The sequence below is a fragment of the Pseudomonas sp. MS19 genome, from assembly GCF_013277615.1.
Lineage (GTDB): Bacteria > Pseudomonadota > Gammaproteobacteria > Pseudomonadales > Pseudomonadaceae > Aquipseudomonas > Aquipseudomonas marincola.
In genome coordinates, this window is the sequence record NZ_VBTO01000005.1 from 57672 (window position 1) to 173014 (window position 115343).

Annotated in this window: 104 protein-coding genes, 2 tRNA genes and 2 pseudogenes (2 of these 108 cut by a window edge); 76 read left to right on the forward strand and 32 right to left on the reverse strand. The window is 55.6% G+C overall.

Annotated elements, in window-relative coordinates:
* From FEZ62_RS02630 to FEZ62_RS02650, 5 genes are all read left to right on the forward strand, one after another.
* On the forward strand, positions 1-1417 hold the 3' end of the coding sequence (locus tag FEZ62_RS02630) for a multicopper oxidase domain-containing protein (RefSeq protein ID WP_172926725.1). The gene continues 1493 nt to the left of window position 1, outside the view; 1417 of the gene's 2910 nt are visible here — the last part of the coding sequence; its start codon lies beyond the left edge, outside the window; its stop codon occupies positions 1415-1417.
* 133 nt (positions 1418-1550) lie between these two features.
* On the forward strand, positions 1551-2525 hold the full coding sequence (locus FEZ62_RS02635) for an SCO family protein (protein ID WP_242454885.1): 975 nt from the start codon (positions 1551-1553) through the stop codon (positions 2523-2525).
* Between the two features lie 513 nt (positions 2526-3038).
* Positions 3039-4523, forward strand: a complete 1485-nt coding sequence (gene putP / locus FEZ62_RS02640) for a sodium/proline symporter PutP (protein ID WP_172926727.1) — start codon at positions 3039-3041, stop codon at positions 4521-4523.
* A gap of 199 nt (positions 4524-4722) precedes the next feature.
* Positions 4723-4941 (forward strand): VF530 family protein, encoded by a 219-nt coding sequence (locus FEZ62_RS02645; protein ID WP_172926728.1) that lies wholly within the window; start codon positions 4723-4725, stop codon positions 4939-4941.
* Between the two features lie 97 nt (positions 4942-5038).
* Complete coding sequence (locus FEZ62_RS02650; RefSeq protein ID WP_172926729.1) at positions 5039-5971, forward strand: autotransporter domain-containing protein; 933 nt, start codon at positions 5039-5041, stop codon at positions 5969-5971.
* Between the two features lie 67 nt (positions 5972-6038).
* Here the strand turns inward: FEZ62_RS02650 and FEZ62_RS02655 are convergent, their stop codons facing one another.
* Together FEZ62_RS02655 and FEZ62_RS02660 are read right to left on the reverse strand one after the other, a co-directional pair.
* Positions 6039-6980 carry a class I SAM-dependent methyltransferase gene (locus FEZ62_RS02655; protein ID WP_172926730.1) on the reverse strand — a complete coding sequence of 314 codons (942 nt, stop codon included), beginning with the start codon at positions 6978-6980 and terminating at the stop codon, positions 6039-6041.
* A gap of 180 nt (positions 6981-7160) precedes the next feature.
* Positions 7161-7463 (reverse strand): DUF1883 domain-containing protein, encoded by a 303-nt coding sequence (locus FEZ62_RS02660; protein WP_172926731.1) that lies wholly within the window; start codon positions 7461-7463, stop codon positions 7161-7163.
* Between the two features lie 173 nt (positions 7464-7636).
* Between FEZ62_RS02660 and FEZ62_RS02665 the strand changes: the two genes are divergently transcribed.
* Together FEZ62_RS02665 and FEZ62_RS02670 are read left to right on the forward strand one after the other, a co-directional pair.
* Entirely contained in the window at positions 7637-8338 is a 702-nt protein-coding gene (locus FEZ62_RS02665; RefSeq protein WP_172926732.1) for a methyltransferase domain-containing protein, read from the forward strand.
* A 59-nt stretch (positions 8339-8397) separates the two neighbouring features.
* A complete protein-coding gene (locus FEZ62_RS02670; RefSeq protein ID WP_345940420.1) occupies positions 8398-8805 on the forward strand; it encodes a VOC family protein in 408 nt (135 codons plus the stop codon).
* A gap of 176 nt (positions 8806-8981) precedes the next feature.
* Here FEZ62_RS02670 and metR read toward each other — a convergent pair whose 3' ends face one another.
* Positions 8982-9899, reverse strand: a complete 918-nt coding sequence (metR, locus tag FEZ62_RS02675) for a transcriptional regulator MetR (protein ID WP_090513256.1) — start codon at positions 9897-9899, stop codon at positions 8982-8984.
* Positions 9900-10056: 157 nt separating this feature from the next.
* Between metR and metE the strand changes: the two genes are divergently transcribed.
* A complete protein-coding gene (metE, locus tag FEZ62_RS02680) occupies positions 10057-12360 on the forward strand; it encodes a 5-methyltetrahydropteroyltriglutamate--homocysteine S-methyltransferase (protein WP_172926734.1) in 2304 nt (767 codons plus the stop codon).
* Between the two features lie 159 nt (positions 12361-12519).
* Complete coding sequence (locus FEZ62_RS02685; RefSeq protein ID WP_172926735.1) at positions 12520-13515, forward strand: alpha/beta hydrolase; 996 nt, start codon at positions 12520-12522, stop codon at positions 13513-13515.
* 17 nt (positions 13516-13532) lie between these two features.
* Here FEZ62_RS02685 and glpD read toward each other — a convergent pair whose 3' ends face one another.
* A complete protein-coding gene (gene glpD / locus FEZ62_RS02690) occupies positions 13533-15074 on the reverse strand; it encodes a glycerol-3-phosphate dehydrogenase (protein ID WP_172926736.1) in 1542 nt (513 codons plus the stop codon).
* A gap of 115 nt (positions 15075-15189) precedes the next feature.
* The gene (locus FEZ62_RS02695; protein ID WP_172926737.1) at positions 15190-15945 is read right to left on the reverse strand and encodes a DeoR family transcriptional regulator; all 756 of its coding nucleotides are present in this window, start codon (positions 15943-15945) and stop codon (positions 15190-15192) included.
* A gap of 139 nt (positions 15946-16084) precedes the next feature.
* Between FEZ62_RS02695 and ybaK the strand changes: the two genes are divergently transcribed.
* The 7 genes from ybaK (at position 16085) to FEZ62_RS20905 (ending at position 21983) form a co-directional block, all read left to right on the forward strand.
* On the forward strand, positions 16085-16555 hold the full coding sequence (gene ybaK, locus FEZ62_RS02700) for a Cys-tRNA(Pro) deacylase (RefSeq protein WP_172926738.1): 471 nt from the start codon (positions 16085-16087) through the stop codon (positions 16553-16555).
* A gap of 42 nt (positions 16556-16597) precedes the next feature.
* Positions 16598-18088, forward strand: coding sequence for a glycerol kinase GlpK (gene glpK / locus FEZ62_RS02705; RefSeq protein ID WP_172926739.1), 1491 nt, complete (start codon positions 16598-16600; stop codon positions 18086-18088).
* Positions 18089-18124: 36 nt separating this feature from the next.
* Complete coding sequence (locus FEZ62_RS02710) at positions 18125-18922, forward strand: transporter substrate-binding domain-containing protein (protein ID WP_172926740.1); 798 nt, start codon at positions 18125-18127, stop codon at positions 18920-18922.
* A 29-nt stretch (positions 18923-18951) separates the two neighbouring features.
* Positions 18952-19788: a nucleoside triphosphate pyrophosphohydrolase gene (mazG, locus tag FEZ62_RS02715; protein WP_172926741.1), complete on the forward strand. Its 837-nt coding sequence runs from the start codon at positions 18952-18954 to the stop codon at positions 19786-19788.
* Positions 19789-19853: 65 nt separating this feature from the next.
* Positions 19854-20393 carry a DUF2058 domain-containing protein gene (locus FEZ62_RS02720; RefSeq protein WP_172926742.1) on the forward strand — a complete coding sequence of 180 codons (540 nt, stop codon included), beginning with the start codon at positions 19854-19856 and terminating at the stop codon, positions 20391-20393.
* A 302-nt stretch (positions 20394-20695) separates the two neighbouring features.
* Positions 20696-20929, forward strand: a complete 234-nt coding sequence (locus tag FEZ62_RS20680) for a Wzz/FepE/Etk N-terminal domain-containing protein (protein WP_242454867.1) — start codon at positions 20696-20698, stop codon at positions 20927-20929.
* 16 nt (positions 20930-20945) lie between these two features.
* The gene (locus FEZ62_RS20905) at positions 20946-21983 is read left to right on the forward strand and encodes a GNVR domain-containing protein (RefSeq protein ID WP_345940421.1); all 1038 of its coding nucleotides are present in this window, start codon (positions 20946-20948) and stop codon (positions 21981-21983) included.
* An 87-nt stretch (positions 21984-22070) separates the two neighbouring features.
* On the opposite strand, the gene FEZ62_RS02730 is transcribed toward FEZ62_RS20905, so the two are convergent.
* The 3 genes from FEZ62_RS02730 to purM are packed head-to-tail and all read right to left on the reverse strand — an operon-like array spanning position 22071 to position 24498.
* The gene (locus tag FEZ62_RS02730; protein WP_172926743.1) at positions 22071-22781 is read right to left on the reverse strand and encodes a DUF3108 domain-containing protein; all 711 of its coding nucleotides are present in this window, start codon (positions 22779-22781) and stop codon (positions 22071-22073) included.
* Between the two features lie 8 nt (positions 22782-22789).
* Positions 22790-23440 (reverse strand): phosphoribosylglycinamide formyltransferase, encoded by a 651-nt coding sequence (gene purN / locus FEZ62_RS02735; RefSeq protein WP_172926744.1) that lies wholly within the window; start codon positions 23438-23440, stop codon positions 22790-22792.
* On the reverse strand, positions 23440-24498 hold the full coding sequence (gene purM / locus FEZ62_RS02740) for a phosphoribosylformylglycinamidine cyclo-ligase (RefSeq protein ID WP_069901604.1): 1059 nt from the start codon (positions 24496-24498) through the stop codon (positions 23440-23442). Before purM ends, purN begins: the two co-directional genes overlap by 1 nt.
* A gap of 480 nt (positions 24499-24978) precedes the next feature.
* Here purM and FEZ62_RS02745 point away from each other — a divergent pair, with 480 nt between their 5' ends.
* The 5 genes from FEZ62_RS02745 to hda all read left to right on the forward strand — a co-directional run bounded on the left by FEZ62_RS02745 (position 24979) and on the right by hda (position 30791).
* Positions 24979-26037, forward strand: a complete 1059-nt coding sequence (locus FEZ62_RS02745) for a DUF2066 domain-containing protein (protein WP_172926745.1) — start codon at positions 24979-24981, stop codon at positions 26035-26037.
* A 123-nt stretch (positions 26038-26160) separates the two neighbouring features.
* The gene (locus FEZ62_RS02750) at positions 26161-27231 is read left to right on the forward strand and encodes an AI-2E family transporter (protein WP_172926746.1); all 1071 of its coding nucleotides are present in this window, start codon (positions 26161-26163) and stop codon (positions 27229-27231) included.
* Between the two features lie 298 nt (positions 27232-27529).
* Positions 27530-28102, forward strand: a complete 573-nt coding sequence (locus tag FEZ62_RS02755; protein WP_172926747.1) for a DUF6436 domain-containing protein — start codon at positions 27530-27532, stop codon at positions 28100-28102.
* 165 nt (positions 28103-28267) lie between these two features.
* On the forward strand, positions 28268-29767 hold the full coding sequence (locus FEZ62_RS02760) for a methyl-accepting chemotaxis protein (protein WP_172926748.1): 1500 nt from the start codon (positions 28268-28270) through the stop codon (positions 29765-29767).
* 319 nt (positions 29768-30086) lie between these two features.
* Complete coding sequence (gene hda / locus FEZ62_RS02765; RefSeq protein ID WP_172926749.1) at positions 30087-30791, forward strand: DnaA regulatory inactivator Hda; 705 nt, start codon at positions 30087-30089, stop codon at positions 30789-30791.
* A 738-nt stretch (positions 30792-31529) separates the two neighbouring features.
* Here hda and FEZ62_RS02770 read toward each other — a convergent pair.
* The 3 genes from FEZ62_RS02770 to arsC are packed head-to-tail and all read right to left on the reverse strand — an operon-like array spanning position 31530 to position 32885.
* On the reverse strand, positions 31530-31937 hold the full coding sequence (locus FEZ62_RS02770; protein ID WP_172926750.1) for a DUF2069 domain-containing protein: 408 nt from the start codon (positions 31935-31937) through the stop codon (positions 31530-31532).
* Positions 31930-32535 (reverse strand): NAD(P)H:quinone oxidoreductase, encoded by a 606-nt coding sequence (gene wrbA / locus FEZ62_RS02775; RefSeq protein WP_069901609.1) that lies wholly within the window; start codon positions 32533-32535, stop codon positions 31930-31932. Before wrbA ends, FEZ62_RS02770 begins: the two co-directional genes overlap by 8 nt.
* Positions 32532-32885, reverse strand: coding sequence for an arsenate reductase (glutaredoxin) (arsC, locus tag FEZ62_RS02780; protein WP_069901610.1), 354 nt, complete (start codon positions 32883-32885; stop codon positions 32532-32534). The genes wrbA and arsC overlap by 4 nt, the downstream gene beginning before the upstream one ends.
* A gap of 118 nt (positions 32886-33003) precedes the next feature.
* Here arsC and FEZ62_RS02785 point away from each other — a divergent pair, with 118 nt between their 5' ends.
* A complete protein-coding gene (locus FEZ62_RS02785) occupies positions 33004-34236 on the forward strand; it encodes a virulence factor BrkB family protein (RefSeq protein WP_069901611.1) in 1233 nt (410 codons plus the stop codon).
* On the opposite strand, the gene FEZ62_RS02790 is transcribed toward FEZ62_RS02785, so the two are convergent.
* Positions 34218-35624, reverse strand: coding sequence for a PilZ domain-containing protein (locus FEZ62_RS02790; RefSeq protein WP_172926751.1), 1407 nt, complete (start codon positions 35622-35624; stop codon positions 34218-34220). The two genes, FEZ62_RS02785 and FEZ62_RS02790, sit on opposite strands and share 19 nt — an antisense overlap.
* 30 nt (positions 35625-35654) lie before the next feature.
* Between FEZ62_RS02790 and FEZ62_RS02795 the strand changes: the two genes are divergently transcribed.
* Both FEZ62_RS02795 and FEZ62_RS02800 read left to right on the forward strand, forming a co-directional pair.
* Entirely contained in the window at positions 35655-36134 is a 480-nt protein-coding gene (locus FEZ62_RS02795; protein ID WP_172926752.1) for a TlpA disulfide reductase family protein, read from the forward strand.
* A gap of 3 nt (positions 36135-36137) precedes the next feature.
* On the forward strand, positions 36138-36413 hold the full coding sequence (locus FEZ62_RS02800) for an acylphosphatase (protein WP_172926753.1): 276 nt from the start codon (positions 36138-36140) through the stop codon (positions 36411-36413).
* A 41-nt stretch (positions 36414-36454) separates the two neighbouring features.
* Here FEZ62_RS02800 and FEZ62_RS02805 read toward each other — a convergent pair whose 3' ends face one another.
* Positions 36455-37408, reverse strand: coding sequence for a hypothetical protein (locus FEZ62_RS02805; protein WP_172926754.1), 954 nt, complete (start codon positions 37406-37408; stop codon positions 36455-36457).
* Between the two features lie 26 nt (positions 37409-37434).
* Entirely contained in the window at positions 37435-39150 is a 1716-nt protein-coding gene (locus tag FEZ62_RS02810; protein ID WP_172926755.1) for a proline--tRNA ligase, read from the reverse strand.
* Between the two features lie 153 nt (positions 39151-39303).
* Between FEZ62_RS02810 and FEZ62_RS02815 the strand changes: the two genes are divergently transcribed.
* Positions 39304-39666 carry a PaaI family thioesterase gene (locus FEZ62_RS02815; protein ID WP_172927061.1) on the forward strand — a complete coding sequence of 121 codons (363 nt, stop codon included), beginning with the start codon at positions 39304-39306 and terminating at the stop codon, positions 39664-39666.
* 92 nt (positions 39667-39758) lie between these two features.
* On the opposite strand, the gene FEZ62_RS02820 is transcribed toward FEZ62_RS02815, so the two are convergent.
* Complete coding sequence (locus FEZ62_RS02820; protein ID WP_150548738.1) at positions 39759-41057, reverse strand: OprD family porin; 1299 nt, start codon at positions 41055-41057, stop codon at positions 39759-39761.
* Positions 41058-41839: 782 nt separating this feature from the next.
* Between FEZ62_RS02820 and FEZ62_RS02825 the strand changes: the two genes are divergently transcribed.
* Positions 41840-42271 carry an HIT domain-containing protein gene (locus FEZ62_RS02825; RefSeq protein ID WP_069901618.1) on the forward strand — a complete coding sequence of 144 codons (432 nt, stop codon included), beginning with the start codon at positions 41840-41842 and terminating at the stop codon, positions 42269-42271.
* Positions 42268-42474 (forward strand): SlyX family protein, encoded by a 207-nt coding sequence (locus tag FEZ62_RS02830; RefSeq protein WP_069901619.1) that lies wholly within the window; start codon positions 42268-42270, stop codon positions 42472-42474. Before FEZ62_RS02825 ends, FEZ62_RS02830 begins: the two co-directional genes overlap by 4 nt.
* A gap of 71 nt (positions 42475-42545) precedes the next feature.
* Here FEZ62_RS02830 and FEZ62_RS20690 read toward each other — a convergent pair whose 3' ends face one another.
* The 3 genes and pseudogenes from FEZ62_RS20690 to FEZ62_RS02840 form a co-directional block, all read right to left on the reverse strand.
* On the reverse strand, positions 42546-42773 hold the full coding sequence (locus FEZ62_RS20690; RefSeq protein WP_239655588.1) for a cold-shock protein: 228 nt from the start codon (positions 42771-42773) through the stop codon (positions 42546-42548).
* 57 nt (positions 42774-42830) lie between these two features.
* A pseudogene (locus tag FEZ62_RS20910) lies at positions 42831-43151 on the reverse strand (cold shock domain-containing protein membrane protein); the annotation flags it as partial.
* 282 nt (positions 43152-43433) lie between these two features.
* Positions 43434-43904 (reverse strand): Dps family protein, encoded by a 471-nt coding sequence (locus FEZ62_RS02840; RefSeq protein ID WP_069901621.1) that lies wholly within the window; start codon positions 43902-43904, stop codon positions 43434-43436.
* Between the two features lie 465 nt (positions 43905-44369).
* Between FEZ62_RS02840 and aspS the strand changes: the two genes are divergently transcribed.
* The 16 genes and pseudogenes from aspS (at position 44370) to nadA (ending at position 58070) form a co-directional block, all read left to right on the forward strand.
* On the forward strand, positions 44370-46145 hold the full coding sequence (gene aspS / locus FEZ62_RS02845; RefSeq protein WP_172926756.1) for an aspartate--tRNA ligase: 1776 nt from the start codon (positions 44370-44372) through the stop codon (positions 46143-46145).
* A gap of 62 nt (positions 46146-46207) precedes the next feature.
* On the forward strand, positions 46208-46957 hold the full coding sequence (locus FEZ62_RS02850) for a YebC/PmpR family DNA-binding transcriptional regulator (protein ID WP_069901623.1): 750 nt from the start codon (positions 46208-46210) through the stop codon (positions 46955-46957).
* A gap of 217 nt (positions 46958-47174) precedes the next feature.
* Positions 47175-47699 carry a crossover junction endodeoxyribonuclease RuvC gene (gene ruvC / locus FEZ62_RS02855; protein ID WP_069901625.1) on the forward strand — a complete coding sequence of 175 codons (525 nt, stop codon included), beginning with the start codon at positions 47175-47177 and terminating at the stop codon, positions 47697-47699.
* Between the two features lie 102 nt (positions 47700-47801).
* The gene (ruvA, locus tag FEZ62_RS02860; RefSeq protein WP_069901626.1) at positions 47802-48413 is read left to right on the forward strand and encodes a Holliday junction branch migration protein RuvA; all 612 of its coding nucleotides are present in this window, start codon (positions 47802-47804) and stop codon (positions 48411-48413) included.
* On the forward strand, positions 48410-49462 hold the full coding sequence (gene ruvB / locus FEZ62_RS02865) for a Holliday junction branch migration DNA helicase RuvB (protein ID WP_069901627.1): 1053 nt from the start codon (positions 48410-48412) through the stop codon (positions 49460-49462). The genes ruvA and ruvB overlap by 4 nt, the downstream gene beginning before the upstream one ends.
* A 174-nt stretch (positions 49463-49636) precedes the next feature.
* Positions 49637-50111, forward strand: a pseudogene (gene ybgC / locus FEZ62_RS02870) (tol-pal system-associated acyl-CoA thioesterase).
* The gene (gene tolQ / locus FEZ62_RS02875; RefSeq protein WP_069901629.1) at positions 50092-50787 is read left to right on the forward strand and encodes a protein TolQ; all 696 of its coding nucleotides are present in this window, start codon (positions 50092-50094) and stop codon (positions 50785-50787) included. The pseudogene ybgC and the gene tolQ overlap by 20 nt, the downstream one beginning before the upstream one ends.
* Before the next feature lie 32 nt (positions 50788-50819).
* A complete protein-coding gene (gene tolR, locus FEZ62_RS02880) occupies positions 50820-51272 on the forward strand; it encodes a protein TolR (protein ID WP_090515807.1) in 453 nt (150 codons plus the stop codon).
* The gene (gene tolA / locus FEZ62_RS02885; RefSeq protein ID WP_172926757.1) at positions 51272-52300 is read left to right on the forward strand and encodes a cell envelope integrity protein TolA; all 1029 of its coding nucleotides are present in this window, start codon (positions 51272-51274) and stop codon (positions 52298-52300) included. Before tolR ends, tolA begins: the two co-directional genes overlap by 1 nt.
* On the forward strand, positions 52297-53595 hold the full coding sequence (gene tolB / locus FEZ62_RS02890; RefSeq protein WP_172926758.1) for a Tol-Pal system beta propeller repeat protein TolB: 1299 nt from the start codon (positions 52297-52299) through the stop codon (positions 53593-53595). The genes tolA and tolB overlap by 4 nt, the downstream gene beginning before the upstream one ends.
* Before the next feature lie 55 nt (positions 53596-53650).
* Positions 53651-54148: a peptidoglycan-associated lipoprotein Pal gene (gene pal / locus FEZ62_RS02895; protein WP_069901633.1), complete on the forward strand. Its 498-nt coding sequence runs from the start codon at positions 53651-53653 to the stop codon at positions 54146-54148.
* Positions 54149-54154: 6 nt separating this feature from the next.
* Positions 54155-54964 carry a tol-pal system protein YbgF gene (ybgF, locus tag FEZ62_RS02900; protein ID WP_172926759.1) on the forward strand — a complete coding sequence of 270 codons (810 nt, stop codon included), beginning with the start codon at positions 54155-54157 and terminating at the stop codon, positions 54962-54964.
* 139 nt (positions 54965-55103) lie between these two features.
* Positions 55104-55751 carry a 7-carboxy-7-deazaguanine synthase QueE gene (gene queE / locus FEZ62_RS02905; RefSeq protein ID WP_069901909.1) on the forward strand — a complete coding sequence of 216 codons (648 nt, stop codon included), beginning with the start codon at positions 55104-55106 and terminating at the stop codon, positions 55749-55751.
* Positions 55752-55849: 98 nt separating this feature from the next.
* Positions 55850-56539, forward strand: a complete 690-nt coding sequence (gene queC, locus FEZ62_RS02910) for a 7-cyano-7-deazaguanine synthase QueC (protein ID WP_069901635.1) — start codon at positions 55850-55852, stop codon at positions 56537-56539.
* A gap of 57 nt (positions 56540-56596) precedes the next feature.
* Positions 56597-56672: transfer RNA gene (locus tag FEZ62_RS02915), tRNA-Lys, on the forward strand.
* 339 nt (positions 56673-57011) lie between these two features.
* The gene (nadA, locus tag FEZ62_RS02920) at positions 57012-58070 is read left to right on the forward strand and encodes a quinolinate synthase NadA (protein WP_150548741.1); all 1059 of its coding nucleotides are present in this window, start codon (positions 57012-57014) and stop codon (positions 58068-58070) included.
* Between the two features lie 127 nt (positions 58071-58197).
* On the opposite strand, the gene FEZ62_RS02925 is transcribed toward nadA, so the two are convergent.
* Positions 58198-59640: a M48 family metalloprotease gene (locus tag FEZ62_RS02925; protein ID WP_172926760.1), complete on the reverse strand. Its 1443-nt coding sequence runs from the start codon at positions 59638-59640 to the stop codon at positions 58198-58200.
* 251 nt (positions 59641-59891) lie between these two features.
* Between FEZ62_RS02925 and FEZ62_RS02930 the strand changes: the two genes are divergently transcribed.
* Both FEZ62_RS02930 and FEZ62_RS02935 read left to right on the forward strand, forming a co-directional pair.
* On the forward strand, positions 59892-60143 hold the full coding sequence (locus tag FEZ62_RS02930) for a sulfurtransferase TusA family protein (protein WP_172926761.1): 252 nt from the start codon (positions 59892-59894) through the stop codon (positions 60141-60143).
* A gap of 31 nt (positions 60144-60174) precedes the next feature.
* Positions 60175-61266: an AI-2E family transporter gene (locus FEZ62_RS02935; protein WP_069901639.1), complete on the forward strand. Its 1092-nt coding sequence runs from the start codon at positions 60175-60177 to the stop codon at positions 61264-61266.
* A 108-nt stretch (positions 61267-61374) separates the two neighbouring features.
* Here the strand turns inward: FEZ62_RS02935 and FEZ62_RS02940 are convergent, their stop codons facing one another.
* Positions 61375-61848, reverse strand: a complete 474-nt coding sequence (locus FEZ62_RS02940) for a peroxiredoxin (protein ID WP_172926762.1) — start codon at positions 61846-61848, stop codon at positions 61375-61377.
* A gap of 8 nt (positions 61849-61856) precedes the next feature.
* Positions 61857-62414 (reverse strand): glycine cleavage system protein R, encoded by a 558-nt coding sequence (locus FEZ62_RS02945; RefSeq protein ID WP_069901641.1) that lies wholly within the window; start codon positions 62412-62414, stop codon positions 61857-61859.
* 358 nt (positions 62415-62772) lie between these two features.
* On the opposite strand from FEZ62_RS02945, the gene dapA reads away from it, so the two are divergent.
* The 8 genes from dapA (at position 62773) to FEZ62_RS02985 (ending at position 71488) form a co-directional block, all read left to right on the forward strand.
* A complete protein-coding gene (gene dapA, locus FEZ62_RS02950; RefSeq protein WP_172926763.1) occupies positions 62773-63651 on the forward strand; it encodes a 4-hydroxy-tetrahydrodipicolinate synthase in 879 nt (292 codons plus the stop codon).
* Between the two features lie 17 nt (positions 63652-63668).
* Positions 63669-64787, forward strand: a complete 1119-nt coding sequence (gene bamC / locus FEZ62_RS02955) for an outer membrane protein assembly factor BamC (protein ID WP_172926764.1) — start codon at positions 63669-63671, stop codon at positions 64785-64787.
* Between the two features lie 224 nt (positions 64788-65011).
* Positions 65012-65881, forward strand: a complete 870-nt coding sequence (locus tag FEZ62_RS02960) for a phosphoribosylaminoimidazolesuccinocarboxamide synthase (RefSeq protein ID WP_172926765.1) — start codon at positions 65012-65014, stop codon at positions 65879-65881.
* Between the two features lie 190 nt (positions 65882-66071).
* Positions 66072-66161 (forward strand) — tRNA-Ser (locus tag FEZ62_RS02965).
* Positions 66162-66806: 645 nt separating this feature from the next.
* Positions 66807-68054, forward strand: a complete 1248-nt coding sequence (locus FEZ62_RS02970; RefSeq protein ID WP_172926766.1) for a primase-helicase family protein — start codon at positions 66807-66809, stop codon at positions 68052-68054.
* A gap of 603 nt (positions 68055-68657) precedes the next feature.
* A complete protein-coding gene (locus FEZ62_RS02975; protein WP_172926767.1) occupies positions 68658-69206 on the forward strand; it encodes a recombinase family protein in 549 nt (182 codons plus the stop codon).
* 360 nt (positions 69207-69566) lie between these two features.
* Entirely contained in the window at positions 69567-70535 is a 969-nt protein-coding gene (locus FEZ62_RS02980) for a DGQHR domain-containing protein (RefSeq protein WP_172926768.1), read from the forward strand.
* Positions 70535-71488 (forward strand): hypothetical protein, encoded by a 954-nt coding sequence (locus FEZ62_RS02985; protein ID WP_172926769.1) that lies wholly within the window; start codon positions 70535-70537, stop codon positions 71486-71488. The genes FEZ62_RS02980 and FEZ62_RS02985 overlap by 1 nt, the downstream gene beginning before the upstream one ends.
* A gap of 157 nt (positions 71489-71645) precedes the next feature.
* On the opposite strand, the gene FEZ62_RS02990 is transcribed toward FEZ62_RS02985, so the two are convergent.
* Together FEZ62_RS02990 and FEZ62_RS02995 are read right to left on the reverse strand one after the other, a co-directional pair.
* Positions 71646-73151 (reverse strand): tyrosine-type recombinase/integrase, encoded by a 1506-nt coding sequence (locus FEZ62_RS02990; RefSeq protein WP_345940422.1) that lies wholly within the window; start codon positions 73149-73151, stop codon positions 71646-71648.
* A gap of 489 nt (positions 73152-73640) precedes the next feature.
* Positions 73641-73826, reverse strand: a complete 186-nt coding sequence (locus tag FEZ62_RS02995) for a tautomerase family protein (protein ID WP_172926771.1) — start codon at positions 73824-73826, stop codon at positions 73641-73643.
* A gap of 112 nt (positions 73827-73938) precedes the next feature.
* Between FEZ62_RS02995 and FEZ62_RS03000 the strand changes: the two genes are divergently transcribed.
* From FEZ62_RS03000 to FEZ62_RS03040, 9 genes are all read left to right on the forward strand, one after another.
* Positions 73939-74415: a cytosine permease gene (locus tag FEZ62_RS03000; protein ID WP_242454868.1), complete on the forward strand. Its 477-nt coding sequence runs from the start codon at positions 73939-73941 to the stop codon at positions 74413-74415.
* A gap of 3 nt (positions 74416-74418) precedes the next feature.
* Complete coding sequence (betA, locus tag FEZ62_RS03005) at positions 74419-76107, forward strand: choline dehydrogenase (protein ID WP_172926772.1); 1689 nt, start codon at positions 74419-74421, stop codon at positions 76105-76107.
* 359 nt (positions 76108-76466) lie between these two features.
* The gene (locus FEZ62_RS03010; RefSeq protein ID WP_172926773.1) at positions 76467-77447 is read left to right on the forward strand and encodes a quinone oxidoreductase; all 981 of its coding nucleotides are present in this window, start codon (positions 76467-76469) and stop codon (positions 77445-77447) included.
* 14 nt (positions 77448-77461) lie between these two features.
* Positions 77462-78310, forward strand: coding sequence for a TauD/TfdA family dioxygenase (locus FEZ62_RS03015; protein ID WP_090510804.1), 849 nt, complete (start codon positions 77462-77464; stop codon positions 78308-78310).
* Between the two features lie 77 nt (positions 78311-78387).
* Positions 78388-79440, forward strand: coding sequence for a 3-keto-5-aminohexanoate cleavage protein (locus FEZ62_RS03020; RefSeq protein WP_090510801.1), 1053 nt, complete (start codon positions 78388-78390; stop codon positions 79438-79440).
* 87 nt (positions 79441-79527) lie between these two features.
* Positions 79528-80859: an MFS transporter gene (locus FEZ62_RS03025; protein ID WP_172926774.1), complete on the forward strand. Its 1332-nt coding sequence runs from the start codon at positions 79528-79530 to the stop codon at positions 80857-80859.
* Positions 80856-81518: a DsbA family protein gene (locus FEZ62_RS03030; RefSeq protein ID WP_172926775.1), complete on the forward strand. Its 663-nt coding sequence runs from the start codon at positions 80856-80858 to the stop codon at positions 81516-81518. Before FEZ62_RS03025 ends, FEZ62_RS03030 begins: the two co-directional genes overlap by 4 nt.
* Positions 81515-81841, forward strand: coding sequence for a Rieske 2Fe-2S domain-containing protein (locus tag FEZ62_RS03035; protein ID WP_172926776.1), 327 nt, complete (start codon positions 81515-81517; stop codon positions 81839-81841). The genes FEZ62_RS03030 and FEZ62_RS03035 overlap by 4 nt, the downstream gene beginning before the upstream one ends.
* Complete coding sequence (locus FEZ62_RS03040; protein WP_172926777.1) at positions 81838-82848, forward strand: putative sulfate exporter family transporter; 1011 nt, start codon at positions 81838-81840, stop codon at positions 82846-82848. Before FEZ62_RS03035 ends, FEZ62_RS03040 begins: the two co-directional genes overlap by 4 nt.
* Positions 82849-82954: 106 nt before the next feature.
* Here the strand turns inward: FEZ62_RS03040 and FEZ62_RS03045 are convergent, their stop codons facing one another.
* Positions 82955-83974: an AraC family transcriptional regulator gene (locus FEZ62_RS03045; RefSeq protein ID WP_172926778.1), complete on the reverse strand. Its 1020-nt coding sequence runs from the start codon at positions 83972-83974 to the stop codon at positions 82955-82957.
* 247 nt (positions 83975-84221) lie between these two features.
* Between FEZ62_RS03045 and FEZ62_RS03050 the strand changes: the two genes are divergently transcribed.
* From FEZ62_RS03050 to FEZ62_RS03080, 7 genes are all read left to right on the forward strand, one after another.
* Complete coding sequence (locus tag FEZ62_RS03050; RefSeq protein WP_172926779.1) at positions 84222-84776, forward strand: alpha/beta fold hydrolase; 555 nt, start codon at positions 84222-84224, stop codon at positions 84774-84776.
* Positions 84777-84923: 147 nt separating this feature from the next.
* Positions 84924-86756: a DUF1302 domain-containing protein gene (locus FEZ62_RS03055; RefSeq protein WP_345940423.1), complete on the forward strand. Its 1833-nt coding sequence runs from the start codon at positions 84924-84926 to the stop codon at positions 86754-86756.
* A 39-nt stretch (positions 86757-86795) separates the two neighbouring features.
* The gene (locus FEZ62_RS03060; protein WP_150548825.1) at positions 86796-88154 is read left to right on the forward strand and encodes a DUF1329 domain-containing protein; all 1359 of its coding nucleotides are present in this window, start codon (positions 86796-86798) and stop codon (positions 88152-88154) included.
* Positions 88155-88299: 145 nt separating this feature from the next.
* Positions 88300-89373 carry a YCF48-related protein gene (locus tag FEZ62_RS03065; protein ID WP_172926780.1) on the forward strand — a complete coding sequence of 358 codons (1074 nt, stop codon included), beginning with the start codon at positions 88300-88302 and terminating at the stop codon, positions 89371-89373.
* A 32-nt stretch (positions 89374-89405) separates the two neighbouring features.
* Positions 89406-91937, forward strand: a complete 2532-nt coding sequence (locus FEZ62_RS03070) for an MMPL family transporter (protein WP_172927063.1) — start codon at positions 89406-89408, stop codon at positions 91935-91937.
* Between the two features lie 393 nt (positions 91938-92330).
* Positions 92331-93863, forward strand: a complete 1533-nt coding sequence (locus FEZ62_RS03075) for a phospholipase D family protein (protein ID WP_172926781.1) — start codon at positions 92331-92333, stop codon at positions 93861-93863.
* A gap of 141 nt (positions 93864-94004) precedes the next feature.
* The gene (locus FEZ62_RS03080; RefSeq protein ID WP_172926782.1) at positions 94005-95123 is read left to right on the forward strand and encodes an aromatic ring-hydroxylating dioxygenase subunit alpha; all 1119 of its coding nucleotides are present in this window, start codon (positions 94005-94007) and stop codon (positions 95121-95123) included.
* A gap of 84 nt (positions 95124-95207) precedes the next feature.
* On the opposite strand, the gene FEZ62_RS03085 is transcribed toward FEZ62_RS03080, so the two are convergent.
* From FEZ62_RS03085 to FEZ62_RS20915, 4 genes are all read right to left on the reverse strand, one after another.
* Positions 95208-97652: an EAL domain-containing protein gene (locus FEZ62_RS03085; protein ID WP_172926783.1), complete on the reverse strand. Its 2445-nt coding sequence runs from the start codon at positions 97650-97652 to the stop codon at positions 95208-95210.
* A gap of 180 nt (positions 97653-97832) precedes the next feature.
* Positions 97833-98177, reverse strand: coding sequence for a YdbL family protein (locus FEZ62_RS03090; protein WP_172926784.1), 345 nt, complete (start codon positions 98175-98177; stop codon positions 97833-97835).
* Positions 98178-98188: 11 nt separating this feature from the next.
* Complete coding sequence (locus FEZ62_RS03095; protein ID WP_090510762.1) at positions 98189-98380, reverse strand: YnbE family lipoprotein; 192 nt, start codon at positions 98378-98380, stop codon at positions 98189-98191.
* Between the two features lie 13 nt (positions 98381-98393).
* Complete coding sequence (locus FEZ62_RS20915) at positions 98394-101009, reverse strand: YdbH domain-containing protein (RefSeq protein ID WP_172926785.1); 2616 nt, start codon at positions 101007-101009, stop codon at positions 98394-98396.
* Positions 101010-101882: 873 nt separating this feature from the next.
* Between FEZ62_RS20915 and FEZ62_RS03105 the strand changes: the two genes are divergently transcribed.
* Complete coding sequence (locus tag FEZ62_RS03105) at positions 101883-102290, forward strand: SEL1-like repeat protein (protein ID WP_090510755.1); 408 nt, start codon at positions 101883-101885, stop codon at positions 102288-102290.
* A gap of 178 nt (positions 102291-102468) precedes the next feature.
* Positions 102469-103818: a DNA recombination protein RmuC gene (rmuC, locus tag FEZ62_RS03110; RefSeq protein ID WP_172927064.1), complete on the forward strand. Its 1350-nt coding sequence runs from the start codon at positions 102469-102471 to the stop codon at positions 103816-103818.
* 23 nt (positions 103819-103841) lie between these two features.
* On the opposite strand, the gene FEZ62_RS03115 is transcribed toward rmuC, so the two are convergent.
* The gene (locus tag FEZ62_RS03115) at positions 103842-105089 is read right to left on the reverse strand and encodes an MgtC/SapB family protein (protein WP_172926786.1); all 1248 of its coding nucleotides are present in this window, start codon (positions 105087-105089) and stop codon (positions 103842-103844) included.
* 67 nt (positions 105090-105156) lie between these two features.
* Complete coding sequence (locus FEZ62_RS03120; RefSeq protein ID WP_172926787.1) at positions 105157-108639, reverse strand: PAS domain-containing hybrid sensor histidine kinase/response regulator; 3483 nt, start codon at positions 108637-108639, stop codon at positions 105157-105159.
* 264 nt (positions 108640-108903) lie between these two features.
* On the opposite strand from FEZ62_RS03120, the gene FEZ62_RS03125 reads away from it, so the two are divergent.
* The 5 genes from FEZ62_RS03125 to FEZ62_RS03145 all read left to right on the forward strand — a co-directional run bounded on the left by FEZ62_RS03125 (position 108904) and on the right by FEZ62_RS03145 (position 113470).
* A complete protein-coding gene (locus FEZ62_RS03125; RefSeq protein ID WP_172926788.1) occupies positions 108904-109473 on the forward strand; it encodes a GNAT family protein in 570 nt (189 codons plus the stop codon).
* A 6-nt stretch (positions 109474-109479) separates the two neighbouring features.
* Positions 109480-110319: an AraC family transcriptional regulator gene (locus tag FEZ62_RS03130; RefSeq protein WP_172926789.1), complete on the forward strand. Its 840-nt coding sequence runs from the start codon at positions 109480-109482 to the stop codon at positions 110317-110319.
* Between the two features lie 87 nt (positions 110320-110406).
* Positions 110407-111117, forward strand: coding sequence for an AzlC family ABC transporter permease (locus FEZ62_RS03135; protein ID WP_150548842.1), 711 nt, complete (start codon positions 110407-110409; stop codon positions 111115-111117).
* Positions 111117-111446, forward strand: a complete 330-nt coding sequence (locus tag FEZ62_RS03140; RefSeq protein ID WP_069901716.1) for an AzlD domain-containing protein — start codon at positions 111117-111119, stop codon at positions 111444-111446. Before FEZ62_RS03135 ends, FEZ62_RS03140 begins: the two co-directional genes overlap by 1 nt.
* Before the next feature lie 149 nt (positions 111447-111595).
* Positions 111596-113470 carry an MFS transporter gene (locus tag FEZ62_RS03145; protein WP_172926790.1) on the forward strand — a complete coding sequence of 625 codons (1875 nt, stop codon included), beginning with the start codon at positions 111596-111598 and terminating at the stop codon, positions 113468-113470.
* 485 nt (positions 113471-113955) lie between these two features.
* On the opposite strand, the gene sugE is transcribed toward FEZ62_RS03145, so the two are convergent.
* Complete coding sequence (sugE, locus tag FEZ62_RS03150; RefSeq protein WP_069901718.1) at positions 113956-114270, reverse strand: quaternary ammonium compound efflux SMR transporter SugE; 315 nt, start codon at positions 114268-114270, stop codon at positions 113956-113958.
* A 152-nt stretch (positions 114271-114422) separates the two neighbouring features.
* Positions 114423-115343: the 3' portion of a bile acid:sodium symporter family protein gene (locus FEZ62_RS03155; RefSeq protein ID WP_172926791.1), read on the reverse strand. Its footprint extends 21 nt past the window's final position; the window shows 921 of its 942 coding nt (coding positions 22-942); its start codon lies off the right edge, out of view; the stop codon is at positions 114423-114425.

A 115343-nucleotide genomic window follows, 5' to 3' on the forward strand; every position in this document is an offset into this window, starting at 1 on the left:
CGATAAGGCCTGGGATCAGAACGGCCAGTTGTGGTTCAACCCGTTCAATACCGATGGTTTTCTGGGAGATCAGATACTCGTCAACTGGCAGTACAAACCCACGATGAATGTGCGGGCACGCAGTTATCGTTTTCGCATCCTCAACGGCTCGGTTTCTCGCTACTTCAAATTTGCCGTGGTACGTGAGATCAAGGGTAAGGGCGGGGAGTTTCAGGGGCCGAAAAACTCCAATATTTCCTACGCACGTGTTCCGTTTCACATGATCGCCAACGACGGCAACATCATGGAGCACGCCGTTCCGTTCGACGGCACCCTGGATCTTGATGCCGATGGTGACACCAAGGACAACTTCGCGATTCTGCCGATGCAGGGGATTGCCGAGCGCTACGACATCATCATCAACTTTGCCAAGAACGGCATCAAATCGGGCGACAAGATTTACTTCGTCAACGTCATGGCGCACGACACTGGTAAAGGCCCGAAAGGCGACATTGCCCTGGCAGATGTGCTCAGCGAGACCTACAAGCCGGTAATCAAGCAAACCAGCAAAGGCCCGGCATGGGACAAGGGCGATCCTGTTGTCGGGGCTTTCATGCAGCTTAACGTGCAGCCATACACTGGTCAGGATCTGAGCATGGACCCGGTGGCCTATGAACCTGCAAAGCCGGGCAAAGCTGCGGGCAAAACCATGATCCCGCTGACTATTCACCTGGACAACGCGGCCGACAAACTGGCGCTCAGCCAGGCCCGTCACCGCTCGTTCATCTTCGGGCGTTCGGATGGCACAGACTCAGCCCCATGGACGGTGAAGACGGATGACGGGTTTGGCTACAACATGGATCCCCGCAGGATATCCAGCTCGACCCAACTGGCTAATGGCCCGACCGATGCTGGGTGGCAGGGCCTGGGTACGCTGGAAGTCTGGAAAATCCAGAACGGCGGCAATGGCTGGAGCCACCCGGTGCATGTGCATTTCGAGGAAGGGGTGATTTTGAGTCGTGGCGGCAAGGCGCCGCCCGAGTGGGAAAAGTGGGCGCGCAAGGATGTTTATCGCATCGGCTCAGATGACGAGAGCCTCGATAACGTTGAGGTGGCCGTGCGCTTCCGCGAGTTTGCCGGCACCTATATGGAGCACTGTCACAACACTCAGCATGAGGACAACGCCATGCTGCTGCGCTGGGATATCGAGCATCCGGGGCAGTTCCAGCTAATGCCAACCCCGCTACCGACCTGGGACGGTGTCGAGTATGTGGCGTCTGCGGCGCTGCCTACTTTCCGCGACGGAGATGGCACAGGTCCGCTCAGCGTTGTGGTCACCAACACTGGCGGCAGCGGTACCTCGGGTGGCAGTGGAGGCAGCGGCGCCAGTGGAGGAGGCAGCAGTGGTGGAGGAAAGGGCAGCGGTAAAAACCGTTGAACCCAATGCAGGGAGCCTGCCGCTGTGCGGCCCCCTCACTCTAATAGCCCGAAAGATATGATCAGGAGTCCCGACCATGATCACCTTTAATCGATTAGCCAATCATCTACTGCGCTGCGCGGGTGCGCTGAGCATGGCGTGCTGGTTTCACGCTGCAAGCGCAGACGACAGTGGTTCGCCCTGGGCACAGGATTACTTCCCCAATACCGAGTTGATTACCCAGGACGGCAAGACCGTGCATTTTTATGATGACCTGATAAAGGACAAGGTCGTCGCGATCAATTTTATTTTCACCTCCTGCACCGCCTCCTGCCCGCTGGAGACTGCGCGGTTGCGTCGGGTGCAACAGTTGCTGGGCGACCGGGTCGGCAAAGATGTGTTCTTTTACTCGATCAGTATCGACCCTCAAACCGACACTCCAGAGGTACTCAAACACTACGCGGAGAAATTCCACGTAGCGCCCGGCTGGCTGTTTCTCACGGGCAACAAAGAAGAGATTGATGTGTTGCGCGAAAAGCTCGGGCTGTTTCTCAAAGGGGTCGATGATCAGGGTAATAAAGATCATAACCTCAGCTTGATTGTGGGCAATCAACAGACTGGACGCTGGATGAAAACATCGCCCTTCGAAAATCCCTACATTCTGGCCTATCAACTGGGTAATACCCTGCACAACTGGAAGCACAACACCAAAACCACCGACTATGCAGATGCGCCGCAGGTGCGCCCGCCATCAACCGGCGAGGAAATTTTTCGTACCCGCTGTGCCGCATGCCACACGCTTGGCGGTGCCGATAGCGTGGCAGCAGGTTTACGTGAAATTGGCCCGGATCTTATCGGCGTAACCCGCAAACGTGACCCGCAGTGGTTGCAGCGCTGGTTGAGAGAACCGGACAAAATGCTTGCCGAGTCAGATCCAATCGCCACTGAGCTTTATCAGCAGTACAACCAAGTCGCCATGCCCAACCTGCGCCTTGGCGACGAGGCGATTGCAGCGTTGCTGGGGTATCTGGAGGACGAGACACAACGGGTGCAGCCCCTGCCAACTAAAGCGGCCGAAATATCGACTATGGAGCATGACCCTGCGCACCATCATCACGCCACTAATTAGCTTGAAACCCCACCAATATCAGGGTTTTGCGACCGCCCATGTGCTGGCCCGTTGATTCAATTGGGCGATCAGTGGGTGGTCGTCTAGGGTTAAAGCATGGGATTTGCTGAATATCAGCAATTGTCGGTTCAGTCAGGTTTCCGTTTGCGCGTGTTTCAGCAAGCCTTCTAGTTCGGGCCTCTAACTGATATTCAGAAGAATTCAGCGGCTTTTTACCCGGCAGGTAGTTCCATTGATCGTAGTATTTTGTAAAAACTCCAGAGGTTCAGACAAGAAGTGTGGGGGGCTCTGCCACTAAATTCCGCCATCCATTTGACTGTGCAGGGCTTTGCGCTCCATCAATGTGTGAGCCGTACACTGCACTTCAACCTCGCGCCGCCTCTCTAAACGAGTGCGCGCAGGTTGTTTGGTACCATGGATTATCTGGCGACTGACACCTGAGTTGCCAACTGCCACGCAGGGCACGGGCACAACCCGTTGCCGAAAAAACAACAACCGAAGGGGAACACCCCAATGACCGCTAACACTCCAATGCTTGTCACCTTCGTGGTGTACATCGCGCTCATGATAGGCATCGGCCTATTCGCCTACCTGCGAACCAAGAACCTTTCTGACTACATCCTCGGTGGCCGTAGCCTCGGCAGTTACGTAACCGCGTTGTCGGCTGGTGCTTCCGATATGAGCGGCTGGCTGCTCATGGGTTTGCCTGGCGCTGTTTATATGTCAGGTCTTTCCGAAAGCTGGATCGCAATTGGTCTGGTTATCGGTGCGTACCTCAACTGGCTGTTTGTTGCCGGTCGCCTGCGCGTGCAAACCGAGTACAACGGCAATGCACTGACCCTGCCGGACTATTTCACCAACCGTTTTGAAGACAACAGCCGCGTGCTGCGGATCTTCTCGGCACTGGTCATTCTGGTGTTCTTCACCATCTATTGCGCCTCTGGCGTGGTAGCCGGTGCACGCTTGTTCGAAAGCACCTTCGGCATGGATTACAGCACCGCACTCTGGGCTGGCGCTGCAGCAACCATCGCCTACACCTTTATCGGTGGCTTCCTGGCGGTCAGTTGGACTGACACCGTACAGGCCACTCTGATGATCTTCGCCCTGATTCTCACCCCAGTCATGGTGATGATCGCGACTGGCGGCGCAGATGCGACCTTTGCGGCCATCGAGCTGCAAGACCCGACCAACTTCGACATGCTCAAGGGCATGACCTTCATCAGCGTCATCTCGCTGATGGCCTGGGGCCTGGGCTACTTCGGCCAGCCGCACATTCTGGCGCGCTTCATGGCGGCTGATTCGGTGAAGACTATTCCGGCAGCCCGTCGCATTTCGATGGCCTGGATGATCCTTTGCCTGATCGGTACCGTTTCTGTTGGTTTCTTCGGTATTGCCTACTTCGCCGCTCACCCGGAAGTTGCCGGTCCTGTAACTGAAAACCCAGAGCGCGTGTTCATTGAACTGGCCAAGCTGCTGTTCAACCCGTGGGTTGCCGGTGTTCTGCTGTCGGCCATTCTGGCTGCTGTAATGAGTACCTTGAGCTGCCAGCTGTTGGTTTGCTCGAGCGCACTGACCGAAGACTTCTACAAAGCCTTCCTGCGTAAAGACGCCTCGCAGACCGAACTGGTCTGGGTAGGTCGTGGCATGGTTCTGCTGGTGGCATTGATTGCAATCGCACTGGCGGCCAATCCGGAAAACCGCGTACTGGGTCTGGTGTCTTACGCCTGGGCTGGTTTCGGCGCTGCATTCGGCCCGGTTGTCCTGCTCTCGGTTACCTGGAGCCGCATGACTCGCAACGGCGCGCTGGCCGGTATGCTGGTCGGTGCTCTGACCGTAATTCTGTGGAAGAACTACGTTGGTCTGGGTATCTACGAGATCATTCCTGGCTTCATTCTCGCAACGCTGGCAATCGTGGTCTTCAGCCTGATGGGCAAAGCCCCGTCGCAGAGCATGCAGACGCGTTTCGCCCAAGCTGAGAAAGAGTATCAGGACGCCTGATCAACTCATCAACGCCATTCGGTGCGGGTGCTGAACACGCTTGCATTCACACCGAAACGGCATAAGCACGATTTTTTAGCCGGTCCATGTCGCTGATGTGGGCCGGTTTTTTTTCGTGACCGGGTAATACCCGGTCTTCCGCTTACCGGCGCACTTGGCTAATGTGGCGCTGTTTATTTCTTTGATTATCAGGTTCGCCATGACGCAAACACCGAAAAACCCACTGCATGGCGTAACACTTGAAGCCATCTTGAATCAGCTGGTCGAGCAATTTGGCTGGGACGGCCTTGCCCAGCGCATTGATATTCGCTGCTTCAAGAGCGACCCGAGTATCAAGTCCAGTCTGACCTTTTTGCGCCGCACGCCTTGGGCCAGGGAAAAAGTCGAGGCGTTGTATGTGCAGCAACAGCGCCGTTAAACAGTTTTCGGGGTGCGCAATTGGCACAGAAAAAGCCACTGCCGCAAATGTGCGCGGCACGCTAGACTGCTCTCGTCCAACTACTGAACGACGCAAAATGCTCAAAACATCCTCGTTTTTGCTGCTGTCTTTGTGTGGCGTTAATTCGGCTTACGCCTTGCCGTTGGTGCTTCAGGATATTGATCTTGAAGAGCGAACCAACGGCGTACTGGCCCTGATGGCGTACTCAATCACTCCGGATCTGGCCTCCAGCTCGTTGCAGATTAACGACAAGCAGGGCGGTAATCCCGATCTGAGCATGACCCAGCTAGGCGGCGGCGCTACCCTGAGCAAAGAGATACCGCTGTATCTTGAAGGGGCGTTGGGCTACAGCCGTTATGACCCGAAGTTCGTTGCCAGTGGCGGTAACGAATCACGGGTGTTGCCGGTGAAATGGAACACGATCTCGGCCACAGGTGGCATCGGCTGGGATTTTCCTTTGAGCGAAGAGGTGGTGATCCGGCCCATTGCCAACTTTGCATTAGGCTACATGACCAGCGATATCAACGCCGGGAGGTTGCTGATTGAGCGCAAACTCGATCGGCAGATTGATTTTCTCGACGGCGGTCATTTGGCGGCCGGTGGTTTGGGCGGCTCGCTGATGCTGGACTGGGAGCGGGTGCGGCCGGATTACGAGGCCGATGTCGAGCTGCGCTACAGCTACGTGCACCTGAAAACGCTGTCTGGCGATGACGTGGTTGATGGCGAGGCCAACGCTGAAACCGCTAACCTGTGGTCACGCTATCGCGCCCCGACCGGCTTTGTGGTGATGCAGCGGCCGTTACGCTATGTGTTGGAGTTTTCGCACTCAGAGTATCTGGGTGATCAGCGCGGCGCATTGGGCTTCGACCGGCTTTCAACAGTGGGCCTGGGCATTGAGTTCGACTCAAGCGCCTACGACTTGTTCATCACCCGTACCCGTCTGGTTTTGCGTCACGTTCTGGGTGACAACGTGTCCGGTTACTCGCTGGGGCTGGCGGTGAGCTTCTGACTTCGCCTGCAGATATCCGGTTGACTCAGCGGCGCTGCTTGCAGATTGCAAACAGCGCCGTTGTTATTTAAGCCCCGAGTTTGAATACCAGCGCCTTGAGCCCACCTTGCGGGTCGCTCTCATTGAATTCAGGCTGGTTTTCCAGACGCTCGACATAGCGCAGCGCTGGCGCATCATTCGCCATGCCCTCAATCAGGAAGTCCGGGCCGATACCCGGATCGTTGACACAGGCCAGCACAGTGCCGCCAGCGCTGAGCAGCTCTGGCAACTTGCGCAGGATCTTCTGATAGTCACGGGTCAGCGCGAAGCTGCCTTTCTGGAAAGAGGGCGGGTCGATGATGATCAGATCATACGGGCCGTACTTTTTAACCTTGCCCCACGACTTGAACAGCTCATGGCCAAGAAAGCTGACCTTGCTCAGATCGTGGCCGTTAAGCCGGTGATTGTCACGCCCACGGCTCAGAGCTGAGCGCGCCATGTCCAGATTCACCACATGCTCTGCACCGCCTTCGATGGCAGCGACCGAGAAACCGCAGGTGTAGGCAAACAAGTTAAGAATGCGCTTGCCGCTGGCCTGCTGCTGAACCCACTGACGGCCATAGCGCATGTCGAGAAACAGCCCGCTGTTTTGCTTCTTGCCGATATCGAGCTGGTAGCGCAAGCCGCTTTCAGTGATCTGCCAGGTGTCTGTCAGCTCGCCACAGATCCACTCGGTGGCGCTGTCGGGCAGGTAACGATGCTGCAATAACAGCGTATGAGCGCCACTGTGCTGCCATTCGGGCGCCTCGATCAATGCGCTGAGCATGCGCTTGAGCGCCGCCATTTCACTGGGAGCAGGCTCGCGAAACAACGCTACCAATACGATACCTTGCAGCCAGTCTGCGGTGACATGTTCAAGGCCTGGCCAACATAAACCGCGGCCATGGAATATCCGGCGGGTTTCGCTGGGCGGGTTGCTCAAGGCGCTGCTGAGTTGCTGCTGCAAAGTGCTGATGGCGTCGCTGTTCATTGGGTCGATTGCATACCTGAGTTGCAGCCAACTACCGAAAACCTCGCACAGGGGCGATTCGGTGCTGGCCAAGGGCGATGGGCTCGCCGCCAGGGCGCGGCAAGCAGTGATGAATTTGCGTATAGAACTGCAAGCTTGAACCGGCTGCGGATTAAGAAGATCCGCGAGCTGGGTTCGGCTTTAGCTCATTCTCGAGGGTGAGCGACGCACAAACTTGATCGAGTGAGTGAGTGTCGGTTTGCGCGTTACGCTAATGGCTTTGCGCGTGACCGTATCGATCGTGATGTTCCAGAAGCCAGTGCTGGGCACATTGATCTTCACCGGAAACTTGTCGAATGCACCGCCGTGATAGCTGTGGCGACCGCCATTTTTGAAGCTGCGGAAGTTGGCATCGCTCATCAGGCGGATGTTGCAGGTTTGCGAACATTCAATGACGACGATGTCATCCTCATTCAAATGCTCACGCTGGTGTATAAATTTCATGGACCGCTCCACAGGGCTGCTTCAGCCAATAGCGAACGATAACATGACTGCCCCTTGTGCTTCATCCGCCAGGCGCTAATTGGTCCAGCGTAGGCAGCGCATTAAGCAGTGGCAGCCGCCAACCCATGAACCAATAATAGCTGCAAAATAACCTGGCACTGGGTGGTGGATAAATGCCCAAACAACCCCCCGAACACTATCCTTTGCAGTTGCAGACGAGCTGGCAAGCCAACGCGCAGGCGTGGACTGATGCGGTGCGCGGGCAACGCATTGCCAGCCGGCGTTTGGCCACCGATGCAGCAATTGTTCAGGCCATTGGCGAAGTACAGCCCCAGCGCGCACTCGACATCGGGTGCGGCGAGGGTTGGCTGTGCCGCGCCATGAGCCAGCAAGGCATTGAGGCGGTCGGCATCGATGGTTCGCCCGCCCTGATCGAGGCGGCGCGCCGTGCAGAACCCAATACTGACCGTTATCAGCTGTGCAGTTATGCCGAGCTTGCAGCGGGCATGCCCGAGTTAGGCCGGTTTGACCTGCTGGTGGCTAACTTTGCATTGCTCGAAGAACAATTGGGCCCCTTGTTACACGCCTTGCACGGGCTGACGGCGAAGCAGGGCAAGTTGCTGATTCAGACCTTGCATCCAAAAGCGGCAATGCCAGCTTGGGGCTATAGCGACGGTTGGCAGATTGAGACATTCGCAAGCCTGGCCGGTGGCTTTGTGCAGCCCATGCCGTGGCATTACCGAACAACCGAATCCTGGCTGCAATTATTGGCCGGCAGCGGCTGGCAACTACACTGGTTAAGACAACCTCAGGTTGCAGGCAGTGAACACCCGGCGTCGCTGCTGCTCCTGCTTGAGTCTGCCGGCGGCAAGTGAGCGCAGAGTATTAGCGGTTTTGCGTTGAGCCATTTGCGGCGGGCGAGGAGGCAATGATGGTGCAACAGAGCTGTTTGATTCCCTGCATACGTTATCGGGATGCCCCCGCTGCGCTCGACTGGCTGTGTGAGAACTTCGGTTTTACCCGGCATCTGGTCGTCAGCGATCGCCACGGCGGCATTGCTCATGCACAACTCACGCTGGGCAACAGCATGCTGATGCTCGGCTCAACGGTGGACTCGGAATACGGCCGGCTGATGCGCTCGCCCGAGCAAGCAGGCGGTTGCACGCAAAGCCTGTATCTGCTGGTGGATGATGCGGATGTGCTGTACCGCCGCGCGGTGGCCGCGGGTGCTGAAATCGTTATCGACATCAAGGATGAAGGTTATGGCGGCAGGGGGTTCACTTGCCGCGATCCGGAAGGGCATGTCTGGAGCTTTGGCACTTATGACCCGTGGGCAAGGTGAGCAAGGCCCGCAGCCAAATCCACGGATTCAGACCCGCTTTTCAATTCTCGGCTCGGGCATTCACCGCCCAGACAAGCTGCCCGCTCGCTTCATCCATCAGTGCACGCGCGCGTTGGGCTTACGGCATTGGCCGCGCCATTAAGATATCGGCTCAGCCTCGAGCCAGACGCCATGTATCAACGTGCGACGCTGACGCCTTCAAGGTTGGAGAACGAGGTGTCTTTGGCGGTCAGCAGAAAGTCGCGCATAAACGGCGCATCGAGCATGTCGGTCCGGATTCCGGCGTACAGAGTGGCAAACAGGCCTTTTTCGCCCAGACGTTTGGCCGTCACGTAGCCACGTGAACTGTATTCATGCAGGGCCCAATTGGGCAGGCCGCAAACGCCCCGGCCGCTGGCGACCAGTTGCATCATCATCACCGTTAGTTCCGAGGTGCGCACTTGCGCCGGCTCGACGTCTGCTGGCTCCAGAAAGCGGGTGAAAATATCCAGCCGGTCGCGCTCGACGGGGTAGGTGATCAGGGTTTCGTTCTCAAGGTCTTGCGGGTTGATGCACGGCTTGCCCGCCAGCGCATGCTGGTTGGCGACCGCGAGCATGGCCTCGTAAGTGAACAGCGGCACGTAGGTAATTCCAGCCAACTCCAGCGGGTCGGACGTTACAACCAGATCGAGATCGCCACGGGCCAGTGCCGGTAAAGGCGCGAACGAGAAGCCTGAGGCCAGGTCCAGTTCAACTTCCGGCCAGGCATCGCGGAACTGGTCGATGGTTGGCATCAGCCACTGAAAGCAACTGTGGCATTCAATCGCCATGTGCAGGCGGCCTGCCGTGCCGCCGGCCAGTCGCGACAAGTCGCGCTCGGCGCTGCGCAGCATGGGCAACACCGCGTCGGACAATTGCAGTAAACGCAGACCGGCGCTGGTAAAGCGCACCGGCTTGGTCTTGCGCACGAACAGCTGCATGCCGAGGCGTTCTTCCAGCTCCTTGAACTGATGCGAAAGCGCCGACTGAGTGAGGTGTAAGCGCTCCGCAGCCTCAACCAGGCTGTCGCATTCGCGCAGCGCGTGCAGGGTTTTCAAGTGGCGTAATTCAAGCATGGTGGCCTCGGCAGTAAAGCGGGTGAGCGAACGGGTGGTGCAATAGAGATTAATTCAATCATGAATAATATTACAGATGAAAACGAATATCTTGAGTTTGTTTCATGATGGAGCCTTGTCGACAATAGCGCCATCACTTACACAGGAGCGTTTAAACATGGCCGTGTCACATTCCCTCGGATTTCCGCGCATCGGTGCTGACCGAGAGTTAAAAAAAGCCCTGGAGGCCCATTGGAAGGGTGAACTGGACGAAGCTGGCCTGCGCCTGGTCGGCAAACAATTGCGCGCCGCGCATTGGCAGTTGCAAAAAGACGCCGGGTTGGACCTGCTGCCCGTAGGCGACTTCGCCTGGTACGACCAGGTGCTGACTCATTCGCTGAGCTTCGGGGTTATTCCTGAGCGGTTCAAGCCGCAATCGGGCGCGCCGGGCCTCGACACCTTGTTCGCCATGGCGCGTGGTGTGAGCCAGCGCTGCTGCGGCCAGCATGACAGTGCCGGACATGCGCTTGAAATGACTAAATGGTTCGACACCAACTATCACTATCTGGTGCCGGAGTTCACTGCCGATCAGCAATTCCAACTGAGTTGGGAGCAGCTGTTTGAGGAAGTGGACGAAGCCCATGCGCTGGGCCACAAGGTCAAGCCGGTGGTCATTGGTCCGTTAACGTATCTGTGGCTGGGCAAGGCCAAGGGAGAGGCATTCGACAAGCTTGAGTTGCTCGACAGATTGTTACCGCTGTACGGTGAAATTCTCACGCGTCTGGCCGCTCAGGGCGTGGAGTGGGTGCAGATCGACGAGCCGATTCTGGGCCTCGATTTGCCGCAGGACTGGAAGAACGCGTTCGAACGCGCCTATAACCTGATCCAGCACGCGCCGCTTAAAAAGCTGGTGGCCTGCTACTTCAGCGGCCTTGAAGACAACCTCGGCCTGGCAGTCAACTTGCCGGTTGATGGCTTGCACGTCGATCTGGTGCGCGCATCGGAGCAATTGCCGATGCTGCTCGATCGTTTGCCAGCCTACAAAGTGCTGTCGCTGGGCGTGGTTAACGGTCGCAACGTCTGGGGCTGTGACCTTGAGGCTGCCCTGACGCAATTGCAGCAGGCTGAACAGCGCTTCGCAGGCAATCTTTGGGTGGCTGGCTCTTGCTCGTTGCTGCACAGCCCGGTCGATCTGCGCCGTGAAGAGCAGCTCGATGATGAGCTGAAAAGCTGGCTGGCGTTTGCCGTGCAAAAATGCGCAGAGATTGCGGTTCTGACCAAGGCCCTGAACAACCCGCAATCGCCTGAAGTTCTCCGTGTGCTTGAGCACAGCGCCGAGATTCAGCGCAGTCGCGCCAGTTCCTCGCGTATCCATAAGGATGCTGTGCATCAGCGCCTCGCTGCCATCACCGCCGCCGACAGCCAACGTACTTCGGCGTTTGCCGAGCGTATCGAGTTGCAGCGCAGCCGTTTGCAATTGCCTGCGTTCCCGACCACAACCATTGGCTCGTTCCCGCAGACCCCGGCGATTCGCCTGGCGCGTCAGGCATTCAAGCAGGGCAAGCTTTCGCGCAGTGACTACACAGAGGCCATGTACAGCGAAATCCGCCACGCCGTGACGATTCAGGAAAACCTCGGGCTGGATGTGCTGGTGCACGGTGAAGCCGAGCGCAACGACATGGTCGAGTACTTTGCCGAGCAAATCGATGGCTATGCATTTACCCGCTTCGGTTGGGTGCAAAGCTACGGCTCGCGCTGCGTGAAGCCTGCGATCATTGTCGCAGATCTGAGCCGTCCGCAGCCGATGACCGTGGACTGGATTCGCTACGCCCAAGGGCTCACCAACAGGGTTATGAAAGGCATGCTCACTGGCCCGGTCACCATGCTGATGTGGTCGTTCCCGCGCGAGGATGTCAGCCGTGAAGTGCAGGCCAGGCAGTTGGCACTGGCCATTCGCGATGAGGTTGTCGATCTGGAAGCGGCAGGCATTCGTATCGTGCAGATCGATGAAGCGGCCTTCCGCGAAGGCTTGCCGCTGCGCAAGGCTGAGTGGCAAGGCTACCTCGATTGGGCCACCGAGGCATTTCGCCTGTGCGCTTCGGGTGTGCGTGACGAAACGCAGATTCACACCCACATGTGCTACAGCGAGTTCAATGACGTAATCGAGTCGATTGCGGCCATGGACGCGGATGTCATCACCATCGAAACCTCGCGTTCCGACATGGAGTTGCTGGATGCGTTCGAGGCGTTCGCCTATCCCAACGACATTGGCCCCGGCGTGTATGACATTCACTCGCCACGCGTGCCTGACAGCCGCGAGATGATCAAACTCATGAGCAAGGCGGTGAAACGCATTCCCGCCGAGCGGCTGTGGGTAAACCCGGACTGCGGCCTTAAAACCCGCGCCTGGCCCGAAACCGAAGCTGCGCTGATCAACATGGTCTCCGCTGCCCGGCAACTGCGGGCGGCGCTGAGCGCTTAAGCCCAAACCCGCCTGCCGTTTAACGGTTGGGCGGGTTTTTTCGGTTTAAGCGATGACCGCTGGGCAGGGTTCATTAAAGTGTCATCGAAGTGTGGCAGCGCGCTCGCCTGAATAACATCAAACTCGCGTCCTAATGGGGTTCTGCGTTTCGGGTGTTTTATGCGTGTTGTATTTTTTCTGGTCGCACTCTTTTGCGGCTTTTCAGTTCAGGCAGCAGACCGTTGCAATACCAGCGTGCCGACCGAGATGGTCGATGTCGGTGATGTGCGCCTTGCCTATCAGAGCATTGGTCGCGAACGTGATCCGGTTCTGCTGTTGGTCATGGGTCTGGGTGGGCAGTTGATCCACTGGCCCGATGAAGTGGTAAAACCGCTTTGTGAACAAGGCTTTCGGGTGATCCGTTTTGATAATCGCGATGTCGGTTTGAGTGCCTGGATTGGTCAGCCGGCGCCGAACATTAATCTGGCCTACGAGGCATTACGCTATCGCCTGGGCCTGACAGTGGCGTCACCTTACAGTTTGCGTGATATGGCCGGCGATGCGCTGGGCCTGATGGATGCCATCGGGGTTAAGCGCTTTCATGTGTTGGGTGCGAGTATGGGCGGCATGATTGCTCAACATCTGGCTGATATAGCACCGCAACGGGTCGAGAGCCTGACCCTGATAATGACCAGCACTGGCGCGGCGGGATTACCGGCACCCAGCCCGAAGTTGCTCGAATTACTGGCGCGCCGTGAGGCGCCCAATCGCGAGGCCGCGCTGGAGCAGCAGGCGGATTTACTCGCAGCCTTGGGCAGCCCGTCGGTGACTGATGATCGTCAGGCGTTATTGCACGAAGCGCAGGTTTCTTACGACCGGGCGTTTAATCCGCAAGGTGTCGAGCGGCAAATACTGGCGATTCTGGCCGAGCCGAGCCGCGTGGACATGCTCAACAAACTCCAGGTGCCGACGTTGGTGGTGCACGGCACTGCCGATCCGCTGCTGCCGGTGATGCATGGTGTGCATGTTGCTGCGCATATCAAGGGCAGTCAGTTGCGTCTGATTCCGGGGCTTGCGCACCGCTTTCAAGAGGCTTTCAAGGCGCCGCTGTTGTCGGCGGTGCTCCCGTATCTGCAAGAGCAGCGCATGGAAGACGATCACCTGGCCAATCTATAAACATCGTTCGCGACGCCTTAGCTGATCAGCGCGCTTTCGGCGGCGACTGCCAGCTTGGCCTCAAGGTAGGCGCTCAGTTGCGCTTGCTCTTGCGGGCTCATGAACAGTTGCAGTTTGCTGCGGCGCCAGAGAATGTCTGGCGCGGTGATTGCCCATTCGTGCTCGCATAAGTAGTCCACTTCGCGTTGATACAACCCCGCACCAAAATGCTGGCCGAGGTCGCGAATGTTCTGGGTATTACTCAGCAGTGAGTAACTCCGGCTGCCGTAACTGTGCGCCCAGCGCTGGGCCACCGCGATGGGCAGCCATTCGTGCTCACGGTGCAATTGCTCACCCAGCGCGTTGGCGTCGTTGATGTTTTCAGCGCCCGGCAGCGGGTGCTTGGCGGTCCATTCGGGGCCAGCCTTGGGGAAGAACGGCGCGAGCAACTCCAGCGCCGATTCGGCGAGTCGCCGGTAGGTCGTGAGCTTGCCGCCAAACACCGAGAGCAGCGGCGCCTCACCGGGATTGCCGGATATCGACAGCGTGTAGTCACGGGTGACAGCGGAAGGGTCATCCGACTCGTCATCGCACAGCGGCCGCACGCCGGAGAAGCTGTGCAGAATGTCCTCCGGGCTTAGTTGGCGCTTGAAGTGATTATTCACCACGTCGAGTAAATACTGAGTCTCGCTGGAGCTGATGCTCACATGGTTGGCGTCACCGTGATATTCCTCATCGGTGGTGCCGATCATCGTGAATGCACCCAGATACGGAATGGCGAAGACGATACGACGGTCTTCATTTTGCAGGATGTAGGCCTGATCACCCTCGAACTGGCGCTCGACAATTATGTGGCTGCCCTTGATCAGGCGAATACCGTAAGGCGATTGCTGTTTCAGTTCTTCACTCAACACGCTCGCAACCCAGGGGCCGGCGGCATTGACCAGCGCGTGCGCACGAATCGCAAACAGCGTGCCGTCTTTGCGTTCCAGGTGAATGTGCCATACACCTCGGGTGCGCCGGGCGCTGATGCAACGGGTTTGAGTGTGCACATGCGCGCCATGATCGTGGGCGTCCATGGCGTTGAGAACGACCAGGCGGGCGTCATCGACCCAACAATCGGAGTATTCAAAACCGCGTTTGATGGTGTTTTTAAGCGGGCTTTGGCTATCGAAGCGCAGGCCTTTCGAGCCTGCCAGTTTCTCTCGCTTGCCCAGATGGTCGTACAGAAACAAACCGGCGCGAATCATCCATGCGGGCCGCAGGTGAGGCCGGTGCGGCAAGATGAAGCGCATGGGTTTTATGATATGTGGCGCCTTGGCCAATAACACCTCACGCTCCGCCAGCGCTTCACGCACCAGTCGGAATTCGTAGTGCTCAAGGTAGCGCAGGCCGCCGTGGATCAGTTTGCTGCTGGCCGAGGAGGTGTGCTCGCCAAGGTCGTCTTTCTCGCACAGAAAAACGCTCAGCCCGCGGCCCGCTGCATCAGCAGCAATGCCGGCGCCATTGATACCGCCGCCGATTACCGCCAGATCGTAGACCTCGGCAAAAGGAGGATGAGGCTGAGAATGCGGGAGCATGGCAACACCTGTGGTCGAAATCGAACTTTAAATGTTCACTTTCGAACTTAGCCTAGTTGAACCCTCTGTGATTAACCAGGCCAGCCGTCAGAACCCCATACATACCAGAAGATGGTTACCAATCAACCTGTACGTTCTGCGCTTTGAGGCGTTTCATTAGTTCGGTATTGGGTTTGGCGTCGGTGAATATCCGGTCCAGCAGTTCTATCCCGCCGAGGCGCACCAGCGCGTTGCGTCCGAACTTGCTGGAGTCGGCAGCCAGATACACCTGCCTTGCATTGCTGATAATGGCTTGCGAGGCGCGCACTTCCTCGTAATCGAAGTCCAGCAGGCTGCCGTCATGATCAATCCCACTGATACCAACCAGGGCGTAATCGACCTTGAACTGGCGGATGAAATCCACGGTGGCTTGCCCGACAACCCCGCCGTCTGCGCGCACCGTGCCTCCGGCCAGCAATACTTCGAAATCCGGCTTGCAGCTCATCAGGGCCGCGACGTGCAGGTTGTTGGTGATGACTTTCAAGCCCTTGTGTTTGAGTAGTGCCCGGGCAACTGCTTCGGTGGTGGTGCCAATATTGATGAACAGCGAACAGTGGTCGGGAATATGCGCGGCGAGGGCTTCGCCGATCTGACGTTTCTCGTCACGCATCTGCTGGGCGCGCATGGTGTACGCCGTGTTTTCGGTACTTGAGGCTTCACTGGCCGCGCCGCCGTGGGTGCGCCGCAAAAGGCCCAGCGTGGCCAGGTGATTGATGTCGCGGCGGATGGTTTGCGGGGTCACGCTAACCGCTTGGCTCAGCTCATCAATGCTGGCGTAGCCTTGCGCCTGAGTAATCCTGAGTATCTCGCTTTGACGGGGCGTCAGACTCATTCGCATGATCCCTCGGATCGCATCACTGTGGGCGGCTGCAAACTGATTTCAGCCTCACGAAGCTTGCATATCGGCTTGCACTAAAACCGTATCAGACCCTAATGTAAGCATACTTCAGCTTACTTTTTCACAATCGAACATGACTCCAGCTATAGATCTCCTGAAAAAGGCCAAGGCCGCGCACACGGTTCACAGCTATCAGCACGACCCCAAAGCGGCTTCTTATGGGCTTGAGGCAGCTGAAAAACTTGGCCTGCAGCCGGAGCGGGTATTCAAGACGCTACTGGCCGCCAGTGAAAAGGGCGAGTTGCTGGTTGCTGTCGTGCCGGTGGCGGGTAGCCTAGATTTGAAAGCCTTGGCGCATGCCGCTGGTGTTAAAAAAGCCGACATGGCGGACCCGCAAGCGGCGCAACGGGCAACCGGTTATTTACTGGGCGGGATTAGCCCGCTTGGGCAAAAGAAACGCCTGCGCACGTTCATCGATCACACCGCGCAGGATTATCCGAGCATCTATGTCAGTGCTGGGCGGCGTGGGCTTGAGGTTGAATTGGCTGCTGCCGTTCTCGCGCAATACACGCAGGCCGCATTCGCCAGTATTGGCCGCGAGTAAGACGCGCGTTTGGCGCTGCAACAATCACAATAAGGGATGAACATGCCTGAGTACCTGCTAGCCATCGATCAGGGCACGACCAGCAGTCGCGCCATTGTTTTCAGCAAGCAGGGCAAGGCCGTTGCCAGTGCTCAGGAGGAGTTCAAACAGTACTTCCCTGAGGATGGCTGGGTCGAGCATGACCCGCAGGCGCTCTGGCAAACCACGCTGGATGTTTGTCGCAAGGCACTCTCGCAAGGCGGCGTTGAGGCGGCGGATATCGTTGCCATTGGCATTGCCAACCAGCGTGAAACGACGTTGGTATGGGACGCTGAAAATGGTCAGGCGATCTATCCGGCGATTGTCTGGCAAGACCGGCGCACGGCGGATTATTGCGCCGAACTGAAAGAGGCCGGGCATGAACCCATGGTGGCGGCAGCTTCCGGTTTGCTGATCGATCCGTATTTTTCCGCGACCAAGTTGCGCTGGATTTTGCAGCACGTCCCCGGTGCGCGTGAGCGGGCAGAACGCGGCGAGTTACGATTCGGCACGGTGGACAGTTTCCTGCTGTGGCATCTCACAGGCGGCAAGTCGCACAAGACTGACGCGACCAATGCGTCGCGCACCATGTTGTTCAATATTCACACCCAGCAATGGGACGAAGACCTGCTGGCATTGTTCGATATCCCGCGCAATATGCTCCCGGAAGTGCTGGATTGCGCGGCTGATTTTGGTAGCACCGAGGCCGGGTTATTCGGCGCCGCCATTCCGGTTTACGGGGTTGCCGGTGATCAACAGGCAGCGTTGTTCGGTCAGGCGTGCTTCAGACCGGGCATGATCAAGAGCACTTACGGTACCGGCTGTTTCATGATTCAGAACACCGGCGACACGGCCGTGTCTTCACAGCATCGATTGCTGACCACGGTTGGCTACCGCCTGAATGGCAAGGTCACTTATGCGGTCGAGGGCAGTATTTTTGTCGCGGGCGCAGCCGTGCAGTGGTTGCGCGACGGAATCAAACTGATCAGTCATGCCCGCGAGAGTGAAGCGCTGGCCGAACAGACTGGCGATGCGTGCGGCGTGTATCTGGTGCCTGCCTTCACCGGTTTGGGCGCGCCGTACTGGGACCCGAAAGCGCGGGGGGCAATTTTCGGCCTGACGCGTGATACCGGGATCAAAGAGATTGTCACCGCCGGTTTGCAATCGGTCTGCTATCAAACCCTGGATCTGCTTGTGGCCATGCGTCAGGACGGCGCCGCTGCGCCAAGTGCGTTGCGTGTTGATGGCGGCATGGTCGAAAATAATTGGCTGATGCAGTTCCTCGCCAATATTCTTGGTGTGACTGTCGAGCGCCCGCAGGTTACCGAAACCACGGCGTTGGGCGTGGCATATTTGGCAGGTTTGCAGGCGGGCGTGTACAACAGCCTGGAAGAAATTGCTGAACACTGGAATTGTCAGCAGCGTTTCGCCTCGACAATCAGCCTCGAACACCGTGAACGCTTGTATAAAGGTTGGCTGGACGCGGTCGGCCGTGTGCGCAGCGAGCCCCTTTGACTGAGTGGATGAGCCAAGCATGGACAAACACCGCTGATGACACGTTCTGCCGTTCGCCTCGGCTGGGCGTTGGGTTTGCTGCTAAGCAGCGCTGCGTATGCTGATGTGGCCCCGGAGAAACTGGTTATCGCGGGTGACGTCTGGTGTCCGATCAACTGCCCTGAAGATGCCGAACAGCCCGGACTGTTTGTCGAGTTGGCGCAGCAGATTTTTGCCGAATCCGGAATTCAAGTCGAATACCGGGTGATCAACTGGGCCCGTGCCGTGCATGACACGCGTCGCGGTAAGCTCAATGCGCTGATTGGTGCGGGCGTTGAAGATGCGCCCGGCTTTGTGTTCACCGCAACCGCCCCCGGCATTTCTCAAATGTGCTTTTTCTCCCGCCCCGGCAATGCCTGGCGTTATGGCGGTGTCGAGTCATTGGCGTCGATTTCGTTCGGCGCCATCAACAGCTACAGCTACGGCGCTGAGCTGGACAGCTATATCCATAGCCATCAGCAAGACTCGCGCAGGGTTCAACTCGCTTCGGGTGACAACGCCTTGGCCATCAATGTCGATAAAGTGCGTATGGGCCGTATCGATGCCACGATTGAGAACAGTTGGGTCATGGCGTATTACCTCAGTCACAAGGCTGCAGATGAGCAACTGCAAGAGGTCGGTTGTCGGACAGGTTCGCTGCCCATTTATCTGGCATTTTCGCCGGCCCTGGAGTCCAGCAAGCGCTACCGTGATATTTTTGAAGCCGGTTTACAGCGTTTCCAGCGCGACGGTCGTATGACTCGTTTGTTGTCGCGCTACGGATTGCAGCCGCCGAGTGCGCACCTTCCGCGCTGAAAGCCCTTTGCCGTATGACGGAGTTACCGATGTATCAACTAACTGACTTGCTTCACCTCATGGCCCGTCTGCGCGACCCGCAGCATGGTTGCCCGTGGGATTTGCAGCAGTCGTACACAAGCATTGTGCCGCACACCCTTGAAGAAGCTTATGAAGTCGCAGATGCGATTGAGTCGGCTGACTTCGAGCACTTGCCCGGCGAGTTGGGTGATCTGCTGTTTCAGGTGGTTTATTACTGCCAGTTGGCAGGCGAAGAAGGGCGCTTTGGCTTTGCCGATGTCGTCGACTCGATTACCCGCAAGCTGGTGCGTCGTCATCCGCATGTGTTCCCCGATGGCGATCTGTATGCCACACCTGGCTTGGTGACGTTAAGCGACGCTGAGGTGAAACAGCGCTGGGAGCAGATCAAGGCCGAGGAGCGCGCCGAGCGTGCCAGTGAGCCGCAACAGCTCTCATTGCTCGATGACGTGCCAGCGGCAATGCCTGCGCTAACCCGCGCAGCTAAACTGCAAAAGCGCGCGGCGCAGGTGGGTTTCGACTGGCCCGAGGCATTGCCTGTGGTGGATAAGGTGCGCGAGGAGCTGGATGAAGTACTGGAGGCAATGAGCGAAAATGATCCGGATGCGATTGCCGAAGAGATAGGCGATTTGCTTTTTGTCGTGACCAACCTGGCCCGACACCTTAAAGTTGAGCCTGAGTCGGCATTGCGTGCTGCCAACAACAAGTTCGAGAGACGCTTTCGTTTCATCGAACAGGCATTGCGCGAAACCGGCCGTGCCATTGAAAATTGCGATCTGGAAGAGTTGGATGCACTTTGGGGCGAGGCCAAGAAACTCGAAAAGCTGGGTTCTGCCTCCGCTTGTTAAGTTGAATTTTGCAGGTGCGCGTGGCGAGTCACTGCGCATCAAATGATTGTGAGTATGGGAAGGTTATGGCTCTATCACTACGCGACCAGTTGCTCAAAGCCGGTCTGGTCAATGAGAAGCAGGCCAAGCAGGTCAGCAAACAGCAGCAAAAGCAAAAGCGCATGGAGCATAAAGGTCAGGTAGAAAAAGACCAGACTCAGCAGCTCGCCGCCCAGCAGGCTGCAGCCGAAAAGCTGGCTCGCGATCAGGAGCTGAGTCGCCAGCAGAAAGAAAAGGCCGAGCAGAAGGCCAAGGCCGCGCAGGTCAAACAATTGATCGAAGTGTCGCGCCTGCCGAAGCTGACAACCGAGGACTATTACAATTTTGTTGATAACAAAAAGGTAAAACGTATTTCGGTAAATGAACTGATGCGCAACAAGCTCAGCAGCGGCTCGCTGGCTATCGTCACCCATGGTGGCGGCTATGAAGTGATCCCGCGCGAAGCCGCCCTGAAAATTCAGGAGCGCGACCCGCACCGCATCATCCTGCTCAACACCCCAACCGAAGCACCGGACGCCGATGATCCGTACGCGGCCTATCAAGTCCCGGATGACCTGATGTGGTGACCCTGCGCTAAATCAGCGTTTGAGGTTAAAACACCCCGCACGAATTTCAATTTCGTGCGGGGTGTTTTTTTAGGGGGGACACCGCTTGCGGCAGTGATTTTATGCGCAAGGTGGCTCTGCCAGTCATTAGTATTGAAAGCTGATGGTAGTTATTTTTCCATCCGGAAAAGCAGCTTTAATGCGGGCTGAATAACGTATTAGCTATATGTTTCGACGGCTCAGTGTCTTGTATCAGCGGTTGCTGATCCTGCCTCAGGCTTTGTAGATCAGGATGTCTACGTCACTTACTGTATGGAAGCTTTATGAGTGCTAATGCAGGCCAGGATGTTGAATATAAAAACGATGAAATTGATTTAGTCACCCTGGTCCGGGATCTATGGAAACAACGCCTGATCATTCTCGGTGTTATGGGGTTGGGTGGGTTGGCTGCGGTTGCTTATGTACAGATAGCCACGCCTTATTATCAGACGCAGAGTGTGCTTAAAGCTGCGTCCCCTCAAAAGCTTCGATCAACTCAATCTCACCGGTGTACATGAAATTGATCGCGATCAAGTGCTCAAGCGTATTGGTGGAGCGCTAGAGTCATATTCCACGCGCTATGCCTTTTTCCAGGAAAACCCTGGGCTTTTCAAAGCGGTTGAGCGGCCAGGTGAGTCGCTGGAGCAGGCTTTTCAGCAGTTGAATAAAACTGCATTTACGATACTTAAACCGGATTTAAAAAAGCCTGACTCGTTGTTCAACTATGTGGGCTTGAGTTTTGTCTACCCACAAGGTGTGGATGGGCCGGCTGTGGTCAATGGCATGATCAGCTTTGCAACCGCCGATGTGCGTAAGCGCATTGCCTCGGAGATTAATACGCTGATCGCAAACCGCCTGAATAAGCTACAAAGTAAAATCGTCTCTGCGCGAAAAGGCTATGAAACAACCAAGCAGTCGAAGGTTGCCCAGCTATTGGAGGCTGACAGCATCATGCGCGCCAATCTGAATGATGAATTGGCAAGCGTGCGTCAGGAGTTAAGTCTCAAGCGTGAGAATCGTATCAAGCAGCTCAGCGAAGCCATCATGATCGCTGAGAAGCTGGGCATACATAAACCTGCCACGCCTTCATCCATGGGCGATGAAAGTCATCAGTCGCAGGGCAATACGATCCGCACCGAAGTCAATAATCAACGGATTCCGTTGTATTTCATGGGTACAGAAGCCCTTAGCGCTGAGCGTGAAGCATTGAGCCTGCGTGAATCCGATGATTTTACCGGGGAGCGTATTGGTGAGATTGAGATGAAGTTGCGGATGCTCAAGGAAAACCGTCAGGTTGAGGCGCTGCTAAAGCGTGATAATGATGATCTGTTCCTGGAGAAGCTGGCTAAGTGGAACGAGGAAATCTCATTCCTAACTGAATTGAAACCTGAATTGCTGCTGCAAGACTTGGTCATTGTTGACCAGCCAGCCATCGAGCCGCTTGCACCGATCAAGCCCAAGAAACTGTTGATCGTCACGTTGGGGTTAGTGTTAGGGGCGTTTTTGGGCGGTTTCATTGCGCTGATAAGGGTGATGATGGCAAACACCGCCGCTAGCCGAACACCCAGATAGTGCTTTTTGCGGGTATCACACCATTTCAGATTCAAGTTTCAGGCATTAAAAAACCGGGCAATGCCCGGTTTTTTAATGTGCCAAAGATTATTTGCCTTTGACCGTTTTGCCTTCAACTGTGCCTTCTTGCAGCATGATCTGGTATTCCTTGCCGTCTTTCTCAACCTGGTTGAGTGCGACCAGCAGATAGCCCCAGTCTTTGGCAAACCACAAGGTGGTTTTGCGCTTGCTTTGAGTCGGGTCACGCACGCGTTCAACCTTGATCGCGTCGATCATGCCAGCCTTGGTATTCACGGGCTCCTGACCCAGAACGCGGAAGTCATAGGTTTCAACTTCGTCGCCGTCGACCACCTGGTAACTCATGGTCTTTTTGCCTTCAGCAACGTCATTTTGCAGGACGATCTGATAGGTCGACTTATCAAGCAGGCCAGCATTGAGCGGCAGTTTGATCGGGTCGCCACGATCTGAGCCGGTGATTTGCTTGGCTTCCCAATTGAAGGTTTGTTCGATTTTCTTGCCTTTACCCAAGCCGCTGCGCTCGAAGGTGTATCTCAGCGGTTGGATTGCGGCCTCATCCATGCGAAAAGTGCTTTCCTCATTCAGGCTGGCCACCAGCATGGATGCATTGAAGCTGAGTTGCCAGGTGCCGTCATCGCGGGTTTTGAGGCTGCGCTCAGCCGAGCCGCTGATAGGCAGCTGCTTCCAGTCAGCGGTGTAGCTGGCAGAGAAAGGTTTCAGCTCACCAGCAAACACCGAGGTGCTGAAAAGTGCGAGGGCGAACAGTAAGGCTCGACGCATGTTGTCTCCTAGGTTCGAATCTGGTGGCCGCTGGCAGGCAGTGGCTGATCATCAAGCATTACCCCTTGCGTGCCAAGGTGCAAGCGGCCTTGTGCAAACCAACGAACTGCAAGCGGGTAAATTACATGCTCTTGTACGTGTACACGCTCTGCAAGGCTGGCCGGAGTGTCATCGGCATTAACCAGCAGTACTGATTGTAAGACCAATGGGCCGCCATCGAGTTCCTCGGTCACAAAGTGAACGCTGCAGCCGTGCTCGCCGTCCCCGGCTTCAAGCGCGCGCTGATGCGTGTGCAACCCTTTGTATTTGGGCAACAGAGAAGGGTGGATGTTGAGCAATCGGCCTTGATAGTGACGCACGAAACCGCTGGTAAGTATCCGCATGAAACCGGCCAGAACCAGTAGATCCGGGCTGTTTTGATCGATCAGTTCGATCAGGGCGGCGTCAAAGGCTTCGCGGTCGGCAAACTGGCGGTGATCCAGCGAGAAAGCGGGGATTCCCGCCGCCTTCGCTCGCTCCAGGCCGTATGCATCAGCGCGGTTGGAGATAACCGCGCTGATTCGGGCTGGGTTGTCACCTGTTTGGATGTCATCAATCAGGGCCTGCAAGTTGCTGCCAGACCCTGATATCAGTACGACTACATTACAGGTACTTGGCATCAATGACTTTTCAGGTTGTTCAGAACAACGCGCTCAGCGCCTTCAGCTGCGGTGCTGATCTGGCCGATCACCCAAGGTTGCTCGCCTTCAGCGCGCAGGGTGTTGAGTGCGGTTTCAACCTGATCCTGCGCTACGCAGATGACCATACCAACGCCGCAGTTGAGTACGCGGTGCATCTCGTGCTCGTCGACGTTGCCTTGCTCTTGCAGCCAGTCGAATACCGCTGGGCGATTCCAGCTGGCGATATCGATGATTGCCTGAGCACCTTCCGGCAGAACGCGTGGAATGTTGTCGAGCAGGCCGCCACCGGTGATGTGGGCCATGGCTTTGACCGCGCCAGTGTCTTTGATCAGTTTGAGCAGTTGCTTGACGTAGATGCGCGTCGGCGCCATCAGCAGTTCAGTCAGCGGTTTGCCATCGAGTTGGATGTTTTCGATGTCGGCACCAGCCACTTCGATGATCTTGCGAATCAGCGAGTAGCCGTTCGAGTGCGGGCCGGAAGACGGCAGGGCAATCAGCGCATCGCCAGTCGCGACTTTCGAACCGTCGATAATTTCAGCTTTCTCGACAACACCGACGCAGAAACCGGCCAGATCGTAGTCTTCGCCTTCGTACATGCCAGGCATTTCAGCCGTTTCGCCGCCAACCAGCGAGCAACCCGCCAGTTCACAGCCTGCGCCAATGCCGGTAACTACTTGCGCGGCAACGTCAACATTGAGCTTGCCGGTGGCGTAGTAGTCGAGGAAAAACAGAGGTTCGGCGCCACATACCACCAAGTCGTTGACGCACATGGCGACCAGATCCTGGCCAATGCTGTCGTGCTTGTTGAGGTTCAGTGCCAGGCGTAGCTTGGTGCCCACGCCGTCAGTGCCCGAAACCAGCACCGGTTGCTTGTAGCCAGCCGGGATCTCGCAAAGGGCGCCAAAGCCGCCCAAGCCACCCATGACTTCCGGACGAGCAGTGCGCTTGGCGACACTTTTGATGCGTTCAACCAGGGCTTCGCCTGCGTCGATGTCTACACCTGCGTCCTTGTAGCTGATGGAGGGTTGCTTGCTCATAGATCCAGGCCTTTAAAGGAAAATACGGATAAGCTCAGGCAGCAGATGCTACCGCTCTTCGAGGCGCGCGATTTTATCAGGCTTGCCCCCTAGCGGCCACCCACGCGCAGCTATGGTTGCCAGCGGGCGAGTGGTTGTTTTAGCTTTAGCCTGCATATCGTCGGGCAAAATGTTAATTTTAGTCGCTAACGTTACTTCTGCAGACTCGAACAAAAAGCCGTTGTGAGGGTCAATCAGCAGCCCAGATACTGTTTTTAGTTTTATCGGCGCGCCAAGTGCCAAAAATCATGGAGTCCTTGAAAAGGTCACGAGCGACGGATTGTAAAGCAGGCGGTTGCGATTCATGCCCATGCCAATGTGCAGATTGAGCCGCTCTTGTTGCGGCGCAGGCCAACATCCCACGCAGTACTTTTTCACGGGTTCCCAACTATCCTCTATTACGGTGTGATACCCGTGACCCGCCAATTGAGAGCCTTATTCATGCGACTGACTGCCCGCTTGCTCCTTCTGAGTTGTTCGCTGTTCAGCCTGACAGGTGTTGCTGCAACGGTGACCGACCTCTATCAGGTCCTTGAGCCGGTTAGTAGCCAGCAGCCTGCCGAGCGCGATGAAGCCATCGGTCGTGCTTTCGATACGCTGGTTCTGCGCTTGACCGGCCAGGCCGATGCCGCGCAGAAACCGGCTCTGGCGGAGCTGCAGAAAGACCCGCAGCAAATTATCAGCCGTTACGGTTATGAGGGCAGCAACCTGCAGGTCGATTTCGACCCGGTCAGTACCGACCGAGAATTGCGTCAGGCCGGCCTCTCGCTGTGGGGCAGTAACCGTCCGCTGATTCTGATCTGGTGGCTCAATCAGGACGAATACGGCAATACCCTGGTCGGCGACGGCATAGAGAGCGCCGAAACGATTCGCCAGTCCGCCCAGCATCGCGGTTTGCCGGTACGCATGCCGCTGGCTGACTTGAGCGAGCAACTGGTGGCAACGCCTGAAAACCTCGCGGCCAGTCAGCCCGATGCCTTAGAGCCGATCTCCGAGCGCTACGGTGCCGATTCTCTGCTGGCGGTGACCGCGACGCAAAGTGCCGACAAGTGGAGCGCCGAATGGAGCCTTTGGGTCGGTACTGAGCGTGAGCAGGGCAATGCCAGCGGGCAAGACCTCGCGTCGCTAAGCGATGCTGTGCTGCTCGAAGTCAGTCAGCGTCTGGCCAAACGCTATGCAGTGGCTGCCAGTGCTTCGAGCTCGCTGACAGTTGAGATATCAGGTGCCAATCTTTCACGTTATGCCGAACTGCAACAGGCACTTGAGCCTTTCGACGCCACGTTGAGCAAGGTTGAAGGCGATCGTTTGATCTACCGGGTCAAGGCCAATGCCGATCAACTTCGCGCTCAACTGGGCCTGCTCAATTTGCGCGAAGTCTCTGCGGGCGAAGTGGCTCCCGAGACGCAAGAGCCGTCGCAAGATCCCACTGAACAGGGTCAACCAGAAGCGCCGGCACCGCAAATTGTGCCGCGCTCCGATGTGCTGCGCTTTAGTTGGTAAGTCGTTTCCAGCTTATTCACTGTTTTCAGTGATGACTCTCCAAAACCGCCAGAAAGCCTCTGGCGGTTTGTTTCTTTTATAGTCGTATGATCTTTTTTCTTAATACTCGGTTGAGGCGCTTGCATGAAGGAATCAACACGTTGGCTATGGTTGGCTGGGCTGCTACTGACGGCTTGGCTGGTGTACTTGCTGCTGCCGATCCTGTCGCCGTTTGTCGTCGGCATGTTTATCGCCTACCTCGGCGATCCGCTGGTCGACCGGTTCGAACGCTGGGGAATGTCCCGTACCTGGGGCGTAGTTGTGGTATTTGCGCTGATCACGCTGGTCACGATGGTGGCGCTTTTAGTGCTGATTCCGCTTCTGGGCAAGCAGCTAATGCGCCTTTACGAGCTGCTTCCCGAGATAATTGACTGGGTTCAGCACAGTGCACTGCCGTGGTTGCAGCTTAAAATGGGGCTATCCGATGATTTCTGGCAGTTCGACAAACTGAAGCAGGCGCTGTCGGGCAATCTTGGCAAGACCACCGATTTCGTTGGGCTGATCGTGTCGAAAGTCACTGCCTCAAGCGTGGCGGTGGTCGCCTGGCTGGCAAACCTGTTCCTGATTCCGGTGGTAGGTTTTTATCTACTGCGTGACTGGGATGTGATGATGGCAAAGCTGCGCGGCATGCTGCCACGCTCCAGCGAGAAGCGCATAGTTGGCTTGATGGGCGAGTGTCACGAAGTGCTCGGCGCTTTCTTGCGCGGCCAGTTAATGGTCATGGTAGCGCTGGGTACCATCTATGCGATCGGCCTGATGAGCATCGGCCTGGAGCTTGGCTTGCTGATCGGCCTGCTCGCCGGTCTTGCCAGTATCGTGCCTTATCTGGGCGTTGCAGTCGGCGTGAGCGCGGCAATGGCCGCCGGGTTATTCCAGTTTGGGGTTGATCTCTATCCGCTGCTGGCAATCGCGGGCGTGTTCATTGTCGGGCAAATGCTGGAGGGCATGCTGCTCACACCTTGGCTGGTGGGTGACCGTATCGGTCTGCATCCGGTGGCGGTCATTTTCGCAATTATGGCTGGTGGCCAGCTCTTTGGTTTCACCGGCGTACTTTTAGCCCTGCCGGCAGCAGCCGTTATCATGGTTTTGCTACGCCATGCCCATGTCTTTTATAAGCACTCACGCGCCTATGGAGTTGAAGAAGTGGGTGAATGACTCGATGACTCAGCACTTTGCCTCTATTGAGACAATGCCTCCTTGATCGAGCGAGCTGAATGGTAAGACTTCATGATGCTTGGCCGGCCTGTCGCGGCAGTGTCGGCTAATGAGATGTTCCGACAGGCCGTGCATGCGTGTGCCCGGCAGGAGGCTGGAGCACATCAGACAACAGGCTTTTTAAGGGCAAACGGTAAGTGAAGTAGGCCGCAGCCCTAGCGAATCCATCGCCCGTTAAATAACTGGCAGGGCTGAATCCAATCGTTCAAATCAATATTCTCAAGGCTTAATGCTGCCCATGAGTCGCTTGAATCGTAATACGCTGCTGGCCTGTTTGCTGATTACGCTCTGGGCCGTCTCTATGTTGGTAGCCTATTGGTGGTACGAGGCGCGTTATCTGCGCAGCTTCAATGAGCAGGCTGAGTTGTTTGACGGCGATCAGTTACACCTGCCCGATGAACTGGTCGGTATGAATTCGATCCGACTGGTGCATTTTTGGGATCCGTCCTGTCCATGCAATGCCGGTAATCAGCAGCAACTGACGGAATTGATCAGCCGTTTCGGCCCAAAGGGTGTGAGCTTTTTCGCGGTACGAGCGCCTGGCAGTCAGGGTCAGCTGCCTGATACGTTATCTGCTGTGCAGAACATAGCCAGCGTGTCCTGGAGTGACAAAATCCCAGCCAGCCCCGCCGTGGCGATATGGGACAGTTCAGGCAAGCTTTCCTATTTTGGACCCTACAGTGAAGGGGCTACCTGTACCTCCGGCAACAGCTTTATAGAGCCCATCCTTGAGGCGTTAAGTGCTGGATTGCCAGTAAGCGCCAGTAACATGCTGGCGGTAAGCTGCTTCTGCGATTGGGCGCGCGACTGACTGGCGGAAGTCGATACGTTTTTGTGAAATTCTTCTCAAATATGAATTCAATTTGCCGATATAGCGATTGCGGGGTGTTAGCAACCTGCGCAGGTTAAAGGCTGCCTGCAGCGATTAACTATTGCTTCTTCCCTGAATTCAACACCCACTTTTGAGCGTCTCGCGATGTCCACCAGCGACCAATACCTCCAACAGCATTTCCGCAAAGCAGATCGCATCATGTTAGGTGTGCTCTGGCTGATGTTTGTGTACTCGCTCTGCCTCGCTCTTTGGCATGACACTTGGGGGCAGGCTTTATTTGTCGGCGGTAGTACGGCTGTTGTGATGAGCGTACTGAACCAGCTGATCAGTGGTCAGCGCCTGCTGCGTTGTGCGATGGGCGCCGCCTACATGGTTATGGCAGCCCTGCACATCAATCAGGCAGGCGGCATGCTGGAAATGCATTTCAGCATCTTTGTGTTGCTGGCTTTCCTGGTGTACTACCGCGACTGGTTGCCCATTGTGGTTGCCGCGTTGGTGATTGCTGTGCATCACATCAGTTTTTTTGCCCTGCAAATGCAAGGTGTTGATGTAATCGTTTTGACTAGTGGCAGTTGGCCAATCATCTTCCTCCATGCGCTGTATGTGATTGCAGAAAGCTCGATCCTGATTTATCTGGCAGTGCAGGCCAACGCGGAGGCTGTTGAAAGTGCTGCGTTGATGCAAGCTGCCGAAAAATTGACTGAGAACAGTGATGAGGTTGATCTTAGCTATCGCAGCAATGCTCAGGGTAAAGTCAGCCAGGGTTTTAACCAATTTCTGGGTACGCTTGAGGAGTTGGTCAGTGAAGTAATCAAAGATACGCATAGCCTTAAAAAAATGGGCGATAGTCTACTGCTAGCGACGGGGCACTTGAGCACGGGCGCGGAGCAACAGCAGGGCGAGATTATCTACATGAGCTCAGCCATGCTGCAGATGAGTACGGCTATTGACGAAGTTGCTGAACATGCTGATAGCGCCGCAACGGCCGCACAAAATGCTAATCAGCAAGCCGCTGAAGGTAGCCAATCGGTCAATCAGGTGCGTTTAAAAATCGACAACCTGGCCGCACAAATCGACATCACTGAAGTCGAAGTCCAAGCGCTGGCCAAACAGTCCGAGCAAATTGGTAAGGTACTGGAAGTTATTCGCTCAATTGCAGATCAGACAAACTTACTTGCCCTGAACGCAGCGATTGAGGCTGCCCGTGCTGGCGAACATGGCCGTGGGTTTGCTGTCGTGGCTGACGAGGTGCGCAATCTGGCGCAGAAAACTGCGTTGTCTACTGCTGAAATCCAACAGATCATCAGCGATCTTCAGCAAGGCAGTCGCAATGCAGCGGCCGCGATGGAAGAGAGCCGAGACAACGTGCGCGTCTGCGTGACAGACACGCAGGCAACAGCTGAAATGCTCGGCGTCGTAGCCAAAGACATCAATGCCATCACTCAAATGAACGAGCTGATTGCCGCCGCGACCCACGAGCAAGCGGCGACCAGTGCAGAAGTCAGTCAGCACCTGCATAGCGTGCAGCAAGTCGCCGAGCAAACGCTTGATGATGCGAAAAAACTCAATGAAGATGGCCGGCACCTCAGCCAGCTAGCCGAGCGTTTAAGCAAGTTGAGCAGTCGCTTCCGTACTGACCGCTAACGCTTGGCCGTCGCGCCCTTGCGGAGTTCTGCATTTGCTGCGCCGAAAAAGCGGGTGTCAGAGCGGATGTCATGATGCGCAGTGCAGCGCGTCGTCATTGTATGCAGCACCCCCGGTTCGAGGTGCTGCTGGTTCAGAGTTACTGTTGAATCTGAGCCGAAAACCAAGCGTATTTTGGTTCAGGTCGGTGCCATTCTCAAAGCCTAAGCCTTTGAATCAAGCTGAAAAATTCAGCAATGACACAGCCCTCCGAAGCCTATAAACTTTGACTACTTTATGGAGAGCCTGCTGGCGATTCTGAGGAACCGCCAAAACCCGCATGAACCCAATTCAGCTGCCACTCGGTGTGCGTCTGCGTGATGACGCCACCTTTGCCAACTACTATCCCGGAGCTAACGCTGCGGCGCTAGGCTATGTCGAGCGTCTTTGTGAGGCTGAAGCCGGCTGGGCGGAAAGTCTTATCTATCTCTGGGGGCATAACGGTGTTGGCCGTAGCCACTTGCTCCAGGCTGCATGCCTGCGTTTCGAGCAGCGTGGTGAGTTGGCGGTGTATCTGCCGTTCAGTCAGGTTGATGACTTCAACCCGTCGCTCCTCGACAACCTTGAGCGTTGCGAGTTGGTGTGCCTTGATGATCTGGAGTGTGTGGTTGGGCGTAGGGATTGGGAAGAGGCGCTGTTCCATCTGTTCAATCGCCTGCGCGACAGTGGCCGCAAGTTGCTGCTGGCCGCGAACAGTTCGCCGCGTGAACTGGCTGTCAAACTACCCGATCTGAAATCCCGCCTGACTCTGGCGCTGGTATTCCAGCTGCAAGGGCTCTCGGATGAAGACAAGCTGCGCGCTCTGCAGTTGCGTGCATCGCGCCGAGGGCTGCACCTGAGTGATGAAGTAGGGCGCTTCATTCTCACGCGTGGCGAGCGCAGCATGAACTCGCTGTTCGATCTGCTCGAGCGCCTGGACCATGCTTCCCTTCAAGCCCAGCGCAAGCTGACAATTCCGTTCCTAAAAGAAACCCTCGGCTGGTAAAAATCTGTTTTCTGGCGGCTGCGCTTGGTCATGCTGCGTTGGATTAGCGTTCGGAACGCTCACTTACATGAGTAAGCTTCGCGCCCCGCCCACGAATCCGCCTTGCCTGACCTACGCTCGCCCCGCCAGAAAAGCAGATTTTCCCCGTCACAAAACCCCGTAGGGCTTTGGAGCGGAAAGGCTTTTGGTTAAGAGCTATACGGCAGAGCGGTGTGATTTTTTGGTGGGGGCGCAGCACTCGCGCCATCTTTGCGCCATGCTGCGTTGGATTAGCGTTCGGAACGCTCACTTACATGAATAAGCTTCGCGACCCGACCACGAATCCGCCTTGCCTGGCCTGCGCTCGCCTCGCCAGAAAAGCAGATTTTCCCCGTCACAAAACCCCGTAGGGCTGGATAGCGGGAGGGCTGTTGGTTGAGAGCTATGAAGCAGAGCAGGGCGGGCTTCGGGGGAAATGGCTTGGGGATGAGATAACGATAAACGACAGTGGCCTTTCCGCATTAAGCAACGAGCGCGAAAACTTCAATAGCCCACGCTCTGCTTCTAACCAAAGCCTCTGCCCTTAATTAAGCTTCCCGCTTCACGCGGTCTTCGGGTGAGCCTCTGTGTAGGTGCGAGCGGTGGGAGTGCAAGGCAAAAAGCTGTTCAAACGCGGAGTTTACGTAAAGTAAATGAGCATTTTGAGCAGCTTTTTAACGCCGCAATCGCGCCGCGCAGCCCTTCACAGTGGCTCCTAAATCACTCACCAGAAAGTTTGCGATCTTGTTGAAATTTCCAGCGGGTGTATAGAAGGGCGCTGCAAAAGAGGCTGAAGCTGATGATGGTTTCCAGCACGCCAAACACGGCCCTGCTTGGGTCGATTGCCGCGAGGATTCCCTGAATGAAGTACAGGTTTATCACGAAGCAGGTCCACGCATGACCGCGTGCATGGCCAAGAAACATACCGGGCGCGAGCAGCAGCAATGGCAGTAACTGGATGCACATGACCACCCAGGTGCGGGCGCCGTGTAGATCAGCGAAACCCAGGTTCCACACTGCGATGAGCAGCGCCAATGCTACGAACAGCACGAGGCTGACGATGCGGCTGGCTTGCACACGTGGCTGTAGCCACTCAAGGCTCGGCAGTGGTTTTTTCGCTTTAGCCACGACCGGCCTCCAGTTTGATTGCGGTACGGGCTATACGCTCACCCAGTGCGCGGCACAGGGTTTTCTCGTGTTCATCCAGCGCGCGCTTACCATCTGCTCCAGCATAGTGGCTCGGGCCATACGGTGTGCCGCCGCCTTGGGTGTTGAGCAGGGCAGACTCACTGTAAGGCAGACCGGTTATCAGCATGCCGTGGTGGAGCAGCGGCAGCATCATCGACAGCAGAGTTGTTTCCTGGCCGCCGTGCAGGCTGGCGGTTGAGGTGAAAACCCCAGCAGGCTTGCCGACTAGTTCACCGGTTAGCCAAAGGCTGCTGGTGCCATCAAGGAAGTACTTGAGTGGCGCAGCCATGTTGCCAAAGCGCGTAGGGCTGCCGAGCACCAGAGCTGAGCAGTTTTTCAGGTCGTCGAGGCTTGCATACAGCGCGCCTTCTTCAGGAATTGCCGGAGCAACCGCTTCGCATTCGGTCGAGATTGCGGGCACGGTGCGCAAGCGGGCTTCCATGCCGGCTTTTTCGATGCCGCGGGCGATTAGCTTGGCCATCTCGCTGGTTGCGCCGTGGCGGCTGTAATACAGCACCAGTACGTAAGGTGTGCTCACGCTAGAATCTCCAGAACCCGCTCGGGCGGACGGCCGACAATGGCGCGATCACCGGCGATAAGAATCGGCCGCTCGATCAGCTTGGGATTGGCCGCCATGGCGTCAATCAACTGCTGTTCGGTGAGCGTGGCATCAGCCAAGTTAAGGGCTTTGTATTCTTCTTCGCCGGTTCGGAGCAGGCTGCGGGCCGGCATGTCGAGCTTGCGCAGCAGCGCTGTCAGTTCATCTGCGCTGGGCGGCGTTTCGAGATAGCGCACGATGGTCGGAGTCAGGCCGCGTTCTTCGAGTATCTGCAAGGCGCTGCGGGATTTGGAGCAGCGCGGGTTGTGATATAGCGTCAGATCGGTCATGAGAGGGCTCGCATGTTGCATCAGGTGGCGGCTATTCTAACCTCATGAGGGGTGTAAGTCTGAACACCTCGGCGCATTGCGTGTCTTAAACGCTATGGCTGTTGGCTAAGGAGAGGGCATGCTTCAGCGTTTTAAAAATTGGATCGAATTCTGGCGGTTTCTGATTCAGCGATTTCTGGCGGATCGGGGCGCCAATAATGCGGCTGCGCTGACCTACACCACGCTGTTTGCGGTGGTGCCGATGATGACCGTGACCTTCTCGATGCTTTCAACCGTGCCGGCGTTTCAGGGCATGAGCGAGCAAATACAAACATTCATTTTCCATAACTTCGTACCGTCCGCCGGCGAGATGGTGCAGGACTATCTGCGCGACTTCACTACCCAGGCCAGACAGCTGACGTGGGTAGGGGTGATTTTTCTAGCGGTCACGGCGTTCTTGATGCTGGTTACCATCGAGAAAACCTTCAACACCATTTGGCGCGTGCGTCAGCCACGGCGCGGGGTTTCGAGTTTTTTGCTGTATTGGGCGATCTTGAGTCTGGGGCCAATCCTGCTCGGCGCCGGGTTCGCGATCAGTACCTATGTGGGTTCGTTAGCGCTTCTTTCCGGACCTGACGCGCTGATCAACGCCGAGTTGCTCTGGCGCTTTATGCCGTTATTGTTTAGTACAGCGGCATTCACCTTGCTTTACGCCACAGTGCCGAATGCGCGCGTGCCGTTGAAGCACGCTCTGATTGGCGGGCTGTTCACGGCAGTATTGTTTGAAGTGGCCAAGTCGCTGTTTGGTTTGTATGTGCGGATATTCCCGAGTTATCAGCTTATCTACGGGGCGTTCGCTACCGTGCCGTTGTTTTTGTTGTGGATTTACTTGTCCTGGCTGATTGTGCTGATCGGTGCAGAGTTGGTCTGCAACTTGTCATCCTCGTATCAGTGGCGCAAGTTGGCCATGCCCAAGCTGTTGGTTGTGCTCGGTATCCTGCGGGTTTTCCATGATCGTCAGCAGTCCGGCTTGAAGGTGCGTCTGCGTGATGTTCAGCGCCAAGGCTGGAATTTGCCCGAGCATGAATGGGAGGAGGCGTTGGAGTATCTGGAACGCCAGCATCTGGTTGCACCAATCGGGGCCGGGCGCTGGTTGTTGAGCCGCGATATCAATACCTACAGCATGAAACGCCTGATTAATCATAGCCCGTGGCCATTGCCGCGCCCGGAGCAGTTGCCGGAAAATCTCGACGAGCCTTGGTATCCGGCATTTCGTCAGGCATTGCTCAAGCTTGATGAGGAGCAGGGCCGTCTGTTTGATGACAGCCTGAGCAGCTGGTTACAAGGTGAGCCTCAAAGCACTACTGGGTAGCGCGTGACGCAAACAGTTTCGAGGTTCGCCGTTGGCAGCGGCAGTATTTTCTGGTGGTGCATGTTGTTCATTTGCAGCCAGACGTTCTCGCCTTCGACAAATTGCCCGGTCGGCAGCCATAAACCATGATGCCAGGCGCTGTCTTGCGCCGGTGTGCTTTGCAAAATACCCGGATGGGTTTGTGCGCTGGGCGTGCGCCGCAGCCAGATGGGCTTGGGCAGCCCTTTTAGGTAGCGCAGCCCGAAGTGCATGCCCTCGGCGTTGATGTGACGCCAGCGCACCAGTGCCAGCGTCGGGATCACGCTGTCAGTCAGTAAAATGACCAGTTGGCCGACGCTGATCTTGGTCTTCTGCTCGGCGCTGCACAGCAGTCGGGCGCCGCCTGGGCTGGCATCCTGAATCAGTCCCGGAATTTTCAAAGGCCGCTGTTCTAACAGCTGCGCATGAATAGCCTGCAAACCGGCGACCAAATGGCAGGTCTGCTCGTGCTCAAGGCGTTGGTGGCGACGTTGTTGGCGGCCCAGCCAGTGCTGCTGAACCTCCTGAAGTAATGCGTGCTCTTTGCTGCTTTGCAGGGGGGAAGGCTCCTGCAAGGCGATTAACAGCGCGCCCAATTCAAAGCGACGCAAATATTCGACGCTGCCTTCTGGCGTTTGTGTGAGCGTCAGATAAGGCTGTGATTCGGTCAGATCAATTGTCGGGCCACTGGGTTCGTCTTCACGCTCCCAAGGCAATAGCACAGCATGTTGAGCTAACGGTGCGAGTGCGCTGAACAGCTCCAGACACTGGTTTTCGGCCAGATGGAAAGGGTTGCTCAGCGCGGCAAGCAGCATTTGCTGGTAGAGGCCGCGCAATGTATCGGCCGGAGTAGGTACGAATGCCGCCGCGATGGGATCGTCGAGGCACTGCTGATGCTCGCCAAGCCAGTAGATTATGTGACTGTCACGCCACAAGTTGGGATGCGGTTCCTGATACAGCTGGTGGTTACGCAGCATCTTCTGAGCAAGAAATTGCAGCGTCATGTACAGGCACCACGCTAGATGCGGGCGTGAAGGGTGCTTGCTCTGAAGTATCTGCAACAGCAGTCTTTTAAAGCCCGTAGCCAGTTCTTCGCAGAGTTGGATGAAGGCTTGGCCAAGCCGGGTTTGGCTTGAGTTCTGGCTGGAGTAGTGACGGAACGCGTCACTGAAACTTTGCAGTGCCCTTTGCCTTTCTAGTAAGGTCATCGGGCTGCGATTATGGCGGTGCAGTAAGCGCGTGATGCTGCTGAGGGCAGATTCAATCGGCATCTCCCGAGCTTGCGCCAGTTGCAGGCTAAGATCAGTCAATGAGTCGGCGTTTTGCTCACTTATCTCCGCCACTTCCAGACGCAAGGCATCGAGTGTCATGCCACCCCCGAGCGCACGAGGATCGAATGCATGGGTAATGCTTTCCAGACGTTTCTACGTTCATCCATAACGGTATTTGCTTGTCTTATTCTTATCGCCTGCAGCGACGATGTCGGGCTTGATCAACACGGTCAGAAGGTCGCGGCTGAACGTTTGCAAGGGCAGTGGCTGGTTATTAATTATTGGGCCGAGTGGTGTGCACCTTGCCGCACCGAGATCCCCGAGCTTAATGCCTTGAGCAGTCAGCTGGCAAAGGAATCCGTGCAGGTCGTGGGGGTTAATTTTGATGCCTTGCGCGGTAAAGAGCTAGGTACGGCGAGTGATGCAATGGGTATCAAGTTCACGGTTCTTGAAGAAGACCCGGCGCCACGCTTCAAATTGCCGCGCGCCGAGGCATTACCTGTCACTTATATAGTCGACGATAAAGGCCAGATGCGCGAACGGCTACTGGGTGAGCAAACCGCTGCGGGTATTACCAAACGCCTGCAAGTACTGCGTGACGAGGGATAGGCTATGACGCAAATCTGTATGCATGGGTTTGTCAGCGGTCTTGTGCAGGGCGTTGGCTATCGCCAGGCAAGCGCTGAAAAGGCTGAAGAACTTGAGCTTAACGGCTGGACGCGTAACCTTGCGGATTCACGCGTAGAGGTTTTGTGCGAGGGCGAGCAGGACGCTGTCGAGGCGTTTGTTGAGTGGCTTAAGCAAGGGCCGCAAGCAGCCGAGGTCAGCGAGGTCAGCCTTACAGAGCAACCGCTGCAAGGCATTGCCGGTTTCATTGTGCGTCGATAATACCGAGACCGGCCCGCTGGATACGCGGGCCGTTGGCGTGTTTACAGCGATGCAGGGTCCGCAACCAGGCGGCCGGCATCCTGGGTCAGGGCTTTCAGAAAGCCTTCCTGAAGTTCAGGGTCGTTGCGAGTCAGTTCGATCAGGCTTTGTTCAAGCTCGCTGGCTTCTTCTTCCAATCCCAGCTCGGATAAGCGCTTCACCCGATGCACCCATTCAGCGGTGTCGTCGCCTTCGAGGTCGTCGTAGATCAGACGGTGCGCCTCATCCAGTTTGCCGCGCAGGGTATGGCTGACAGTCAGGCTGGCGTGCGCACTGGTATCACTCTGCTCGTCGGTGACGGTGAGCAGCAGTGTGCCAAGGCGAGCGCTGTCCTGATCGGCAAAGGGATTGTCGAGCAAGTTGATGCGCAAGATGCCGTTGCGGTCGGTGAGCAGTTCGTGATCCTTGCCGGCAGCGGTGACTGTGACCGGACGCTCGGCCCACGGCATGCTGGTGTACTCCATGCGCGTATCCAGACGTTGCTCGTCGATACTCGCCAGATTCTGCTGTGAGCGGCCATTGGATTCGGCATTGATGAACGGGTTGAGCCCGGCAAAGCCGTAGCTGATCCAGTCCTTGGTGACCGTATCCGGGAGGCTGCCCAGCAGCACCACATTCAATACGTTGGCGCCCACGCCGGCCACGACTGCAACCGCACCGAGAGGGATCTCGTACAGTTCGCGCCACGGTTGATAAGGCGTGTAGCGATCATAACGGCGGGTGACCTCGAAGGCGGTTACCTCAAAGGTTTTTTGTTCGTGCACACGCACGCGCCGTTGCGGCAAACCCAGTGTCTTGGGTTCGCCGGCATCGATTAGCAGGCTGTGATCGAGCAACTTACGCTCGATGCGTTCCTCGTGTTCGCTGCGTTGCGGGAGCTGGTTGGCACAGCCGCTGAGGAAGAGGGCGCAGCAGAGTGCTGCGCCGCCCAGGTGCAAGGTGTTTCGCTTGAGCATGATGACTCTTGGTAATGGTGCTGAAATCAGCGACTGATACGGGCCTGAATAAACGCCATGATGTCTGCGGCGGGGATCACCTGAGCCTCGGTTTCCGTGCGGCTCTTGTACTCCACGTTACCTTCGGCAAGGCTGCGGTCACTGACCACGATGCGATGCGGAATGCCGATCAGTTCCATGTCTGCGAATTTGATGCCCGGACTGGTCTTTTTGTCACGGTCATCGAGCAAAACTTCAAAGCCGGCTGCGGTGAGGTCTGCATAGAGCTTATCGGTTGCTTCGCGTACCACTTCGGTTTCGTAACGCAGTGGCACAAGCGCGATCTGGAACGGCGCCAGTGTGTCATTCCAGAGAATGCCGCGCTCGTCGAAGTTCTGCTCAATAGCCGCAGCGACCACGCGGGAAACACCGATGCCGTAGCAACCCATGGTCAGGGTAACGGGCTTGCCGTTCTCGCCCAGCACCTGGCAGTTGAGGGCCTGGCTGTACTTGGTGCCCAACTGGAAGATGTGGCCAACTTCGATGCCGCGCTTGATAACCAATGTGCCCTGGCCGTCCGGGCTCGGATCACCGGCCACCACGTTGCGCAGGTCGGCAACTTCCGGCAGCGGCAGATCGCGCTCCCAGTTAACGCCGAAGTAATGCTTGTCTTCGATGTTCGCACCGGCCGCGAAATCGCTCATCATCGCGACCGAGCGATCAATGATGCAGGTAATAGGCAGATTGACCGGGCCAAGGGAGCCTGGACCTGCACCAATCGCTGCACGAATTTCATCTTCATTGGCCATAACCAGCGGGCTGGCGACCTGCTCGAGGTTGGCGGCCTTGATTTCGTTAAGCTCATGATCGCCACGCACAATTAGCGCAACCAGCTTGCCTTCTTCGGCGCCATGCACGACCAGTGTCTTGATGGTTTTTTCGATGGCCAGATCAAAGCCTTCAACCAGAGCGCTGATGGTCTTGGTGTTCGGCGTATCGATCAGGCGCATGGCTTCGGTTGCAGCGCCGCGGCTGGTTTCGCGCGGAATGGCCTCGGCTTTCTCGATGTTGGCGGCGTAATCCGAGCTGTCGCTGAACGCGATGTTGTCTTCGCCGGAGTCTGCGAGTACATGGAATTCATGCGAGCCGGTGCCGCCGATCGAGCCGGTGTCGGCCTGTACCGGACGGAAATCAAGGCCCAGGCGGCTGAAGATGTTGCAGTAAGCCTGATGCATGCGGTCGTAGGTGACCTGCAGCGAAGCTTGGTCGGCGTGGAAAGAGTAGGCATCTTTCATGATGAACTCACGGCCACGCATCAGGCCAAAGCGCGGACGGATTTCGTCGCGAAATTTGGTCTGAATCTGGTACATGTTCAGCGGCAGCTGCTTGTAGCTGTTCAGCTCGTTACGCGCGAGGTCGGTAATCACCTCTTCGTGAGTTGGGCCTGCACAAAAATCACGGCCGTGACGGTCTTTCATGCGCAGCAATTCTGGGCCGTACTGTTCCCAGCGGCCAGACTCCTGCCACAGTTCGGCAGGCTGAATGCCTGGCATCAATACTTCCAGGGCGCCTGCTGCGTCCATTTCTTCGCGCACAATTTTCTCGACCTTGCGCAGGGTGCGCAGGCCCATCGGCAGCCATGTGTAGAGGCCGGAGGCAAGTTTGCGGATCATCCCGGCGCGGAGCATCAACTGGTGGCTGATAACAACGGCATCGCTAGGGGTTTCTTTCAGGGTCGAGAGCAGGAATTGACTGGTACGCATGATTGGCGGGTCTACCGATTGCAAAGACTTTATTAGGTCGGCATTGTACGGTGATGATTCGGTTGCGTATAGGATGCAGCTAATAGATGGCATAGGGAGGGGCGTGTGTTAACAGCACAAGAAGTACAAGACGTAATTCATGCCGGTTTGCCGATGGCGCAGGATCTGGATTTACGCATTGAGCGGCTGGATTCGGAAGGGGTGTTGGCGCGTGTGCCATTCAGCACCCGATTGGTGCGCCCCGGTGGCACTGTTTCAGGGCCAACCATGATGGCGCTGGCCGATGCGGCCATGTATGCCGTGGTGATGGGACGATTGGGGCGAGTCGAAATGGCAGTGACTTCTAATTTGAATATCAACTTTCTGGTCAAGCCTCAGCCAGTAGACTTATTGGCCGATGCACGCATCTTGCGCTTAAGTAAGCGTCAGGCAGTTTGTGAAGTTCTGCTTTACAGCGCTGGTAATGAAGGCGAATTAGTGGCGCATGTAACAGGGACTTATGCACTGCCGCTTTAATCCTGTTTAATTGCTGTTTGTTTAAATTTTGAGCAATAAAAAACCCGGCCGAAGCCGGGTTTTTTGTGTGCTGCTATTCAGTCAAGACTGAATTACATCACGTCCAGCGGGTAGTCCATGATGAAACGGAAATCGTTCACGTCAGCAGAGTAGAAGTCATTCTGTGCATCGTTGGCACGGTAGATCGCGCTACGGATACGGAACGACAGGTCTTTAGCTGCGCCGCTCTGGATCACGTATTTGGTTTCGAAGTCGAACTCGTGCTCTTTACCTTCTTCGCCAGCAACACCAGTGTCGATGTTGTCACCGTAGATGTAACGAGCCATGAAGCTCAGGCCTGGAACGCCGTATTCAGCCATGTTCAGGTCGTAGCGAGCCTGGTAAGACTGCTCGTCACGGCTTACGAAGTCAGAGTACTGAACCGAGTTGGCAACCCAGATGGTGCCGCCGCCGTCTACACCGTAGTTGTAGAGGGATGCATCACCAGTAGAACGCTGGTAAGCAACGGTGAAGGTGTGAGCGCCGATACCGTAAGCTGCTGCGATACTCCACAGGTCGTTATCGGTAGACAGACCGCCTTTACCGTCGTCAGTAGCGCCCAGCTCCTGGCCGTCACCCTTGGTGTGGTAACCGTTAACGTCGAAGTTGAGGTTCTGGCCTTCTGCGATCGGCAGGTTCCAGTTGACGTTCAGGTAAGTCTTTTTCCAGTAGTCTTCAACGTCAGAGTAGTGCAGGCCAGCGCTGAGGTTATCAGTGAAGGCGTAGTTTGCACCGTAGATGTTGGCTGCTTTCAGTTCGAAGGTGTCACGGTCAGTCGAAGTTTGGCTGCTCATTGCAGTGAAACGACCGCCAGACAGCTCAAGACCTTCGATTTCGTTGCTGACCAGGTAAGTACCGGTTGCAACTTCTGGCAGGATGCGGCTGTCGTCAGTGCTGAACACTGGGCTGCCAACAAACTGGCTACCGTATTTCAGGCCAGTGTTGGAAACGCGGAACTTGATAGCGCCACCAACTTCGGTCTGGGTTTTTTCAGCGCTGCCGTCGCTCGACTGATCGAACTGGCCAGTACCGAAACGGCCACGGCCGCTGTCCAGTGCCAGGCTGCTCAGAGTGTGAGCGTCAAAGCCTACACCGATGGTGCCTTGAGTGAAGCCAGATTCGAACAGGGTGCGCAGACCCCAGCCAGTTTCTTCGCGGTAGCCATTACCAGAGCCAGCAGTGTTGCTAGCGCCGTTGCGGAAGTCACGGTTCATGTACAGAACGCGGTTGAAGATGTCGAAGCTGCTGTCTTCGATAAAACCGTTCGATTCGGATTGGCTAGAGGCGAAAGCCATCTGCGTCGAGCCCGCGGCTACTGCCAGGGCGATTGTGCTCCACTTCATCACTTGCATCGTGACTGCTCCTTTGGTTTAGAAGAGTTGCGCTACCCAATTAATTGTTGTATGGGCGGCTCTTTCTTTTTGTGTCGGCGCTAAACTTATAACACGCGACTAATTATGGCGATACTTGCGTTGTTAACGTTGCGCTTTCTTCAGCTTGGTGTCGCAAATATAACTGAAGGGTGTCGCAATTCTATAGTTTCCCATGGGCTTTCTAAAGCACCCATTTCGGCTATTTTTATACTATTTACAAGTTGCTTTGCTAGTGGGAATGGCACCCGTCTGGCATTGCAGTGACAGAAAGCAAGAGTCGTGCACAAAATGCGCAGTTGCTCTAATAAATATTTGAAAACCTCAAATGCAGCCTGTTTTAGAGTGTCTCGATCACCGCTTGAGCCCTTTAATCCGGTGCTTTGCGCTGTATTTAACGGTGCAAAAAAAGTCCCGATGTGCAGCTGTTCGTGGGTGTCGCTATTTCTGATTTTAAAGTCAACTTATGCTGTTAAGTGGCCAGCAGGTAACATTTTTTGAGCTTTCAAGTGCTAAGTGGTAACAAAATGGTGCACGGGTTGCGCTTAAGTTGATGAAATTCGCCGTATTTTGGTGCGTCGGCGCCCTTCATGGAGTCTCGGATTTTCACTGCGCATCGGCGTGTAGCTGAGGCGAAGCGGGTAAACTTACGGCTTTGTCAGGTTCATTCTGCTGAATTGTTGTTGCAGTCTTATTGACGGCGCCGCACTTGGTCGGCTGAGCCGCTAGAATGATCACTATTAATGGCGATACCGGAGAAGTTTATGTTTGCCTTGGACTCACGACTGCAGCAAGACACTGTCTTGATCGGGGATTTTCCGCTGTGTCGGTTATTGCTGATGAATGATGCCAATTACCCTTGGTTTATTCTGGTGCCCAGGCGCGAAGAGGTCAGTGAGATATTTCAGCTCGACACGGCCGATCAGGCGCTGCTGTGGAATGAAACCAGCGAGCTGGCGGCTACCCTCAAGGACACCTTCGCCGCGGATAAAATGAATGTTGCGACGCTGGGTAACATGGTGGCGCAGTTGCACATGCACGTAATTGTTCGGCGTCGCGCTGATGCGGCGTGGCCTGCTCCTGTTTGGGGGAAGCATTCGGCAATACCCTACAGCGATGAGCAGATAGCCGCGATCACGGCCAAGTTGCGCGGCGTGCTGGCGGACGATTTCACGTTTGCCGAGGTGGCTAAGTGACGACTGAAGAACGTATCAATGAGCTTGAAAGCCGTCTGGCATTTCAGGATGACACTATCCAGGCGTTGAATGATGAGCTGGTTGCGCAGCAAAAGGTCTTGGAGCGTATGCGCTTGCAGCTGGAAATGCTTGCCAAGCGTCAGGAGGAGTTGAGTGCTGGCTCTGGTATTTCCCAGGACGACGCGCCACCGCCGCATTATTGAAATCTAATCAGTGTGTTTCGCTTGAGCATAAAAAAACCCGCAATTGCGGGTTTTTTTATGGCCAGTCTCGCTTAGCGGCGGGTTGGCAATGCTGCGATAACATCCTCAGCTTGCAGGCCTTTATCGCGCTGCATAACCGAGAACTCTACGCGCTGGCCTTCGACCAGAACGCGATGGCCTTCGCCGCGGATTGCGCGAAAGTGGACGAAAATATCATCGCCGGAGTCGCGCGAAATAAAGCCGAAACCTTTGGATGTATTGAACCACTTCACGGTGCCTGTTTCACGGTCGCCAGCAATAGCTGTTGATTTGCTGCTGGTGCGTGGTTGCAAGCGAATATTGATTATCAGGTGGAGCAAAACGCCCAGAGCGGCAATGGCAAGGCTGAAGAGAATTGCTGGCTGGCCGGCGATTTCTGTCAGCGGGGCCAGCAAAGCCAATGCTTGCAGCGCGGTGGCGAGAATTAACAGTACAGAGACTAGATTCTGCAATGCAGCACGGGAGCCCTGATGCCAGATTGGCAGTTGCGGAGCCAGAATCAGGTTGGTCATGGCAAAGAGGATCAGATACAGAGCGTCAGGATGTTGCAGCATTGATGGGGCGGTATTGCCCAGAGCGGGTACGAATGAAAGGAGTAACGCGGCGATACCTGTTACCAGGTGGACGATTTTAAGCATGTTGGTTCAGCTCACTTATAAGATACGGATCACTAGGAAGAGCGGATTCGCAGGTGTTGCCACAGAGAAGAAGGCTTGGAGAACGCGCGAAATCTGCCTATGCGTTGCCCGTAGAATGAGGGGCAGCGACACGCGGCGTATTTAACAGCAAAGCTTGGGGGTACTCAAATGTGTCGGGCTTTTTTGAGGGTTGATTTCACAGGTTTGCGGGTGTGGATGCGATGAGTGGTGGCCATTTGATGTGAAAAAGCCCGGCGGCGCCGGGCTTTTCGGGTGCAAGGCTTAGCTTGCCAGCAGGCTGCGCAGCATCCATGCGGTTTTCTCATGCACTTGCATGCGTTGAGTAAGCAGGTCGGCAGTCGGCTCATCGCTGACTTTATCCAGCAGCGGGAAAATACCGCGCGCTGTGCGGGTGACGGCTTCCTGACCTTCAACCAGCAACTTGATCATTTCCTCAGCGCTTGGCACGCCTTCCTCTTCTTTAATAGAAGACAAGCGCGCGTAGGCTGCATAAGTACCGGGAGCCGGGAAGCCCAAAGCGCGGATGCGCTCGGCAATATCGTCAACTGCCAGCGCCAATTCGGTGTACTGACCTTCGAACATCAGGTGCAGGGTGTTGAACATCGGGCCGGTGACGTTCCAGTGAAAATTATGGGTCTTCAGGTACAGGGTGTAAGTGTCAGCCAGCAGGCGGGACAGGCCTTCTGCAATGGCGGCACGATCCTGCTCGTTGATACCGATATTGATTTCCATGCCACTTCTCCTTTCACGTTGGGCGGGGCTGCTGCGTTCGTTAGCCCGAGGCTAGCACGCGAGCTGTTGCCGGATGATTTCAGCTTATGCCAGATACGTTATATGTAGAGGCTTCTTAGTCCGTTTTGGTTCAATCAGCTATCAAAATGATTGCACATAACGCCATGGCTGCACGCAATTTCTCTATTGTTAATGGTGCGCCAGGCGCTGTCGAGACCATTTATTGACGGGTACATTATTGGCATGTGACGGCTAGCAACGCTCGCGGCTGCAAGAGTTGTCCGAACGCTATATAATCTCGCCCTTTGCCACGGTTTATGCAGTGACGGGTAAACCAAGAACATCGCAGTACCTGCTTCGCGTCATCCTTTAACAGAGGTATAGAGCGTGGCAGTACCGCCAGATATAGCGCGCCGCGACGCTCGCGGCCCAACGAAATCAAGACTCAGAGAAGCGATTACTATCATGATGCGCAGCCACTATTGCGGCCAGTTGAACGAGAGCCTGGACGGTCAAGAAATCACCCTTTGCGGCTGGGTCCACCGTCGCCGCGACCATGGCGGAGTCATCTTCCTTGATATCCGTGATCGTGAAGGTCTGGCTCAGGTGGTTTTCGACCCTGACCGTGTCGAGACATTTGCCACCGCCGATAAGGTGCGCAGCGAATATGTCGTCAAGATCACCGGTAAGGTGCGTCTGCGTCCGGCGGGTGCGGTAAACCCGAACATGGCCTCTGGCGCAATCGAAGTGCTGGGTTATGACCTCGAGGTGCTCAATGAAGCCGAAACCCCGCCGTTCCCGCTGAACGAATACAGCGATGTGGGCGAAGAGACTCGTCTGCGCTATCGCTTCATCGATCTGCGTCGCCCGGAAATGGCCGCCAAGCTCAAGCTGCGTTCCAGCATCACCACCAGCATCCGTCGTTATCTGGATGAAAACGGCTTCCTTGACGTGGAAACGCCGATCCTGACCCGTGCAACTCCAGAAGGCGCACGTGACTATCTGGTGCCTAGCCGCACCCATGCTGGCAGCTTCTTCGCATTGCCGCAGTCGCCTCAGCTGTTCAAGCAGTTGCTGATGGTGGCTGGTTTCGACCGTTACTATCAGATCGCCAAGTGCTTCCGTGACGAAGACTTGCGCGCTGATCGTCAGCCGGAATTCACCCAGATCGACATCGAGACCAGCTTCCTCGACGAAACCGAGATCATGGGCATTACCGAGAAGATGGTGCGCCAGCTGTTCAAGGAAGTGCTGAACGTCGAGTTCGGCGATTTCCCGCACATGACCTTCGAAGAGGCCATGCGCCGTTACGGCTCCGATAAGCCGGACCTGCGTAACCCGATGGAACTGGTTGATGTGGCTGATCAGCTCAAGGACGTTGAATTCAAAGTATTCAGCGGCCCAGCCAACGATCCGAAGTGCCGTGTTGCGGCTCTGCGTGTGCCAGGCGGCGCGAGCATGCCGCGTAAGCAGATCGACGACTACACCAAGTTTGTCAGCATCTACGGTGCCCGCGGTCTGGCGTACATCAAGGTCAACGACCGTGCGGGCGGCGTTGAAGGTTTGCAGTCGCCTATCGTCAAGAACATCCCGCTGGAAAACCTCAATGTCATCCTTGATCGCGTTGGCGCGGTTGACGGCGACATCGTGTTCTTCGGCGCAGACAAAGCCAAGATCGTTTGCGAGGCGCTCGGTGCGCTGCGTATCAAGCTCGGCACCGACCTTGATCTGCTGACCTGCGAGTGGGCGCCGATGTGGGTTGTCGACTTCCCGATGTTCGAAGAGAACGAAGATGGCAGCTTCACCGCGCTGCATCACCCGTTCACCGCACCGAAGTGCACACCGGATGAGCTGCAGGCCAATCCGGCCACCGCGCTCTCGCGTGCCTACGACATGGTGCTCAATGGCACCGAGCTGGGTGGCGGTTCGATCCGTATTCACCGCAAGGAAATGCAGCAAGCGGTCTTCCGTCTGCTCGGCATTGAAGCGGCTGAACAGGAAGAGAAGTTCGGCTTCCTGCTCGACGCCCTGAAGTTCGGCGCGCCACCACACGGCGGCCTGGCATTTGGTCTGGATCGTCTGGTGATGCTGATGACCGGCGCCCAGTCGATTCGCGAAGTTATCGCCTTCCCGAAAACCCAGAGTGCTGCCTGCGTCATGACGCAAGCGCCGGGTGAAGTGGATAACAAGGCCCTGCGCGAGCTGCACATTCGTTTGCGCGAGCAGCCAAAGGCTGAGTAAAACCGCAACAAGACTGAGCGCCGGGTTTCCCGGCGTTCACAGGTAATAAGGTTGGAGTTGTTATGGCAGGTCATTCCAAGTGGGCGAACATCAAGCATCGCAAGGGTCGTCAAGACGCCAAGCGCGGCAAGATTTTCACCAAACTCATTCGTGAACTGACAGTTGCGGCCAGTCAGGGCGGTGGTATCCCTGCGGATAATCCACGTTTGCGGCTGGCCGTTGATAAAGCCCTGACGGCGAACATGACGCGAGACACGATTGATCGCGCCATTGCTCGTGGTGTTGGCTCAACCGATGGCGACAAGGTCGAGGAGCTCAGCTATGAAGGGTACGCGCCCAATGGCGTGGCCATCATCGTTGAAGCCATGACCGATAACCGCAATCGCACGGCCGCAGAGGTTCGCCATGCGTTCACCAAGTGCGGCGGCAACCTCGGTACCGATGGTTCGGTTGCTTACATGTTCGACCGCAAAGGGCAGATCAGCTTTGCTTCAGGCGTTGATGAAGAGGCATTGCTTGAGGCTGCGCTTGAGGCCGGTGCGGATGATGTGGTCACCAACGACGACGGTTCGGTGGATGTGTTCACCAGCTTTGCCGATTTTATCGCGGTGAGTGAGGCGTTAACGGCTGCTGGTTACAAGGCCGAAGAGTCTGAGGTGAGCATGATCCCGTCGATCTACTCAGAATTGACCGAGGTCGAGACGGCGCAGAAGGTGCTGAAACTCATCGATATGCTCGAAGATCTCGACGATGTGCAGAACGTCTACTCCAATGCTGATATTCCTGAAGAAGTTATGGTTCAGCTGGGTTGATGCAGCCGAAGAAGGACGCCGCAAGGCAGGTTTTGCCGAGTGCGCTTGTCGCTCGCGATGTTCTTCAGATGTTCCAAAGAATAAGGCCGGAGCTTGCTCCGGTTTTTTTTATCTGCGCAACAGCTGGGCTTAAGCTCTATAAAGAGTCCATCTGCATCGTCAGCAAGGAGTTCCACGTGGTTGGGTTGTTGCAGCGTGAGTGGTTTGGGAGTCGGGCGTGACGCTGATTCTTGGCATTGATCCGGGGTCGCGTATTACCGGTTACGGCATTGTCCGCGACACGGGGCGCACCTGTGAATACGTGGCGTCCGGCTGTATTCGCACCGGCAGCGGCCCGTTGCCCGAGCGACTGCAAATCGTTTTCCGTGGCGTGCGTGAAGTTATCGAAACATTCGGCCCGGTAACCATGGGCATCGAGCAAGTATTCATGGCGCGTAATGCCGACTCGGCGCTCAAGCTGGGCCAGGCGCGGGGCGCTGCGATTGTGGCGGGTGTCGAGGCAGGGCTGGACGTGGCTGAGTACACTGCCACTCAGGTCAAGCAGGCCGTTACGGGCAGCGGCGGGGCGGATAAAGAGCAAGTGCAAATGATGGTCATGCATTTGCTTAAACTGGTAAAAAAACCACAGATCGACGCCTCGGATGCGCTGGCGATTGCCTTGTGTCATGCGCATCATCGCCAGAGCCTTATCCCCCATGGTTTGGCGGGGGCCAAGCGCCGGGGCGGGCGTTTGCGCCTGTAATTGCGCGGCGTTGGTTGCTGTGCAATGGTGGGTTTAGATCAAATTTAAAGTATTCGCGCTCGGCGATAGCCTGAGCATGACTGAACATTCAAGGATGTAGCTGTGATTGGACGTTTGCGCGGCACCCTGGCGGAAAAGCAACCGCCGCATCTGATCGTCGATGTAAATGGCCTTGGCTATGAACTCGAAGTCCCCATGTCGACCCTTTATCGCCTGCCCGCGCTGGGCGAGCCGGTAACCCTGCACACGCATTTAGTGGTGCGCGAGGATGCTCAGCTGTTGTACGGCTTCTTCGAGCGACGCGAGCGTGAGCTGTTTCGCGAGCTGATTCGTCTTAATGGCGTCGGCCCCAAATTGGCGCTGGCCTTGATGTCGGGGTTGGAGGTCGATGAGTTGGTGCGTTGCGTGCAGGCGCAAGATACCTCCACCTTGGTCAAGGTGCCGGGCGTTGGCAAGAAAACCGCCGAGCGGCTGCTGGTTGAGCTCAAAGACCGCTTCAAAGCATGGGAAACTGTGCCGGAAATGGCTGGATTGGTGCTGCCGAGTGCGATGCCAAGCCTTGCCCCGAGCGCTGAAAATGACGCCGTGAGTGCGCTGATTGCATTGGGCTACAAGCCGCAGGAAGCCAGCCGCGCGGTGTCGGCCGTTAAGCAGGACGGCATGAGCAGTGAAGAACTGATTCGCGCCTCCCTGAAGGGAATGATTGCTAAATGATCGAAGCTGACCGCCTTATTACCGCCAGCACGCGTGACCGTGATGAGCAGGTTGATCGTGCTATTCGCCCGCTGAGCCTAGCCGAATACATCGGTCAGCCGATTGTGCGCGAGCAGATGGAGTTATTCATCGAAGCAGCTCGGGCGCGCAAAGAGTCGCTGGATCACACGCTGATTTTTGGCCCGCCTGGTCTGGGTAAAACCACGCTGGCCAATATCATCGCCGAAGAAATGGGCGTTTCCATCAAGAGCACGTCTGGCCCGGTGTTGGAGCGGCCAGGTGATCTGGCAGCCATGCTGACCAATCTGGAGCCTGGCGATGTGCTGTTTATTGACGAAATTCATCGCCTCTCGCCGATCGTCGAGGAAGTGCTGTATCCGGCAATGGAAGATTTCCAGCTCGACATCATGATCGGTGAAGGTCCGGCGGCGCGCTCGATCAAGCTCGATCTGCCGCCGTTCACGCTGGTCGGCGCTACGACACGGGCGGGCATGCTGACCAATCCACTGCGTGATCGCTTCGGCATCGTGCAGCGGTTGGAATTTTACAACACCGAAGATTTGGCGACGATTGTTCAGCGATCCGCCGGCATTTTGAACTTGCCGATTGTCGAGCAGGGCGCTGTCGAAATTGCCCGGCGCGCACGCGGCACGCCGCGAATTGCCAATCGCCTGTTGCGTCGGGTTCGCGACTTTGCCGAAGTGCGCGGCAAGGGCGATATCAGCCGGGAGATCGCCAATCTGGCGCTGAATTTGCTGGATGTCGATGAGCGCGGCTTTGATCATCAGGATCGGCGTTTGCTGCTGACCATGATCGAGAAGTTCGATGGCGGGCCGGTGGGTGTAGACAGCTTGGCGGCGGCCATCAGCGAAGAGCGTCACACCATTGAAGATGTGCTGGAGCCTTACCTGATTCAGCAGGGCTACATCATGCGTACGCCGCGCGGTCGGGTCGTGACCCGGCATGCCTATTTGCACTTTGGTTTGAATGCGCCGAAGCGGATGGGCGATTTACCGACGGCAGACCTGTTTGATGCGGCGGATGAATAAGCACAACTTGCGCTAAGCTCGGCGGGGAATGAAAAAATTTCCCATTTGAGTGAATCAAAGTGCCACATGTCGGTCTCAGAACTGCGGCTTACTGCCTCGGCGTCAGGCGGCGAAAAAAATAGTTAAAAATACTTGCTCAGACCCATTGGCAAGTTGAGGAGCTAGCACTAGAGTATGCGCGCACAAAACGGAGTCCCGCCGTTCGCTCATCGTTGTCGTATCTACTATGAAGACACCGATGCCGGCGGTATCGTCTACTACGTTAATTACCTCAAGTTTATGGAACGGGCTCGCACCGAGCGACTGCGTAATCTGGGCTTCTCCCAGCACACGCTCGCAGGTGAGGGCCTGTTATTCGTCGTGCATTCAACCGAGGTGCGTTACCACGCACCGGCACGGCTGGATGATGAAATTGAGGTCAGTGCCCAAGTTATTGAATTAAACCGTGCAAGCCTGCGTTTTCGTCAACAGGTTCGGCGGGTTGTGGATGATGCACTGCTCTGTGAAGGGCAGTTTCTGGTGGCCTGTGTGCGCGCCGATAATTTAAAACCCCGGGCCATTCCGGACATGCTGCGTAAGGCTTTTGCCGAGCAGGGTGGCGCGGGTCGACCTGAAGCAGGAGAGTAAGCGTGGAAGCCAACGCCGTTGACCACATGTCGATGTGGAGTTTGATCACCAATGCCAGTCTGGTTGTACAGCTGGTAATGCTGACCCTTGTGGCGGCTTCGGTCACCTCGTGGGTGATGATTTTCCAACGTACCACCATGTTGCGTGCCGCCAAGCGCGCACTCGACAGCTTCGAGGAGCGTTTCTGGTCGGGTATCGATTTGTCCAAGTTGTATCGTCAGGCGGGCAGCAACCCGGACCCGGATTCAGGTCTGGAGCAGATTTTCCGCGCCGGCTTCAAAGAGTTCTCGCGTCTGCGTCAGCAAACCAATGTCGACCCGGATGCGGTCATGGACGGCGTTGCCCGCGCCATGCGCGTAGCCATTTCGCGTGAAGAAGAGAAGCTTGAAACCAGCTTGCCATTCCTCGCCACCGTTGGCTCAACCAGCCCGTATGTGGGTCTGTTCGGCACCGTGTGGGGCATCATGAATTCCTTCATCGGCCTGAGCACCGTGCAGCAGGCGACATTGGCAACCGTAGCGCCAGGTATTGCCGAAGCACTGATCGCCACCGCGATTGGCCTGTTCGCCGCGATCCCGGCCGTTATTGCCTACAACCGCTTCTCGTCGCGCGGTGAGATGTTCATTGCCCGTTACTACACCTTTGCAGATGAGTTCCAGGCGATCCTGCACCGCAAAGTTCACGCATCGGACGAATAAGTCCTTGGCTCACTCAAAAGGTTCTATAAGCCATGGCCAGAATTCGTAACAGACGCAAGCCAGTCGCCGAAATGAACGTGGTGCCGTACATCGACGTGATGTTGGTGCTGCTGGTTATTTTCATGGTGACTGCGCCCATGCTCAATCAAGGCGTTAAGGTCGATCTGCCGAAAGTCAGCAGCGAAGCCTTGCCGCAAGACAATAATTCGCAGGTGCTGACTATTTCGATCAAGGCCGACAAGACATTCTATTGGAATATGGGCACCGAGGTTGATACCGATACCGTGCAGGATAAGGCGGTAACCCTTGATGACATGACCAAAGCGGTCACGGCGATCATTGCCGAAAGCCGTCGTCAGGGCAAAACAGTGCAGGTGTTTGTACGCGGTGATAAATCTGTTGATTACGGCACGGTGATGTCAGCGATGGGCGGCTTGCAGAAGGCTGACGTTGGTAACGTCGGGCTGATAACTGAGGCCCCTTGATGCGTGAGCAACGTGAGCCAACAACGTCAGAGAGCTATTTTTGGCCGGTAGTGTGGGCAATAACCCTGCACGTATTGATCTTCGGCATGCTCTTTGTCAGCTTCGCTTTTGCACCGGACCTGCCGCCAGCGCGGCCGATTGTGCAGGCGACCCTGTACCAGTTGAAATCGCAAAGCCAGGCGACCCAGCAAACGAATCAGAAGATTGCTGGCGAAACCAAGAAAACCTCGGCTCCACAGTACGAGGTAGAGCAGCTGGAGCAGAAAAAGGCCGAGCAGCAGAAAGTAGCGGCGGCAAAAGCGGCGGAACAAAAGAAGGCCGATGAGGCTCAAAAAGCCGAAGCGGCTAAAAAGGCAGAGGCCGAAAAGCAAGCTGATGCTGCGAAGAAGGCTGAAGCGGCAAAAGCTGCAGAACAGAAGAAGCAGGCCGATATAGCCAAGAAGAAAACCGAAGAAGAGGCCAAGAAAAAGGCCGCTGAAGACGCTAAAAAGAAAGCAGATGAGGACGCCAAGAAAAAAGCGGCCGAAGATGCTAAGAAAAAGGCTGCTGAAGACGCGAAGAAGAAAGCGGCGGCAGATGCTAAGAAGAAAGCCGATGAGGCCGCCAAGAAAAAGGCCGGCGAAGAGGCCAAGCGCAAGGCGCTGGAAGACAAGAAGGCAGCGGCACTGGCCGAATTGTTGTCGGATGATGTAACCCATCAGCAGGCAATGGCTGATACCGTAGGTGATCAGGTGGCCGGTAATCTGGACGATTTGATAATCAAGCTGGTGAGTGAGCAATGGCGGCGTCCACCTTCAGCCCGTAACGGGATGAGCGTAGAAGTCACGATAGAGATGCTACCGGATGGCACTATCACTAACGCCAGTGTTACTCGCTCAAGTGGCGATGGACCGTTCGACAGCTCAGCCGTACAGGCGGTGCGTAACGTGGGTCGTATCTCTGAAATGCAACAACTTGACCGTGCGACGTTCGACAAGCTCTACCGCAAACGTCGTGCTGTATTCAAACCGGAGGATTTAGATCTGTGAATACCCTGATACGTATCGTCCTGCTGAGCCTGACCATGATGGTCGGCGCAGTTCAGGCAGCTGATCCGCTGGTGATCAGCTCGGGTACCGATCGTGCGACGCCGATCGCCGTTGTGCCATTTGGATGGCAGGGCGGCAGCGTGTTGCCCGATGATATTGCCGAAATTATTGGCAAGGACCTGCGCAACTCCGGCGTGTTTGAGCCGATTCCAAAGCAGAACATGATCAGCTTGCCGACCACGGCAGGCGAGGTCATCTACCGCGACTGGCAAGCGCTGGGCGCGCAATATGTGCTGGTCGGTAATATGGTGCCAAGCGGTGGCCGTATTCAGGTGCAGTTCGCCCTGTTGAACTTGGCCACCCAGCAGCAGGTTCTGACCGGCAGCGTCGGCGGCACGACCGAGCAGCTGCGCGACATGGCGCACCATATTTCGGATCAGTCGTTCGAGAAACTCACCGGGGTCAAGGGCGCGTTCTCGACGCGTCTGCTGTATGTGACCGCAGAACGCTTCTCGGCTGAAAACACCCGCTTCACCTTGCAGCGTTCGGACTACGACGGTGCGCGTGCAGTGACGTTGTTGCAGTCGCGTGAGCCAATCCTGTCGCCAAGTTTTGCACCGGATGGCAATCGCATCGCCTATGTGTCGTTTGAGCAGCGCCGCCCGCGTATTTTCGTGCAGCACATCGACACCGGTCGCCGCGAACAAATCACCAGCTTTGAAGGCTTGAACAGTGCTCCGGCCTGGTCGCCGAATGGCAATCGCCTGGCATTTGTCTTGTCGCGCGATGGCAATCCTGAAATTTATGTAATGGACATGGGCTCCAAGAGCTTGCGCCGGGTGACCAACCATTACGCAATCGATACCGAACCGTTCTGGGGTAAAGATGGGCAGACGATCTACTTCACGTCTGACCGTGGTGGTAAGCCGCAGATCTACAAAACAAACATCAACAGTGGTTCGGTTGAGCGGGTCAGCTTCGTAGGAAACTACAACGCCAGTCCGCAATTATCTGCTGATGAAAAAACCCTGGTAATGGTTCATCGCCAGGAAGGTTTCACCAACTTTAAAGTTGCAGCACAAGATCTGCAGCGCGGCAATGTGCGTATTCTTTCAGATACAAATTTGGATGAGTCGCCTACTGTTGCGCCTAATGGCACCATGATAATCTTCGCAACCCGCCAGCAGGGTCGGGGAGTCTTGATGTTAGCGTCCGTGAACGGTCGCGTAAGGCTCCCTCTTCCTACCGCTCAAGGCGAAGTTCGAGAGCCTTCCTGGTCCCCTTTCCTGAACTGATGCGGCGCTTTAAAACAATTTGCTTAACACACTGGGGTTCTTGAGGAGTTACATGATGGATATGTTGAAATTTGGCAAGTTTGCAGCACTCAGCCTGGCATTGGCTGTAGCCGTTGGTTGTTCGTCTAAAGGTGGCGACACCGCTGGCGAAGGCGCTGTAGACCCGAACGCTGGTTACGGTGCTGACACTGGTTCCGTAGACGGTAGCTTGAGCGAAGAAGCGGCACTGCGCGCTATCACTACTTTCTACTTCGAATACGACAGCTCTGACCTGAAGCCAGAAGCCATGCGCGCTCTGGACGTTCACGCCAAAGACCTGAAAGCTAACGGTTCGCGCGTAGCTCTGGAAGGCCACACTGATGAGCGCGGTACCCGCGAATACAACATCGCCCTGGGCGAGCGTCGTGCTAAAGCCGTTCAGCGTTACCTGGTTCTGCAGGGCGTTTCGCCTGCACAGCTGGAACTGGTTTCCTACGGCGAAGAGCGTCCAGTTGCTACTGGCAACGACGAGCAGTCGTGGGCTCAGAACCGTCGCGTAGAACTGCGTAAGTAATTCGACATGCGAAATTGCCGCCGTGTTGTAGCCGTTTTTGCACTCAGCTTGCCGCTTCTGGCGCAGGCTGAGATTCCTGTGGTGGATAACAATGGCGGCAGCGCCATGTATACATCTGATAGCAACAACACGGGCGGCGCCTACGTTGGGGGCGGGGCTTCGGCCCCGGCCTCAGCGCAAGGCATGTTGTTCAACCAGTTGCAGCAAATGCAAGATGAACTCGGGCGTTTGCGCGGGATGGTTGAAGAACAGCAAGATGAAATCCGTCGCATGAAACAAGAGAATCTTGAGCGTTATAAAGATCTCGATTCGCGACTGAGCAGTGGGGCCTCATCGGCTGCCACCCAGAATTCAAGTAGTGCCAGTGCTGGCACCCCTGAGGCCGCGTCTGGCAACAATGCCGGGCAAGCGTCGTCAGCGGGTAGCGCGCCTGCAGATCCGGAGAAGGAGAAGCTGTTTTACGACGCTGCCTTCGACCTGATCAAAACCAAAGACTTCGATAAAGCCAGCCAGGCTTTTACCGCGTTTTTGCGTAAGTACCCAGACAGCCAGTACGCCGGTAACGCGCAGTACTGGTTGGGTGAAGTGAATCTTGCCAAGGGCGATCTGCAAGGTGCCAGTCAGGCATTTGCCCGCGTCAGTCAGGCGTACCCGCAGCACAGCAAAGTGCCGGACTCGCTGTTCAAACTGGCAGACGTCGAGAAACGTCTGGGCAATACTGACAAGGCCAAAGGCATTCTGCAGCAAGTCATTGCCCAATATCCGGGCACTTCGGCGGCGCAGTTGGCGCAACGTGATTTACAGCGTTTACAATAAGCCCATGCTTCAAGCGTTTTCCCAAAGCCCGCGAGAATCGCGGGCTTTTCATTGGGGCTTTATTGCTCGGCAGTAGAGTTCCGGTTCTTTCCTGCAACGGAGGCGGATGGCCTGTTTAGCCGTCACGCCCGTGGCACTTATGCAAAATACCCTGCGCATTACCGAGATTTTTTACTCGTTGCAGGGGGAGACGCGTACAGCCGGATTACCGACTGTGTTCGTGCGCCTGACCGGCTGCCCCCTGCGTTGTCAGTACTGTGACACCGCCTATGCCTTCACCGGCGGCGAGATCATGTCACTCGACAGCATCCTCGCCCGCGTCGCGGCTTATAACCCTCGCTATATCTGCGTGACGGGCGGCGAGCCGCTGGCGCAACCCAACAGTATTGCCTTGCTGCAACAGCTGTGCGACGCCGGCTATGAAGTCTCGCTGGAGACCAGTGGTGCGCTCGACGTCTCGTCAGTCGATCCGCGCGTAAGCAAAGTGCTCGACCTGAAAACGCCGGGCTCGGCTGAGGTGGCGCGCAATCGCTACGACAACATTCAGTGGCTGAGCCGTAACGATCAGGTCAAGTTCGTGATCTGCTCGCGTGAAGACTACAGCTGGGCGGTGAGCAAGCTCATCGAATACCGGCTGAACGAGCGGGCAGGCGAGGTGTTGTTCTCGCCCAGCCACGCGCAGGTCTCGGCGCGTGATCTTGCAGATTGGATCGTGGCCGACAATTTGCCGGTTCGCCTGCAACTGCAACTGCACAAAATTCTCTGGGACGATGCTGCCGGCCATTGAGCCGCGAGCGGCTAGTCGAGTGACCAGCCGCTTAATTGCCTATTCTTTTTTAGCAGGCGCAGCAAGCGCTGCGCCGGCGTGAACACGCGAGGAAAATCATGAGTGATAAAAAAGCCGTTATCTTGCTGTCGGGCGGGCTCGACTCGGCCACTGTGGTGGCGATGGCCAAGGCCGACGGATACAGCTGCTACACCATGAGTTTTGATTATGGCCAGCGTCACCGTTCCGAGCTGCAAGCGGCTGAGCGAGTCGCTCGTCAGTTGGGCGTAGTCGAGCACAAGGTGATCGGCCTGAACCTTAATGGCATGGGTGGCTCGGCGCTCACTGACGCCAGCATTGCCGTGCCCGAGAACGCAGCAGGCGCCGCGCCAGCTCCCGGCATTCCGGTGACTTACGTACCGGCGCGCAATACCGTGTTTTTGTCGTTGGCGCTGGGTTGGGCAGAAGTGCTGGGTGCACGCGACATTTTCATTGGCGTGAATGCGGTGGACTACTCGGGTTATCCCGATTGCCGGCCCGAGTTTGTCGAAGCCTTCGAGCGCATGGCCAATCTGGCAACCAAGGCGGGCGTTGAAGGCAACGGCTTCCGCATTCAGGCGCCACTGCAGAATATGAGCAAGGCTGAAATCGTCGCGGCGGGGATTGCCCTCGGCGTTGATTATGCCCAGACCGTTTCCTGCTACCAGGCCGATGACGATGGCCGCGCTTGCGGCAAGTGCGACAGTTGCAGCCTGCGCGCAGCCGGTTTTGCCGCGGCTGGTGTGGCCGATGCAACCCGCTATGTGTAAATTTTTTCTTGTTGGGTGTTGAAATCCTGATAAAAATCAGTATTATACGCGCACATCGGGTCGTTAGCTCAGTTGGTAGAGCAGTTGGCTTTTAACCAATTGGTCGTAGGTTCGAATCCTACACGACCCACCAGATATCCTTCGCAAGAAGGTAAAGAAACCTGAAATGCACAGCCAATGTGAATTTCAGGTTTTTTTTCGTCTGCAGTTTCTAATCCCCAGTCGCGCCTCGTTTGCAGCGGTGGTGCGGTTGCCGGATAACGCCAGCTTGGCGCAGCGGGCACTGCGCGGTGAATGATGCTTTCCATATTAATTATGAAAAACTATCATGCGCGATCTTTTAGGCGCTTCACCTTGTCTTTCGCGCCTCGGGCCGTCACATAAGTGGTTTCCCGTCTGATTACGTTCACGCGGCCTATGCGCCGCGTATACTCGAATTTCGTGCTGATAGTCCGTTTACAGGCCAGATGACATGACACAGATTTCCGAACGCCTCCTGGTGCAGGCACATCTAGATGCCAAGCAGCCCGTTGCGCTGACGCCGGAGCAAGAGGCCTTTTACCGGGCCGAGATTGCGGCTGAATTGAAAAAGCAGAACGCCGTATTGGTCGCTCACTATTACTGCGACCCGGTGCTGCAGGCGCTGGCTGAAGAAACCGGTGGCTGCGTTTCCGACTCGCTGGAAATGGCCCGTTTCGGTAATCAGCATTCCGCACAAACGGTGCTGGTCGCTGGCGTCAAGTTCATGGGCGAGACGGCGAAAATTCTAAATCCAGAAAAACGCGTGTTGATGCCAACCCTGGAGGCGACTTGCTCGCTCGATCTGGGCTGCCCGGTTGATGAGTTCTCGGCGTTCTGCGATCAGCATCCCGAACGCACTGTGGTGGTTTACGCCAACACCTCGGCTGCGGTGAAGGCGCGAGCGGATTGGGTCGTGACCTCAAGCTGTGCGGTCGAGATTGTCGAGCACCTGATGGACAACGGCGAAACCATCATCTGGGCGCCGGATCAGCATCTGGGTCGGTACATTCAGAACAAGACCGGTGCCGATATGCTGCTGTGGGATGGCGCGTGTATCGTCCATGAAGAGTTCAAGGCCAAGCAGCTTGAAGACATGAAGGCGTTGTATCCGGATGCGGCCGTTTTGGTGCACCCGGAATCGCCGACGGCAGTGATCGATTTGGCCGATGCTGTTGGTTCCACCAGCCAACTGATCAAGGCGGCGCAAACGCTGCCGAACAAGACCTTTATCGTGGCCACCGACCGCGGCATTTTCTACAAGATGCAGCAGCTGTGCCCGGATAAAGTCTTTGTCGAGGCGCCTACTGCCGGCAATGGTGCGGCGTGCCGCAGTTGCGCACACTGCCCGTGGATGGCCATGAACACGTTGCAGCGCACGTTGCAGTGCCTGCGTGAGGGCAGCAACGAGATTTTCGTTGATCCGGTGTTGATCCCCAAGGCCATCAAGCCGCTCAAGCGCATGCTCGACTTCACACAGGCAGCGCGTCTGGCGCAATCGGGTAACGCTTAACGGGCTTAAACCGCACCGTAAACAAAAACGCCCGATGCATGCATGTGCATCGGGCGTTTTTGTTTATGTGCTGAACCTTTGAATTTTCTTAATCCTCAGGCGCAGCGGCTTTGAGTAGTTGCTGCGCTTAGTTGAGCATCTCGTCGATCATTCGCTTGTCTTCGATCATCTCGCGTTGGCGGGCGTCGATGCGTGAAGCCAACTGGAAGTTATTGGCGGCCCGGCGTTTGGCGAAGTCCAGTTGCTGGATGGCCTGCTTGTAATCACCGACCAATGCAAAGTATTCGGCACGCGCCTGATGCAGGCCGATGGTGTCACCCGTGAGGCCGCGAACTTCGGCGACCTGGTTCCACACGTCCGGGTCTTTTGGCCGGCTCTTGAGCAGGTCATCCAGTGCGCGCTTGGCGTTATCCTTGCTGCCTTGCTTCATCAGCAGGTCTACCCGGGCCTGATTCAGCGGGTAGTTTTTCGGATACAACTGGAGCATGCGGTCAATTCTTGCCTGTGCCGCGTCCAGGCGTCTGGCGGCGACGTCCAGATCAAATTGGGCAAGGTTGTAGGTGATATCGTTCGGCGCTTTTTTCAGCAGCGTTTGCAGTGCCTGGCCGGCGCTCCTTTGCTGGCCGCTGCGAATCTGTGCGATGGCCAGGCCATACAGCGCAGCGTCGTTGCCCGGGTCTTCATCGAGCATGGCGCGAAAGCGTTTAGCGGCCAGGCCGGGGGTGTCTTCATAAATCAGTTGTACGCGGGCGCGCATCAATTGATAACGCAGGGTGTCCTCAATCAGCTTCTGATCACTTTTGTACTGCACGGCGCGGTTGCGGGTGTCGGCAATACGCGACTCAGTAACCGGGTGAGTGAGAAGGAATTCGGGCGGCATGCGGTCGTAGCGATACTGGCGCATCAGGCTCTCGAACATCTGCGGCATGGCCAGCGGGTCGTATCCGGCTCTCTCCAGGTTGAGCAGGCCGATGCGGTCGGCCTCTTGCTCGTTCTGCCGTGAGAAGCGCTGCTGCTCCTGGATCGCGGCAGCCTGAGTCGAGGCGATAGCGGCAATGCCGGCATCACCTGCACCTGCTGCGGCGGCGACAATACCGGCCAGCATGGCGGCCATTACCGGCAACTGCATGCGCTGTTGCGCTTCAACACCGCGGGCAAAGTGGCGTTGCGACAAGTGAGCCAATTCGTGCGCCAGCACCGAGGCATATTCAGCTTCGGTCTTGGCGTACAGGAATAGCCCGCCGTTGACCCCGATAATCCCGCCAGGCGCGGCAAAGGCGTTGATCTGCGGGCTGTTGAGCAATACGAATTCGAGGCGACGGTCTTGCACCTGGCTGGTTTCGCTGAGGCGATAAACGCTGCTTTCAACGAAATCTTTCAGTTGCGGGTCGGATAGCTGGCTAACCTGGCCACGCAACAGGCCTAACCATGCACGGCCAAGCTGATGTTCTTGTTGTGGTGAGACGATGGAGGAGCTGGCATCGCCTAGAGACGGCAGTTCACTGGCCGCCTGAACAGAAAAAGCGTTCAGGCAGAGCAGTGACAGCAGAGTGGGTCGCAGAAAATTCATGCACGAGGCTCTTTGCGAACAAAGGCTTACTGTAGCTGGGCAGACGCGGGTGTGGGAAGGACTGTTGCTGATTCAATTCGCCTTGGCCGGTATTGAACGCGCTATTGGGTTTGGAGATTTAACAGGCTTGGCGTATGTTTCGCGGCCCCGAACAATAAATGCGGTGGGCCTCTGCCAGTGCTTCCGCCATTGGTATGTGCTGGCAACGGTGGGACAATGCCCGAAAGCCGCGTGTCTTGGAGAAGTTGTTAATGAATATTGCCGATCAGCCAGCGCTGGCCTTCGATGATGAGGTTGATGCCACTGGGCTGAGTTGCCCGCTGCCGCTGCTCAAGGCCAAGCTCGCCCTCAATCAATTGACCAGCGGCGCGGTGCTCAAAGTGATCGCAACTGATGCTGGTTCACAGCGCGATTTTCGCGCGTTTGCGAAACTGGCCGGGCATCAGCTGGTTCATGAAGAAGTTGATAATGGTGTGTATCGTTATTGGTTGTGCAAGGCCTGAGCGCCCCACAACCTACTGTTAAGGAACATTGATGCTTAAAGTATTGCGTGACTGGCTGCATCGCTATTTCTCCGATGAGCAAGCGGTCATTCTGGCGCTGCTGGTGGTGCTGGGTTTTGCTGCGGTGCTGACGTTCGGCGGCATGCTGGCGCCGGTGCTGACCGGCTTGGTGCTGGCCTTTTTGATGCAGGGCCTGGTTGCCAAGCTTGAGCGCCTACGCCTGCCGCATTCGCTCGCGGTATGGCTGGTGTTTGCACTGTTCATGAGCGCCTTGGTGCTGATCTTGCTGGTGTTGCTGCCTTTGCTTTGGCATCAGTTGAGCAATCTGTTCAATGAGCTGCCGAGCATGTTGAGCAAGTGGCAGTCGCTGTTCATGATGCTGCCAGAGCGCTATCCCGGCGTGATCAGCAATGATCAGGTGGCGCGGGCCATTGCCTCTGTGCAGGGCGAGGCGGGCAAGATCGGCCAGTGGGTGCTGTCGTTTTCGCTGTCGAGCTTGCCGGTTCTGGTCAGCGTGATGATCTATCTGGTGCTGGTGCCGATTCTGGTGTTCTTCTTCCTCAAGGATCGCCAGATGATTGCCGAGTGGTTTACCAGCCATCTGCCGCAACAGCGTTCGCTGATTAGTCATGTGGCGGCCGAGATGAATCGGCAGATCGCCAACTACATCCGCGGCAAGGTGATTGAAATCATCATTTGCGGCGTGGTGACTTACATCGCGTTCGCCTGGCTGGGGCTTAACTACGCGGCATTGCTTGCGTTGTTTGTCGGGCTTTCAGTGGTGGTGCCTTACATCGGTGCTGTGGTGGTTACCGTGCCGGTGGCGCTGATCGGTTTGTTCCAGTGGGGGTGGGGCGATCAGTTCCTCTACCTGATGCTGGTGTACTCGGTGATTCAGGCGCTGGACGGCAACGTTTTGGTGCCGCTGTTGTTCTCCGAAGCGGTCAATTTGCACCCGGTGGCGATTATCTGTGCGGTGTTGCTGTTTGGCGGCCTGTGGGGCTTTTGGGGTGTGTTCTTCGCCATTCCGCTGGCGACCTTGTTCAAGGCGTTGCTTGATGCCTGGCCGCGGGTCGAGGGTGTTCAGCAACCAGATTGCCCGCCGCTGCCCGAGCCGCGTTAGTCGCGTGGTCTGAGCGTTGTGCGCTGACTGAAAAAACAAAACCCCGATACCTGCGTGCAGTTATCGGGGTTTTTGTTGGTGCCTCGCACAGCGCTGTGTGGCTGACGCTTAGCCTTTGTTCAAGGCTTGTGCGGCAGCCAATACCGCGTCGACATGGCCCGGCACTTTGACGCCACGCCATTCCTGGCGCAGTACACCGTCCTTGTCGATCAGGAAGGTGCTGCGGTCAACGCCCATGTATTCCTTGCCGTAGAGTTTCTTCAGTTTGATCACGTCGAACAACTGGCACACGGCCTCGTCCTTGTCGCTGATCAGTTCGAACGGAAAGCCCTGCTTGGTCTTGAAGTTCTCGTGCGACTTGATGCTGTCACGCGAGATGCCGAATACCTGAGTGTTGGCCGTCTGAAACTCGGCGTACTGGTCGCGAAAGCCCTGGCCTTCGGTGGTGCAGCCCGGCGTGCTGTCTTTCGGGTAGAAATAAATAACCACCTGCTGGCCTTTGAGGTCAGACAGTTTCACGGTTTGTCCGCTGGTGGCCGGTGCTTCAAAGTCGCTAACCGGAGAGTCGATTGCTACAGCCATATAACCTCCTACTGATTTTGCGGGCGCCACGGTTCGATCAATGCGTCCAGATTCAGCGCATCGGCGAAGTCGAGGAACTGATCACGTAGCCAACTGATCTGCGTGCCGGCTGGCAGGGTTACTGTCAGCGTGGCATTGAGCATCGTGCCGCCGGTCTGCGGGGCTTGATAGGTGTCCAGGGTAAGGTTTTCGAGTTCGACGTTATGGTCGAGGAAAAACTGGCACAGTTCGTTGAGAATGTCCGGGCGGTAAACCGAGCTCACATACGCTACATAGGGCAGCGCTTGCGGGCGCACGTCTGTCGGCGCACTGCGAATCACGTTAACCGTGAAGTCGTGCTTCTTGGCCAGGCCGGGCAGGCTAACTTCCAGGCGTGCCAAGGCGTCCCAGTTACCGGAAATCTGTAACACCAGGGCGCTGAACTCGCCATGCCGGCTCAGGCGTGTGCTCACCACGGCGCAGCGGTTTTCATTGCTGGCGCGGCACAGCACGTTGGTCAACTCCATAGCGTTGAGACCAAGTGCACTGATAACGAGAAATTGTTCGCGAACTGGGGGGGTGGACATGCAGCCTTCCTAAACAATGGGCGATGAGCTGGAAAAACGCGCTCAAACAAAGCCCGAAGGGTAGCGAAAAGCACCGCCGAGGGGAATGCCAGTCGGTGCAACCGCCGCACATTTTGCAGGGTGATAGTCCTCATTTCAGCTTAAAAGCCAGCGGGTGGGCCATTTGGCAGCGCAGCGCTGGGCGTGAAATTTATCCTCGCGCCTTGCGAGTGGCCGGCAAATTGCCGGATGGCAACTGTCAAAGTGGTTAAATTGATGAAAAATCAGGGCATCTGATGACTCATCAGCGGACTTGTCTTGTGCAAGGCTGGTAGCGCCAGTACCATTACGGCTCTCTTTTTCCGGCAGGAGTGGTTGCATGATTGCGGGCAGTATGGTGGCACTGGTTACGCCCATGGATGCGCAAGGCGGTCTTGATTGGGACAGCTTGAGCAAACTGGTGGATTTCCACCTGCAAGAGGGCACCAACGCCATTGTCGCGGTCGGCACCACAGGTGAGTCCGCGACTTTAGAGGTGTCTGAGCACATTGAGGCGATTCGTCGCGTAGTCGCTCAGGTGGCGGGTCGTATCCCGGTCATCGCCGGCACGGGCGGTAATTCGACGCGTGAGTCGGTTGAGCTGACTCGCGCCGCAGCAGACGTTGGCGCAGACGCCGCGTTGCTGGTTACGCCTTATTACAACAAGCCGACTCAGGAAGGCTTGTATCTGCATTTCAAACATATCGCCGAGTCCGTTGCGATTCCGCAGATTCTCTACAACGTACCGGGCCGCACTGTTTGCGACATGCTCCCGGAGACCGTTGAGCGTCTGTCGAAGATCGACAACATCGTCGGTATCAAGGAAGCTACAGGTGACCTGGACCGCGCACGCGAAGTGCTCGACCGCGTCAACAAGAACTTCCTGGTTTATTCCGGTGATGACCCAACCGCCGTTGAGCTGATGCTGATGGGCGGCAAGGGCAACATCTCGGTAACCGCCAACGTTGCGCCGCGCGCCATGAGCGATCTTTGCGCTGCTGCAATGCGCGGCGACACCGCCATTGCCCGCGCCATCAACGATCGTTTAATGCCACTGCATAAAGCGCTGTTCGCCGAATCCAATCCGATTCCAGTGAAGTGGGCTCTGCATGAAATGGGCATGATGCCGGATGGCATTCGCCTGCCACTGACATGGCTCAGTGAGCGTTATCAGGAGCCGTTGCGTCAGGCCATGCGCCAATGCGGCGTGTTGGTTTAATTGAGGAATTACTGCGCATGAAGCGACTGGCCGGACTCACAACACTTGCACTAATCATCTCCAGTACCAGCGGTTGTGGCTGGATCTGGGGTGAAGATGGCTATTTCCGTGACCGGGGTAGTGACTACCTCACCGAGCGTCAAACACCTCCTATGCAATTGCCTGCCGACGTGCAGAGCAAGCGCCTTGATCCACTGTTGCCGGTGCCTGCGCAAATCAACGACAGCACCGCTACCGGTGAGTACGAAGTGCCGCGCCCGCAAGCCATTGCAGTGACAGAAGACGTCAGCGAATACAGCCTGCAGAAAAGCGGCAAGTCGGGCTGGATTCTTGCCCGTCGCGTGCCGGCCGAAGTCTGGCCGGTTGCACGTCAGTTCTATGCTGAAAGCGGCTTCAACATCGTTGATGAGCGCCCGCAAACCGGTGAATTCAGTACCGACTGGCAGCCGCTCAGCAACCTGTCTTCTGGCCTTGCCCGTCGTCTGGCAAACAAAGCCAGTGACATTGAAGAGGGTGCAGAAACGCGCGTAAGAGTGCGTATCGAGCCAGGCGTGCAGCGCAACACCAGTGAGGTTTTCGTGGTCAGCGCACAGCGTCCCGCTGGCAGCACCGCTGATGTCGCGTTCACGCAGGGCAGCGTCAATCCAGGCCTCGATAACGCACTGCTCGACGAGATGCTCGTGAGCATGGCGCGTAATTCGGAGCAGGGCGGTTCGGTTTCCCTGTTGGCTGCACGTGACTACGATGCGCCAAGTCAGGTCAGCATGACCGAAGACGGTAACGGCAATCCGGTACTGCATCTGGGTTCGGACTTCGATCGCGCTTGGTCTGGCGTCGGTCGCTCGCTCGAATCGGGTAATGTGCGGGTAGACGACATCAACCGCAGCGTTGGCGTTTACTACATCAACCTCGCCGAAGGCGCCAAGGTCAATGAAGAAGAGCCAGGCTTCTTTGGCAGCATGTTTGGCAGTGAGCCCGACGAAGAAGAAATCGAAGCCCGCGCCGAGCGTTATCAGGTTCGCCTGACAACCGTTGGTGAAAGCGTTCAAGTGTCTGTAGAGAAGGATATCAACACCTCGGCCCCGGAAGACGTGGCCCGCCGTGTGTTGACTATTATCCAGGACAACCTCGGCTAAACCTTCAGGCGGCGCGTGCGTCGTCTGTTAGCCCGAGACAAAGCCGGCTGAAGTGTTCAGGTGCTAACGCATCGAAACCTTTAGCCGGTTTGCCTTTACCGGTCGCATAACTCGGCGCGGTGCAGGTTCCACCCACATGTACTGGGCCACCTCAGGCCCGGATGAAACCAATAGGCGCAGCGATGGTTACGCCTGTTTCGTTTGCCAAAGACGGAAGCCCCGATATGACGACGCCAACCTCCCTGAGCCTGAAGAAAATCTACTCGGGTAAAGTCCGCGACCTCTATGAAATCGACGATAAGCGCATGCTGATGGTCGCCACCGACCGCCTTTCCGCGTTCGACGTGATCCTCGACGAGCCCATCCCCGAGAAGGGCAAAATCCTCACTTCGATTTCCAACTTCTGGTTCGACAAACTCGCAGGCGTGGTGCCCAACCACTTCACCGGCGACAAAGTCGAAGACGTTGTCAGTGCTGCCGAGTTACCGCTGGTTGAAGGTCGCGCCGTCGTTGCCAAGCGCCTCAAGCCGGTTGCTGTAGAAGCCATCGTGCGTGGTTACATCGTAGGCTCCGGCTGGAAGGAATATCAGAAGAGCGGCACCGTCTGCGGCATCCAGTTGCCAGCTGGCCTCAAGGAAGCTTCAAAGCTGCCTGCGCCAATCTTTACCCCGTCGACTAAAGCCGCTGTTGGCGACCACGACGAAAACATCTCGTTCGAACAGTGCCAGGCTATCATCGGTGCCGAGCTCTCTGAAAAAGTGCGTGACACCGCCATCGCCCTGTACAGCGCAGCGGTCGAATACGCTGCGACCCGCGGCATCATCATTGCCGACACCAAATTCGAGTTCGGCCTCGATGAAGACGGCACCCTGACCCTGATGGACGAAGTGCTGACCCCCGATTCCAGCCGCTTCTGGCCAGCCGAAAGCTACGCCGAAGGCAGCAACCCGCCGAGCTTCGACAAGCAGTTCGTACGCGACTGGCTGGAGTCCACCGGCTGGAACAAACAAGCCCCGGCGCCAACCGTACCAGCAGACGTCGCGCAGAAAACAGCCGACAAATACCGCGAAGCCCTGACCAAGCTCACCGCATAAGTTAGGTAACTGTTCCTGGCTGCACAGAAGGGCGCGAAAGCGCCCTTTTTAATGCCCGCCGAAAATCGTTTTGCGCCAGCGCAAACGCGGGCTAAACAGCTCAAAACACGCAAGCACCTGAAAATATGCGAAAAATTTTGCTCAGGGGGTTCGCCAAACGCCAACAAGCTGCTATTATTCGCGCCGCTGTGGGAAGATGCCGGAGTGGCCGAACGGGACGGATTCGAAATCCGTTGTATCAGCGATGGTACCTAGGGTTCAAATCCCTATCTTCCCGCCACCATTAAAAAAGCCCTGTAATTCAATGAGTTACGGGGCTTTTTCTTTATGGATTCTACGTAGTGTTTCTACGTATAACTATCAAATTAAATACGCAGTTTTAATAGCATTTTTGTCCATCTTCTGACTCGTCCTGTGCGCAACCTCTATATGAGTCTCCTCCTGCTGCCTGAATTTTCTGGTCTGCAAGGCCCCAATGCTTAGCAAACCTGCTCCTAGCGCTTACGTTTTCATAAATTAGAAAATTCGAGTCCTACTACTCATAGTGGTGTGGGCTCTACTCCTACTCCTTTCCGTGCTGGCTAGCGTTTGTAGTTGGCATCCTGTTATCTGGTCGTCTACCGCTAAATTAAAAACTCAGTCTATTTAAATTTAATTAATACGATTTAAATTTAATTAAAAATAAGATGTTTTTAATTAAATCTAAGACAATTTAAAAAGTTTTAGATTGTTCTTGACTAGCATCTGATGTTCTATTACTTTCATTCGTGATTTCAGGGCGATATTGAAATATTCGTCGCAATACAAGTCTCCCGAAATCACGTTTTGATAAATGTTATTAAGCAGGTTAATGAAACAATCAACATGGTGATAACTATGTATACACTGAAGAAAGAAGAAGCCCCTCCAACATATGAGGATAATTATGAACAAAATGAAATCGTTAAATTCGAATGAAAATAAAGCACTACTCAAACTAAAGGAACGCTTTGTCCGTGTTCCAAGTAATAACGGCTATCCACGCTTCAGAGATTTAGACTCTGGAGTTGAGCAGGCCGATCTTGGTTACTTGCAATATTTTTATCGTCAACACTCTGACTCGAATACGCCAGTTAAGACCCCACAAGAACTTGCAAACGCTCTTACCTTTTTAACAGGTGACGGGTTCAAGCCGTGTGGCCCAAGAATTCTAGAAGGCTCACTGGCAAATTTATGGCAACCCCCTCCATTTAAATACTCAGGTGCAGGTGTCACTTCTCATCAGGTGCGTCCGTTCGTTGAGTTGTTAACCCGACTTTTTCCGATTGACGAGGAGCGCCGTTATTTTATTTGGTTCCTAGCTATGTTAGTTCGTCGGCCGGGCGTTCGAGTATTAGCTACGCCGGTGCTTCGTTCTGACCACGGTGTAGGTAAGGGGTTCTTGGCTGAAACACTGATTGCAGGTCTGCTTGGTCAGCCAAGCGTGGCTGTGTGCTCATTGAAAGATGTTGTGGGTGATTTCAATGACGTCCTTGAGGGCAAAACCTTTATTCTGATTGATGAGGTATACAGGTCTAAAGGGGCAACGGTGAATGCGCTTAAGTCAGTGCAGGGTAACTCCACAATTGCGCTTCGTAGAAAATTTAAACCAACAATTACGATACCCAATTATCTATCTTTCATGATAACAAGTAATGATCATATACCGATAACAATTGAAACGGGAGATCGTCGTTTCTGGGTGCCAAAATTTATGAAGCATAAAGAGTCTGTTGATGAGACGGGGCGCTTCATAAACAGTGTTCTTAAGCCGTGGTTGCAAGAGGGCGGCTTCCAGTTGGTTCGGGATTATCTTGAGCGTGTAAATCTTGATGTATTCGGCGCTAACTCGGCGCCTCCTATGACCGAAAGCAAGAAGGATTTAATGGGATTCAACGCAAATGACCGGTTGGTTGATGTTATTGGGGTCTTGCTGGAAAGCCTGCCTGTGGTCACTGTTGAGCGAGTGCGAGGGCTTCTTACTGATGACAACCTTAACCGTATGTCTGATCGAACGATTGCTAGTGCTTTGTTGGATTGTGGGTGCGAAAAAAAGTCCACAACACATCATCGGTTTTACATCACTCCATATGGTAAGCAGTTAGGGCTATCGAAGAACTCAACTCCAAAAGAATTATTCGGTAATTTTGAGTAGTTAGGACTATCGTTATCCATGAACTATGACGGATATGTCAATACCATGACATCAACAGACGTATCCGTCACTCTGGAAAGCTAGAGAGTACAAGTGTTTCAGAGCATTATGGCGGTTATGACGGATGGGTAAGGACTTTTATTAAGTAAGTATTAACACTCTTACCTAAGACTTATCGCGTAAGCACCCGTTAGGGGTGATCGTGAGAAGGTAATATTTTTAGTGGGGGGTAACTCCCCACTACATTTATCTGTAAAGAGGTTTGTCTATGGTTCGACTATCTGCATAGAGGACGAGAGTCCGAATGTGCAGTCTGTAGTTAGCTGCTTGCGATATCTGTCCCGCAGGGTGGATGAGCAGCGAGCTAGTGGTTAAGGCGATTGCAAGGGCGATCCAGATTTAGTGTCTGTAAGCGGTTCCTCCATATCTCCTCTCCGTCTCCTGAGCCAAGTTTGTAGGTTACTCGGGGGGCCGTCCCAAAAGTATAGCTTTTGATCCACTTCAAAAACCCCTTAAAACATAGTCTCAAAAGGTTGCTTTATGGCTTCTGAGACTGTATTCTCAAATCTCCTAAGGGGTTTTGAGACAGTTAAGGGGATCAACATGGCACAGGTCGCATACGTTCGGGTTTCATCGGCAGATCAATGCATAGACCGTCAACTGGTCGGTCTGACTTTCGATAAGACGTTCACAGACAAGGTGAGTGGTGGAACTACTAACCGTCCACAGCTTCAAGCCATGCTTGAGTACACGCGTGAAGGCGACACAATCACTGTTCACTCTATAGACCGCCTAGCTCGCTCACTGGCTGACCTTCTAGCCCTTGTTGAGCAGCTTACAGCCAAGGGTGTGACGATTCACTTTCATAAAGAAAACCTCACGTTCACAGGCCAAGACAACGGCATGCAAAAGCTGATGCTCCAGATGATGGGTAGCTTTGCTGAGTTCGAACGTTCAATGATTAAAGAACGCCAAGCTGAAGGCATTGCAGCAGCCAAGCTGAAAGGTAAACACTTAGGCAGGCCGGTCAAGGTTATCGACAAGGCAACATATGAAGCCCTGAAGACTGAAAACCTGCCTGCTGTCGAGATTGCCAAGCGTCTCGGAGTTTCCAAGGCTAGCTTATACCGCTGGCTTTCAGACCCAAGATAAACGCGAGCAAACTACAGCGTATCAAGGCGCCTTCCGGGAGTCTTTGTACTTTGCGCGTCAGGCAGGCTCAATACGAACCCCTAGCCCATATGTATTACTGTTATTGATATTCGAGGTTCACTAAGTGGAATCCCCACCCGGTGTTTTATTTTGTTAAGCTGCACAGCTGGAATTGACGCGCTTACTGCTGTAGAGACATTGTAAAAAAGCCCGTGACTCCGCAATGGAATCAATATATATTTTTAGCTTTTGATCTACAGGTTAGATTTGCGAGCTTTAAATGCTTGCAGTTCTTTTTGTGCTTGCTAAGTGCTCATAATAGGCAAGCTATAATAAATTATCGGATAGTTGGGATACACTATGACTCAAAAAACACATAGATTTTCGATTAGCCAAGTAACGCAAGGCCGGCATAAATTTTATACATGTACAATTCCGAGTGACGTGCTTGCAAAATGCTGCTTTGTATCCACAAGAGATGAAGACCCAGTGTCTGGATTTCAGCGAGTTTTAGATAAAGGTCGAGCTCAAGAAATTGCAAAGTATATTGATGAAGGGCTTGGAACCATTCCAAGTGCTATTATTATGTCAGCTCAACAGGAAGCCGATTTAAAAATAATTGGCAAAGGAAAAACTGTCGAGTTTAACGATAGTCCTCGAGCTTTTTTAATACTTGATGGCCAGCATCGGGTTTATGGTTTCTCTATTGCCGAGTCTAGCCTTAGAATACCAGTGGTAATTTATAATGATTTAAGTCGTCGCGATGAATCAAGGTTGTTTATTGATATAAACTCTAAGCAGCGCGGCGTGCCGAATGAATTATTACTTGATATAAAAAACATGGCAGAGTATGAAAATGATGAAGAAAATTTATTAAGAGAGGTGTTCGACCTATTTAATAGCGATTCGGAAAGTGCATTTTTTAATAAATTCTCAGCAGCATCAAGAGCAAAAAACAAGATTACAAGGGTAACATTCAATGGCGCAGTAAAGCCGCTTCTAAATGTGTTTAGAGGGAAGGATGCAGAAGAAATATACTCTATTCTAAATGGATATTTTTTGGCATTTAGGGTGGGTCTAGAAACTTTAGATTGTGAAGATACAATGCAAGGAGCGATTGTCTTCCGTGCCATCTCCAGTTTTTTCCCAATAGCAGCGTCAAAATTAAAAGACAGGTACGGCTCTGAGTACTCCGTGGATAATTTTCATTCCACCATGGAAGGAATGTTTTTGCGTACGAAACCTGCCAAATTTAAAACTCCAGGCACCTCATATAAGGCGCTAGCTGACTACCTAGAGAATAATATAAAGTCAGAGTTCACCTTATAATGAAACATTGCGAACTATTCAGGCCTCTCATATTGCCGGGCCTGCTGAGAACTGAAGTACCAACTGATCGATGTGACTTTAAAAATTGGATATCATCGGGTAACTATCTGCTTAGAGGTATTAGCTCTAACTCCGTTGATATCGAAGTTAATAATGATTATGCATTCAATCATATGATTGCTTATGATAGTTGTAGAATGGCTACTGCAGCATTCGAAACCATGCATAACATCCAGTCATCTACCGCTCTTCCGAAGTCTATTGGCTGGATTGCGATCAAGTCATATTACGCAGCTTTTTTCTCAGCGCATTCAATTATGCGATGTTTTGGCTACACATGCAGCCAGTTAGAAAAAGGGCATGCAATGCAGCTTAATGGTTACGCTCAAACGATTGGCTTAGCACAAATCATTAAAGCGGAAGCTGGTTTTTTTTCTGGTGTCTATGATCGAGGGTCTAGAATACATCGCATAACAAAAATGAAAAATACTCATGAGGACACTTGGGCAACACTTAATGAGTGCCTTAAAAAAGTCAGTCGTGATATTTTAATGGTTACAGGTTTGAGCGTTCATAAGCAGCAGGTTTCAGCAAGCTTAACTGATATTGTTTTTAAACTAACTGATAAGGGGCGACTAGTTAAAGGGAATTATTTATCTCAATTTCGAAATGCTGTTAATTATCGCCAAGAGCATGACTTGTGGCACCCTTATGGTAAAAATTCAATACAAGCCGAGAAGGTTGTCACATATCTAGCATCATGGAAGGATGTTGAAGATATGTCGACAGCAATATGGAAAGAGTCTCTTGAAGCGTACAATTTTTTTGTCGCTTGTAGGGATGTCGTTAATTTAAATTACTTACTCATTCGGCTTGTAATAGAAAGCTCTGAAAACAGCTCTAATTTATATAAACGATGGCCCGCAAAGTTGCTAAACATAGCCGCTATTTGATGAGTGTTTTTTAATAATCATACCTGTTCGCGAAATGAAATAAGGTCGATATCTTAGCTTGTGATTGACCTTGTCATTTGTGTTTAACTTTTTCTCTTGAGTTAGATTTAAAACAATCTCGATTTCAGTAAGTTTGTTTAGTTTTATTTCCTTGAAGCTAAAATAGTTGGCCTGTGGATTGGTTTTGTTCCGCGGGAAAACTAAAGTCATAGTAAAGCAGATCAATAACCTGCGCCTTCTGCTGAAGCGACGCCCCGTCGCTGTAAATATCGAATGTCATCTGTCCGACTTCATGACCAAGAATTTCAGTCATGACGATATGGTCTGCTCCTGCACGGTGCAGAAGTGTCGTCACTGTCTTTCGAATGCTGTGGAACACATGGGCTTCACTAAATCCCGCTGCTTTCTTGAGTCTGCCAAATCGTTTGCCAAGGGCAGGCAGTCGGTTGCCATGTTTGTCTGGTTTCATCCCTGAGATCAAAAAGCCGTCTGTAGAGCTATGCAGCATCATGTTAAATCTTGAAAGTAGGGCTGGATGTACAGGGATTGCACGGATACCAGCGCGTGTCTTCGCATCGTCAATTTGAAAGTATTTGGTGCCGCCTTCTTCGTGGACATGCTTGCTTTGAATCCGACCAATCTCTTCCAAGCGACAACCTGTGTACGCTCCGATGAGAATCAAATCAGCTAGCGATTGATCTTTCTTCACGAGAGCTTGAGCGTAGAGGTTTTGCACTTCATCTCGACTGAATGCGTGGTAGCTAGTGCTAGGAGTTCCACGCCTTGCTTTGGGCAGTGTATGCCCTTCAAATGGATTCGGCTTGCCTTTCCAAACCTCCCTGAGAGTATGGTCATAGGCTATTGCCCACTTCCAGAATGCCGAGCAGCTAAAAAGGTACTGCTGCTTTGTTTTTGAGGTAATGCTTACCAACGATTGCAGCCACAACACCACGCTATCCCAATCAATCGGTTTCTCTGTTTCCGTCTGCCATTTGGCAAAAGCCCTCAAGCGCGTTTGATGATGGGCGACGGTTTTAGAGGCAGTGCCGTGTTCTCTCTGCCATCCCAAGAAGCTCTGAATTTTGGCCTCAGTGACAAGTGACTTGGGCTTGTAGCTTTCCGGCTTCGATATGACACCGGCTACAACTTGGGATTCATCATTTGAAAGACTGTGCATTTTGCCCGCTGCCAAGCCTGCAAGTTGTCCCATAAAGGAACCTGCATCAAGCGCTTTCTCGGTGGGCGAGGTGCCTTTGAGTACAGAGAGTATTTTTTCTACAATTGCTTGGCCTTCAGGTGTCTGCCAATTTGCTCTAGCAGCTTCTAGCGCTTCCTGAGTGACACCATCAGGCAAGGGGGTTGTATCGGACATCCCTGCAGCAGCGAGGACGAGCGACCTTTTAATCTGGGTGTTTTGCTTACCTAAAAACTGAGCATCTTCCAGCCATGCATCACCCGAGGCTAATTTGGCTTCACGCGCTCCCTGAATCTGAGCCTGCCACACAGCGAGGAACGGTAATCGAGTACGCATGGCCTCAGCGCGCGATCCAGTGCCTAGGCTCTTGGAAAGTACGCGTCGATTACCAAACGCTAGCCGTACATCTTTTGGGATGTCAATGCGTACATGCCACGTGCTGCCTTGGAGCTGTAAGTTGTCTGCCATGATACCGTTCTACGCAGTTATTCTACGTAGAGATTCTACGTAAAACATCGAGCAACCTCAATTAATACGGTATTTAAAGGCTTTCAGGTACCATGTCGGGGAGTCCCTATCTTCCCGCCACTATTCAAGGGCTCCAGAGGTTTACGCCTCTGGAGCCTTTTTCGTTTGGCGCAATTTTGGGGGAATGACTTCGCGTGTCATTCCCCCAAAATCCCCAATCCACAGTTCCTCGATAGCCAGTTACGAAAATCGCGGTGGAGTCTTGCGCGCCAAAATTAGGCGAGAGGGCTCCCCCAATGCATACATCGTCCTTTGATGCCGAGGCAGAAGCGCAATGCTGGGCTGCGGGGGGTGGAGGTGATATGTCGCAATCTAGATATGCTGATTAGCGCGAAGCTGAGCACACCTCTTCTTTGATTGCTTCAATTAATGTTCTGCACTTATTTTCTGCGCTAGCGATGCTCACCGGCTATTCCCAGTTTCACCAGATCATCGATCACAGAAGCGAATACCTGCCTTCGCTTTTAAGTGAGTTAGTGCTTCGATGATTTGCACGGTGACAATTTCTGCCGGTATTTCGTAGCTTTCTACTACGGCCTCGGTGATCTTTTTCAACAGTTGGTGGTGCTGCGCTTCGGTCTTCCCTGCGGCGGCATAGACAATAACTTGCGGCATATTTGCTTCCTTCAGTTTAAGGAATGTTTAGGGCTGCTGATCTGAGGTTAAACACGACCTCTACACCTCTATTGTGGGCTTGCGTCAGTTGGCGGGAAAAACCTTCCGCGACATGAGCTGGACCCTGCTCGTGGTGATGTTCTGCGCTGTGCCATTGTTGATTGTCAGCTTTGCGCCTGAAGTCTATGACAGCTTCTTCATATTTTTGGTGTGGACTTCGGCGTTGAACAGCGCGCTGGCAGGAATCGGAATCGCCGATTACTACTTCTTGCGCCAGCAGCGGATGAATCTGCGTCATCTGTATGCTAGTGAGGCGTTGTCACCTTATCGCTACTGGAAGGGCTTCAATCCGATTGGTTTATTCGCGCTGTTAGTGGGTGTTGGGGTGTACGTGTTCTTGTTTAATCCCCAGAGCCTGGCCAACGCGTCCTGGTTTCGCTTCATCTCCGCTTCCATTCCGTCTTGCCTGCTGGCCGGCGTGATCCATTTTGTGCTGACCCGGGCTTTTGCCGAGCGTTTAGGCTGGGGCGCCTATTCTCCGCGCCCTAAGCGTCAGCACGACTCTTTGAATTTAGATGCACAGGCTTGAGCCATGACTAAACGATACGATTACATCATTATTGGCGCGGGCTCTGCTGGGTGCGTATTAGCCAACCGCCTGAGTGAAGACCCAAACACCTCGGTACTGGTGTTGGAGTATGGCGGCAGCGATCGCAGTGTGTTGATCCAGATGCCCAGTGCCTTCTCAATGCCCATGAACACCAAGAAGTACAACTGGCACTTCGAGACCGAGCCTGAACCCTTCCTCGATAACCGCCGCCTGCATTGTCCGCGCGGCAAGGTACTCGGTGGGTCTTCTTCAATCAATGGGCTGGTTTATATCCGCGGGCACGCATCAGACTTCGACCAATGGCAATCATTGGGTGCTGAGGGCTGGGGTTATCGCAATTGCCTGCCGTACTTCAAGCGTGCCGAGAATTACAAGTTTGGCGGCGATGATTACCGTGGCGAAGGGGGGCCGCTGAGCACCAATAATGGCAACAACATGCAAAACCCATTGTATGGCGCCTGGGTTGAGGCGGGCGTACAAGCCGGTTACATCGAAACCAAGGATTGTAACGGATACATGCAGGAAGGCTTTGGCGCGATGCACATGACGGTCAAAAATGGTGTGCGTTGGTCAACCGCCAACGCCTATTTACGACCTGCGATGAAACGTCCAAACCTGACCGTGATCACCCACGCAATGACGCGTCAGGTGTTGTTGGTAGGCAAACGAGCTGTTGGCATTCTCTACGATCACGACGGCCAGACCCACACCGTGCATTGCAACCGCGAAGTGCTGCTTTCGACGGGGCCGATTGGCTCACCGCAGTTGCTGCAAATGTCCGGGATTGGTCCCGGTGAAGTGCTGCGCAACGCCGGTATCGAAGTGAAGCATGAGCTGCCCGGTGTCGGTGAAAACTTGCAGGATCACTCGGAAATTTATATCCAGTTCGCCTGCAAACAGCCGATCACTTTGAACAGCAAGATGGGCCTGTTAAGTAAGGCCATGATTGGCCTGCGCTGGTTGTTATTCAAAGATGGTCTGGGGGCAAGTAATCACTTCGAAGCGGGTGGTTTTATTCGCTCTGAGGTGGGACTGAGCTGGCCCGATATTCAGTTTCATTTTCTCCCCGCCGCGATGCAGTACGACGGTGGCAAACCGCTGAAGGGCCATGGTTTCATGGTTCTGACCGGGCCGAATAAACCAACCAGCCGCGGTTATGTCCGTGTGCGTTCGGCAGACCCATACACGCACCCGGAAATTGTCTTCAATTACTTACAAACTGAAGAGGACCGCGAGGGTTTCCGTCGCTGTGTGCGCCTGACCCGGGAGATTATTGGTCAGCCGGCAATGGATGCGTATCGCGATTACGAAATTGCTCCGGGCCCTGACGTCAACACCGACGAGGAGATCGATGCGTTTGTGCGCAAGAATATGGAAAGCACCATGCATCCTTGTGGTTCGTGCCGAATGGGCGAGGATGAAATGGCCGTGGTTGATTCAGCGCTACGTGTACGCGGTATCGAAGGCTTGCGAGTTATTGATTCATCGGTGTTTCCGACCGAGCCCAACGGCAATCTGAATGCGCCGACGATCATGCTGGCAGAGCGCGCTGCTGATCTCGTCCGAGGCCTGCCGACATTGCCGCCGGTCGATATTGAAGTTGGGCTTGCGCAGGGTTGGGAGTCCCGTCAGCGCAGCAATGCGCCCGTGCGCAAAGTCGCCAGCAGCTAACGCGCTTTGTAAAACCAGAGGGGTGTTGGTTTATACACGGCAACTAACCCTCAGCATTTCTCACAGTGAAACGAGGCCCGAGGTAAACGGGTCTCGTTTTTTTGTTTGTGGCTCGCGGCAAGCTAAATCTAGCTTTCAGTTTCAAGCCATTCAGGGTTACGCCTGAGCGACGGCGTCCGCGACGTTTGCGCTGACCCAGCTTGGGGCGTGATGCAGAGGCGGCGGTAACTCTGAACGGGTTTGTCATTAAATGAAAAGTCATTGTCGTTCGATGAGAAGCGGATGAAGCGTCTGGGTATTACATTTCAGTCAACGTATACGCCATAGGGCGTCCCGAGCGCAGATTGGAGATCAAGTAAATGCCAAAAGCCGTCCGCTTCTATAAAACCGGTGGTCCTGAGGTTATGCAGTACGAGGACGTGGAGGTTGGCGATCCCGGCCCGGGTGAAGTACGACTCCGTCAGGTTGCTGTGGGGCTTAACTATGCCGATACCTACTTTCGCAACGGCACGTACCCAATTCCAATGCCAAACGGCATGGGCGTTGAGGCCGCTGGTGTCGTAGAGGCCGTGGGTGAGGGCGTGAGCAATGTTTGTGTCGGGGACCGTGTCACTTACACCGGGTTCCTCAATACGCTCGGCGCCTATTGCACTGAGCGTCTGATCCCGGCTGCGCCGTTGATCAAACTTCCAGAGAGCATTTCATTCGAGACCGCAGCGGCGATGACCATGCGCGGCCTGACCTCCGCGTATCTGCTGCGGCGCATCCATGACTTCAAACCCGGTGACAGCATTTTATTGCACGCGGCTGCCGGCGGCGTTGGTCTGATTGTTTCGCAGTGGGCCAAGTTATTGGGTTTGCGCGTGATTGGCACCGTATCCAGTGACGCCAAGGGTGACATTGCCCGCGCACATGGCTGTGATCATGTGATCAATTACAGCCATGAAGATGTGGCCAAACGCACGCGGGAGTTGACCGACGGGGTAGGTGTAAACGTCGTCTTCGACAGCGTAGGCAAGAGCACATTCATGGGTTCACTCGACTCGTTGAAGCGTCGCGGTCTTATGGTTTATGTGGGCACGGCTTCAGGGCCAATTCCAGCATTCGACCCGGTACAGCTTGCAATGAAAGGCTCGCTCTATCTGACTCGCCCAGCACTGGCTGATTACATCGCCGATCCGGCGGAAAAGGCTGATCTGGCCGGCGAGCTGTTTGACTTGGTCGGCAGCGGCAAAATCAAAATCGAGATTAACCAGCACTACGGTTTGCAGGACGCCGTGCAGGCGCATCGTGACCTGGAGTCACGCAAGACCACAGGCTCTTCGATTTTCATCATTTAAGGAGATCATTAGTCATGCAAGTTGAACAACTGACCTGCAACATTGGAGCAGAGTTGCTGGGCGTTAATCTTGCCGATGCAATTCATGATGCTGGCCTGTTCGCTGAGATCCGCGCCCAATTGCTTAAGCATCGCGTGCTGTTTCTGCGAGATCAAGATATTAGCCGTGCTGAGCATGTAGCTTTTGCCCGCTTGTTTGGCGAATTGGAAGATCATCCCGTTGTCGGCAGCCATCCGGATCATCCCGGGCTGGTTCAGGTTTACAAGAGCCCGGAGAGCCCGATAGACCGCTACGAAAACTCATGGCATACCGATGCAACCTGGCGCGATGCACCTCCCATGGGCTGTGTGCTGCGCTGCGTTGAATGCCCGCCGGTAGGCGGTGACACGATGTGGGCCAACATGGTGGTGGCTTATGAGCGACTGCCGGCAGACGTGAAAGAAAAAATCGAAGGCCTGCGCGCGCGTCATAGCATTGAAGCGAGCTTTGGCGCGGCGATGCCAATCGAGAAACGTCTGGCGCTGAAAGCACAATATCCGGACGCAGAGCATCCCGTGGTGCGTACTCACCCTGAAACCGGTGAGAAGGTGTTGTTTGTTAACAGCTTCACCACTCATTTCACGAACTTCCACACGCCTGAGCGGATTCGGTTTGGCCAGGACTTCAGCCATGGCGCGTCTGAGTTGCTGCGCTATTTGGTCAGCCAGGCCTGTATTCCCGAGTATCAGGTGCGCTGGCGCTGGCGGCCCAACAGCATCGCTATCTGGGATAACCGCAGCACTCAGCATTACGCCGTAATGGATTACCCCGCCTGCCATCGCAAGATGGAGCGCGCTGGTGTGATTGGCGAAAAGACCTACTGAGCAGTCTGGCGGAAATTATCAAGCGCACAATCGCGCGCATTAAAGCCGTTTGGCAAAAATAAAAAAAGGAGACGAACATGCAGTTTTTCGATGATTCCCTGCACCCGGAAAATATGGAAAAGGTCGTGATTACCGTCGCACCTTACGGCCCGGAGTGGATGCCAGAAGACTTCCCGGAAGACATTCCGGTAACCATGGATGAGCAGGTACAGAAGGCGGTTGACTGCTATGAAGCGGGCGCTACTGTTCTGCACTTGCATGTGCGTGAGTTGGACGGCAAGGGGTCCAAGCGACTGTCTAAATTCAATGAATTGATTGCTGGGGTACGTGAGGCCGTACCCGACATGATTATTCAGGTGGGCGGTTCGATCTCCTTCGCGCCAGAGAGCGACGGTGAGGCTGCCTTGTGGCTGTCTGACGATACCCGGCACATGCTGGCGGAATTGTCACCCAAGCCGGATCAAGTCACCGTAGCGATCAACACCACGCAAATGAACATCATGGAGTTGCTCTATCCGGAGTATCTGGAAGGTACTTCCCTGGCAAACCCTGCCTATCAGGCTGCTTACAGTGAAATGACGGTTCCTGCTGGCCCTGCCTGGGTCGCCGAGCACCTCAAGCGCTTACAAGCCAGCAACATCCAGCCGCACTTTCAGCTGACGGGCATCCATGCCTTCGAAACCCTTGAGCGACTGGTGCGCAAAGGCATTTACATGGGGCCATTGAACCTGACGTGGATTGGCATTGGTGGTGGCTTTGACGGCCCGAACCCATTTAACTTCTTCAACTTCATTCACCGCGTACCGGATGGCTGCACCTTGACCTCCGAGTCGTTGCTGAAAAACATGTTGCCCCTCAATACCATGGCTCTGGCCATGGGCCTGCACCCTCGGGTCGGCACTGAAGACACCATTATCGATCAGCACGGCAAGCGCTTCACTTCCGTGCAGCAGATCCAGCAAACGGTACGCATCGCTCATGAGTTGGGCCGTGAGGTTGCCAACGGTAAAGAAGCCCGTGAGATTTATCGCATTGGTGTGCAGTACTCAAGCATTGAGCAAACGCTGTTAGCCAACGGGATGGCTCCAAATCGCAAGCAAGGCCAGAAAGGCGTCCCGCAACGCGGCTGATGCTTAGCGCAGCAGGGGGCAGGCTCCTGCTGCGTGTTAAAAATATTCAAAACAATAAAAACGGGTGCAACACACCCAGGAGGCATCATGGCCTTTCACCACAGCGCTGTGGACGATGAAGAGGATACGTCTATTGGTATCCCGCGTCGGTACGCGTGGATCGTTTTCGCTTTGACCTTTGGCTTGTTGATTTCAGATTACATGTCGCGGCAGGTGCTTAATGCCGTGTTCCCGGTGCTTAAGAGTGAGTGGCTGCTGAGTGACAGTCAGCTCGGATTACTCAGCGGCATTGTTGCCTTGATGGTCGGGTTGCTGACCTTTCCATTGTCGCTGTTAGCCGACCGTTTCGGTCGCGTCAGAAGCCTTGCGTTGATGGCGTTGCTGTGGAGCCTCGCAACGTTGGGATGCGCGCTGGCGCAGAACTACCAACACATGTTGATAGCGCGCTTTATGGTGGGGCTTGGCGAGGCCGCCTATGGCAGCGTGGGTATTGCCGTAGTGATGTCGGTTTTTCCTAAAAGTATGCGCGCAACCCTTGCCAGCGCCTTTATGGCGGGCGGCTTGTTCGGTTCGGTTTTAGGCATGGCTCTCGGCGGGGCTATTGCGGTGAAGTTGGGCTGGCGTTGGTCATTCGCGAGCATGGCGTTGTTTGGATTGGTGCTGGCGGTGCTGTATCCGATCATCGTCAGAGAATCGCGTATCGCCCCCAAGCGTCTTGGCGCTATCAGCCAAAAGAGCAAAGCGGCAATCAGTCGTCCATTGCGCACGCTGTACTGCACGCGCTCAGTTATAGGCGCCTATGTGGGCAGTGGTCTGCAGCTATTTGTGGTGGGCACGGTGCTTGTGTGGCTGCCGAGTTATTTCAATCGTTACTACGCGATGGACGAGGGCAAGGCTGGCGGGCTCGCCGCTTTGATTGTGCTGTGCTGCGGGGCTGGCACAGTGTGTTGCGGCATGCTCAGTGATCGGCTGTGTCGCCATTCGCAGATCCGTAAAGTTGACCTTTCGATTGCCTACTGCCTGGGCAGTTGCCTGCTGCTTTCGCTGGCGTTCGCGCTTACGGCGGGGCCATTGCAGGTGATCCTGATTGCTCTGGGAATGCTAATCGCCGCAGGCACCAACGGCACAACAGGCGCGATGGTGGCGAATTTGACCCACTACAAAGTGCACGGCACGGCGTTTGCTACGTTGACCCTGGTTAATAACATGCTTGGGCTCGCGCCAGGGCCGTTCATCACCGGGCGCGTATCTGACCTCATCGGTCTGCACGAGGCATTTCAGTTAGTACCGCTGATAAGCATTGGCTCTGCGGCGGTGTTCATCTATATCAAGCGCCATTACAACGCCGACATCGCGCGCCCCAAAGGTGACGAGTCGTCTGAGGCGTGCCTTAAAAAGTCGGTTGGGGTGATGTCGTGACAGCTGTTTTACAGATTGATGCATTTTTCGATTTTGTGTGTCCGTGGTGTTTGATTGGCAAGCGTCAACTAGCGCGGGCATTGGCTCAGTTGGCTGCCAGCCGCCCTGATGTTGAGGTCGTATTGAGCTGGCACGGCGTGCAGTTGCTTCCCCATCTGCCCGAAAACGGCGTGCCCTTTGCCGCGTTTTATCTTCAGCGTCTTGGCAGTGCCGAAGCGGTCCGCATGCGCCAGGCAGAGGTTGAACAAAGCGCTGCAGCCGTCGATTTACAGATTGATTTGAGCCGCATTGAAAAAATGCCCAATACAGGCCTGGCGCATCGCCTATTTGAACGTGCTGCAAGTCTGGGGACTGTGGCGCAGCGTGACGCTTTATTGGAACGCCTGTTCGCTGCCTATTTTGTGCGGGGAGAGGATATCGGTGAGCGCACCACGCTGTTGGCAATCGCTGAGCAATGCGGCTTCTCGAAAGCAACTTTGGATGAATACATGGCGGGTAGCTCGCAACCGATGGAGGCGAATAACAGGGGCAGCAGTGGTGTGCCTCACTTTGTCTTCAATCATCAGTATTTAGTGAGCGGTGCTCAGTCTGCAAGCGTGTTGTTGCAGGCGATGCATGAAGCGCTTGATCACGTTTCGGTCGGGGGGCAGCAGGCGTGAGTCAGCGTATTGCAGTGCCGAAAGACAAAGTTCCAGCGCTTGGAATGCGCACGTTGTTGAGATCAGCAGATAAAAGCCTGGCTGTATTCAATATTGATGGGCAGCTTTATGCAATCGATGACAGTTGCCCGCATCAGGGCGCTTCATTGTGTGGCGGGCGCCTGGAAGGCCGGGTGATTCAGTGCTGCGCACATGGTTTACGCTTCGATGTTGCGAGTGGCTACTTAGTCAACTCGACCAGCTTCAAAGTGGCCAACTACCCGGTCGAAATAGAAGACGACCATGTGTTCATCATCGTTGATGCTGAGGAATGTGCGGTATGAGTACCTTCGCTTTGGTCTCTGTGCATTCTCGCGCTCGCGAACTGCTGCCCGGCTTTATTGTCAGCCTGATTGTCGCCGCCGCTGCCAGCTTTCTCTCGGAGCACTACGACGCCCCCGTGATGTTGTTTGCTTTGTTACTCGGCATGGCTCTTAATTTTCTTGCAGCTGATAGCAGCTGCAAGTTGGGCATCGAGTTCACCGCGCGCACCGTGTTGCGCATAGGTGTTGCTCTGCTGGGGATGCGCATTACCTTAGAGCAAATTGCCGCGCTCGGCTGGAAGCCGGTGGCGCTGGTGGTGACACTGGTTGTGGTGACAATTCTGGTGTCAGTGGTAGCCGCCAAACTCATGGGGTTTCAGCGTTTGTTCGGCATGCTCACCGGTGGTGCTACGGCGATTTGCGGGGCTTCTGCAGCTTTGGCGCTGGCGGCAGCATTGCCAAATCATCCGCAGAAGGAGCGTGCGACCTTATTCACGGTGATTGGTGTCTCAGCGCTCTCGACGCTGGCGATGATCATCTATCCGATGATTGCTAATGGGCTTGGGCTTTCGCCTGAACAGGCGGGCGTATTTTTGGGCGCCACCATTCATGATGTTGCTCAGGTCGTCGGCGCGGGTTACAGCATGTCGACCGAAACCGGTGATACCGCCACGGTCGTCAAGTTAATGCGCGTGGCCATGTTACTTCCCGTCATAGTCTGCGCCGCGATGATCACCCGCATGCAGGGGGCTGATCCTGCAGGCAAACGACCGCCACTATTGCCATGGTTTGCGGTGGGCTTCTTGATTCTTGCATGTGTAAACAGCACAGGATGGGTTGCCCCGGTGATTCAGGGTTTCACCAATGATCTGTCACGCTGGTGCTTGGTCGTCGCAATCAGCGCGCTGGGGATGAAGACTCAGCTCAAGGAACTGGCTGCAGTAGGTCTGAAACCCATTCTGCTGATGGTTGGAGAGACAGTATTTCTGGTAGCTCTGGTCTTACTGTTAATGCATTGGGGCCTGTAGAAATGTAGCGAGTTGAGTGGGGGCAAATTCAGTCGAATAACGCCCCCAGCGGTTTACGCTTTTTATGCACTCGGCGAGTACAAATCGCTGGAGGAAGGCTGGGTGTTTAGCCTTCCTTACGCGGTGCAATATTATGCGCTTTACGCCAAGAGGCTGGAGGCATGCCAAATTGGGAAATAAACCAGCGCGTGAAGGAGCTGGGCATCGAGTAGCCCAGTATGTCGGTGATCTGCCCCAGTGAGTAATAAGGGTTTTCCAGGTAGCGAATCACCAGATCGCGGCGAACGCCATTAATCAAATCGCTGAAACTGGCGCCTTCTTCGTCCAGGCGCCGCTGCAAAGTGCGCACGTTCATGCCCTGGCTTTGAGCAATTTGCTCAATGGTCGCGCGCCCCATTGGCAGTAAAAGGTAAATGGATTTGCGCACGTCGAATGCCAGCGAGTGGTCGACCTTGCCTTGCAATGAGTCAAGGTAGCGTTGAGCGTGGCGGGCCATCGCTTCGTTGGCGAGAGGGTTGGTGGTGTCAAGATTGGCCGATGGGCAAACGATGCCATTAAACTCGCATCCGAATTCAATCTTGCAGCCGAAAATCCGCCGATGCACCGTGAGGTCGGCTGGTGCTTCATGGGTGAAACATACGTTCATCGGTTGCCAGTGAGCGCCCAGCAGCGCGGCGCAAAAACGATGCATGATGCCGATGGCAAGCTCAATCGCTTGGCGGTTGTCTGTACCGCTCTCAGTCACCAACTCCTCACGAATAATCACGGTTTTCCCGGTTTCTTCGATGAAGATCGCCAGTGAGTCATTGAGCAGATGACGGTACTGCACGATCACCTGCAGCGCATCGCGAAGATTTTTCTGGTGGCTGAGCAGCAGGCTCACTTCACCAAAGTCGGATAACTGACGAAGTTCGGCCATGCGCAGGCCGAAGGTTTCACAATTACTCAGCTTGGCTGACTGCTCCAGCAAGTCGATAGCTGCACTGACCGAGATTTGCTGTGTGGGGTCGCTGAGAATCGCAACGCTCAAGCCAGCGTCTGCCAGCAGTGTGTTTACGTTGAGTTGCAGGTGGCGGGCTACTTCCAAGTAGTTGGTGAGCACGGCAGAACGAGAGAGTGCGGTCATGGCTTACTACCTTCAATCAAGTGACATAGAAGGTCTCTGTGTCGTTTTTGTCCGCCATTTATAGAGAGTTTGTCGCTGGATGGAAAGTCAGAATGACTTAATCAATTCATCAGAGTGATGTGTCACCAAATGAAAAGCGCCTGACGCTAAATGTGAAGCGCCAGGGTTAGGCGAAATCTACTGTCTGCTTACAGGGTTCGAGATATCAGCGGACCGATCGGTGACGTATCCAAAGGCGGATGTGGCGATGAGTGAAACCACTGTTTTGATTATTCCAGGCTTGCGTGATGAGGTGCCGGATCACTGGCAAACCTTGCTGGCGAAAAAGCTTGAACGGGTTCGCTCAGTGCCTCCATTGGAAGATAACAAGCTCAGCCTCGTCGCACGATTGGAGGCTATTCAACGCGAGCTGGATCAGATTGACGGGCCGGTGATTATCGTGGCTCACAGCGCGGGTGTGCTGATGACTGTGCATTGGGCTGCGCTCAATCAACGTCCGATCAAGGGTGCTCTGCTGGTTGCGCCACCTGATCTTGAGGCCGAATGGCCGCCAGGCTATCCAACCGCGCAAACCCTCAAAGCCAACGGATGGATTCCATTACCGCGAGAGCCTCTGCCATTCCCATCCATTTTAGCGGTCAGCAGTAACGACCCACTCTGCAGCCTGCAAGCCGCTAGCCAAATGGCTGAAGACTGGGGCAGCAAACGGGTAGACCTCGGTGCAGTTGGCCATCTCAATCCAGCCGCCGGTTTTGGCGAGTGGCCTGAGGCTAATGCGTTGATCAATCAGTTGGACGGCTAAGCCTCAGTAGCACAAACACCGCTTTAGAGCTCGCATCGCCCGAATGCCGGGTGCTGGCGTTGTTCGCACAAAAAACAACAAAAACAAAAAAACGGAGACAACATCGTGAAACATACAGCCGCTAATAAATACCTTCGGCAGAGTCTCTTGGCTACGTCCGTGATGCTCGCCGCCTTACCCGCTGCTCACGCTTTTGAAGTCGAAAATAGCAGCGATGACTGGACTATACGATTCGATAACACCCTCAAAGCCAGTTATGGCCAGCGGGTTGAGGGTGAGAACGCGAAGATCGCCAACACCGCCAATCTCAACGACGGTGACAAGAACTTTAGCGTCGGCAGTGCTGTGACCGAACGGCTCGATTTACTGACTGAGCTGGATGTGGTCTTCAAGCGCAGAATGGGCTTTCGGGTCAGCGCCGCCAGTTGGTATGACCATGCCTATGATAGCGTCGGCTCAAACTCCAACCCGTTCCCTGGCCATAGAGATAATGCCGGGAATCTGGTTGCCGCCCGGCCTGTTGGTGGTGTTATTCAAGCCGGTGACTCGCTCAATGGCCATGGATCACGCAAGCATGGCCTGAGTCGCTATACCGACCGTTACTACAATGGGCCCTCAGGTGAAATCCTCGATGCCTTTGTGTTTTACAGCACAGAGATTGGTGATGAATCGTTGCTGAGCGCAAAGCTTGGCAAGCACAACATCTACTGGGGAGAGACCTTATTCAACGCCGCTAATGGGATTAACTACGGTCAGTCCGCTCTGGACTTGGCCAAGCTGTATAACGTGCCGGGCATTGAAACCAAAGAGTTGTTTCTACCGCGCAATCAGCTATCGATGTCATTCACGGTCAACCCGGAACTTACCTTAGGCGCGCAATACTTCCTGGAATTTCAGAACTCCAGATTGCCCGAAGGAGGCACCTACATGGGTGCTTACGACATGCTCGATGAAGGCGCTGATGTGTTCTGGCTGCCGGTCCCGGCGTTATTGGGCGGGGCAGGTGCCTTCTACGGTGCGCCGCGAGGCCACGACGTTAAACCGCACAACTCGGGCGATTTCGGCTTAATGGCCAAGTGGAGCCCGGACTGGCTGAACGGAACCTTAGGCTTTTACTACCGCAATACGTCGGACACTTTACCGGCGGTGCTGATCAATGCCCCGAACTTGCACAAGCCGGGAGTTGCGGGCTTTGAAGGTGTTGAGTATCTCACCGCATACGCCGATGACATCGACATCTATGGCCTGAGTCTTTCGAAAAGCGTGGGGCCAGTCAGCGTCGGCCTCGACCTGAACTACCGTGAAAACATGCCGTTGGTGAGTAACTTCAGCACCATTAATGGTTCGCTCAATGCAGCAGCAGAAGCAGGGCTGATTAACGGCGCCAACCTTATTGGGGCAGTTCCGGACAATGGTGAAACGGGGCTGGCGCGCGGCAAGACTTTCCATGTAGTGCTTAACGGTTTGGCGACATTTGGTGATACCCCGTTGTGGGATGCTTCATCGCTCGCTGTAGAAGGCGCAATGACTCACTTAGTCAGCGTGGATAAAGGCCAGCAGACCTTCAAAGGCGACTCCAGTTATCAGGGCGTCGACAAGGTTGATACCAACGCATACACCATCGCAGCCAACTTTACCCCGACTTGGTATCAGGTATTCCCGGGTGTCGATATGTCCATGCCCATGGCCTACAACGTGGGGCTCAAAGGCAACTCTGCCATTCAACTGGGCGGCAACGAAGATGCCGGCAGTTATTCCGTCGGCGTCTCGGCGGACGTCTACCAGAAGTACCGGTTTGACCTGAAGTATGTGGATGCTTTCGGCCCATTCGATACCTGTGAAACCGGCTTCGATAACAACACGCCTGGCGCTAATGGCCAATACCAGTGCATTCCCGGACAGATTACTTCGCAGGCAGGTTTGGTCCCCTTGCTGAAGGACCGGGGAATGGTCACGGCTTCGTTCAAAACCACCTTCTGATTGACGCTCAGATTACAAAAATAACCGGAGAGAACTCAGATGAAATGTCTTAAAAACCTGCTGGCTGCTGCGGTGGCGGCATTAATGACTACTCAAGTTCAGGCGGCTGTATCCGCCGAGGACGCAGCGAAGCTGGGCACCAGCCTTACCGGGATCGGCGCTGAAATGGCGGGCAATGCTGATGGCTCCATACCCGCCTATACCGGGGGTATGACGACCCCGCCTGCCAGTTTTAAAGCGGGTGACACCATGCGCCCGGACCCTTTTGTCGACGAGAAACCACTCTTGGTGATCGACAGTAAAAATGTTGATCAATATGCAAGTTTGCTGACGGCAACCACGGTGGAGTTGGCTAAGCGATTCCCGACTTTCCGCGTCAATGTATACCCGAGCCACCGCACCGTGGCCTTGCCTGAAAAGGTGGTGGATAACACCCTGAAAAACGCCACTGGTGCAAAGTCATTAGAGGGTGGGCTGTCGATTGATAATGTGCTGCCGGGCGTGCCGTTTCCGATCCCGAGTTCAGGCAGCGAAGCCATGTGGAATCACTTACTGCGCTACCTGGGCGTCAGTCTCTCCACCAAGTACGACTCATGGAATGTGGACTCGGCCGGTGTTGCAACGCTTGCCACAACCGGGCGTTCATACATGAGCTATCCCATCTATGAAGACATGGATAAACCGATCCGTGGCGATGATATTTTTTATCAGATGAAGCTGTATTACACCGGCCCAGCGCGCCGAGCCGGTGAGGCAATCATGCTCAAGGACTCTGCCAACCCGTTAGCGCAACCGCGCAAAGCCTGGCAGTACTTGCCCGGTCAGCGTCGGGTAAAGCTGGCACCAAATCTTGCTTACGACACGCCTAATCCGGGTACTGCCGGCGCAGGAACTTACGATGACGTATTTGTGTTCAATGGCGCGCTTGATCGCTTTGACTGGAAGCTGATCGGCAAGCAGGAAATGATCGTGCCTTACAACACCTATAAGTTGACTTACGCTCAGGACGCCAAGCAGCTGACAACGCCTAATCATCTCGCACCGGATTATGTGCGCTGGGAGAAGCACCGCGTCTGGGTTGTGGAAGGGACCGTTAAAGAGGGCGCCCGACACATCTACCATAAGCGCCGCTTCTACATAGATGAAGACAGCTGGATCGCACTGGCCTCTGATCAGTACGACTCAAGCGGCAAACTCTATCGCGGCTCGTTTGCCTTTCTGACTCAGAGTTATGACAAGCAAGCCCCTGATACTTCACCGTTCGTTATTTATGACCTGGTCGGTGGGTCATACAACATCAACGGCGTGGTTGGGCCATACGGCGGCATCAAGTACGGCGAGCCTTTGTCGAAAGTGCAGTGGGCACCTGATGCATTGGCGGGCGCGGGCATTCGCTAAGCAATAGCCACTCAAGGCCGGGGCACCGCCCCGGCAACATGACGGGTCGATGGGCGCAATAACGGTCGCTCATCGTGGCGAAGCGATTTCGATGCTGGTGTGTGCGTTGAGTGCATTTCGGCGTCGCTCCCTCAAAGGGTGCTGTATGGATTCCTTGAAAAACACTCTGCTGGCAATTCTGTGCACAGCGTGCGGATTAGTGCCGTGCGCCGCTCAGGCGAGCAGCTATGTCGATGTGCTGGACATGCCTGCCAAACCAACGGCTCTGGCTACGCGCAGCCCTTTGCTCGGTGTGACACGGGCTGGGGAACGCATGGTGGCGGTGGGGCAGCGCGGGCACATTCTTTATTCAGATGATGCAGGCAAGCACTGGGTGCAGGCACAGGTTCCTGTCAGTAGTGATCTGAACGCCGTAGATTTTCCAACCCCTCAACAGGGCTGGGCCGTCGGTAACGATGGTGTTGTCTTGCACAGCAGTGACGCAGGAGCGACCTGGAGCAAACAGCTGGATGGACGGCAAATCGGCGACTTGGTAGTCAAATATTATTCAGCGTTAGCCCAGGCGCAGCCGGACAACGAAAGCTGGCCAGGCTTTGTCAGTGAGGGTGAGCGTTTGGTTGAGGAGGGCGCCGACAAGCCGTTTCTCGATGTTTGGTTCGCTGACGACAAACTTGGGTATGCAGTTGGTGTGTTCAACCTGATATTGCGCACCGAAGATGGTGGCCAAAACTGGACGCCGTTTCAGGACCGTACTGATAACCCGCAAGGGTTTCACCTTAACGCTATCGCCTCCACTGGCGATGCGCTGTATATCGCTGGCGAGCAGGGCTTACTACTCAAATGGGATGCTGCCTTGCAGCGTTTCAACGCCTTGCAGACGCCGTATCAAGGCAGTTTTTTCGGTGTGATTGGCAAGCCTGGCGACGTCATGGCTTTCGGCCTGCGTGGCAACGTAGTGCGCAGTACTGATGGTGGCCAGCAGTGGCGCGATGTGCCGAGTAACACGCAGGTCAGTATCACGGCCGTCGTTATCAATGCGCAGGGCCAGTATGAATTTTTCTCGCAGGCCGGTGATGCGCTGATTGATCAAGCCGGCGCTGCAAATCTACAGCCGCTCGCCGAGCAGCCCCTGTCCCCGGTAGCTGGCGCTGCAATTGCGCCTGATGGATCGCTAGTGGTGGTGGGCAACCGTGGCGCACAGACTCTGCCTGCGCAATAAGATCTCGAATAATAAGAGTGAGTACCCCAGACATGGGCAATATCAAGCAAGACCTCATGCCGGTGATTCGTGATTTAAGCGATTTCGATCAGCACTCCGGAAACAGGCTGGAACGATGGGTATTCAACTATCGGCCGCTGTTCATGCTGCTCATGACCTTGGTCACGTTGGTGCTCGGGTACATGGCGGTCACGCGTCTTGAGATTCGTCCCAGTTTCGAAAAGATGATTCCTCAAAGCCAGCCGTACATTCAAAACTTCTTGAATAACCGTCAGTCACTGCGCGGGCTGGGTAACTCGGTACGGGTGGTAGTCGAGAATACCCAGGGCGATATCTTTGACCCTGAGTATCTTGAAGTCCTCAAGCAGGTTAACGATCAGTTGTTTCTCACTGATGGAGTCGACCGCGCGTGGATGAAGTCGTTGTGGAGCCCCGGAGTTCGCTGGACTGAAGTAACAGAGGAAGGTTTTCAGGGCGGGCCGGTGATGCCCGACACCTATAAAGGAACCCCCGAGGACCTGGAGCAACTGCGGCGTAATATTAGCCGTGCCGGAATCGTTGGTAGTTTGGTGGCGAGTGACTTCAAATCCAGCATGCTGATTGTGCCATTGCTGGATAAAGCTTCGGCGACAGGGCAGGCCATCGATTACCAGCAGTTCTCGCGCATGCTGGAGGAGCAGTTGCGCAAAAAAATTGAGTTTGCTGGCGACACCACCGCGCATCAATCCGGTGCGGAGGGCAATGGCCCGTATAAAATTCGAGTCATTGGCTTTGCCAAGCTGATGGCTGATCTGATTGATGGCTTAGTTCAGGTCATGATGTTTTTCGGCTTGGCAGTGTTCACCTCGCTACTCATCATCTACCTCTACACGCGCTGTTGGCGCAGCACTTTTTTGGTTGTGGGCTGCTCGCTAATCGCTGTGATCTGGCAGTTGGGCATCGTCGCCTGGCTGGGCTATGCCATTGATCCCTATTCTGTGCTCGTGCCCTTCCTCATATTCGCCATTGGCGTGTCCCATTCTGCGCAAAAAATGAATGGCATCATGCAGGACATTGCGCGAGGCACGCACAAATGGATCGCTGCACGCTACACATTTAGGCGTCTGTTTATTGCGGGCGTTACTGCATTACTCGCCGATGCAGTGGGCTTCGCGGTGTTGATGCTGATTGATATTCCGGTGATTCAGGATCTCGCCATCACCGCCAGCATCGGTGTTGCCGTGTTGATTTTCACCTCCTTGTTACTCATGCCTGTGGCGTTGTCTTACGTAGGCGTCGGCAGCAAGGCGGCTGAGCGTGCTTTGAAAATCGATATGCAGTCAGCAGGGGATCACGGTTTTGGCAGGCTGTGGAGTTTGCTCGATCGCTTCACCACACGTAAGTGGGCGACAGGGGCTGTACTCGTCGCAACCCTATTGGGCGCAGGCGGTTATGTAATCAGCCTGCAATTGCAAATCGGTGATCTCGACAGCGGAGCGCCAGAGTTACGCGCGGACTCGCGCTACAACCGGGATAACGCCTACATCACCAGCCACTATGCCCTTTCCAGTGACTTATTCGCGGTGATGGTCAAAACTCCGCCGGAAGGCTGTTTGAACTATCAGACACTGGTACTTGCTGATCGCCTGGCTTGGGAGTTACAGCAGTACCCCGGTGTTCAGGCAACTTCATCGCTGGTTAATGCGGTGCGTCAAATTACGGCGGGTACGTACGAGGGCAACCCCAAACTCAATAGCATTCAACGTAATCAGAACGTGCTCAATTACGCAGCGCAGCAAGCCTCGGTCAACTCGCCCGAGTTGTTCAATACAGACTGCTCGCTAATGCCCGTGATTGCCTATCTCAAAGATCACAAGGCCGAGACGTTGGACGCCGTGGTGGCCATCGCCAGTAAGTTTGCGCAGGAGAACAGCACGGAGGATCGTCAGTTCTTGTTGGCTGCTGGCAGCGCGGGTATCGAAGCCGCCACCAATATTGTGGTGCGCGAGGCCAACAGAAGCATGCTGTTGTATGTATACGCAGCCGTAACCATATTCTGCTTGATCACCTTCCGCAGTTGGCGCGCAACAGTTGTGGCTTTGCTGCCGCTGGTGCTGACCTCGATTCTGTGTGAAGCCTTGATGGTTGGCATGGGGATCGGCGTTAAAGTGGCGACTTTGCCCGTGATCGCACTGGGCGTTGGCATCGGAGTGGACTACGCGCTGTACCTGCTTAGCGTGCAGTTGAGTTTTCAACGACAGGGGCTATCGCTAGCGGATGCTTACCGTAAAGCGGTGTCGTTTACAGGGCGAGTGGTTGGCCTGGTCGGTATCACGCTGGCCGCTGGCGTGGTCTGTTGGGCTTGGTCACCGATTAAGTTTCAGGCGGACATGGGCATCCTTCTGACCTTTATGTTCCTGTGGAACATGCTCGGTGCACTGATCCTGATTCCCGCGTTGTCGCATTTTCTGTTGCGCGAGACCGGCAGTGTTTCTTGTCGAGAGTCGGAAGACGCGAAAGAGACGCAGAAGCCTGGAAAAGAGTGCGGCGGTTTCAATAAAAAACAGTTGCCACAAGCGATGTGATTTCTACGACACCTTCAGGTGTAGCAGCAGGAGTATTCTGCTCTCGCCAAGCCTGAAGGTGTTTTATACCTCATTGCTTTTCAGGGGCCTGTAACACGCTCATGCAGACGCAGAATCGCGTTTCAGGCTTTTGTTTATCTGGGCATGCAATGTGCCGCTGATGCCTTGAGCCTCATCGAAGTGACTAAGCAAGTCCGGCAACATTGTAATCGCTTAGATGAATCTGAAGCCTGATCTGGCTGCCGGCTTTTGCTTCGCGGATGCAACAGGCAATACCCGTCTAGAATTTCCCAGTAGTTACCAAACATTCGCCGCCAATTCTGGCAATCTGGCGCTTTACCCAAGGTCTTGTCGGGCGGGTTCTGGCTTGTGCAGGTTAGGCAAGGTTTAGCAATGAAGTGCATAGACAAGCTCATTGCGCTCATCATCGTAGTGCTCGTAAGTGCGTGCGCTCAGCTTCCGCAGTTGCCTGCTAATCGTCCCTTTGAGTCGGTTTCAGCCCCTGGCTCAACGACGAATCTTGATCAAGCACTTGAATCAGTAGAAAAGCAACATCTGCAAGCAAGTGGATTTCGGTTGGTGGCTGATGGATATGAAGCATTCGCCTTGCGCTCAGCTTCAGCGGCCATCGCTGAGCGCAGTATTGATGTGCAAACCTACATCTGGCATCCGGACAACACAGGGGCTTTCATCGTTAATGCCCTGCTGGCCGCTGCCGATCGCGGGGTAAAGGTGCGGATTTTGGTCGATGACATGGATGCGCGAGAAGAACACCTCAGCTTCTCGGCCATGGCTGCACATCCGAATATTTCCGTGCGCTTTTTCAATCCGTTCAGTGCTCGCTCTGGCACCTTCAGCAAATTTACCGAGATGGTTGCCAATTTCGAGCGGGTTAACCGGAGAATGCATAACAAGAGTTGGATCGTCGACAACCGCATTGCCTTTGTCGGGGGCAGAAATATTGGCGACGAGTACTTTGGCGCGAGTGATGAGGTGAATTTCGTTGACCTTGGATTGGTTATAGTCGGGCCGGTGGTGCGCGAAGCCTCCGATTCATTTGATCGCTATTGGAATTCATCCTTGAGTTATCCAGCCGGGTTGCTGGCTCCCGACCACGTCAATCACGAGTCCTTGTTAGCCTTGCGGCATACCTTAAGCGGCCTCAAACAGTCAGAAGAAGCCACGCAATTGGCTGATACGCTGCGACGTGACCCGCTGGTTGAGAAGATAAATTTGGGTAACTGGCGTCTGCACTGGACGGATCAGTTCAGGTTCCTCAGTGACGAGCCGCTCAAAGCCTTTGCTGCTGATGGGGTTTCAGATATATACGGCCAGATACTGGCTCAGGCCAAGGGCGCTAAAAAGGCACTATGGATTTTGTCTCCCTATTTTGTGCCAGGGCCCAATGGCACAAGAGTGTTTACTGAATTGGCCAGGCGAGGGGTGGATGTCAGGGTGATAACCAACTCGCTCGCTTCCAATGATGTTGTGGCCGCGCACAGTGGTTATGAGAAATACCGCAAGCGTTTGCTGGAAGCCGGGGTGAAAATTTGGGAGCTCAAACCGATATCGGCCAAGCGACCCCGGGCGAGTCTGTTTGGCTCGTCCGGCGCCAGCTTGCATGCCAAGGCGCTCGTGGTCGATGGCCAAAATGTATTCGTGGGCAGTTACAACCTCGACCCCAGATCCAATGAGCTCAATACCGAACAGGGAGTTCTTATGCGTCAGGGCACGGTGGCAGAGCAACTTGAAGCGTTGTTCCGCGTGCAATCAGATGCGCAGCACGCATGGCGCCTGGAGCTGCGAGACGATCAGCTTCACTGGACTGATGGCAACATCGGGCATGACAGCGAACCTGAGGCGGGAATCGGGCGCAGAGTGATGTCCACCATATTGGGTTGGCTACCCATGGAGCGTCAGTTGTAGAAGGTCATACATTCTCGCTAATTGCCCTCTGAATGGCGGGTGTTTTCAGTGCTGTTTGGCCTGCTAATGAACTGCTCACGCTGCCAGGGTTCATAAGACTTGAACCGCTCACGTTGAAACCTTTTTGATCGAGCAGCGCCTATGTTGAAAAACCTCTGGTACGTCGTGCTTCCCGCGTCACAGCTAACCGCTGAATTAGCGCCTGTGCAGTTGCTCGGGCAGCGTTTTGTCGCGTTTCGCGACAGGGCGGGCAGGGCGCAATTGCTTTCAGATATTTGTGTGCACCGTGGTGGCTCGCTGTCTGCTGGGCGCAAGGTAGGCGACAGTGTGCAGTGCCCGTATCACGGCTGGCGCTTTGGTGCAGATGGGATTTGTACGCATATTCCTGCGCAGCCGCAGCTGCGCATTCCGGCTAAGGCGCGGGTCGATGCGTATCCAACCGTGGAGCGCTATGGTTGGATCTGGGCATTTCTGGGCGATCTGCCGGAGTCGCAGCGTCCGCCGTTGCCCACACTCGATTGGCTGGAAGACCCCGAAGTACGCGTGGTGTCCGGGCATTACGATTGGCAGGCGAGCTGGGACCGTATTATCGAAAACGGCCTTGATTTCGCGCACGCGCCGTTTGTCCATGGCTCTACATTTGGTGATGCCGAGCATCCGGAAATGGACGCATTCGATGTTGAGCTTGCCGACTGGAGCGCTCAGGCGCACATGACCATGCACAGGCCAAAACGCCAGGGTATGTTGCGGCGCAAATCTTCAACAGAGCGGGTCAGTGTCGGGACGGTGCCAGGCTTTCATTTATCCGGCCCATGTACCACCTTGGCGTTAGAACTGCCCAAGGGCTGGCGGATTTATATTGTCTCTGCGCACACCCCAATCGACGCCACCCACACGCGCACCTGGTGGATGATGGGGCGCACATTCATGCGCTCGCATCTGCTGGATCGAAAATTTATCGCCAGCAATATTCGCATTTTCGACCAAGACCATACGGTGCTGAAAAATGTGCGGCCGGAGCGAGTCCCGGACACCTGGCAGACGGAGGTCTCGGTTAAATCGGATGCGCTGCAAATTGCCTTTCGCAAGCGTGTGCAGCAACTTGAGCAACAGGGTTGGCGCATTGATGAGGCGCGTCTCGCCCGGGAATTTACCGGGCGTAAGGCCTGCGCAATCCCCAGCCCCGAGCGGCATAACGCCAAAGCGTGGGCGATCGAGCCCATTCCTGTAGTAGACGTCAGCGCTGACGGTGAATCGTAGAAACAGAGTTGGTCGCAGTTGGGCAAAAATCACTTTCGGCGTTTACTGCTTATTTGAATGCAACTGATGGCGGGCCGCACCCCTTCAATGGCTCGGCTGAACCGCGTGCTTACGATTTGCAAAAGCAGCACCACTGACAAGCGTACTTTCCTTGTTGAACGGGTGGGGTTTGGCGATGCCGTAGCCCTGTACGTAGTCGACACCGATATCTTCAAGCTCTTGGCGGATCTGCTCGTTCTCGACGAATTCGGCAATAGTTGCCTTGCCCATCACCTGGGCGATTCGGTTGATCATCTCGACCATCGCCCGGTCAATCGGATCGCTGAGCATGTCTTTGACGAAGCCGCCATCGATCTTCAGATAGTCGACCGGCAGGTTCTTCAGGTAGGCGAATGAAGACATGCCGACGCCAAAGTCATCCAGCGAGAATTTGCAGCCCAGCACCTGCAGTTCTTTGATGAAATGCATGGCGTCTGTGAGGTTGGCAATGGCGCTGGTTTCGGTGATTTCAAAGCAGATTTGCCGCGGATCAATGCCGGGTCGTTTGAGTTGCTGGCGCAGGAACGCGAGGAATTCGGGGTCGCCGATGGTGCTGCCCGAGAGGTTGATTGCACAGGTTTGTATCGGTTCTAGCCCGGCATTTTTGCGCTCGATGATAATGCCCAGAGCATTTTCTACCACCCAATGGTCGAGCATTGGCATCAGCCCGTAGCGCTCGGCGGCGGGCATGAAGTGGCCGGGTGCGACCAGTTGATTGTCTTCGTCACGCAGGCGCAGCAGCAACTCGATGTGAATACCGTTGTCGAGGTCCTTCTGCGCGGGCATGATTTCCTGGGCGTAGAGCTCAAAGCGGTGCTCTTTGAGGGCTTGGTGAATACGCTGTGCCCAGGCCATTTCTCCGAAGCGCAACGACAGTTCGGTGTTTTCCGGATGATACAACTGCACGCGGTTGCGGCCTTTATCCTTGGCCATGTAGCAGGCGACATCGGCCGCACGCAGAGAGTCCTCGAGCGTGATCTGGCTCTGTTCCAACGTGACCAGGCCAATGCTGGCACTCACATTAAAGCTGCGGCCATTCCAGCTAAAGCGCAATGCCTCTACTGCCAGGCGTAATTGTTCGGCCAACTTTGTCGAGATCGCCGCCGGGCAGTTTTCCAGCAGCACACCAAATTCATCGCCGCCGAGGCGGGCCAACGTATCGTTTTCACGCAGGCAGCTTTGCAGCGCAGTACAAACCTGGCGCAGTAACTGGTCACCAGCCGCGTGGCCGCAGGTGTCGTTGATGATTTTGAACTGATCGAGGTCGAGGTACATCAACGCGTGCTCGCTCTGCTGTTGTTGCAGATTTTCGAGGCTGCGCGATAGCCGGCGATCAAACTCGCGGCGGTTCAACAGGCCGGTGAGGGCATCATGGCTCGCCTGCCATGAGAGATTGGCGATGTATTGATGCTCGCGGGTCATGTCGTGCAAAACCAGCACCATGCCGCTGATTTTGTCCTGATTACGGATCGGCGCTGCCATAAGCGTGACCACCACGGCACTGCCATCGGCACGCATGAGCTTATGTGCAGCGGTCTCGTTGTTGTCTGATGACATCTGCTCAAGGATCGCGGTCGCCGGTGCGACTGACTGCGTTCCGGCATCGGGTAGCAGTTTGTCCAGTGCCAGACCCGAGGCGTTCGCTCCGCGCCAACCGGTAAGCTGCTCGGCAGCCGGGTTCATGTAGTCAATTTTGCCGGCATCGTCGATGGTCAGAACCGCATCACCAATAGACGCCAGAGTGATTTGCACCCGCTCTTTCTCCGTTGCCAGGGCGTCTTCAAATTCGCTGCGTTGGCGCATGAGCTTTGCGGTGCGGGATAAGGCCAGCAGAATTAAAGCAGCAGCAATGCTCAGATTGAGCCAGATCAGGACCTCATTAAGTGAGCGCGAGCTTCTCCCCAGCTCAACACTGAACTGTTCTGTGAGTGGGGTCGCGTTGCGGTTGAGCTTGTATATCTGGGCTTTCCAGTTGGCTATCTGCTGATCATTTACCTGACCGCTTGCAACTGTTTGTTCGATCGTACTCGCCAGCTGCTCGATTTCGACCAGGAACGCATCAGCCTCATTCCAGATAGTAATGGAGCTGCTCATGAAACCGAATCGGCTGAAATTGCGGTACAGGGTCACCATGCCAGGGGCATCTTGCGGGTCGATTCCGCCAGCAACCAGGCTTTTTTGAGCGGCATGCGGATCAAAAACCGGGCTTTCGAGTGCGCTCTTGGCGTGTTGGAAGTTCAGCGGGGCAGCAATGGCCTGCTGGTATTGCTTGAGGTAGATCTCATCCGGCTTATCGACATACAAGCCCAGAAAGAAGATTGCATCTTTATAGCCCTTGGACCAGAGGCTTTCACCATTGACGTAGGCGCGGACCGAAGACAACACATTCAGACTGATGAGCAGCAGCAGTGCCTGGAACAGGGCAATGCCGATAAAGGGCCAGATCAGTGAGAGTAGGTGTTGTTTTTCTTTTGGGCTTTCTGGACTCATACCGCTTCCTGTCAATTCAGAAACTACAGCGTGCGCGTCAACCAATACTGATCCTTAGTATGTATATCGGCCCCATTGGGGCTAAGTTAAGCAGGCACAATTAATTCTGCAGGAGCGCTGAGTATAGAGGTCCTTGGTTACTGGGCAAGCACCGGCCCGAAGCCGGTGCGCCTGCCACAGTTATTTCTTGATCCACTTCCCATTTAGCTGGATGTACTGGCCTGCCGGGGTCTTCTCGATGGCTTTTTTACCGGCAATCGCCTCGACATCGGTCTTCTGAATGCCATTCTGCTGAGCCAGCTTCTGGTATTCGTTGGCCCGCGCTTGGTTGATTAACTTGGTGATCGCATCTGCCTCGCCAGCAGACTTGACCACGCCGAGGTAGCCATTGGGCATTTCGCCCACCAAGCCATTGGCTTTGGCGTTGCCCAGTTCGGACATGGCCTCGTTGAGGCTCATGGCAAGGGCCGGCAAGCTCAAACTGAGCAACAGCATCAGGCTGGCAATTCGTTTAGGCAGGGTCATGGTGTGGCTCCTCAAAACAGTCCGCTTGATTCACTGAACATGCTGTCCAGTGCTTTATCAACTTTGATGTAGATCTCGTGTTCGATCTTGACGTTGAGATTGATATTGATCGGCTCGTTCGGCACCGCCAGTTGCACCGTTGGGGTACAGGCTGTGCTCAGTAAAGCTAGCAACACCGCAGCGAGTGCGTAGTTGATGCGCATAGTGCGTACTCCCTTATGGGGTTTTGGGCGAGGTGGATTTATTGTTGCGCTCCAGGATGAACTTTTGCACCCGCCGCTGAATAATCTCACTCACTTTATCGCTCAGCTGCAAGCTGGCCAACAAGGTGGGTATGTTTTCTTCCAGATTTATGTTGAAGTGGATGGGGCGACCGTTCTCTATTGCCGGATTTTGCCCTTCTAGGCGCAAGCCTAATTGCAGTTTGCCTTGCTCGCTGTAGCCAACGTCGCTGTTAAGCGTGGTGTAGTGAAAATCCTCCAGTGATTGCGCCACCAACTGCATCGCCGGATTGCTCTGGCCCAGCGCCTTGATCTTGTCATTGTTGAAGCGCAGGCGACCGCCTGGCGCACGTGCGTGTATTTCGCCTTTGTCGATATGCACGCCTTGGCGAGTCGCGATCATCGGCAGGTAGCCGTCAATCAGCCCGCTGCCAGAAAGCCCTTCTGCGGGGTACAGGGCGAACAGCGTTTGTAACTGCAGTCCCCTCACATTAACCGGGAACCGCCACTGGTTTTGGCTCATGTCCCATTGGCCGGCGGCCATGTTGACGTTGCCACCAAGCAAGCCAGCCTGCGCAAGATTCAATTTGAGCAGGCCAGTGTCCAGTGTGTTGAGTTTCGTGTTGTAGCTGCCGCGTAGCTGGATCGGTCCGACCGGAATCCCCGGATTGGCTTCCTCGATTTTTAGTGTTTTGATATCGGCGCGCAGGTTTTGGCCGTCGAGTTGCAGGCGCACATTGCCATCGATCCCGCTGATCTCAGTTCGATCATAAATCCCGCCAACGCCCTTGCCAGTAATGTTGGCGTCCAGTTTCAGCTTGCCATTGCCGGCTGGCAGGTTGAGCGTCGCATCAGCCTTGAGTTTGCCCTGATTGAGATCCAATAAGGTGGGCCAGCTTTTCAGAGTCTTGGCCAGAGGGTTGCCGGCGCGCAAAAACAGCTCAGCAAGTTCGGCCTCAATTGTCAGGCCGTTGCTGGCGTAGCTGATTTTTGCCGGCAGTTGCAGGCCGCTATCGGCGCTGAGCTTGCCATCAAGGTTCAACTGCAATGGCGTGTCACCGGCATGGCCGGCACCTTTTATAGAGCCCTGCCAATCCCAGCCCAGGCTGTGCAACTGTTCATGTTGAAGGCGTTTGCTAGAAAGTTTGAGCGCGCCGTCCATTTGCCAGCTATCGGCTATAGAAGGGGTGCTTGCGCTGAATTCAAGGCCGCTGGTGCTGGCTTCGAGGTTGCTCAGTTTTACGCCTGCGCCACTTAACTGGCTCAACTTTAGCGTCGAGTTTTTCTTGATACTCAACTCGATGGCCTCTGCATCGGCGTAAGCATCCAGCTGCAGCTGCGCTTTTGGCGTGCTCAGTTTGTAGCCCGTGTATTCAAGGCGCGGGGTGTCGGCAGTCAGGGTGGCGTCGGTCAGTTGCAGTGCCCATGGCAGGGAGTTGGCGAGCGCAAGATTGCCTTGCAGGCTGATATTGCTGGCTCCCTTGCTGACTAAATCGAGTGTCAGCGGCAGTGAGCGACCCGCCAGTGTGGGCGCTGGATTGGCCGCAGCCGTTGTAGGTTGGACGCGCAACTGCAAAGCCTCGACCTGTAGCTCGGCAGGCAGCTTGGCGAGTAGATCCGCCGGCAGGTATTTAAGGCCAAGGTCGGCCTCCAGTCGCTTGATCAGCCAGCCTTGTTCATTGCTGTCTGCCGCCAACACCAGCATGCCTTGCAACTGGCCGATCCCCGGCACAGGCCAGGGCTCGGGCAGGTTGGCTTGTACATCGACAGTGCCCGTTGCGCTGATCAGCTGATCAAGGCTGGGTGCGTGCAAATCCCAATTGGCCGCCAGCGATGCCGCGCCGGGTGCTTGTGGCAATGCCGTGTTCGCCGGCAATACCCAATGGCTGAGCCAGCGTTGTAAAGTGGTTGCCTGATTGAGATCGGGCGCTGCCAGATTGCCGCTCAGCGCAAGGCCGTCGGCTGCATTATGCGCAGTAAAGTGCAGACCCAGCTGCGGCTGATCGTCTACCAATACGCCAAGCTGGAGTTGCAGGGTTTGCGGGCTAATTTCCAGCTCGCTGGACAATGCAATGCGTTGTTGCTGTTCTCGCAGGTCGAGCTGCACTTGCAGCTTGGCGGGCGAGCTTGCCAGTTTGTTCAGCGTTGCAGAGCCGAGCAAGGTGCAGCGGCCGCTGGCGCAGGGCAGTGTGGCGCGCAGGTTGTCGATTTGGCCGGTGAGGGGCAGCATCCCGGCAATCTCATTCAGTTGGTTGAGGACGCTTTCGGCGCTGGCTTGAGTGGTTTCCTGCGCCGTGCCTGGCTGCCAGTCAACAGTGGCCTGACCAATACGTAGATGTTGCCAGAACGGCGGCAGGGTGCTGAATTGCCGCCACAGCAAATCCACCTCGCCGAGTTCCAGCTGCAAGGCTGCACCCTCGCTGCCGTGTTGCCTGAGGCTCAGTTGCCCGACATGGACGCCTTGCAGCGATATCTGCAGTCCCTGCCAGTCAATGTCGTCGATGCCCTGGCTTTGCAGCACGCGCTGGGTATTTATGTAGGCCAGGACAGCGAGCACGATCAGCAAAACCAGCAGGCCGATGAGGCTGTGCCCAAGTCGCCAAATTTTCACAACAATTGTTCCATCAGGGCTTTGCGTCCTTTGCACGGCCTTAAGCGATCAGCAGATGGCTGCAAGTTTAGCCGAGGGCTGAATGTGCCGTGGACGTTACCGCATGCAGGGATATGTGCCAATCGACGGGCTGTGATTCTGGGCAGAGCGGGGCGTCTGCGCCACTGACCTCAGCACTGCCACCCTCAATCAGCCAGGAGTTATCCACATCAGTGGCGTCGGCAATAAAGCTGCGGGCGGTTTAACTGCGCGGAGAGTGCACGCTGAGGGAAGAAATAGTGGTAATGAATCGCCAGCAATCGACGGGCCAATAGCGCTTTTAAAGCCGGAAGATTTTTTACCCGTCAGGCATTTTCGGTTGGCCACACGAACAATTGTCATATTGTTGTGCGCGTCGTGTTGTCGCACTAAAGGCTAATAAAGTTTTTATTGATTTTTACGCGATGCGCTTGGGCTGTGGATTTCAGCGAGGTGGCCGATTGGCGGTGTAATGAGCCGTGGTTATAAAGCGACTGAAAATGCCCTGAAAAAGGGCATCAAACAGTTATTTTAAATTGACTTGTGCACATAGAAGATGCGCCTTATGACGCTTGATTCAGTCCCGCGCGTAAATCCTTGATTCTGCTTAAACATTTTTTAAGTCAATGAAAAATATCAATTTTTTTTCTGGTGAAAAAATCGTCAGTTTAACCTCAGGCCCCGTAGCATCAGCGCTTTGAGGCATTGCTCCCATCTTACCCCCAGAGTTATCCACAGCTTCTGTGGATTGTCTTGCGGCATTACCGGTCCGAGCAAAAATTGCTGTTTGCAGGGGTTTACCTCTGAGAAAAAAGGAGTAGAGTTGCGCGCCTTTCCATCTACCGCTGTTTTCTCATGCCTCGCGTTCTGCCACGTCTCACTGCTGATACCTCCAATGCCTCTTCCAAGTTGCCCACCCGGGTTGCGATCTGGTTGCTGGACAGCCCACGCCTTGGCCATGCGCCAAGTGTTAAGCGCTTCGCTGGACGACTGCTCAAGCAGCCGGCCCGTGAAGGGGAAGTGTTGGCGCAAAGCCGTCTTGGGCAAATGCTTTGCCGCGATTGCGGCAACCCGCGTGACCGTCGCATGGGCATGGAGTTGTTGCGCCACGCCGCGCGTGCCGGAGACAGCCATGCTCCGCTGGAGCTGGGCCGTTACTACTTGAAGCCACGCCACAATGAGCCACAGCGCGCCCGCTATTGGCTGGAACTGGCGGCAGCCCGCGGTTCGCAAGAAGCCAAAAAACTCCTCGACGAGGTTTAATGAGGCACTGACGTCCGCTTGAACTACTGGTTATACTTCCAGTTATATTCAAGCGGAGATGCCCATGCCTTTCGATCTGCCTTCCTTAATGATCGGCCTCGCGGCTGCCGGGATTCCCATGCTCGGGCTGGCGCTGGTGTTCCAGCGGCGCATCGTTGCGCTCCGCTCCGAAACCGAATTGCTCCAGGAACGACTCAGCGGGGCGCAACTGGCGCAAGCCGGATTAACTGCGCAACTGGAAGACGCCCGCCACGAACTGGCTGAAATCAGCGAGATCAAATCCGACCAGCAAGCTGAGCTGGCGGCGACCCGCCGCGAAACAGAACTGTTGCAGCATGAGCGGCAGGTCGCCCGCGAGGCGGTGCAATCCTGGCAAGCCCAGCGTGAGCAGCAGGAAGCCGAGTTGCGCCGTCTGGGAGCCGAACGGGCTGCGCTCAGCGCCGAGTTGCGTGAACAGCAAGACAGCCATCAGCAGCGTTTGCAGGACTTGCAGGGTTCACGTGACGAGCTGCGTGCGCAGTTTGCCGAGCTTGCCGGGAAGATTTTCGATGAGCGCGAAAAGCGTTTCGCCGAGACCAGCCAGCAGCACCTCGGGCAATTACTCGACCCGCTCAAGGAACGCATACAAGCCTTCGAGAAGCGCGTCGAGGAAAGCTACCAGACAGAGGCCCGCGAGCGCTTCTCGCTGGGCAAGGAGCTTGAACGCCTGCAGCAACTCAATCAACGTCTGGGTGATGAGGCGACTAACCTGACCCGTGCCCTGCAGGGTCAGAAAACTCAGGGCAACTGGGGTGAGCTGATTCTGGAGCGGGTGCTTGAGCATGCCGGGCTTGAGAAGGGGCGTGAGTATCAGACCCAAGTCAGTTTGCGCAGTACCGAAGGCGAGCGTTTTCAGCCCGACGTGTTGATTTATCTGCCAGGCGACAGGCAAGTGGTGGTCGATGCCAAGGTCAGCCTCACGGCTTATCAGCAGTATGTGGCCGCAGAAGATGACACAACCCGCCAGCAAGCACTCAAGCAGCATGTGTTGTCGTTGCGCAGTCACCTGAAGGGGTTGTCGCTGAAGGATTACCAGCGCCTTGAAGGGCTGCACAGCCTTGATTTTGTGCTGCTGTTCGTTCCTATCGAGGCTGCATTTGCCGCGGCGCTTCAGGCTGATCCGGGGCTGTTTCAGGAGGCATTCGAGCAAAATATCGTGGTGGTCAGCCCGACCACATTGCTCGCGACGTTGCGCGTAACAGACGGTCTGTGGCGTCAGGAGCGGCAAAGCCAGAACGCCCGTGAAATTGCTGAGCGCGCGGGCGCACTCTACGACAAGTTCTACGCCTTTATCGTCGACCTCGATGAAATGGGCTCACGCTTGCAGCAACTCGACAAAGCCTATGGCGCCGCCCGCAACAAGCTCTGTGAGGGGCGTGGCAATATCATCAGCCGGGTCGAGAACCTCAAGCTGTTGGGCGCGCGCGCCAGCAAAAGCCTGTCTCCCGAGTTACTTGAGCAGGCAGCAGGTTTGCCATTGGAGGAATAACCTCCCGAACAGTGGTTGCACGCTCACTGCAAGAACAGCGCAGTCAGCCCGACTGCCAGTCCGGCCAGCATGATCGGCACCGTGCGCCACGCCAGCGCCCGGTCGCCAATCAGCATGATCAAGAGTGCCTTGACCAGACTGTTGACCAGCGCGGCGATGAATATTCCCTGATAAGCCACGGTTGCGCTCAGGTCGCTCAGTGAGCTGCGCGCCAGCGTCAAGCTGATGGCATCGACATCGGTAAGCCCGGACAGTGCCGATACCAGATACACCCCGGTATCGCCGAGCCAGTAGCGACCGGCTTCGACCATGAACAAAATGGCCACCAAAAGCAGGGCGAAGCGCAATGCCGGCGCCAGCTCGAAGGGGTTCTTCAATGGCGGTTCGACCTCGCCCTGCAACTCTTCACCTGCGGTGCGAAAATGCAGCAGTGCACCGGCTGCATAGACCAACGCGGCCAAACCAAGCGGCAAAATTAGCTGGGCGAGGAGTTCACGGTTAACGGCGGCGGTGATCAGCAAGATGCGCGGAAACATCAGGGCCGAGGTGGCGAGCAGGCCGCAGGCGAGAATCGAGCGTAAGCGCTTATTGTCATGCAGGCGGGCTAACGTCAGGGTCATCGCGGTGGACGACACCAAGCCGCCCAGCAGGGCGGTGGCGACGATGCCGTAACGGGTGCCCACCAACCGAATCGCCACATAGGCGGCGAAGCCGATTCCGGCAATCAGTACCACCATCCACCATGTCGTGTAAGGGTTGAAGACCTGCCACGGGCCGTAGCCGACATTCGGCAGCACCGGCAGCATCACCAGCGAGATGAACATCAGTTTCAGCGCGCCGCTGAGTTCGGCAGCGGTAAGCTTACCGACCACTCTGTGCAGCGGTTCTCTCAGGCTGAGCAGCAACGCGATGATGACCGCACAACCGGCAGCGATTTCGCGGTATTCGCTGACCGCCAGGCTGCCCAGAAGAAAGGTCAGCACCATGGCGATTTCGCTGCTCAGGCCGCCCGCGCCCTTTTTGCGCTGTTCACTGGTGTAGCCGAGCACTACAAAGACCACCAACAAGCTGATCCACGCGGCAATGCCGAACTTTTGCGCAAACAATGCAGCCAGGCCACCAAGCAAGCCGACCAGGCCGTAGGTGCGAATGTCCGCCACCAGTCTGTTGCTTTCCTCGCTACGCTGGCTCCAGCTGCGTTCGGTGCCAATCAGTAAGCCCAGCGCCAGGGCTGTAAGCAAATTCAGGGCTAACTCGATTGTTGGCGTCATGCGGGTGTCCCATCACCGAAGTTCTCCCTAGTCTAGCTGCGCAGATGGGACACAGCCTCGTTACACATCAGCGCAGGGTCAGGTGACGGCTCAAAAGGGCGCGCAAGGCAGCCGGTTTAACGGGCTTGGCCAGGTAATCCAAGCCTGCGGCATGCACCTCGGCGATGAGTTCAGGTCGCCCGTCGGCGCTGATCACCACGCCAGGCACGGGTTCGCCAAGACGCGTGCGCAGCCAGCCCATTAGCTCAGTGCCTGTTTCGCCTTCATCCAAGTGATAGTCGATCAGCGCCAGTTGCGGGCGCACATCCTCATTGAACAGCGCTTCGCATTCGGCGCGGCTGCGCGCTGTCCACACCTGACACCCCCAGCGCGAGAGCAAACTCTGCATGCCGGTGAGAATGCTGTCTTCGTTGTCGATGCAGATAACTTGCGTGCCGTTAAGCAACTGGCCCGGTTGTTCCGTGTGAGCAGGTGCAAGCTGGGGCTTGGGTTGCGGGTTGCGCGCCAGCGGCACGGTAACGCTGAACACGCTGCCCTTGCCCGGCCATGAGCGCACTTCGAGGCTGTGGTTGAGCACGCGGCAGAGGCCGTCGGCAATCGCCAGGCCAAGGCCGAGGCCTTTTTCGGCGCGGGTCTGATGGCTGTCGAGGCGTTTGAACTCTTCGAAGATCACCGCACGTTTGCTGTCCGGAATTCCCGGGCCACGGTCCCAGACCTCCAGACGCAAATGCCCGGCCTGACGGCGCACGCCGAGCAGCACGCGGCCTTGCGAGTAGCGGAAGGCGTTGGTCAGGAAATTCTGCAAAATCCTTCGCAGCAGGCGGATATCACTGTCCACACGCAAGCGGGTGCTGCGCATGTGGAAGTCGCAGTGATACTCGGATGCCATGACCTTGAACTCGGCGCCCAGCGTGTCGAACAGATTGCTCAGGGGGAAAGCGTTGCGGTCCGGGGTAATGCGTCCGCTTTCCAAGCGAGAAATATCCAGCAAGTCGCTGATCAGGTCTTCGGCTGAGCGCAGTGAGCTGTCCAAGTGATGTACCAGTGTTTTCGCCTCGCCCGGCAACTCGTTTTCCTGATGCGACAGCGCCGCAGAAAATAATCGCGCTGCGTTGAGTGGCTGCATCAGGTCGTGGCTGACTGCTGCCAGAAACCGGGTTTTCGACTGGTTGGCGGATTCGGCGTGAGCTTTCGCTTCGCTCAGGGCAAAGTTCAGTTGCGAGAGTTCATGGGTGCGCTCGGCAACCCGCTGTTCCAGGCCTTCGTTGGCGCCCTTGAGGGCTTTCTCGGCGCGGCGGAATTCGGTGATGTCGGTGAAGCTCATTACAAAGCCGCCGCCCGGCATCGGGTTGCCGATCAACTCAATCACCCGGCCGTTGGGGAACAGGCGTTCAGAGGTGTGCGGTGTGCCCTGGCGCATCCAGTACAGGCGCTTGCTGACGTTAGCCTCGACGCTGCCCTCGCCGAACAGGCCGCGTTCAGCGTTGTAGCGAATGATGTCGCCAATCGGCCGGCCGACATGAATCAGGTCTTCCGGGTACTCAAATAGCTCGATGTAGCGATGGTTCCAGGCCACCAGCCGCAGCGACTGATCGACCACACTGATGCCCTGGGTAATGTTCTCGATGGCGCCTTGCAACAGCGCCCGGTTGAACTGCAGGACCTCAGAGGCTTCGTCGACGATGCGCACAACATCTTCAACTTGCATCTCGCGGCCCTCGATTGCCGCTTTCACCACCGCACGCGTTGAGGAGGCGCCGAGGACACCCGCCAGCAGGCGCTCGGTGTGGGCGATCCAATCGGTATTGGCCGGATGGCTCGGGTGAAAGTCGATGCCTTGCTTCTGAGCGAAACGAACGAAGCTCTGACGCGCACGGTCCTCACCGACAAAGCGGCTTGAGAGCAGTAGCAGGTCGGCGATTTGCACCGCCAGCATGCTGCGCCCGCTGGGCTTGTGGCCAAAGTCGTGACCGATAAAGCGCCCGGCCTGCCAGTGTTCGGAAACACGCGTGCGCGAGAAGAACGAGACCCAGGCAAACAGCGTGAAGTTAGCCGCCAGTGACAGCACCACGCCACGGGTAAGCGGGTCGACCTCAAAGCCTACCGGCGCATAAAGCAGTGCATGCAGGCCCGGCACGCTGTGAGAAGAAATGCCCAGGCTCTCGGCAAGCAGCGGCACAACCAGGGTGTAGAACCAGAAGAACGCGCCAACCGCGAGGCCGGCAAATACGCCCCGGCGGTTGGCTTGTTTCCAGACCAGGGCGCCAAACATCGCCGGGGCCAGTTGGGCAATGGCGGCGAAGGAAACCTGGCCAATAGTGGCCAGGCTGGTGCTGGAGCCCAGTAGGCGGTAACACACGTACGCCATCAGCAGAATCAGGACGATGCTCACTCGCCGGGCAGAGAGCATCCAGTGTCTGAACGCTTCAAAAGGGCGCTCGGTGTTTTGTCGGCGCAGAAGTAGGGGCAGTAACATGTCATTGGAAATCATAGTCGACAGCGCGACCGATGCGACAATCACCATGCCAGTGGCCGCCGAAGCGCCGCCAATAAAGGCCAGCAGTGCCAGCGCCGGATGCGCCTCGGCCAGCGGCAGGCTGATCACGAAGGAGTCGGGCGTGACGCCGCTTGGCAGCAGCATTTGGCCCGCCAGTGCGATGGGAATCACGAACAGCATGGCCAGCAGCAAATACAGCGGGAACACCCAGCGCGCCAGACGCAGGTCGCCGGACTCGATGTTCTCGACCACGGTGACGTGGAATTGGCGCGGCAGGCAGACAATCGCGATAAAGGCCACGGCAGTTTGCACCAGCATCGACGGCCAGTTGACCGCCACATTCCAGAACTCATTCAGCTCCGGCGCGACGCGGGCCTGGCCAAGCAGGTCGCCAAAACCGTTGTAGAGACCGAAGGTGACGAATGCGCCGACAGCCAAAAAGGCCATTAATTTGATGATCGACTCAAAGGCAATCGCCAGCACCATGCCGCGGTGGTGTTCGGTGACATCGAGGTTGCGTGTGCCGAACAAAATGGTGAACAGCGCCAGAACCAGAGACACGATCAGCGCGGTGTCTTGCGCGCGGGTGCCGGTGGCGCCAGCGCCCGAGCCGATCAGCAGGTTCACGCCGAGCACGATGCCTTTGAGCTGCAAGGCAATATAAGGCAGTACGCCAACCAGGCAGATGAGTGCGACAACCACGGCCAGCGGCTGTGATTTGCCGTAGCGCGCGGCAATGAAGTCGGCAATCGAGGTGATGTTTTCCTGTTTGCTGATCAGGATCATCTTCTGCAGCACCCAGGGCGCAAACAGCATCAGAATGATCGGGCCCAGATAGATCGGCAAAAATGACCAGAGTTGCTCGCCGGCCTGTCCCACCGCACCGAAAAAGGTCCAGCTGGTGCAGTACACCGCCAGCGACAGGCTATAAACCCAGGCGCGAATTTTCGGCGTTAGCGGGGTGCGGCGACGGTCGCCGTAAAAGGCAATACTAAAAAGCACCGCCATGTAGATCAGGGCGACTCCGGCAATCAGCCCGCTGGACAACGGCATGCAAACTCCAAGCACAAAACTTAATAAGACTTGCCCAGTCAATTAATACGCTGCGTTGTGATGTTTTGGGCAACCAGACAACGGTTTAACGGGCAGTGGCGGATAGTGTCGCAGCAAAGGCTGCATTCGTCAGTCGCGACTAAGGTCGCAAACAGTTAAAACTCATATGTGCGCTGATTGTTTGGTTTGTGAACCAGCGCTCAGCCTGTTAGCGTTGCCGGTTTGCATTCAGGCACCGTCTGCGTGAGTGAAAGGAGGGACGGCATGTTCAAACCCCAGTTGATTACCCTGCAACGCGGCGCATTGCGGATTGAGCCGATGATGGACGCGGACATTCCGGCGCTGGTGTCGCTCGCCGAAGCCAACCGCAATGAACTCATTTATATGGGCGGCGCACAACGTCTGGACTGGTATCGGCAGGGCATCGTCGAGCAGCAGAACAGCCGCGCGTTGCCGTTCACCATTCGCCTGGGCACTGAAATAGTCGGCACCACGCGCTACGCCGACTTTATGCCGACGCTGCCCGCGTGTGAGATCGGCTGGACCTGGCTGGATAAAGGCCAGCATGGCACCGGCTTGAACAGCATGATCAAATACCTGATGCTGCGCCACGCGTTCGAGGGCTGGCGCATGGTGCGTGTGCAGCTGAAAACCGCTTCCAGTAATTTGCGCGCACAAGCTGCCATCGAGAAAATCGGTGCGCAGCGCGAAGGTATTTTGCGCAATCATCGCCGACTCTCTGAAGGACGGCTGGATGACAGCGTGCTGTACAGCATTACTGATCAGGAGTGGCCAGCGGTGAAGAAAATGATCGAGTCAGGATTCGGCGGTTAAGCAAAAATGAACGAGGCGCTGGAGCAAACCCGGTTTTGGCAGGCCAAGGGCCTGGCTGATGTTGAACTATTGCACGCACGGTATGTGCAGCAGCGGTTTGCGCCGCATGTTCATGAGGGGTTTGTGTTTACCGTTATCCAGAACGGCGCACAGCGCTTCCGTCATCGCGGCAGTGATCACCTTGCCCCGCAAGGCAGCATGGTGCTGATCAATCCCGACGAAGTTCATACCGGCTCCAAAGCGCATGACGATGGCTGGCGCTACCGGGCTTTTTATCCCGACAACCGCCAGGTGCAGGGCGTGTTGCAAGAGCTTGATCTGGCGGGATCAGGCTTGCCTGGCTTTGCGCTAAGCGTGCTGCACGACCCGCAACTGCATGCCGCTTTTACCGGTTTGCATCAGTTGCTTGAAGGCGGTGCCGATGCCTTGCAGCAACAGATTGTCTGGCGTGAGGCCATTCTTTTGCTATTTCAGCGCTACGCCAAGGTCGCCGAACCCGCTGCGCCCGGCCGTGAAACCCGCGCGGTTGAGTTGGCTAAGGAGCTGCTTAACAGCCAGTTAGCCGCGCCGCCGTCGCTTGAAGAGCTGGCCACTGCGGTGAATCTCTCGCCGTTTCACTTTGCCCGGGTCTTTCGCCGCGCAACAGGTTTGCCACCGCATGCATGGCTCAAGCAGCGGCGTTTGGTGCAGGCGCGGGCACTGCTCAAGCAAGGCTGCATGCCGGCGCAGGTGGCCATGCAGCTCGGTTTCTCTGATCAGAGCCATCTGAGCCGTCAGTTCAAGCAGGTGTATGGCGTGGGGCCGGGCGCTTACCGCAATGCCAGCGCTGGAATAGCCTCGCTCTGAGTGGTCGCACAACAAACGCGCAAGTGAGCAATATCGTTCAAGATCGACCAATTCGGCTGCGCTAGGCTGTGGGTCAAGGAGAAAGCTATGACCCGTTTTCAGGAATTCAATCAAGGTGTCCGCGACATGTTGCCCATGCTGTTAGGGGCGCTGCCGTTCGGCATTATCTATGGCAGTTTGGCGGGGGCGGCTGGCCTCACGCCTTGGCAAACCCTCGGGATGTCGGTGTTTGTATTTGCAGGCTCCGCCCAGTTCATTGCCATCAGCCTGCTCAGTGGCGGCGTCGGCCTGACGGTCCTGTTGCTTACAACCTTCGTGGTCAATCTTCGCCACGCGTTATACAGCGCCAGTTTGCAGCCGTATGTGCGTCACCTGCCAACGCGCTGGCGCATGGCGCTGGCATTCTGGCTGACCGATGAGGCGTTTGCCGTGGTGCAGCACCGCTATGTGCTGCGCGACGAATCCATCTACAAGCACTGGTATTTTCTCGGTGCCTCGCTCGCCATGTACGTCAATTGGATTGCGTGCACGATTATTGGCATGGTATTCGGCCAGTCGGTGCCCAACTTGGGCGAGTGGGGCCTGGACTTCGCCATGCTGGCGACCTTTATCGGGATTGTTGTGCCTATGCTGCGCAATCGTCCGCAGATAGCCGCTGCACTGGTTGCCGCCGCCGTCGCGTTGGTGTGTCACGCATTGCCTTACAAGCTGGGCCTGATGGCGGCAGCATTTAGCGGGATCATCGTCGGCGTGTGCCTTGAACGGCGCGTAGTTGCAGTGGAAGGGGAGGTGGCCTGATGGAAAACTGGATACTGATATTCGGCATGATGGTCATCACCTACAGCATTCGCTACAGCCTGTTCGCATTCCCGGATTTACGTTTTCCGCCGCTGGTGCGCCAAGGCTTGCACTATGTGCCAACGGCCGTGCTGACAGCGATTGTAGTGCCGGGCATGCTTATCCCGGATGGCCAGCACTGGCAGTTTTCGGTGAACAATGCCTATTTGATCGCCGGGCTCATCACCATTGCCATCGCGGCGCTGACCCGGCACTTGCTGGCGACAATTGGCGGCGGTTTGCTGGTGTTCTTTCTCTTGCGCTGGGCCATGGGCCAATTGCCTGTATAGGCATGGCTGGACGCTGTATTGGCAGGAAGCTGTAGGCTTTTAGTCGTGCGCTTTTGCAGAATTGTTGGCAAATAATCCAACACGAGTGTGGCTTTCTTTGCGGCTGTTACAGTCAAATGCTCAACGAACCCGCACAAGGTACACGGAAGATGACCCAGCACTCTCAGTTCGCATTGCTTCGCACAAGGCGCTTCTTGCCGTTCTTTTTGACCCAGTTACTCGGCGCCTTCAACGACAATGTGTATAAGCAGGCGCTGATTCTGGCCATCCTGTTCAAGCTGACCATCAGTGCCGACCGCGATTTGCTGGTCAACCTGTGTGCGCTGTTGTTCATCCTGCCGTTCTTTCTGTTCTCCGCACTGGGCGGCCAGTTTGGCGAGAAATTTGATAAAGACTGGTTGATCCGCAAGATCAAATTTGCCGAGATCATCATCATGCTGGTTGGGGCTGCCGGCGTGTTGCTCGGCAATTTGCCGCTGATGCTGGTTACGCTGTTTGCCATGGGCACTCAGTCGGCCTTGTTCGGGCCGGTCAAGTATTCGATTCTGCCGCAGCACCTTGAAGAGACTGAGCTGATTGGCGGTAACGCACTGGTTGAGATGGGCACGTTTCTGGCGATCTTGGCTGGCACCATCGGCGCCGGTGTGATCATGGCAAGCAGTGACTATGCCAGCATCGTTGCAGGCTCGGTCGTTTGTGTGGCGGTGCTGGGTTATCTGGCCAGCTGTAAAATTCCCGCCGGGCCGGCCGCATTGCCCGGGCTGGTGCTGGACTGGAATATCTTCCGCCAGTCCTGGCTCACCATGAAATTAGGCCTGGGGCAAACGCCTGCGGTTTCCCGCTCTTTGGTCGGCAACTCGTGGTTTTGGTTTCTTGGCGCGGTTTATCTCACGCAAATCCCGGCGTACTCAAAAGAATGGCTGTACGGCGATGAGAGCGTTGTAACGCTGATTCTTACCGTGTTTTCGCTGGGCATTGGCTTGGGTTCGATGCTGTGCGAGAAAATGTCGGGCGAGAAAGTCGAGATCGGCCTGGTGCCCTTTGGCTCAATCGGCCTGACTATTTTCGGCATGCTGCTGTGGTGGACCTCGGGCGGCTTCCCCGAAGCGGCGCAACCGCACGACTGGATGGCAGTGCTTGGGTACGCGCAAGGGTGGGCGATACTCGGCTCGATTCTCGGCATTGGCCTGTTTGGTGGCTTCTACATCGTGCCGCTCTATGCGCTGATTCAGTCACGCAGTGTCGAGAGTGAGCGGGCGCGGGTTATCGCGGCAAACAACATTCTCAACGCGCTGTTCATGGTGGTCTCGGCCATTGTTTCGATTGTGTTCTTGACCGTGGCCGAACTGTCGATTCCGCAGCTTTTCCTGGTTATCTCGCTGATGAACATCGCGGTCAATGCCTACATCTTCAAGATCGTTCCCGAATTCACCATGCGCTTCATGATCTGGCTGCTCAGCCACTCGATGTACCGGGTTGAGCACAAGGGCCTGCAATCGATTCCGGATGAAGGCGCTGCGCTGCTGGTGTGCAATCACGTCTCGTTTGTCGACGCGCTGCTGGTAGGGGGCGCGATTCGCCGGCCAGTCCGGTTTGTCATGTACTACAAAATCTATAACCTGCCGGTGCTCAACTTTATCTTCCGTACCGCCGGCACAGTGCCGATTGCCGGCCGCAACGAAGACTTGCTGGTGTATGACGCGGCGTTCAAGAAAATTGCCGAGTACCTGCGCAATGGCGAAGTGGTGTGTATTTTTCCCGAGGGCAAATTGACTGCCGATGGCGAGATCAATGAGTTCAAGGCTGGCGTCGAGCGGATACTTGAGCAAACCCCGGTTCCGGTCATCCCAATGGCGCTGCAGGGGTTGTGGGGCAGCTTCTTCAGCCGGGATCCGAACAAGGGCTTGCTGAAGCGCCTTTGGTCACGGATTACCTTGGTTGCAGGCAACCCTGTCGAACCAGAGCACGCCAATCGACAATACTTGCAAACGCAAGTCAGCGAACTGCGCGGCGCAACCCGCTAGCCAGCGGCGGAGAAGCACAGGGTGGGCAACGGACAACAAAGCGGCGTCCACCCAAACACCGCCAACACCCTAATCCCCGGTCATTCCAATATCGGAGGATGGATAGCGTGCAACGCACCGCAATCCGTCATAACCCTCGCAAGGCCAATAAATCCCTAGGATTAAACGTCCGCCAGCCAACACCTATCCCGCCGGTATAAATCCCACACCAGCCAAATATCCGCCATGTCCGCCAATCCCGGAGGATGGATAGCGTGCGAAGCACCGCAATCCGTCACAGCCATCGCAAGATCAACAAATCCCTCGGATTAAACGTCCGCCAGCCAACACCTATCCCGCCGGTATAAATCCCAACCCAGCCAAATTCCCGCAATGTCTGCCGATACCGGAGGATGGATAGCGTGCGAAGCACCGCAATCCGTCATAACCCCCGCAAGATCAACAAGTCCCCCGACCTTCCGCTCCAATACACCGGACGCTCAGGCTCAATGGCTCAGCTTCAAACCCAACAAGCCACACACAATCAACCCGACGCTTATCAAACGCATCGCGCTCATCGACTCTCCAAACAAAATGATCCCGGCAATTACGGTGCCCACAGCGCCAACGCCCGTCCAGATCGCATACGCGGTGCCCAGCGGCAGTTGTTTCATGGCGAGGCCAAGCAGGCCGAGGCTGATAACCATGGCCGAAACAGTCAGAACGGTTGGAAGAGGGCGAGTGAAACCGTCGGTGTATTTCAGCCCGACAGCCCAGCCAACCTCGAACAGGCCGGCGAAAAACAGAATGATCCAAGACATAGCACACCTCAACTGGGCAGTTAAGGGGCCGTCCCCGGATGAATCACGTCATGCGTGTGAGGTCGTCCTCAGCCCGCTATTTTCCACACTGGGGGGCCAAAGGCAAGCCAAGGCGCCGGCAGGCCAGCGCCTTGGCTTATCCGGTTCTATTGCTACTGGGCTTTATCAGCATCGCCCATGCGCCGGTAGATGCTCGCCAGCAGCGGCCCGGACAAATTGTGCCAAACGCTGAACAGCGCGCTCGGTACTGCAGCCAGTGGCGAGAAGTGTGCGCTGGCAAGCGCTGCACCCAGCCCTGAGTTTTGCATGCCCACTTCAATCGACAGGGTTTTGCGCTGCGCCAGCGGCATGCCCATCAGGCGACCTGCAAAATAGCCCAGACCCAGGCCAATGCCGTTATGCAGAATCACCACCGCCATGATCAGCAGGCCCGACTCGGCGATCTTCGCCTGACTCGCCGCTACAACGGCGGCGACAATCAGCACAATGCTGACCACCGAGACCAGCGGCAAAACGTCCACCGCCAGTTTTACCCGTTCGCCCAGCAGGCGCTGGACCACGATGCCAAGCACGATCGGCAGCAAGACCATTTTCAGGATCGAGATAAACATTGCCGCGAACGACACGGGCAGCCATTCGGAGGCCAGCAGCCAGATCAACGCGGGCGTGACCAATGGGGCGAGCAGGGTGGTCACGGCGGTGATCGATACCGACAGCGCGACATCGCCGCGGGCAAACCATGTCATCACGTTCGATGCGGTGCCGCCCGGGCAGCAGCCGACCAGAATTACCCCAACGGCAATCTCGGCGGGCAGATTAAGGACCTTGCACAATACCCATGCCAGCAGCGGCATGATGATGAACTGCGCAAGCACCCCGGCAGCCACACGCACGGGATGGCGCGCGACCTCTTTGAAGTCCTCGACCTTCAAGGTCAGGCCCATGCCGAACATGATCAGTCCGAGCAACGGCACGATATAGGCGGTGAGCGGCAGAAAGTGTGCTGGCAACAGAAACGCCAGCACGGCGAACAGCAAGACCCAAACAGCAAATGTATTGGCTACAAATCGGCT

Coding starts and splice junctions, on each gene's coding strand:
- FEZ62_RS02635 (WP_242454885.1), top strand. CDS start 1,551: ATGGCGTGCTGGTTTCACGCTGCAAGCGCAGACGACAGTGGTTCGCCC.
- putP (WP_172926727.1), top strand. CDS start 3,039: ATGACCGCTAACACTCCAATGCTTGTCACCTTCGTGGTGTACATCGCG.
- FEZ62_RS02645 (WP_172926728.1), top strand. CDS start 4,723: ATGACGCAAACACCGAAAAACCCACTGCATGGCGTAACACTTGAAGCC.
- FEZ62_RS02650 (WP_172926729.1), top strand. CDS start 5,039: ATGCTCAAAACATCCTCGTTTTTGCTGCTGTCTTTGTGTGGCGTTAAT.
- FEZ62_RS02655 (WP_172926730.1), bottom strand. CDS start 6,980: ATGAACAGCGACGCCATCAGCACTTTGCAGCAGCAACTCAGCAGCGCC.
- FEZ62_RS02660 (WP_172926731.1), bottom strand. CDS start 7,463: ATGAAATTTATACACCAGCGTGAGCATTTGAATGAGGATGACATCGTC.
- FEZ62_RS02665 (WP_172926732.1), top strand. CDS start 7,637: ATGCCCAAACAACCCCCCGAACACTATCCTTTGCAGTTGCAGACGAGC.
- metR (WP_090513256.1), bottom strand. CDS start 9,899: ATGCTTGAATTACGCCACTTGAAAACCCTGCACGCGCTGCGCGAATGC.
- metE (WP_172926734.1), top strand. CDS start 10,057: ATGGCCGTGTCACATTCCCTCGGATTTCCGCGCATCGGTGCTGACCGA.
- FEZ62_RS02685 (WP_172926735.1), top strand. CDS start 12,520: ATGCGTGTTGTATTTTTTCTGGTCGCACTCTTTTGCGGCTTTTCAGTT.
- glpD (WP_172926736.1), bottom strand. CDS start 15,074: ATGCTCCCGCATTCTCAGCCTCATCCTCCTTTTGCCGAGGTCTACGAT.
- FEZ62_RS02695 (WP_172926737.1), bottom strand. CDS start 15,945: ATGAGTCTGACGCCCCGTCAAAGCGAGATACTCAGGATTACTCAGGCG.
- ybaK (WP_172926738.1), top strand. CDS start 16,085: ATGACTCCAGCTATAGATCTCCTGAAAAAGGCCAAGGCCGCGCACACG.
- glpK (WP_172926739.1), top strand. CDS start 16,598: ATGCCTGAGTACCTGCTAGCCATCGATCAGGGCACGACCAGCAGTCGC.
- FEZ62_RS02710 (WP_172926740.1), top strand. CDS start 18,125: ATGACACGTTCTGCCGTTCGCCTCGGCTGGGCGTTGGGTTTGCTGCTA.
- mazG (WP_172926741.1), top strand. CDS start 18,952: ATGTATCAACTAACTGACTTGCTTCACCTCATGGCCCGTCTGCGCGAC.
- FEZ62_RS02720 (WP_172926742.1), top strand. CDS start 19,854: ATGGCTCTATCACTACGCGACCAGTTGCTCAAAGCCGGTCTGGTCAAT.
- FEZ62_RS20680 (WP_242454867.1), top strand. CDS start 20,696: ATGAGTGCTAATGCAGGCCAGGATGTTGAATATAAAAACGATGAAATT.
- FEZ62_RS02730 (WP_172926743.1), bottom strand. CDS start 22,781: ATGCGTCGAGCCTTACTGTTCGCCCTCGCACTTTTCAGCACCTCGGTG.
- purN (WP_172926744.1), bottom strand. CDS start 23,440: ATGCCAAGTACCTGTAATGTAGTCGTACTGATATCAGGGTCTGGCAGC.
- purM (WP_069901604.1), bottom strand. CDS start 24,498: ATGAGCAAGCAACCCTCCATCAGCTACAAGGACGCAGGTGTAGACATC.
- FEZ62_RS02745 (WP_172926745.1), top strand. CDS start 24,979: ATGCGACTGACTGCCCGCTTGCTCCTTCTGAGTTGTTCGCTGTTCAGC.
- FEZ62_RS02750 (WP_172926746.1), top strand. CDS start 26,161: ATGAAGGAATCAACACGTTGGCTATGGTTGGCTGGGCTGCTACTGACG.
- FEZ62_RS02755 (WP_172926747.1), top strand. CDS start 27,530: ATGAGTCGCTTGAATCGTAATACGCTGCTGGCCTGTTTGCTGATTACG.
- FEZ62_RS02760 (WP_172926748.1), top strand. CDS start 28,268: ATGTCCACCAGCGACCAATACCTCCAACAGCATTTCCGCAAAGCAGAT.
- hda (WP_172926749.1), top strand. CDS start 30,087: ATGAACCCAATTCAGCTGCCACTCGGTGTGCGTCTGCGTGATGACGCC.
- arsC (WP_069901610.1), bottom strand. CDS start 32,885: ATGACCGATCTGACGCTATATCACAACCCGCGCTGCTCCAAATCCCGC.
- FEZ62_RS02785 (WP_069901611.1), top strand. CDS start 33,004: ATGCTTCAGCGTTTTAAAAATTGGATCGAATTCTGGCGGTTTCTGATT.
- FEZ62_RS02790 (WP_172926751.1), bottom strand. CDS start 35,624: ATGACACTCGATGCCTTGCGTCTGGAAGTGGCGGAGATAAGTGAGCAA.
- FEZ62_RS02795 (WP_172926752.1), top strand. CDS start 35,655: ATGGGTAATGCTTTCCAGACGTTTCTACGTTCATCCATAACGGTATTT.
- FEZ62_RS02800 (WP_172926753.1), top strand. CDS start 36,138: ATGACGCAAATCTGTATGCATGGGTTTGTCAGCGGTCTTGTGCAGGGC.
- FEZ62_RS02805 (WP_172926754.1), bottom strand. CDS start 37,408: ATGCTCAAGCGAAACACCTTGCACCTGGGCGGCGCAGCACTCTGCTGC.
- FEZ62_RS02810 (WP_172926755.1), bottom strand. CDS start 39,150: ATGCGTACCAGTCAATTCCTGCTCTCGACCCTGAAAGAAACCCCTAGC.
- FEZ62_RS02815 (WP_172927061.1), top strand. CDS start 39,304: ATGGCGCAGGATCTGGATTTACGCATTGAGCGGCTGGATTCGGAAGGG.
- FEZ62_RS02820 (WP_150548738.1), bottom strand. CDS start 41,057: ATGCAAGTGATGAAGTGGAGCACAATCGCCCTGGCAGTAGCCGCGGGC.
- FEZ62_RS02825 (WP_069901618.1), top strand. CDS start 41,840: ATGTTTGCCTTGGACTCACGACTGCAGCAAGACACTGTCTTGATCGGG.
- FEZ62_RS02840 (WP_069901621.1), bottom strand. CDS start 43,904: ATGGAAATCAATATCGGTATCAACGAGCAGGATCGTGCCGCCATTGCA.
- aspS (WP_172926756.1), top strand. CDS start 44,370: ATGATGCGCAGCCACTATTGCGGCCAGTTGAACGAGAGCCTGGACGGT.
- FEZ62_RS02850 (WP_069901623.1), top strand. CDS start 46,208: ATGGCAGGTCATTCCAAGTGGGCGAACATCAAGCATCGCAAGGGTCGT.
- ruvB (WP_069901627.1), top strand. CDS start 48,410: ATGATCGAAGCTGACCGCCTTATTACCGCCAGCACGCGTGACCGTGAT.
- tolR (WP_090515807.1), top strand. CDS start 50,820: ATGGCCAGAATTCGTAACAGACGCAAGCCAGTCGCCGAAATGAACGTG.
- tolA (WP_172926757.1), top strand. CDS start 51,272: ATGCGTGAGCAACGTGAGCCAACAACGTCAGAGAGCTATTTTTGGCCG.
- pal (WP_069901633.1), top strand. CDS start 53,651: ATGGATATGTTGAAATTTGGCAAGTTTGCAGCACTCAGCCTGGCATTG.
- ybgF (WP_172926759.1), top strand. CDS start 54,155: ATGCGAAATTGCCGCCGTGTTGTAGCCGTTTTTGCACTCAGCTTGCCG.
- queE (WP_069901909.1), top strand. CDS start 55,104: ATGCAAAATACCCTGCGCATTACCGAGATTTTTTACTCGTTGCAGGGG.
- queC (WP_069901635.1), top strand. CDS start 55,850: ATGAGTGATAAAAAAGCCGTTATCTTGCTGTCGGGCGGGCTCGACTCG.
- nadA (WP_150548741.1), top strand. CDS start 57,012: ATGACACAGATTTCCGAACGCCTCCTGGTGCAGGCACATCTAGATGCC.
- FEZ62_RS02925 (WP_172926760.1), bottom strand. CDS start 59,640: ATGAATTTTCTGCGACCCACTCTGCTGTCACTGCTCTGCCTGAACGCT.
- FEZ62_RS02930 (WP_172926761.1), top strand. CDS start 59,892: ATGAATATTGCCGATCAGCCAGCGCTGGCCTTCGATGATGAGGTTGAT.
- FEZ62_RS02935 (WP_069901639.1), top strand. CDS start 60,175: ATGCTTAAAGTATTGCGTGACTGGCTGCATCGCTATTTCTCCGATGAG.
- FEZ62_RS02940 (WP_172926762.1), bottom strand. CDS start 61,848: ATGGCTGTAGCAATCGACTCTCCGGTTAGCGACTTTGAAGCACCGGCC.
- FEZ62_RS02945 (WP_069901641.1), bottom strand. CDS start 62,414: ATGTCCACCCCCCCAGTTCGCGAACAATTTCTCGTTATCAGTGCACTT.
- dapA (WP_172926763.1), top strand. CDS start 62,773: ATGATTGCGGGCAGTATGGTGGCACTGGTTACGCCCATGGATGCGCAA.
- bamC (WP_172926764.1), top strand. CDS start 63,669: ATGAAGCGACTGGCCGGACTCACAACACTTGCACTAATCATCTCCAGT.
- FEZ62_RS02960 (WP_172926765.1), top strand. CDS start 65,012: ATGACGACGCCAACCTCCCTGAGCCTGAAGAAAATCTACTCGGGTAAA.
- FEZ62_RS02970 (WP_172926766.1), top strand. CDS start 66,807: ATGAACAAAATGAAATCGTTAAATTCGAATGAAAATAAAGCACTACTC.
- FEZ62_RS02975 (WP_172926767.1), top strand. CDS start 68,658: ATGGCACAGGTCGCATACGTTCGGGTTTCATCGGCAGATCAATGCATA.
- FEZ62_RS02980 (WP_172926768.1), top strand. CDS start 69,567: ATGACTCAAAAAACACATAGATTTTCGATTAGCCAAGTAACGCAAGGC.
- FEZ62_RS02985 (WP_172926769.1), top strand. CDS start 70,535: ATGAAACATTGCGAACTATTCAGGCCTCTCATATTGCCGGGCCTGCTG.
- FEZ62_RS02990 (WP_345940422.1), bottom strand. CDS start 73,151: ATGGCAGACAACTTACAGCTCCAAGGCAGCACGTGGCATGTACGCATT.
- FEZ62_RS02995 (WP_172926771.1), bottom strand. CDS start 73,826: ATGCCGCAAGTTATTGTCTATGCCGCCGCAGGGAAGACCGAAGCGCAG.
- FEZ62_RS03000 (WP_242454868.1), top strand. CDS start 73,939: ATGAGCTGGACCCTGCTCGTGGTGATGTTCTGCGCTGTGCCATTGTTG.
- betA (WP_172926772.1), top strand. CDS start 74,419: ATGACTAAACGATACGATTACATCATTATTGGCGCGGGCTCTGCTGGG.
- FEZ62_RS03010 (WP_172926773.1), top strand. CDS start 76,467: ATGCCAAAAGCCGTCCGCTTCTATAAAACCGGTGGTCCTGAGGTTATG.
- FEZ62_RS03015 (WP_090510804.1), top strand. CDS start 77,462: ATGCAAGTTGAACAACTGACCTGCAACATTGGAGCAGAGTTGCTGGGC.
- FEZ62_RS03020 (WP_090510801.1), top strand. CDS start 78,388: ATGCAGTTTTTCGATGATTCCCTGCACCCGGAAAATATGGAAAAGGTC.
- FEZ62_RS03025 (WP_172926774.1), top strand. CDS start 79,528: ATGGCCTTTCACCACAGCGCTGTGGACGATGAAGAGGATACGTCTATT.
- FEZ62_RS03040 (WP_172926777.1), top strand. CDS start 81,838: ATGAGTACCTTCGCTTTGGTCTCTGTGCATTCTCGCGCTCGCGAACTG.
- FEZ62_RS03045 (WP_172926778.1), bottom strand. CDS start 83,974: ATGACCGCACTCTCTCGTTCTGCCGTGCTCACCAACTACTTGGAAGTA.
- FEZ62_RS03050 (WP_172926779.1), top strand. CDS start 84,222: ATGAGTGAAACCACTGTTTTGATTATTCCAGGCTTGCGTGATGAGGTG.
- FEZ62_RS03060 (WP_150548825.1), top strand. CDS start 86,796: ATGAAATGTCTTAAAAACCTGCTGGCTGCTGCGGTGGCGGCATTAATG.
- FEZ62_RS03065 (WP_172926780.1), top strand. CDS start 88,300: ATGGATTCCTTGAAAAACACTCTGCTGGCAATTCTGTGCACAGCGTGC.
- FEZ62_RS03070 (WP_172927063.1), top strand. CDS start 89,406: ATGGGCAATATCAAGCAAGACCTCATGCCGGTGATTCGTGATTTAAGC.
- FEZ62_RS03075 (WP_172926781.1), top strand. CDS start 92,331: ATGAAGTGCATAGACAAGCTCATTGCGCTCATCATCGTAGTGCTCGTA.
- FEZ62_RS03080 (WP_172926782.1), top strand. CDS start 94,005: ATGTTGAAAAACCTCTGGTACGTCGTGCTTCCCGCGTCACAGCTAACC.
- FEZ62_RS03085 (WP_172926783.1), bottom strand. CDS start 97,652: ATGAGTCCAGAAAGCCCAAAAGAAAAACAACACCTACTCTCACTGATC.
- FEZ62_RS03090 (WP_172926784.1), bottom strand. CDS start 98,177: ATGACCCTGCCTAAACGAATTGCCAGCCTGATGCTGTTGCTCAGTTTG.
- FEZ62_RS03095 (WP_090510762.1), bottom strand. CDS start 98,380: ATGCGCATCAACTACGCACTCGCTGCGGTGTTGCTAGCTTTACTGAGC.
- FEZ62_RS03105 (WP_090510755.1), top strand. CDS start 101,883: ATGCCTCGCGTTCTGCCACGTCTCACTGCTGATACCTCCAATGCCTCT.
- FEZ62_RS03115 (WP_172926786.1), bottom strand. CDS start 105,089: ATGACGCCAACAATCGAGTTAGCCCTGAATTTGCTTACAGCCCTGGCG.
- FEZ62_RS03120 (WP_172926787.1), bottom strand. CDS start 108,639: ATGCCGTTGTCCAGCGGGCTGATTGCCGGAGTCGCCCTGATCTACATG.
- FEZ62_RS03125 (WP_172926788.1), top strand. CDS start 108,904: ATGTTCAAACCCCAGTTGATTACCCTGCAACGCGGCGCATTGCGGATT.
- FEZ62_RS03130 (WP_172926789.1), top strand. CDS start 109,480: ATGAACGAGGCGCTGGAGCAAACCCGGTTTTGGCAGGCCAAGGGCCTG.
- FEZ62_RS03135 (WP_150548842.1), top strand. CDS start 110,407: ATGACCCGTTTTCAGGAATTCAATCAAGGTGTCCGCGACATGTTGCCC.
- FEZ62_RS03140 (WP_069901716.1), top strand. CDS start 111,117: ATGGAAAACTGGATACTGATATTCGGCATGATGGTCATCACCTACAGC.
- FEZ62_RS03145 (WP_172926790.1), top strand. CDS start 111,596: ATGACCCAGCACTCTCAGTTCGCATTGCTTCGCACAAGGCGCTTCTTG.
- sugE (WP_069901718.1), bottom strand. CDS start 114,270: ATGTCTTGGATCATTCTGTTTTTCGCCGGCCTGTTCGAGGTTGGCTGG.